This window comes from Pseudomonadota bacterium (assembly GCA_016711215.1).
GTDB lineage: Bacteria > Myxococcota_A > Polyangia.
The window spans coordinates 115344-230686 of the sequence record JADJTL010000005.1 but is presented as its reverse complement, the minus strand read 5'-3'; the positions used below and the strand labels follow the sequence as shown (position 1 = coordinate 230686).

Below are 115343 nucleotides of genomic sequence, written 5' to 3'. Positions count from 1 at the left end.
CGCTTGGGCAGAACGACCAGCTCGAACGCGGCGTCGTCGGCCAGGCCGGCGCGGCGCTGGGCTTCGACGAGCGCCTCTTGCAGGCCGCCCACCGCGTCGACGAGGTGCTGCCTTTGCGCCTGCGCACCGGTCCAGATGCGCCCTCGGGCGACGGCGTGGACGGCGTCCTGGGTCAGGCCTCTGCCGGCGGCTACCGCGCCGAGGAACTGGCGATAGAAGTGCTGTAGCTGCTGGAGGATGAAGCGCTCCTCCTCGGCGCTATAGGGCGTTACGGGGGAGTCGAGGCCGGCCCGTGCCCCGCGCAAGCTGGTGGCGTGGCCGATACCCAGGCGGCGCAGGAGGCCGCCGACGTTGACCTTGCCGGTGAAGATCCCGATCGATCCCGTGATCGCTGCGGGCTGGGCGAAGATCCGATCGCCGGCGCAGGCCGCGTAGTACCCGCCCGAGGCCGCGATATTGGCCAGCGAGACGACCACCGGTTTGACCCGGCGCAGGGCGCGTACGGCCGCCCAGAGATGGTGGCTGGCCAGGGCCGATCCACCCGGACTGTCGATGCGCAGGACGACGGCGCGGATCTTCGCGTCGAGCCGCGCGGCCTCGAGCGCCGCGACGACCGTCTCGTCGCCGACGAGCTCACGGCCCAGCAGCGGTACCGTGCGGCTATGCCCGTCGATGATGTCGCCGTCGATGACGACGACGGCGATCGCTGGGCCGCCGGGCCAGCGATCGCGCCCGCGCGCGACGACCGCCAGCGGTACCAGCTCGGCCCGGGTGTTGCGTTGCACCCGGCGCCGCAGCTCGGCCGGTGCCAGGACCTCGTCGATCAGCCCGGCGCGTTGGGCCTGAAGGGCGGTGAAGGGGCCGTGATCGATCAGGGCGCGGACCCTCGCGGGCGGCAGGCGCCGGTCGCGCGCGAGGTCCTGCACGAGCTGCTCGAAGACGTCGTCGAGCCGCGCCGTCGTCATCGCGCGCGCGGGCGCCGAGGGCCCCCTGCGGGTCAGCCCCTCGGGCGCCGTCTTGTACTCGGCGATGCGCACGAACTGCGGCTGCACCCCGATGTGGTCGAAGAGGCCGCGCAGGTAGAAATGCGTCTCGCCCAGGCCCTGCAGGCGTACGCCACCGGCGTCGTCGATCAGCAGGCGGTCCGCCGCCGCGGCCACGTAGTAATGCTGGGTGGCGGGCGCCTCGAGATAGGCCAGCACGCGCTTTCCCGCGCGGCGCAGGCGATGAATCCAGGCGCGAAGCTCCTGCGCCTGGGCCCAACCGGCGTCGAGGGCGCCGATGCGCAGCAGCAGGCCGCGCACGTCCGCGCGGCGCTCGAGGGCGCGCAGCGCTTGCACTAGCCTGATCAGCCGCCGCTGAGTCAGCTTGCCACTGAGCTCGAGTTGCACCAAGCGCGGCGAGGGCTGGACCAGCGGCGCCCGGCGCGCGCCGTCGAGGGCCAGGGAGACGCTGACCCCCTGGTAGGCGGAGCGCGTGCCCGGATGCTCGCCGAGTGGGCCCGCGCCCGCGGCCAGTGAGCGCCCGACGACCGTCGAGATCGCGGCGCGTGCGCGCTCGAGGGCGAGCTGCAGGCCGACGTTGCCGCGCAGGTCCGAGACGCGATCGCCGTTGCGGTAAAAGTCGCGGGTCACGAGCTGCGCCTGAGCGAAGAGCTGAAGCCCAGGCCAAGGCTCGGCGACCACGCGCAGGGAGGGGTCGAGATCGCCGCGCCGCTCGCCGGCCACGACCCCCGCGCCGAGCTCCAGGCGGCGATTCCCCAGCGGGCGCCAGGCCAGCTCGAGGTCGTAGCTGCGCTGCAGCGGGAGGCCTGCCAGCACGGGCGTCGTCAGATCGCGGACCGCGAGGCCAAGCGCCAGCCACGGCGCCGGCCGGACGAGCAGGCCGACGTCGACGCTGCTCAGCCGGTCGAGCGCGGGGTCATCATTGGACCAGAAGTGCGTCCACACCGCCCCGAGGGCAAGCGCCGGGTCCGGCGTCCAACTCGCGCCGAGGCTGAGCTTGACGCTGTCGGCGTAGCCGATCGCGGTGGCCGGGCGCAGCCACTGCAGGCCGCCGCCAAGCACGAGGGAGGGCAAATAGGGCACCGGGCTCGCCGCGAAGAGCGCGTCGCCCTCCCCCTGCAGGCGGCTGGTGCTGCGCAGCTCCGTATGCTGCAGCACGAGGCTGCCAGCCTCGAGCTGGGCGAGCGCCGCGGGGTTGATCTCGATCGCCGAGGCGTCGCCCGTGCCGACGGGGGTCGGCGTGTGCAGGCGGATGCCCGCAGTGGGCGCCTCGCCGCCGAGCGGGCGCAGCGGCTGGCTGCTTTGAGCCGCGGCGGTGGCCGGGGCGACGAGGGGCGCCAGCAAGGCGAGCAGGGCCGCGCGGCGACGCATCGACGCCCGCGGCGCCCGCGGCGACCGGGGCTGCTCGCGATCGGCAGGCGCGAGCGGGGGCTTCGAAGGGTGATGCGAGCGGTGGCGCATGGGGCGTGGACCTATTGCAGCGCTGCGAGGGCAGGGCGCGGCGCCTGCGGTGCAAGACAGCCGGGACCGGCGCTCAGTCGGTGCGTGATCACGGCCCGGATGGCAGCGGCGGGTACCGGGCCGAAATCGCGGCTGTCGGCCCCGTGGTTGCGATTGTCCGCGAGGACGAAGTAGCTCGCCTCGAGCTGAAATGGGCCGCTGTCCTTGGAGCGACGGGCGGGATCCTTCAGCACCCGGTAGCCAGCGCCCGCGAGGGTCTCGCGCAGCAGCAGCAGGTCGAGCGGTCGCCGAGCGCGGCCGCCGGCGCCCAGCTCCTGCAGCGCGACCGGGCCGAGTGCCTGCTGCAGGGCGGCTGTGCTTCCGACGCGAGGGATCTCGCCCACGACCGCGAGGGTGTCACCGGGCAGGCCGACGACCCGGCGCAGCAGGGGACGCCCGGTCAAGGGGTGCGCGAGCAGCACGACGTCGCCGCGGCGCGGAGCTCGCCCGACGCGCCAGCCCAGCAGCCAGTCTCCGGGCTGCAGCGTCGGTGCCATGTCGGTGCCACCGACGCGGGGCGTCTCGATCAGCGCCAGCTTCGCCACCGCGGCGACGAGGACGAGCGTCAGGAGGGCAAGCCCAAGGCGTCTCATAGGGCGGTCATTGGGCAGTGCATATGGGCAGTGCTCGCGCGGATCGGTGGCCTGGGCGCGGGGCAGTAGCGAGGCCCTGCGTCGCTACATCCTACCCGCACAGCTCCCGGCCGCCCAGCCTAATGGTTTGGCCAATGGTTGCGCCCATGGTTGTGCGGGGCGTCGCCGGGCGGAGGCCATGCGGGCGCCTGTGGGAGCCTGCAGGATCGAGCCGGTGGCCCGCGCTGGCCCCGAGCCTGGGCTGATTGTGGCAATAGCGATACAGCATGGCGTGATCTGTCGCGAATAGGTCACAGCAAAAGCCTAAGGTTATAGGTTGGATATGTCGATCAAAGCCTATGGAACAGTGAGGTATATTCGCGCCGGTGATTTATGGCATCTGGCTTGCTTTTCGTCCCGCCGCGTCCCTTCGCTGGGGCGCGTGCCCAGAGGAGCCGCCAGCATGTCGAGCCTCTTGCCGAACGAAGTCAGGACCTGGACCGGCCTCCCCGGTTGCGACCACCTGAGACGGGTGGATCTTTTCTCGGAGCTCAGCGACGACGATCTACGGACGATGGCCGGCCGCTCCGTGACGCGGCGTGTTCGGGCCGGTGGCCTGATCGTCGGTCAGGGCGAACCCGCCGAGGGTTTCTACGTCGTCGCCGCGGGCCGCGCCAAGGTCGTGCTCTTTGGGGAGACCGGTCGTGAGCTGACGCTGCGGGTCCTCGGACCGGGCGACTTCTTCGGCGAAGAGGTCGTGCTCGAGCACGGCACCGTGCCGACGAGTCTGGTGGCGATCGAACAGACGCTGCTGGTGGTGATCGACCGGGCGGCCTTCATCGCGGCGCTCGAGCGCTGTCCGCGCGCCGCGCTGCGCCTCGTGCGACACATGGCTGAGCGCACTCGGCGCAGCGATGCGTTGATCGGTGGGTTGGCCTTGCATGATGTCGGGGCGCGGCTGGTGCGTGCGCTGATCGACCTGGGCGAGGCTCAGGGTGAGCCGCGCGACGATGGGGTCTTCATTCGCCGGCGCCCCACCCAGCAGGACCTTGCCAACATGGTGGGTACCTCGCGGGAGAGCGTTTCACGCGCGCTCTCGGCGATGGCGCGCCGCGGGCTCGTGGTCGCGCGCGGCCGCTCGCTGCTGCTGCGGCGCGCGCTGATGGAGGCGCAGAGCGCCGCCGCCTGAACGCCCTCCGCCGCGCAGCTCTGCCGCCCCAGGCCCTCTACCGACGCTGGATCGAATAGATCCAATCGCGACGCTAGCGCGTATCATCCCGGCCAGTGGAACTCGATCGCCGCGCGCCAGCGGCGCCCGAGCAGGCCGATCGCGCCGGATCCCGCACCGCAGATCCCGCGCCTTGCGCTCGCCGAGGAGGGACCCCCATGTTCAGCGTCCTCATCCGCACGCCGGCTGCCGCGCCGCGCCGCAGCACCCTGATTGGCTGCGCCGCGGCCCTCGCCCTCGCTGCGGCCCTCGCCTGCGACCGCGGCCCGCCTCAGCGCGCGCCCTCGCTGGTCTCGCGAATCGAGCTCGCCGCCGGTAACGTCGCGTTCCAGGGGCCCGAGGGGAAGTGGCAGCCGGCCAGCAGCGGTCTGCTGCTGCGGCACGGCGCGCGGGTGCGAACGGGGGCTGGCGATCGTGCCCTGATCCGCATGGACGACGGCAGCGCCGTCTTCCTCCGTCAGGACACCGAGGTGCTGCTCGACCGGAGTGCGCTACGGCTGGAGCGGGGCGAGCTCTGGGTCGATGCGCCCGTCCGCGAGGGGGAGCCCTCGCCCTACCGCGCCGGTGCGGTGGCGGTCTCGGCCTCGGCGGCTGGGTTCGACCTGCGACGGAGCGGCGAGCAGGTGGAGGTCTACGTGGCCCGCGGGTTCGCGGTGGTCGATGCCCGAGGGGGCCGCAGCGAGGTCCAGGCGGGCGAGCGTCTGAGCGTCGTGCCGGGCCAGGCGCCCAAGATCAAGCCGGTCGCCTTCTGGGAGGATTGGACCGGCGGCATGGCGGATCGCGCGCCGGGCGGCCTCGGGGGCGCCGCGGCTGGCCGAATCTACGCCATCGATCGGAGCGCGCCGGGCAGCGCGCCGCGCGAGCTCGAGGTCCGCTACCAAAGGGTAGCGGTGATGATCCGCGACGGCGTGGCGCGGACCACCGTGGAGCAGAGCTTCTTCAACGCCGGTGCCACCCCCGTCGAGGGCTACTACTGGTTCACCGTGCCCGAGGGGGCGGCCGTCGATCGCTTCGCCCTCGAGGTGAATGGCACGCTGATCGAGGGCGAGGTGATCGAGCGCGACCAGGCCGCCCGGCACTATGAGCAGGCCGTGCGCGCGAGCCGCGACCCCGCGCTGCTCGAGTGGGTCGACGCGCGGACCTTCCGGGCGCGGGTCTTTCCGATCGCCACGATGGGCGAGCGCCGGGTGCTGCTGTCCTATATCGAGCTGCTGCCGACGATCGACCGCACCGTCCGCTACCTCTACCCGATGGCCGGCTTGCCGCGCGTGCAGGAGTTCGCGCTGGACGTGGACCTGGGCGAGGAGGGCCGCGACCTCAAGGTCGCCACCACGACGGATGCGCGTATCGAGGGGCGCGGCGCGAAGGTGACGATGCGCCGCTCGGGCTTTCGCCCGCAGGGCGACTTCTTGCTCGAGCTGGTTCAAGCGAAGGTCGCGCCGCTGCGCGCGGCCCGCGTCGCCAGCAGCCGTGGCGAGGCCGATTATGTGATGCTGCGCTACGCGCCGGATCTGGACTGGAACGCCGTCAAGGCGCCGGACGGGGACGTCGTGGTCGTGGTCGATACTTCGGCGAGCGGCGATGACGCCGAGCGGCAGCTACGGGCCGATATCGCCGAGGCGGTGTTGCGCGCGCTCTCGGCCGGCGACCATTTCGCGCTGATCGCCGTCGACCTGACGCCGCGCGTGGTGTACCCGCCGCAGGGGCTGGCCCAGGCCAACGACGGGGAGGTCGGCCGGGCGCTCGATCGGCTGGCGGCGGTCGTCCGCGGTGGGGCGACGGATCTGGGGGCCGTGCTCGACGTGGCGCTCCAGCGCCTGCACGGCAAGGCGCAGCCCGCGGTGGTCTATGTCGGCGACGGGCGGCCGACGGTGGGCGAGCTCGACGGCGAGGCGCTGGCGGAGCGCGTGACGCGATCGATCGCCGGATCGTCGGCGCGGCTCTTCACCATCGCCGCCGGTCCGGGCAGCGACCATGCGCTGCTCGAGCGGCTGGCGCGGATCGGCGGTGGACGGGCCTTTCGCGTCGACCTACCGCAGCAGGCCGTGCAGGAGGGTCTGCGCTTCGTCGGCGGGTTGAAGACGCCCACGATCACGGATCTGGTGATCGACGCGGGCGCGGGCCTCGACCAGGTCTTCCTCTCGACGGCGGGCAAGGTCTCACGCGGCGAAGAGGTCGTGCTGCTCGCGCGGACGCACCATCCCTTGCCCGCCACCATGCGCGTCAGCGGCAAGCTCGGTGGCGTGCCCTTCGAGGCGCGCAGCTACCCCGTGGCGCCGGAGCAGGGCGCGCGGGCGGCCTACGTGCCCAAGCTCTGGGCGCGACGCTACCTAGCCCAGCTGCTCGGCACCGACCGCGTGCAGAACCGCGGGACGATCGTGCGGCTCGGCGTCGACTACAGTCTGATGACGCCCTTCTCCTCGTTCCTGGTGCTCGAGAGCGAGGCCGCCTACCAGGAGCAGGGCATTCAGCGCAAGCCACGCGACCCGCTCTGGGGCGTGGTGCCGCAGGCCGCGATCGAGGTGATCGCGGCGGCACCGCTGGCGCTCTTTGGCTGCGACGGAGACCGCCCGTCGGCGTCGACGACCACGGTGAGCGCGGCGCCCGGCGGGGGGCTGCGTGTGCTCTCGGCGCGCGCGCCGGAGCAGCGCGGGCTTGCGGTGGGGGGGCTGCGCGTGCAGTCCGCTGCGAAGGCGGTGGCGAGCGAGCGGTCGGCAGCCATGGTGGGCTTGGGCACGCCTAGCGCGCCGTCCCCGGCCCTAGGCAGCAGCGACCGCTATGCCAGCGGGCCTGCCGGAGCACCGCCTGCGCTCAAGGACGGGCTGCGCCTCGGGCGCCGCGGCAGCTCCGGGCGCGCGGCCGAGAGCGAGGCCAATGCGGCCCAGGCGGATCAGGAGGCGGCGACGCTGGCGGCGAGCGCCGCGGTCGAGCAGAGGGACTACTGCAGCGACGCGTCGCGCCGTCCGCTCTACTTCCGCCTCGAGCTCTGGCGCCAGCGACTCGAGGCCGCCGGCGACGTCTACGGCTGGGTCGCCGTCTATCGCGAGGCCAGCGCGCGTTGCGAGTTGCCCCATCAGCGCGATCGCCGCGCCCTGCTCGAGCTCTTGCAAGAGCGGGTCAGCAGCGCGTCAGATGCGACGGTCTTGCTCGCTGCCCTGGAGCCTGCGGCGCGCGTGGTCGTGCAGCGACAGCTGCTGCGCCGGGCAATCGCGGCCGACTTCGCCGCGGCGATTGGTGGTGGTGAGGCGGCGGAGTGGGCGCAAGCCGAGGCGACCCTGGCCCAGGGCAGCGGCTGGCAAGAGCGCATCAGCGCGCTGCGCCGGCTCTGCGGCGAGCGACCGAACGCCCTCGGTTGCGTCGAGCGCCTGATCGTCACCCTGCGGCAGGCGGGCCAGCCGCGGCAGGCGCTGATCGAGGCCGAGCGCGTCCGGGCCCTGGGCCTGGCGAATCCGCGCATCCTGCAGCAACAGGGCGACCTGCTGGTGGAGCTCGGTCGGGGTGAGGAGGCGCGACGGGTCTACTCCGAGCTGGTGGAGTTCGCGCCCTCCGATGCGCAGGCCCGCCAGCTCCTCGGGGACATCTTTCTGCGCCACGGTTGGCACGAGGACGCCTTTCGCCAGTATCAAACCCTCGTCGATCGGCGGCGCGACGATCCTACGACGCTGCTGCGGCTGGCGGCTGCCGCCGCGGGCAGCGGGCACGTCGACCAGGCGCTGCGCCTCGAGCGACAGGTCGCGGGGGGTGAGGGCGAGCCGGGCCCCGAGGATCCCCGGCGCTGGGCGCGACTCTGGTCGGCCTTGCGCCTCGGGCGGCTCCTCTTGGCGAGCGCGGGGAGCAAGGCGAGCGCCCTGCAGGGCATGCAGCGCAGCTTGCAGCGGCTACAGGTGTTGCCGGCGGGTGGGGCCTTGGTGCTCCTGAGCTGGCAGGACTACGACGCCACGCTGGCGCTGGAGCTCGGCGCCGGGAGCCGCGGTCGGGTCGCCGTCGAGGCCATCGACGCCGGGCGAACGGGGCTCTACGCACTGGCCCTGCCGAGCCTGACGGAGGACGCGCTGCCGCTGGAGCTCAAAGGCCTGCGCTTGCCGCCCGACCGCCAAGTAAGGGCGCGGCTGACGCTGCTGCGTTGGGATGGTACGCGCCTGCGCGGCACGCAACAGGAGGTAATCCTGCAGGCGTCGGCCGACCCGCAGGCCCCGCCCGTGGTGCGCGAGCTCGTGCTGCCCCTGTCCTGAGCGCGACCCTTTCGCCCGCCGCCGAAACTGGATCGCAGCGCCCTCGGCGGCATAGGCGGCTGATCGCCTAGCCACCCCGCTGAAAATCATTGCATGCGACTCCGTGTTTCTGCAGTCTTCGCCGCCTCGGCGTACTGGTACGCCACCTGCATGCGTAGGCCCGCGCGGCGTGGGGTTCGAGGCGCCGCTTTGGAGCGTAATCGGTCTGGCTGGCATCGATCGGGCTGGTATTCATTCGGGCTGGTATTCATTCGGCCAGGTGTTCGCGGGAGCGGGCCCTTGGCGCACGCAGCGGCGGTCGCGCGTGGCGGCTTTCGCGATCGCAAATGAGGCTTGGAATCCATGAGAACGTGTCGGTGGCCGGTCCATGTGGCCGCAGTATTCACAACGGTGTTCGCAATCCTCGTCGCGCTCCAGGGCGTCGGCGCGGCGCAGGGTGGCGCCGAGTTCCCGTCGGTGCGCTTCGAGCCCGCGGTCAGCCCGCTGAACCTCTTTCAGACCGAAGGCGGGCAGACCCTGCCGCACCTCGGCTTCTCGGCGGGCTTTTATCTGCACTATGCCCACCGTCCCTTCGAGCTCGTGCGCAAGAGCGACGACAAGGTGTTGGCCCAGCTGATCGACTACCAGGTCAACTTCGACCTGCTGCTGGCGATCGGGCTCTTCAACCGCTTCGAGCTTGGCCTCGGCTTGCCGGTGACGCTCGACCAGTCCTCCGATGGCCTGGGGGTGCTGCGGCCGAGCAATCCGAGCAGCGGGCTCGCCGCCGGTGTCGGTGATCTGCGGATCGTGCCCAAGGCCCGCATCCTCACTGCTGGCTGGTTCACGCTCTCGGCCAGCGCGCCCTTGGCTGTACCGACGGGCAATCGTAGGAACCTGCTCGGCAGCGCTGGGGTGACCTTCGCGCCGCGCATCATCGCAGCGGCTGATTTTGGTCCGCGGGTTGGAGCGGCGATCAACCTGGGCTATCGCTTCCGCAAGGACGACAGCTTCAAGGTCAGCACCGACCAGGCGAACGTGGCGGTGGACGACGAGTTTCTGTTCTCGGCCGGAGCGCGCGTGGGCTTGTTGCTGCGTCGGCTCGACTTCATCGCCGATTTGACGGGCGGCCTCTCCACCAAGGACCTCGACGCCGAGGAGGTCAACGCCGAGCTGCTCGGGGGCCTGCGCCTCTACCTGCCGCTTGGCTTCTCGGCGAGCGTCGGCGCCGGGCCCGGTCTGACGCAGGGGGCAGGGACGCCCGCGTTCCGCGTCTTCGGCAATCTCTTCTTCCAATTCCCCGAGCAGGCGCATGAGCCCGCCGAGGCGGTGAGCAGCGCGGTGGGCGACCTCGACGGTGACGGCATCACCGACGATAAGGACCGCTGCCCGCGGCAGCCGGAGGACCTCGATGGCTTCGAGGATGCCGACGGTTGTCCGGATCCCGACAACGACCGCGATGGCCTGCTCGACACGGTCGATCGCTGTCCGCTCGAGCCCGAGGATGCCGATGGCTTCGAGGACGCCGACGGCTGTCCGGACGCGGATAACGACAAGGACGGCATCGCCGACGCGCAGGACCAGTGCCCGCTGGCGGCGGAAGATCGCGACGGCTACGCCGACGAGGATGGTTGCCCCGACGTGGACAACGACGACGACGGGATCCTCGACGTCAACGATAAGTGCCCGAACGATCCCGAGACGATCAATGGCGTCGACGACGACGACGGCTGCCCCGACACCGGCAAGGGCCCGGTGCAGATCATCGGGCGCAAGATCACCGTGCCGCGCATCTACTTCGCCACCGGCAAGGACGTCATCTTGGCGCGCAGCCTCGCGGTGTTGCGCCGCGCCGCGGAGCTGATTCGCGACAACAAATGGATCAAGAAGCTGCGCGTCGAGGGACATACCGACAGCGTGGGCGCCGACGCCTACAACCTCGATCTGTCCCAGCGCCGTGCGGCGAGCGTGATGCGGGTGCTCAACGACCATGGGGTGGACGCCAGTCGCGTGACCTCGGAGGGCCTCGGCGAGACCCAGCCGATCGCCAACAACGCCACCAGCGCCGGGCGGGCCGCCAATCGGCGCGTCGATCTGATCATCACGGACCCCGCGGGGTCGAGCACAGCGGTCGGGGTGCCGGCACCGGCCGCGGCGGCGCCGCGCTAGCTGCTGCGGTCGGCCTGGCCACGCAGCGCCTGGGTTTCGATTGCAAGACCTGATGGCTCGAGAGCCTAGGACAAGGACGAGAGGAAGCTCAATGAGACGTACAAGAATCCTGCTGCTGTCGCTCGCAATCTGCAGTGCCACCGTGGCGCGGGTGCGCGCCGAGGGCACGATCAACCTCGGTGAAGGGCAAGGCCTCAACGAGGCGACCGAGCTCAGCGTGGACATCCTCCACGCCGGCGAGGTGATCAACATCGCCGGGGGCACGCGGAGCTGCCATGACCTGGAGATCCAGGTGCTCAGCCCCGCGGGCGTGCAGGTCAACGGATCGCCCGTGATCCTGCACCAGGGCCATCCGTCTTGGCTGAGCAGTCTGCCCGAGGTGATTCAGCGGCCGGTGCGCTTCGTGACGACGGGACCGGGGACCTTCGTCGTGCGCCTGATCAACGTCGGCGACGAGTGCAGCTCGAACCCCGACGAGGAGGTCGTCGACCCCTTCGACGTCTCGGTGACGCCCGATTGCGACACGGTGGTGCGGCCCGCGCACCCCGTGCTTCCGGGCCGAGTCTCGTCCACCCACTGGATCGTCAATCCGGCTGACCGCGACCAGAGCGGCGCGACGAATGCGCGGCTCTACGGCCTGGTGACAACCTCACCGACGACGGATTTTACCTGGATGCTGGCCTTCGACGGGCTCGGCGGCAGTGACCGCTTCGACCTGGTCGCCAATAGCCTCGGGCGGCAGGGTAACGGCCACTACGGTACCTCGTCGGCCTTCGACAGCGACGCGTTCTGGCCGGCCTCCGAGCACCGCCTCTACCTGACGCCGCCGGCGATCGCCAAGGGGGGCACGCAGGCCCCGGGGTTTCCAGCTTCCGCCACCAGGGCTCCACTGCCGGCTGCACGACGGCGATTCCCGGCGCCGCGGGCGCCTTCAGCTTCAGCGCCACCCGCCCCGGCACCTACGTGATCACGATCGACACGGACGGCCATCCGGGCTTCGACCCGTCGCGCGACGTCGCGCTGCAGGGTCGGGCAAGTGCTGGGCCCAACACGGTGGCCTGGCGCGCCCAGGATGCGCAAGGGCGTCCGCTGGCTGTGGGGACCTATCAGGTCCAGATCTCACTGCGTAGCGGCGAGCTGCACCTCTTGGCCCACGACGTCGACACGCTGCGCAACGGGCTGAGGATCTTCCGCGTCGACAATCCGCGGTCGCCGGCTGCCGCGACGAGCACGCCGATGTTCTGGGACGATCGGCAGGTCAATGCGATCGAGCATAGCGGCTGCGGCCAGTGCGCCGGCAACAGCGAGTTCCAAGGGACCTCGTCTTGGTTCCAGCGACAGATCAATCAGTGCCAGGAGGCGCAGCAGATTGCCCCGGAGAATACCCACCCGCAGGGCCTCGCCAGCGGACGGCCGAGCGACCCCACCGTCTGCAGCGAGCCGATCACGGCCGCGCAGGCGAACGCGCACTGCTGGGGTGATTTCCAGAGCGGTCGCTGCTGGGGCGAGTCCCCCGGGCGCGGCGCGTGGATCGATACGTCGGTGTTCGCTTTCCAGGGCGTGGCAACGCTCTCGCTGAAGCTCTCGGATCCGAACGGCGACGATGACGGCGATGGCGTCCGCAATCGTGACGAGTGCCAGAGCGGCGGCGGTGGCGGTGGTGGCGGCGGCGGTGGCGGTACTGACCCGGCTGCGGTCGACACGGATGGGGACGGCCTCAGCGATGCGACGGAGCGCGGGAAGGACGCCGCCGGCAACCCGATTCCCGGCGCGAATCCCACGGATCCGAACGATCCGGATAGCGATGACGATGGGCTGAAGGACGGGATCGAGGACGCCAATCACAATGGCAAGTTCGACTTCGGCGAGACCAATCCCAACAACGCAGACACCGACGGCGACACGCTGCCGGATGGTTGGATCGACGCCGACCACGATGGCGTTCAGGACCGGGGCGAGGGGGAGGACTTCGACCGTGATGGCCTCGTCGACAGTGGCGAGACCGATCCGCGCAAGGCAGACACCGATGGCGATGGGCTGCGCGACAACATCGAACTCGGCATCGGCAGCGACCGCCAGCCGATCGAGCGCGCCAATCCGACCAACCCGCTCGATGCCGACAGCGACGACGACGGCTTGCTCGACGGGCGCGAGGACCTCAACGCGGACGGTCGTTACGATGCGGCGACGGAGACTAATCCGAATCGGCCCGACACCGACGGCGACGGCCTGGTCGACGGCTGCGTGGACTCCAATGGCGACGGCTGCACCCAGTCGGAGGGCGAGGACCTGAACCGCGATGGCCACCTCGACGCCGACGAGACGGATCCGAAGCATCCGGATACGGACCGCGGTGGCGAGCCTGATGGCTCCGAGGTGCGTGGTGGGCGCGACCCGCTCGATCCGAGCGATGACCTGGTCGACAGTGACAACGACGGCCTTCCGGATAACGTCGAGGATGCCAACCACAATGGCAACGTCGACCCCGGCGAGACCGATCCGCATAACGCGGATACCGATGGCGATGGGCTCCCGGACGGCGTCGAGGATGCGAACCACAACGGCACCGTCGATGCGGGGGAGACCGATCCTCGTAATCCGGACACCGATGGCGGGGGCGAGCCGGATGGCTCCGAGGTCAACGCTGGGCGTAATCCGCTCGATCCGGCCGATGACGAGCTCAAGGACCTGGCGATCTTGGGCGGTGGCGGCTGCGCGCTCGGCAGTGGTGCCGCCTCCGCGACGGGGCTGAGCTGGTTGGCGTTCTTGCTGCTTGGGCAGCTCGTCTGCCGGCGTCGCCGCGGCGCGCGCCCCGAACGCTCAGCGCAGCGCGAAGGCTGAGCCGGGGATCAGAAGACGTAGCCGAAGTTGAAGTGAAAGCGTCCATCCCGCGAGTCGCCGAGCCGAGGTCGTAGCGCGAAGGCGTACTCGAGGCTGAGAAAACCGACCAGCGTCACGATGCGCACGGCGCCGCCCGCGCCCTGCCTCGTGGCGCTCCAACGCCAATGCTCGAAGGCGTTGCGAATCACGCCACTGTCGAGGAAGAGCGCGCCCATCAGGGGGAGGCCCAGCAGTGGGCTTTCGCGCCAGATCGGGAATTGCAGCTCGACGTTGGTCAGCAGGCGGACGTTGCCGCCCTGTGGCGTCAGCGTCACCAGCTCGACGCCCGGCAGCGGGTAGAGCGGGCCGCCGATCGACTCCGCGAAAGCGAGGTCCTCTTCGTAGCCGCGAATGGTCGTGTCGCCACCGGCGAAGAAGCGCTCGACGCGCGGCAGAACCTTGGCATTTCCGAGCGGAAGGCCGTGGTCGTAGCGCGCGCCGGCGGCCAGCGTCAGGCCGGCGAAGAGCGGCAAGAAGCCGTGCGCGTGCAGCCGCAACTTGAGGAAGTTATCGGTGCCCGCGAGGGCTCGGGAGGCCCAGCTCAGCGTCAAGGCGCTGAAGTGCCCGCGCGTCGGAGCGAGCGGGTTGTCACGACGATCGTAGAGCAAGGCTGCGCTCAGCGCGCCCGTGCGCGTCGTCACGCGCGCCTGGTCGGCCTCGTCGAAGGGCGTCGCAGGCCGGTAGAGCCGCTCCTCGCTCAACACCTGCCGCAGCTCGTAGCGTAGGTACGAGGTCAGCCCGGGCCGCAGCGGGCGCTGGAGCGTCGCCGTGCCACCGAAGGTGGTGATATCGCCCAGCCGGCGCGTGCGCTCGTTGCGCATGAAGAGCGCGAGCTCGGTGCCGAAGAGCGAGCCCAGCGCGCGCGGATAGCTGAGGTTGAGCGTGCCGCTCTGGATCCGCGGCCCGAGCTCGCCGATCGCGTTGAGGTTGGCGCCGAGCCCGAGCAGGTTCTGCCAGTCGTAGCCGATCGTGCCGAAGAAGGCATTGTCGGTGCTCGCGCCGACCCCGAGCTCGACCGCGCCATAGTCGTCGTGACGTTCCTCGACCTGCAGCACCACGGGGACGACCCGAAGGCGGGCGGGCAGCCCGACGACGCGCGTGCGCACGGCGTTGAAGGCGCCGATCTGGCGCAGGTTCTGCTCGGTCAGCTCGAGGCGGCGGATGTCGAAGGGCGCGCCGGGCTGCAGTGCCACGAGCCTGCGAATGACGACGGAGCGCGTGTGGTTGTTGCCTCGGAGCAGCACGGGGCCGAAGCGCACCAGCGGTCCCTCGTCGACCGAGAGCAGGACGTCGACGCGGCCCCGGGCGGGGTCTGGAGCTTCCCGCGAGCGCACGGTCGCGTAGGGATGGCCGGCCTCGGCATAGCGCCGGACGAGCAGCTCCTTTGCCGCCGTGATGCGGTCGGCGGCGAAGGGCTGGTCCTGGGCGATCGGCAGGTCGGCACGCAACGTCGCTGGAGTGAGCGAGCGCACGCCGCCCAGCGCGATCGACCCGAAGCGCAGCGGCGCGCCCTCGTCGATCGTGAAGCGCACGTGGGTCTGACCATTGCGGAGCGCCGGCGCATCGGCGGCAAGCGCTGCGGCGAGGGCACCGGCGTGGCCGAGCAGCGCGGCGTGGGGGGCCAGGTCGCCGGTCACGCGGGCCTGGAGGTAGCCGTGGCTGCGATAGTGCCGCACGAGGCGCTGGGCGTCCTGCTCGAGCTGCGCCGTGGTGACGAAGCCTCCAGCGCCGAGCCCGAGCCACGGGTAGGGGCGCGTGCGGATCACCCGGGCCAGCGTCGCGCTGCTGAAGCTGCGATTGCCGACGAAGGCTACCGCCCGGACGCGACACTGGGGGCCCTCGTCGATGCGGAAGATGATCTTGTCGTGCGTTCGGTGCAGCGCGCGCGTGAAGCGGACGCGCGCGCGCAGGTAGCCTTGGCTCTGATAGAGGCGATGGAGGGCCTCGGCGCTGGTCGCCAGCTCGAAGTCGTCGTAGGCGCCGGAGCTGCGTAGGGTCAGGACGCGATCGAGCTCCGCGCGGCGGAGGTGCTGGTTGCCCAGGTATTCAATCTGGACGCGTTTGCGCTCCTGGATCTTCAGCGTGATCTTGATCGCGCGGCTGGGTGGCTGGTGACGGTCGATGGTGTACGAAGCCTGTACGCGTGCCCCCGTGTAGCCGCGGCGCTGGTAGCGCAGCGTCAACTCCTGAACGTTGCGTTCGAGTCGTTCGGTGTTGAAGGCTCGCCGCCAGAGCAAGACCTGCCCGCGAAAGAGCCTGGCGATCTCGTTTTGAGGGATGGCGGCCTTCCAGCGCTGGCCCTTGGGCACGGGGCCGAGCGGTAGCACCTCGACCGAGCCCACGCGATAGGTGCGGCCCTTATGCAAGCGGACGTCGAGATCGACGCGTTGCTGCTCGTCGGGGCGACTGAGCGTGAGGTCGACCCGGCCGTCGAAGTAGCCGCGGCGGGCGAGGAAGCCCGTGAGCCGCGCCTTCTGGCGGGCCATCGCGGCGGCGAGCGCGGGGCCCTCGGGGAGCGCCTGGCCGGGCCGAAAGCCGAGCCGTCGCAGGAGCTCCTGTTCGAAGAGCGGCCAATTGCCGCGCAACCTGATTCTGCGCAGCGTTTGGCGCCGACGGAGCTCGACGACGATCCGCTCGCCCGCGGCCCTGACCTGGACCACGCAGTAGCCGAGGTGCTCGTCGACGACGCTGGTGAGGCGGGCGAGTGCAGCGTGGGTCGCGCGTCCGGCCAGGGTCGCGGCGGTCGCGTTGTCCTCGGCGAGCGCGGCGCAGGGCGCCGCCTGCTGCAGCAGCCGGAGGCGCTCGGATCGATCCGCGGCGACGCCGTTCAGCAGCCCGCCGATGACCTCCGCCAGCAGCTCCTGGCGGTCAGCGAGCTGACCGATGAAGCTCAGCTCGCCTGGCCGCGGGGCCGCCAGCGCGAGGGCTGAAAGCCACCACGTGAGCGTCGCAGCCGCCGGAGCCACGCTACGATTCCACGCTGCCCGACGACCGCGCATGCGGGCGCGACTGTACCAGATGTGTCGTATCGTCACAGCGCGGGCAGGCTTTGATTCGCCGGGGCCAGCGCCTATAATGCTGCCCATGCGGCCAAGGTCAGCGAGGCGCGGCCAGCGGGCGATGCGAGGGCTCATCGCGCCACTGGTTGCGGCGGTTTTGGGTAGCGGCTGCCACGACCCCGGCAGTTGGCCCCGGGCACGGGGACAGGCCGTCGTCGACGGGCTCCCTGACGCCTCGCACGCTGCGGTGGGGCGGCTGTTGATCAATGATCACCCCGAGCTCAACACTTCGGATGATCTCTGCTCGGCGACCCTGGTCGGTCGGCGCACGGTCCTGACCGCCGCCCATTGCGTCTCCAAGTCGGCCTTCGACCGGACGCCCTTCTTGCTCGAGGGCGTGAAGTACGCGGCGCGCGCGCTGCTGCCCCATCCAAGCTGGAATCGCAGCGTCTCGCCCTACCTCAACGACCTCGGCGTCGTCTTGCTGGTCGACGCGCCGCCGGTGACGCCGGCGACGCTGCGTGCACGGGCCCCGGAGGTCGGCGAGGCGGTGCAGTTGGTCGGCTATGGCGTCAGTGCGCTGGTGCGGCCGGATGGTGGCGGATCCTCGCTCGAGCCCGTGCGGTCGACCGCGGGCACGCGCCGGCAGGGCAACAAGCAGATCGCGGCGGTGATGTCCGGCTACTTCACCGTCCAGGGACGCAGTCAGAACACCGCCGACGCGGACAGCGGTGGCGCCGTTGTGGCGGGCAGCGGCGCGCTGGAGCGGCTGATCGGCGTGGTCTCCGCCAGCGGCGACAACTACGACACCTCGTACCACGTGCGGGTCGATTCCTTCGTCGGTTGGCTGCGCGCGGTGGCCGCGGGGGACCTGCAGGTCGACGGAGATTGCGTCGCGGCCTGCGACGGCGGTGCCGAGCCCTCCCGAGAGGCGGGGGTGATCGGCGTCGCGCAGGACGCGCGTACCGCGCACCTCGCCGACGGCGCGCGCGCGGACGGCTCCGGCCACGGCGCGCGCGCGGATGAGGGCGGCTGTGTGGTGGCCGCGGGCGCGAGGTCGCTCGGCGCGCAGATCTCCTGGTGGCTCGCGGCGCTCGGCTGCGCGGCGCACCATCGCCGTCGCCGCGGGCGACCCGCCCGCTGATGCTGCTGAGGCTCGTCCGGTCGGTCTCCAGCGGTTTGCGGCGCGTGGTCGTCGTCGGGCTCTTCCTCCTCATCATCGTCCTCGGCCTGACGGTCTGGGCCTACCTGCGCTTCAACGATGAGGTGCTCGCCGCGCGGATCGGGCGGCTGATCAGCGCCGAGCTGAAAGGCAAGGTGACGGTGCGCCGCGTCCATTGGCGGCTGCGCGCGCTCGCCGATCTCTTGCTCGGTACGGCGACGCCGCTGCTGATCGAGGGCGCCCGCATCGACGACCCCGCCGGCACGCGAATGATCGCTGCCACCCGTGTGCGCGCGACCGTGCGGCTCCGTGGCGCGCTGCTCTCGGGCGTCATCGACGTCCCCGAGGTCGAGATCGAGGGCGGGTACTGCCTGGTCGGGAGCATGCCGGAAGGCAGCGGTCCCGAGCCCGGCGTCGGCATCGCCGAGGCCTTCATGAGCCGCCGCCCGCCGGCGCCGGGGAAAGTCCGCGCCTCACGTGGTCCGAGGATCGAGCTGCGCCATGTGGTCGTGCGCGGGGCGACCTTCGCGCTGCGAATAGGGCCGACGCGCTTCGATATCCAGGACATCGATGTGGTGGCGTGGCTGCGCTTCGCGGGGCCTGTGCTGCGCGATGGCATGCAGCTCGAGGCGAGCCTGCTGCGCTTCCCCCGGGGCGAGTGGCGCCAGCACCGGCTGCGCCTGCCGCTGCGCCGCTTCACGGCCGAGCGCGTGCGAATCGCGGGTCATGACCTGCTGGTCGACGCGCTGCGCGGCGAGGTGGCCGGGGCGCGGGTGCGCGTCGACGACGGGATCCGCCGGCTCTTCGATACCGCGGTCTTCGATGCGCGGGCGAAGCTGGAGCGGGTGGGAAGCGCTGCGGCCCGGCTGATCGGGCAGGGCTTCGCGCCCGGCGGTCGTGCAGCCTTGGTCGTCAGCGGCCTGTTGGCCGAGCCGCGCTTCGACCTCACCCTGGGCGAGCTGGCTGCTACGCCCCTCGGCCTGCGCATGAGCGACGTGGGGGGCCACCTCGACCTCAACGTGCACACGGGGCGCATCGCGCTGCAGCGCGTCCAGGCGCGGCTCTTCCAGGGGGCGATCTCCGGGGAGGGGAAGCTCGACTGGAACGACGGCGCGTGGCGAGCGCGGCTGGGGCTCGCGGGCGTCGACCTCGGGCGACTCGTCGATCCCCTGGCCGGATCGCTCGACGGGAAGGTCGAGCTCAGCGGGCGGATCGGCGCCGCGCTCACGGCCGCCGCCGACGTGGCCCTCGAGCTGCGCCGCCGGCCGCAGCGCGGGGGAGACGCCTGGCCTCGCAGCATTTCGCTCCGCGGCAACGCGCAGCTCGATCCACGGCGCGTCGAGCTGCGCGGCCTGAGCGTGCGCGCGGAGGGCAACCAGCTGACGGTCCGTGGTGCGCTCGATCCGCGAGGACGTGCGTTGAAGGCGCGCGTCGCGCTCGATCTCGCGCGACCGGGGCCCTACCTCGATCGCGCGCTGGGCCTGCGGCCGCTCCATCGGGCGCGCGGATCGCTCGAGGTCAGCGGGCGCTACCCGCGCTTGGTGCTGCGCGGCGAGATCGTCGCCGACGAGGTCGGTTACGGCGCCCGTCGCTTGCAGCAGCTGCGGGCGACGATCGCCCTGCGCGAGGGGGTCTTGGCGCTGACGGCGCTGCGCGGGCGCGGCTTCGGCGGCACGTTGGCAGGTGAGGGGACCCTGCAGCTCTTCCATCGCGATCTGGCGCATCCGCTGCCGCGGCCCTATCTGCAGGCGCGCCTGCGCATCGACGGCATCGACCTGGCGACGCTCGGACTGCCAGGCGCTCCGCGCGGACGGCTGGCGGGGCGCGTGGTGGTCGAGGGTCCCTTCGACGATTTGCGGGGCAGCGCCAGCCTCAGGGTGCCCGGGTTGGTCTTGGCCGGAGAGCCCTACCGCGAGGCTGTGCTTCGCGGAGCGCTGCTGGCGGACCGCTTCACGCTCTACGAGCTGAGGCTCGATCGCGCGCGCGGCGGCGGCTTGAACGCGCGCGGGGACTACTTCCACGCCGGCAACTTCGCGCTGCGCGTGGCGCTGCGGCGACTCCCGCTCGGCGCGGTGCCCGGCGCCTGGAGGTCCGCTCTAGAGGCCGAGCTGGGGGGCACGCTCGATCTGAGCGGCACCGCGCGCGATCCGCGCCTGGCGGGGACGTTGCAACTCGGAGCGATGCGGCTGCGCGGTATGCCGCTGGGATCGGGATGGCTGCGCTTCACGCCGGGCACCGACAGCGTGGCGATCGCCGGTCGACTGCTCGATGGCCGCATCGCGATCGACGGACTCGCGTTGACGCAACCGCATCCCACAGCGCATCTCAGCGTCGAGTTCGCCCACCTGCCGGTGCATCGACTGCTGCCCGAGCTCGCCGGGATCGAGGGCTTGGAGACGCTGATCGGCGGACAACTCCGGCTCAGCGCCGATCGCTCGCGCGGGCTGACGGCGGCCACGTTGCGGCTCTCGGGCTCGATGTCGCGCTGCGCTATCGGCCCGAGGGGGAGCGGCAGGACCGCCGCGTGCGGCTGAGCAATCGCGACGAGCTGCTGCTGACCTACAGCGACGCGCGGCTGCAGCTGGTCACCGCCAGGTTGGTGACCTCGGTGCCGGAGCGGGGATCGTGGCGTCCGGTCGCCAAGGGTGGCCTGGAGCAGGCGGAACTCTCGGTCGGGGGATTCGTCGGGCTGCAGGCGTCTGACCTGCGCTTGCGCGGCTTCGTGCCACTGGCCTTGGCCGCAGTTCTTTCTCGCGCGGCAGGTGCGGCGCATCAGCGGCGCGCTGACGGCGGACCTGCGGCTGACGGGGCCACTGAACGCCCTTCGTCCGAGCGGTTGGCTGGCGGCCCGAGAGGTCGCCGTGACGCTGCCGAGGTTCGAGCGACCGCTGGAGCTGCCCGCAGCGAACCTGCGCATTAGCCCCGGGTTGCTGGAGTTGACGAGACTCCGGCTGCGGCTCGGGCGTCAGGAGCTGAGCGCGCACGGTCGACTGACCTTGGCCGCTGCCTTTCCCTTCGCGCCGCAGACCGCGTCGCTGCGCATCGATGGCGACCTCAACCTCAAGCTGCTGCAGTTGCTCCTCGCCGACAAGCTTTCGCAGGCCGCGGGTTGGGCGCGCTTGCACGCGGAGGTCGAGGGCCCCCTCGGCGATCCACGCCTCTTCGGCGAGGTTTCGCTGGGCTACGCCGAGTTCGTGCCGCGCGGCTTCGGGCGGCTGATCACCTTGCGCCAGGGCCGGATCGCGTTCTCCAACTACCTGGTCTGTCTCGGCGGGACGCTGGCGTGTCGCAGCGAGGACGAGAAGTGCGCCGCGACGGAGGGCAGCTGCCGTTGGACCACGCCCGTCGAGGGCAGCTACGACGAGGGCACGATTCGCCTCTTCGGCGAGGCGCGTTTTGATCAGCGCGAGGTCGTCGACCTCTACCTCCGGGTCGCCGGCAATAGCATTCCGCAGCGCTCGCCTGGGATCTATGCGCTTGAGTTCAATACGGACGTGACCCTGGTGGGCGACGAGCAAGCGCTGGCGCTCAATGGCAGCGTCGACATCATCGACGCGCGCTACGTGCAGGAGTTCGACCTGATCAAAAATGCCGTGCTGCGACCGCGCGTGGCCGAGGAGGCAGCGCCCTTCTGGCAGAGCGTGCCGGTGTTGGCCAACCTGGCGCTGCAGCTCGACGTGCGCTCGGCCGGTCAGCTACGGGTGCACAATAGCTACGCCGATCTCGGTCTGCAAAGCACCCTCAGCGTGGGCGGGACGCTCTCGCAGCCGCGGATCGGGGGCCTGGTCCGCGTCGAAGAGGGGACCTTCCGCATCCCCTTCCTGCACGGCGACTACGAGGTGCAGCGCGGGGAGATCAGCTTTGACAGCGGCAAGTCCGCTGATCGCGCGCTGCTCAACATCACGGCCGAAACGCAGTACGCGGACCGCAACGGCACCGACTATCAGATCCTGCTGCTCTTGCAGGGACCGCTCGATGGCATTCGCATTCGGCTCAGCAGCCAGCCGCATCTGGAGCAGGGCCAGATCCTCGCACTGTTGGCGACGGGCCGCACGACGGACCAATGGCGCGACCAACTGGCGGGCCAAGGGGGTGGGCGCGCGGCCCAGGCGGCCGATCGCCAGGTCAAGGAGCTGACGGGGCAGTTCCTCGGTCAGTTCCTGGAGGATCCGATCAAGCAGGCGATCGGTCTCGATCTGGTGCGGCTGGAGATCGGGACCGAGTCGGTCAGCGCGCGCGCGTGCAAGAACGTCGGCACCGCGCTCGAGGTCTGTGGCGAGGGCGAACGCGACTTCATCGGCGGCTTCGCGGGGCGCGCCTCGGCGCGTTACCGGATGCACGACTATCTCCAGCTCGTCGGGCGGCTGGAGCGCCTCTCGACGCGCCTCCAACGCGAGATCGAGAACCCCTCGCGCGGCCGCCTGGAGCTGCGCCTGCGTTACCCGCTGCGCTGAATCGGCCGATCAGTAGGCCAGAGCAGCACGCCGGCGCTTGCAGAGGGCGCTTGCAGGGGGCGCTCACAGAGGGCGCTTGCAGGGGGCGCTTGCGGGGGGCGGGTCGCGGGTCGATCAGAGGCCGTAGCAGGCGTCGAGCTGCTGCAGGCGCGCGGCGCACGGCGCTGGAAGCGCGAGGCCGCTGGGGGTCAGGCGCGTGGCGCGAGCCAGCACGAGCGCAGCGCGATTGCGCGGATGAAAACGGTAGACCGCGGTGACGCGCGCCAGTGGGTCGCCCGCCGGCAGATGGAAGGGGCTGGCAGCCCAACCCATGATCCAATGCTTGCCCGGTACGTGCTCCGCGCCCGCCAGGTGACCGAGCTCGTGGGCGAGGATGACGCAGTCATTCTCGATCCGCGGCCATGAGGGCACGACGCAGGTGTCGTACTGGCTCAGGCCGATCTCGCCGCCCGCCGACGCAAAGACACGCCGCTCCTCCCAGACGCTGATCCCGAGGCGCACGCTCTTGCCGTCGTAGGGCACCTCGCGCTGCAGGCGGTCGAGCAGGCCGTAGAGCGCGTGGCGTTGCGCGCCCGGCGGCCAGTCGAAGACCTCAAGCACGCGCCATTGCAGGCCGGTGGGCTGATAGAAGGTATTGACGCAGGCGAAGGTGCGCGCCAGCCGCTCGCGCCAGCGGGGCCAACGATGGTAGCGCGGATCGAGCGCCACGCGCACGGGGATGACGCGCCATGGTGGCAGCTCCTCGAGCGGGCAGGCGGCGTCGCGTTCGACCTGGCGCAGGCAGGCGGCCACGCCGCCGCGCGTGGTGGCCCGCGGTGGATGTGCGAGCAGGCGGTCGAGCTCGGTGACGACCGGGTCATGGGCGGCGACGTTGGGCTGGACCGCCGGAGGCGGCGGTGCGCTGCCGCAGCCGAGAGCCACGCAGAGGCCGGCGAGGGCACAGGCGGCGGCAAACGAGCGCGGAGCGGGCATGGGCAGGGTCCATACCACGCTGGCGCAGCCCTCGCTACGGCGCGACCGTGTCGCTTTCCGCCTTCGGAGGATGGGAAGGCGTGTTAAGGCTCCGAAATGCCTGATTCCCCCGCTCCAGCCCGTCTCTTCCTGATCGATGCGCCGGGCTTCGTCTTTCGCGCCTTCCACGCGCTGCCTCCCTTGAGCACGGCCGACGGCACGCCGACCGGGGCGGTGCACGGCTTCTGCAACATGCTGCTCAAGCTGCTCGACGAGCAGCGCCCGGAGTACTTGGCGGCGGTCTTCGACCGCGGGCCATCGTTTCGGCAGGCGCTCTTTGCCGACTACAAGGCGCATCGCCCCCCGACGCCGCCCGAGCTGTCCCGACAATTCCCGCTGGTGCGCGAGCTGCTGACGGCCTTCCGCGTACCGGTGATCGAGGCCGAGGGCCTCGAGGCCGACGATTTAATCGCGACGCTGACGCGCGAGGCCCGCCGGCGCGGGTTCGACGTGGTGATCGTCAGCAGCGACAAGGACCTGATGCAGCTCGTCGACGAGCAGGTGCGGCTGCTCGATACGATGAAGGATAAGCTCTACGGCGTCGCAGAGGTGGTCGCGCGCTACGGTGTCGTGCCGGCGCAGCTCGGCGATTGGTTGGCCTTGGTCGGCGACACGAGCGACAACGTCCCCGGCGTGCCGGGCATCGGGGCCAAGACCGCGAGCAAGCTGCTGGGGCAATGGGGCAGCCTCGAGGGTGTCCTGGCGGCCGCGGATCAGGCCGCGGGCAAGAAGCTCCAACAGGCGCTGCGCGAGCATGCTGAGCTGGCGCGCCTCTCGCGCCGTCTCGTGGCCCTGCGCGAGGACTGCCCGCTCGCCCTGGGCGTCGAGGCGCTGAAGTGCCAGGCTCCCGACAAGGCAGCGCTCGGCGCGCTGGTCGAGCGGCTCGAGCTCGGTCGCCTACGGCAGCGCCTCGCGGCAGCCGACGCCCTAGCGGCCGAGGCAGTACCGACAGACGCGGCAGCGGCCGAGGCGGTACCGACAGACGCGGCAGCGGCCGAGGCAGTACCGACGAACGCGGCAGCGCCCGAGGCGGGCGTCGTCGCGGCGCCGCAGGCGCTCGTGTTGAGCATGGCGGAGCTCGAGGGGTTGTTGGCGCGAGCGACGGCGAGCGGACGGCTGGCGCTGAGCTTCGACCTCGAGCCGGATCAACGGCCGTCTCAGGCGCAGGTGCTCGGGCTCGGGCTCTGCGTCGATCCAGAGACCGCTGCCTACGTGCCGGTGGGGCACCTCTTCCTCGGCGCGCCGCGCCAGCTAGCGTGGGCCCAGGTCACCGCCGCGCTGGCCCCGCTGCTGGCCGATTCTGGGATCGTCAAGTACATCCACGACGTCAAGCTAGCGACGACGGTCCTGGGTCGCGCCGGGCTGCCGCTCTGCGGCGTGGCCGACGACCCGATGCTGGCGTCCTACCTGCTCGATCCCTCGCGCCCGACGCACGATCTCGGGGCGTTGGCTCGCCTCTATCTGCGGCAGGATTTGGCGCTGCCATCCGGGGCCGGCCGCCGCGGCGCGGTCGATGGTGAGGCGACGCTGCGGGAGAGCGCGCGCAGCGTCGCGGCGGCGGCCGTGGCGACCTGGGAGGTGACCTCGCGCCTCGGGGTCGAGCTGGCGCGCGACCCGCCGCTCTCGCGCCTGATGCGCGAGGTCGAGCGGCCGCTGAGCGATATCCTGGCGGCGATGGAGCTGCGCGGTTGCCTGGTCGAGGCCCGCGAGTTGCGGGCGATCGGCGAGGAAGTGGCGCTCGAGCTGCGCCAGCTCGAGCGCGCGATCCAAGAGCAGGCGGGCTGGGCGATCAACATCAACTCGCCGAAGCAGCTGCGCAGCCTGCTCTTCGACCAGCTTGGCCTGACGGCCGGCAAGAAGACCAAGACCGGCTACTCGACGGATAGCGAGGTCCTGGCGGACCTGGCGCTCGAGCACCCGATCGCCGGGCAGATCGAAGCCTACCGCACCCTCCACAAGATCAAGAGCGGCTGGCTCGATGCGCTGCCGGCCTTGATCGATCCAGGCAGCGGCCGGGTGCATACGCGCTACAACCAGGCCGTCGCCGCGACCGGGCGGCTGAGCAGCTCCGATCCCAATCTGCAGAACATCCCGATTCGCGGCCCGCTCGGCCGGCGTATTCGGCGCGCCTTCACGGCGCCGCCCGGGTGTGTCCTGCTTTCCGGCGACTATTCCCAGGTGGAGCTGCGCGTGCTGGCGCATCTCTCGCAAGATCCTGTGCTGGTCGATGCCTTCCGTCGCGGCCAAGACGTTCACCGCCGGACGGCCGCCGAGGTCTTCGGCGTCGCGCCCGAGGACGTCAGCGAGGAACAACGCCGAGTCGCCAAGGCGGTGAACTTCGGCGTCATCTATGGCCAGAGCGACTGGGGCCTGAGCCGCCAGCTCCACTTGCCGCGAGCGGTCGCGCGGCGCTACATCGACGACTACTTCGCGCGCTATGCCGGGGTTCAGACCTTCATGGAGCGAATCGTCGCCGAGGCGCGAGCGACGGGAGAGGTGCGGACGCTGCTCGGTCGGCGGCGTCCGGTGCCGGGGCTGACGGTCGGCTCCTTCGCGGCGCGGGCCGCGGCCGAGCGCATCGCCCGCAACACGCCGATCCAGGGCACGGCGGCGGATCTGATCAAGCTGGCGATGATCCGGGTCGAGGGCGCCCTACGCGCGGCGGGGTTGGAGGCGCCGATGATCCTCAGTGTGCACGACGAGCTCGTCTTCGAGGTGCGAGAGGGTGAGGTCGAGGCGGTGGCTGCGCTGGTGCGCGAGGCGATGGCTCAGGTCGCCGTGCTCGACGTCCCGCTGCAGGTGGACGTGGGCTACGGTCCGAGCTGGGGCGACGCGCACTAGACCCGCACTAGAGCGAGATCAGGGCAACTAGCGATAGCGGATGTTGACGCGTCCGCGGTGGCCGCCGGCCGGCACGCGCTCCGGCTGCACGGCAGGGGCATCCTCGGCGGGGCCGCCGCCGCCGAGGCCTCTGCGGCGGCGGCGGTTATCGTCGTCGTTCGTCGCGGGCGGGGCCGCAGCAGGGCCGCGACCGGGAACGACGCCACGACGAATCACGACGCGGCTTGGCGCGGTGGTCGTAGCGTTCGCGCCGGGATAGCGGCGAACCTCGCGCGTGATGCGCACCTCGCGCGTCGCGGGGATGCCGCGGGTGACGCGGACGCCCCGCGTGACGGGGACGTCGCGCGTGACCACCCGAAAGCGCGCCTGACCGGGCACTGTATGCACGGTGCGGCCGGCGGCGCCGAAGGGCTGGACCTGCACCTCGGCGAGCGTGCGAAAGCGCGGCGGAGCTTCACCCTGATCGGGCGGTAGCGCCCGGCCCAAGAAGCACGCGGCTCGGGTCCGCGATACCAGCGTGCCCGCGCACGACCGTCGCGATAGATCACGCTGCGCGTGTAGGGCGTGGTGAGGCCGAAGGCCACTGACCAGCGCTGCCGTGGAAGCAGACGCTCATGGATGCGCGGGCCGAGCCAGTTGTCTTGGTCAGCGAAGACCCAGGAGCTGTTGGCGAAGTAGCGCGCCGCGGGCGGCATCGGCGCCCAGCCGATGTAGTCGCCGCCGACGCGCCAGCGAACCCAGGCGGGCGCCCAGACCGAGCCCGGCCGCCAGGCCCAGCCAAGGGAGCGATGGCGGAACCAGCGCCCGTAGTGGAAGGGCAGCCAACCCCAGGACCAGGCGCGGGCGACGAACATCGAGCCTTGATCGGTGGGCATCCACTCGCCGCCGGTGGAGTAGGGCACGAAGCCATCGCCGACGACCGCGCGATCGGGTACCCAGACCGGGCCGAGTTCGGGGAGGTGCAGCCAGCGGCCGTAGGGCGCGAGGGTGCGATAGTGGGTCGCCAGCCCCGGCGGCAAGGTCGAAGCGGGGCGATAGACCGTGCCCGGGCCGTCCGGCGCGGGAGCGTAGCCCTGGGCGGCTGGGTCGCCGGCCATCGGCGGCGCAGCGTAGGCCTCAGGTGGTGGCGCGACGTCGGTGATCGGTGTGCCGTCGTCGAGCGGCGCCTCTTCGGGCAGCGTTTGGTCGTCGATGACATCGCTGTAGTCGTCCTGGAAGCCGGCGTTGGGGTCCAGCCCCTGGGCTAGCGCGCCGGTGCTCGCGGTGGACGCGAGGAGGAGCGCGATCAGCATCGAGCTGCTGGTGGCGCGCCGCTGGCGAGGAAAGGACTGGAGCTCGCGATACATGGTGATCCTCCTGTGCGCCGTCATAACGGGGAGCGTCGCGGCGATCGCTGGCGAGGCCAAGCGTAGCACGTCGGATGCCAGCCACCTGGACCCCCCGGCCGGGACAGCGGATTCCCCGGATAGCCGACCCGGCTGACGCGCGCGCCCCGCTCCGGAGCGTGAGCGCCGGTTCACGCGCGTGGCGCCACGGCCACAGCGTTCGGCTCGTCGCCGTGGACCGAGCTGCATTAGAATAGGGCGGCGGCCAGCCGATGAGCATTGACCAAGTCCTCCAACGCGAGCGCAACAAGCTGCGCGCGATTCAAGAGATCGCGCGGGCGATCGGCTCGACGCTCGAGCTCGATCCGCTGTTGCACCTGATCGTCGCCACGACCACCGCGCTGATGGAGGCCGAGCGGTCGACCCTCTACCTCGTCGATGCGGACGCCGGGCAGCTCTGGACCCGGGTGGTCGAGGGCGGCGACCTCCGTGAGATCCGCTTGGTGCTGGGCGAGGGCATCGCCGGCTGGGTGGCGAAGACGGGGGTCGTCGTCAACATTCCAGACGCCTACGCTGACGAGCGCTTCTCGCCGGCGGTCGATCGGCGCTCGGGTTACCACACGCGGTCGATCCTCTGCGTGCCGCTGCGCGACCAGCAGGGCGCGACCATTGGCGTGATCCAGGTGCTGAACAAGCGCCGCGGGGTCTTCGATCGCGAGGACGAGGAGCTGCTGCTGGCGCTCGGTGCGCAGGCGGCGCTGGCGCTCGAGAACAGCCGGCTCTACGCGTCGGTGCTCTCGCAGAACGAGGCGCTGCGGCGCACCCAGCAGGCCCTGGAGCGGCGGATGAGCGAGCTCGCGCTCTTGCTGGAGGTGCAGCAACAGCTCGCCGCCGCGACCTCGCTCGACGAGCTATTGCTGGGTCTGCTCACGCTCACAGAGCGCCGTCTGCGCGTGGAGGCCGCCGGAATCCTGCTGCGCCTGCCGGCCGGCGACCGGCTCTATTGCTCGGCAACGCCGCCGACGGGCGGGGCGCCGGTGCTGCTCGGCGCGCCCGTGGCGCAGGCAGAGGGCCTCGCCGGCTGGGTCGCCGAACACCGGCAGGCGCTCAGCATCGACGATGCGACCGCGGAGGGGCGCTTCGTCAGCGAGGTGGCGCAGCGGCGCGCCCTGCGCCCGCAGAGCGTGCTTTGTGTGCCTTTGCGCGGACAGGAGGAGGCCGTTGGTGCGCTGGAGCTGGTCAATCGCCAGGACGGCGCGGTCTTCGATGCTGCGGACCTGCAGGTCGTGACGCTGATCGCGGGGCGGGTCGCGCCGGCGATCGAGCTGGCCCGCTACCGCGAGCAGCGGCTGCGCGAGGAGCGCTTGGTCGGGGTTGGCCACCTCTTGGCAGGCGTGCTGCACGACCTGCGCACGCCGATGACGGTGATCTCGGGCTTCGCACAGCTGATGGTCGACGCCGATCAGCCGACGCGCGCGGCCTATGCCGAGAACATCCTCTCGCAGTTCGAGGTGATGGCGGCGATGATCCGTGAGGTCCTGTGCTTTGCGCGCGGCGAGAGCCAGCTGCTGGTGCGCAAGGTCTACCTGCGGAAGTTCATGCGCGAGATCGAGGAGCACCTGCGGCACGAGCTCGCGGAGCGGCCGATCGCGCTGCAGTTCGATCTGGCCTATCAGGGGACGGCCCACTTCGACGAGAACAAGCTCCGGCGCGCGCTTCACAACCTGGCGCGCAACGCCGTGCAGGCGATGCCCCAGGGCGGTCGGCTGACCCTGGCGGTAGCGGCCTCCGAGGGTCAGCTGCTGCTGAGCTGCAGCGATACCGGTCTCGGCGTGCCGGAGGAGGTGCGGGATCGCCTCTTCGAGGCCTTCGCCACCGCCGGCAAGGTCGACGGCAGCGGCCTCGGCCTGGCGATCGTCAAGCGCATCGTCGACGAGCACGGCGGTACGGTGCGCTGCGACTCGCGGGCGGGAGAGGGCACCACCTTCACCATCGCGCTGCCCTTGCGTGGCGCGAGGCCGACGGGCGGCTGAGCGTGGACGCTGCACGGCCCCCGGCGACGACGCTGCTCGAGGTCGACGCCTTGAGCAAGCGGCTCGCCGGTCGCACGGTGATCGATCGCGTCAGCTTTGGCGTGGCGGCCGGCCAGGCGGTCGGCCTGCTGGGGCCGAACGGCGCCGGCAAGACAACGTGCATGCGCGTGATTTGCGGCTACCTCGCGCCGAGCGGCGGGCGGGTGCGCATCGGCGGCTGCGATGTGTTGCGCGACGGGCTCGCGGCGCGGCGGCTGGTCGGCTATCTGCCGGAGCACGCGCCGCTCTACCCGGAGCTGCGGGTCAGGGAGCAGCTCGCCTATCGCGCGCGGCTGGGTGGCCTGCGCGGACGCAGGGTGCGGGCGGAGGTCGAGCGGGTGATCGAGCGCTGCGGCCTCCGCGCGGTCGATCGCCGGGTGATCGGACAGCTCTCGCGTGGCTACCGTCAACGCGTCGGCCTGGCGCAGGCCCTGCTCGGTGCGCCGCCCCTGCTCGTGCTCGATGAGCCGACGGCCGGGCTCGATCCGAATCAACTCGAGGCGGTGCGCGAGCTGATTCGCTCGCTCGCCGGCACGCAGGCCGTCCTGCTCTCGAGCCACCTACTGGCAGAGGTCGAGGCGATCTGCAGCGAGCTGGTGTTGATCGATCACGGCGTCGTCGTGGCGCAGGGCGCGCTCGCTGCGCTGAGCGAGGGTGACGGTGGCGTGCTCGTGGTGACCATCCGCGGGGCCAGCGCCGCGGTGCGGGCCCGGCTGGAGACGCTGCCCGGGGTCGGCGTCCTCGACGCGATCGAGCTCGCCGGCAGGCCGGGCGTCGGGCGCTACCGCCTCTCCGGCGCCAGCGCCCGCGCCACGCGCGAAGGCTTGGCGCAGTCGGTCGTGGCGGCGGGCTGGGGGCTGCAGGAGCTGCGCGTCGAGCGCACGCCCTTGGCGCAGGCCTTCGCCGACCTGACGCGCGGCGACGCGGCGCGCGACGCCCGAGCTGGAGAACGCTAATGGCGTGGGTCGCGATCGCCCGTCGTGAGCTGGCAGGCTACTACCGTACGCCGCTCGGTTGGACGCTGCTGACGGCGTTTCTGCTGGTTCAGGGCTACACCTTCTACCTCTTCGTCGAGCTGATGGCGCAGCCCTTTGCGCCGCACGGCACCCCGCTGCGGCTCTTCTTCGGTGGGACGCTTCTCTATTGGCTCTTCGTGATTCTCCTGGTGGCGCTGACGACGATGCGGCTCTTCGCGGAGGAGCGCCGCATCGCGACGCTCGAGGGCCTGCTGACGGCGCCCGTGCGACCGCTGGCGATCGTCGTCGGCAAGTACGCCGCGGCCACGATCTTCTACGCGACGCTCTGGCTGCCCACGGTGCTCTACGTGCTGATCGCTGCCTGGCTGGCGGAGCGCGGCGCCTTCGACTGGGGGTCGGTCGCGGCCGGTTATCTGGGGACCTTGGCGATCGGGGCGACGGCGCTCGCGGTCGGCGCGCTCTGCTCCGCACTGACGGCGCAGCCGCTGCTCGCGGCTCTGCTCTGCAGCGCCTTGCTCGTCCTCTGGGTGCTGCTCGGTCCGCTGCGCGGCTTCGTCAGCGATCCGGCGCTGGCGGCGCTGCTCGAGCGGGCCGATGTGCTGGCGCAGCTCGACGACTTCGCGCGTGGACTCGTGGACAGTCGGCACCTGCTGCTGGATGCGAGCGTGATCACCTGCTGCCTCAGCGCTGCGACGGGCTACCTCGGCCTGCGGCGTCGGCCCTAGGCGCGAGGAGCTGGGATGCTTTGCTGGTTACGCAGCCGCTGGCGCTTGGCGGCCTCTACCGTGGGTGCCGCCTCCGAGCGGGCGGCGGCGCTGCGACTGGTCGCGGGGCTGGCGCTGATCGCGATCAACCTCGGGCTGCTCAACTATTTGGGCGCGCGCCACTACGTCCGCGCGGATTGGACTGGCGCTCGGGTCTACGCCCTCGCCGAGACGACCCGCCGCGTGCTCACCGGGCTGCGTCAGCCAGTACGGATCACGGTGCTAATGGCGCCGGCCGCGCCGGCGGCCGACGCTGTCGATGGCGAGCTGCGCGAGCTGCTGCGCCAACTGGCGCGGTGGTCCACGCGGCTGCAGACGCGCTTCATCGATGTCGACGCGGACCCAGCCGCGGCGACGCTGCGCGCGAAGGCGCTGGGCGTGCCGCGATCCGAGCTGCGCGAGGGGGTCGTGGTGGTCTCCAGCGGCGGACGCAGTCGCTACGTGCCAGCGCGCGCGCTGGCCGAAAGGCGCAGCGAGGGCGGCCGGCACGTGATTAGCGCGTTTCGCGGCGAGTCTGAGCTGCTGGCGGCCCTCCTGGCCGTGACGCAGCCGCGCGCCGTCACCGTCTGCTTCACCACGGGGCATGGCGAGGCGTCGAGCGACTCCTACGCACCCGCGGGCTACGGAGAGCTCGCCGACGAGCTACGCCGCGACGCGCTGAGGCCGCGTGAGCTGAGCGGCACCGAGCTGCTCGGCGGCGCCCGCGGATGCAACGTGGTGCTGATCGGCGGGCCGACGCGGCTCCTCGCGGCGCGCGAGCTGGCTGCGCTCGATCGCTTTCTGACGGGCGGCGGCCGACTGCTCGTGTTGATCGGGCCCCTGCTCGACCGTGGCGTGACGCGCTACCGCGGCTGTGGGATCGAACCCTGGCTGCAGACCTGGGGCGTGGCCTTGCCGCGCAATGTCGTCGTCGATCCGCAGGCGCTGCCTGGCGAGCAGCCGCTGCTGACCTGGGGTACGCGCGATGGCTATAGCGATCATCCGCTGGCGCGGGTGATGGCGGGACGGCTGACGGTCTGGCCGCTCGCGCGCGAGGTGCGTCCGGCCCCCGAGGCGGCCACGACGCGGCCCGGGCTGCAGGTCGCCCCCCTCGTGCAGAGCAGCGCGCGCGGCTGGGGGGAGGGTGACCTGGCCGCGCTGCGCGGCGATCGCGCCCTGCGCTTCGACGCCGGGCTGGACGGCGTCGGGCCGGTGACGGTGGCGGCGGCCGTGCGTTGGCGTCGGGCCCGGATCGTCGTGCTGGGAAGCGAGCGTGGTGTGCTCAATGACCGACTGGGCGCGGATGCGTCGCGTGACGACAACCGCGACCTCTTGCTTTCCGCGCTGCATTGGCTGGTCGAGGAGTCGCAGCGGCTGGGGATCGGAGCGCGGACGGTGGAGCGCACGCGCCTGATCGCGGATGCGGGTCAGCTGCGCCGGGTCTGGGCGCTGACCGTCGTGGCGCTGCCGGGCTTGGCGTTGGCCGCGGCGTTGATCGCCTGGTGGCGTCGGAGGCGTTGAAGCGATGCGCGCGCGCACCTTGCTTTGGTTGGCGCTCTGCGCGCTCGGGCTCGCCAGCTACGTGCTGATCGTCGAGCGCCAAAAGCCGTCGACCGACGCGCAGGCGCGGCGGCGCAATCGCCTGCTCCCGGAGTTTGACCGGGCGCGGCTGGTTGGGCTGCGCTTCGTCGCGGCGGGACGTCCCGTGCTCGCGCTGGAGCGGCGCGGAGAGCGGGAGTGGTGGATCTCGCAACCGGTGCGCGCACCGGTCGATGCGGCGGCGATGGCGCGCCTGCTCGCGACGCTCGAGCTAACGGAGGTGTTGCAGCCGCTCGCCGCCGGCGTCTCGCGGGCGCAGCGCGGGCTCGACCCGCCGCGCCTGCGCCTGACCCTGCTGCAGCGCGGTGGGTCGCCACAGACCCTGGCGGTGGGCGGCGCCGATGCCTCAGACCTGGGCGTCTATGTGGCGCTCGGTGACGAGCTGAGGGTGGTGGAGCGCAGCTTCGCGGAGAGCGTGGAGCTGGAGGCCGATGCCCTGCGCGAGCGCGAGCTGGTGCCGTGGACGGCCGGGGACGTCGAGTCGGTGGAGGTGCTGGCGGGCGCGGGACCGCGGTTGCGACTGCGGCGGAGCGGGCGCGGCTTCAGCGTGGCGGCCGGTGAGGCGGCGGCGCTGCGTGCCGATCCCCTGGCGGCAGAGCGGCTGATCGGCGCGCTGGCGGCGCTGCGCGTCGATCGCTTCTCCGCGCGACCGGCTGGACCGGCGGCGTGGCGGGTGAAGGTCGGCGCGGCGGATCGTCTCGTCGAGCTCGAGCTCGGTGTGAGCTGCGCCGGCGAGGCCGGACGGGCCTGGGTGGGGCGGCGTCTGGGCGGGGCGTTGAGCGGCGGCTGCGTCGACGCTGAGGCCCTGCAGCCGCTCACGCTGCGGGCCGAGCAACTCGTCGACACGGCGCTGCTGCGCAGCGAGGAACCCGAGCTGGAAGGGATTGTTGTCCGCCGTCCCGGCAAGACGCTGACCTTGGTGCGTGACGGCGCGACCTGGCGCGTTGGCGCGGGAGGGCCGCCCGCGGAGGCGGACGCGCTGCGCGAGTGGCTCGCGGCGCTCGGCGGCTGGCGCGGCGAGGTCGAAGCGATGGCCGACGAAACCCGGCTGCGGGCCAGGGTGGACGGGTCGGTCGCCACGCTGCGTTTCGAGCGGGCACGCGCCGCGGAGGCGGAGGTCTTGCGCTTCGGCGCGCCCGATGCGCGCGGGCGATTGGCTGTGCGACGCGGCGACGAGGCGGCCATCCTTTGGCTGCCAGGGGCGGCTGCCGAGCTGTTGAGCGACGCGACCCTCGACCTGCGTGAGCGGGTCGCCCTGCGCGTACCACGCGAGCAGCTGCAACGGGTCGTGGTCGCCGGACCGGCCCTGCGCGAGGCGATTGCGCGCGGCGACGCGGGCTGGCGGGTGCTCACGCCCGAGCCTGGCGACGTCGATCGCGCCTTGGTGGCCGCGCTCCTCGATCGGCTCGAGACCCTGCGCATCGCGCGCTGGTTGCCAGCCTGGCCCCGCTCGGCGCAGCTGCTCGCGGAGGTGGCGTTCTGGGGTCAGGCAGCGATAGACGCCGGCCCGGCGCCGCGACCCTTGGCCGAGCTGCTGCTCGCGCGGGACGCCGACGGTCGCTGTCTCGGTCGGCGCGCGGGTATCTCGCCCTTCGTCCTCGACGAGGCCGACTGCCGATTGCTGCTGGCGAGCAAGCGCGAGCGCCCGGGGCGTGAGGACGAGGCGCCAGGCGCGCCCTAGCCGAGGTGCGGGTGCGCGCGCTCAGCGACGCGATCGACCGCCCACGTTGCGGTAGAGGGCGAAGCGTCCGCTGGCCTTGACCAGCCGCACCTGGTCGACGGTGGCACCCGCGATGGTTGGAGGGGCCTCGCCTGCCGAGCGGAAGATCGCCAGGAAGTAGTCGTAGTAGCGCCCGTGCTCCGCGTAGCGGAAATCGAGGGGGTTCTTGAAGAAGGGGGCGGGCGTGACCGGTTGGCGATAGCCGATCGGCATCATCGGCATGTCGAAGTCGTAGGGCATGTAGCCGCCGCTGCGGACCTGGTAGAGCAGCGGGAGGTGGCGCAGCGGGAAGCCCTGATGGACGCCGTCGGTCTCGTCATAGACCAACGACAGCACGCGGCGGTTCGCTGGAATGGCCGGCAGAATGCGGTCGAGGTGCCGAACCGTGGCGTCGAAGCGGCGGAAGCCCTGCGCCGTCACGACGGCGCCAAAGAGCATCACGCCGACGAGCGGTGCCAGCAGCAGGGCCCGCGGGCCGCTCAGCCGCGCCTGCGGCAGGGTCAAGAGCAGCAGGAGCGCCGGCAAGACCAGGCGCACGTTGGTCGCCCAGTGGTACCAGGGCCGGCTGAGGTGGCCGGGTGTGACGAAGTAGAGCGCCGCAAGCGCGAGCGCGCTGACACCCAAGGCCCAGTGGCCCCGCGGCAGCGCGCTGGTCGCGGGCCTCCCCGCGGGGAGCAGCAGGCACGCGATCAGCGTGCCGAGCATCGTCAGCAGCACGATCTCGTCGACCGAGCCGACGAGGAAGTTGTTGAGCCAGTCGAGCGCCACGACCATGTTGAGCCCCGGCGTGCGCTGGGGCCCGCTGAAGCCCTGGCCTGCCGAGCTGCGCAGCGTCCAGCCGATCGCGACGGCGAGCGTTGGCCAGACGAAGAGGCTCCGCCGCACGATCGCCCGCGGCCGGCGCACGTGAGCGAAGAAGACGATCGGTCCCGCGATGGCGAAGGGGACGGCCGCCAGAAGGTGGGTGAAGTAGAGCGCGGCGACGAGCAGCGCCAGCAGCAGCTCGCGTCGCAAGCTCGGCGTCAACAGGTAGCGCTGCAGCAGCCCGAGCGCCCCGAGGAGGAGCGGTAAGGCGATCAGGTTGGCGATGAAGCCGTGGATGAAGCAGACGTTGTAGATCAGCGGGAAGCCGAGCAGCGCCAGCCGACGATCGCGACCGAAGGCAGCGAGGAGATAGGCGAGGCTGAGCGGCAGCACCAGGGCGTAGCCGACGATCAGCAGCTTGTTGGCTGCCTCAAGGCTGATCACGCTGCCGAGCACGCGCAGCGCGCCGTAATAGGTCAGGTAGGGCGGCAGGCCGCCCCGACGCTCGTAGGCCTGGCCCATCAGGCCCTGGCCCTCTGGGGTGCGCCAGATCTCGACCACGGCGAGGTGCGCGGGTGCATCTCCCATCGGCAGGTGTCGCACGAGCAGCAACGGCAGCAGATGCGCGGTCGCCAGCAACACGAAGGCGGCGGTCAGGAGCTTGTCGCGACGCAGCGCCGCGGCGAGCTGGTTCACTGCCGAAACCAAGCCGCCGTCGCGCGCAAGCCCTCGGCCAGCGCGGTCTGCGGGCGCCAGCCGAGCGCGCGCTCGAGTCGTGCCGCCGTGATCGCGCTGCGGCGCTGCTCGCCGGCGCGCGCCTCGGCAGGCCTGCCGGGCGGGCCGCCGACGATCGCGCGCAGGCCCTCGAGCAGCGCGTTGACGGAGGTCTCGAGGCCCGTGCCCACGTTGAACACGCCGAAGCCACGCGCGGTCAGCGCGCGGAGGTTGGCGGCCGCGACGTCGCCAACGTAGACGTAATCGCGGGTCTGCTCGCCGTCGCCGTAGACCAACGGCGCCTCGTCGCGGAGCAGCCGCCCGAGGAAGATCGCGACGACGCCTGCTTCACCATGGGCCTGCTGTCGGGGGCCGTAGACATTGGCGTAGCGCAGGCAGGTGACGTCGATCCCATGTGTGGCCTGGTAGTAGCCGAGGTAGTGCTCGCAGGCGAGCTTGCTCACGCCGTAGGGGGAGATGGGGCGCGTCGGATGGTCCTCATCCGCGGGGAAGCGCAGCTGTTCGCCATAGACTGTGCCGCCGCTCGAGGCGAAGACCACGCGCGAGAGGCGTCCGCGGCGCCCGGCCTCGACCAGGTTGAGCAGGCCGAGGATATTGATCTCCGCGTCGCGGCGCGGATCGGCGACGGAGGCGCGCACGTCGATCTGCGCCGCCTGGTGGCAGAGCACGGTGGCCGCCGATTGCTCGATCACGCGCGCCGCCTCGGCGCTGCGCACATCGAGCACGTGCAGCTCGGCCGCGGGATGAACTTGCTCCCGCAGGCCGCTCGAGAGGTCATCGATCACGATCACGCGATGCCCGGCGGCGATGAACGTATCGCTGAGGTGGCTGCCGATGAACCCGGCACCGCCGCTGACGACGATGGTCTCTGTGGTCAAGGAGATTCCCCCGTGCGAGGCGGGCGCCGGGGCTCAGCGGCCGCGACAGGCCGCCACGGCGTTGACGAAGATCTGGAGCCCGTCGCCGTGGGCCGCCGCCGGACGGCGACGCCAATGCGGATGGTTCTCGGCGTAGAGGAAGGCCTCCGGATGGGGCATCAACCCAAAGATACGACCGCTCGGATCGCAGAGCCCGGCCGCCGCCGCCAGCGATCCGTTGGGGTTGGCGGGGAAGGTCTCGCTCGGCGTGCCGCTGAGGGGATCGAGGTAGCGCAGCGGGATCAACGCGGCCTCCTCGAGCCGCGCCACCAGCGCCGCAGGCGCCAGCAGGCGACCCTCGCCATGGCGCACCGGCAGCTCGAGGCGCTCTAGGCCGCGCGTGTAGAGGCAGGGCGAGTTGCCCTCGCAGCCGACGGTGACCCAGCCGTCGTAGAAGGTACCGTGACGGTTATGCGCCAGCGTGCAGCGCTGTGGCCCCAGACGACCCTCGGGGAGGAGACCGAGCCGCACCATCGTTTGGAAGCCATTGCAAATGCCGAGGACGAGCCCACCGTCGGCGATGAAGCGCTCGAGCGGCGCGGCGAGGCGGCAGCGCAGCCGGTTGGCGAGCGCGCGTCCGGCGCCGAGGTGGTCGCCGAAGGAGAAGCCGCCGGCCAGCACGAGGAGCTGGGCCCGCGCCAGGCGCTCGGGCTGGGCGATCAGATCGTTGACGTGAAGCGCGTCGACCTGTGCGCCCGCGAGGGCAAAGGCATGCGCCGTCTCGGCCTCGCAGTTGATGCCGAGACCGGTCGGGAGCAGGACATGCACGGTGCTAGACGCCACGCAGCGTCTCCCGGTAGGGCGCGCGCAAGGCCGTCAGGGGCAGGTCGATCGCGGGGCGCCGATCGCTGCCATGCGTCAGCACCAGGTGCGCCGCCGTGACGGTGAAACCGATCCGGCCCCAGGGCACGCGCCGCTCCTCGCAGAGATCCTCGAAGGTCTGCGCGCGCTCGGCGGCGACCGCGACGATGAAGCGCGAGGGGGTCTCGGCGAAGAGCAGGGCGGCAGTCGAGAGCGGGATCTCGGCGGGTGCCGCGGCGAGGTCGGCCTCGATGCCGAGGTCGGCCGCCAGCGCCATCATCGCCAGGCCGACGGCCAGACCGCCGACATGCGGGGCATGTGCAGCGACGACGAAGGCCTCGTCGATCGCCGCCTGCAAGGCGCCACAAGCCGCCTGGCACTCCGCAGCGCTCGTCCGCGGGACGTCGCGGCCGACGAGCTGCGGCCTTCCCTGTTGGCGGCCGAGCTGCGCCAGCAGGGCCGAGGCTCCGAGGGCCGGGCGGGTGGTGCCGAGCACGTAGAGCGGCGTGCCCGCGTGGGGCACGCTGAGGTCCAGCGCGCGGCGCGCGTCGTCGATCCAGCCGACGGCCGAGAGCAGCAGGGTCGGTGGAATCGAGATCTTCACGCCGCCGCGCAGCGAGTCGTTCTTCATGCTGTCTTTGCCGGAGATCAGCGGGAGGTCGAGCGCGCGGGCAGTGTCGTGGAGCGACTCGCAGCAGCGCACCAGGCCAGCGAGCTTCTGCTCGCCGTCGGGCGTCGACGCGGACTGGACAGGATCGGGCCAGCAGAAGTTGTCGAGCGCCGCCACGCGGCCGAGCTCCCCGCCAGCGGCGATGATGCGGCGCAAGACGAGGTCTGTGACCCAGCCCGCCATCGCGCCCGGATCGAGGTCGGAGAGCCGCGGTGCGATCGCGTCGGCGACGATCACGGCGCGCGCGTCCCCGTGACGCACCCGCAGGACGGCGGCGTCGGCGGGGATATCGCCCTGAGCGCCCACCAGGGGCTTGATCACCGAGAGCCCCTTGACCTCGTGGTCGTACTGCCGACACTTATCGACCTTCGCGCAGAGGTCGAGGCTGGCGAGCAGCGCCAGCAGCACCGGGCCGCAAGCGACGCGATCGAGCTCAATGCCGAGCGCGTCGAGATCGTCGCCGGGCGGCGGGGTCCAGCGCGCCCGGAGCTGCAGCTGGGGGCAGCCCTCGTGCAGGAAGGCGAGCTCCAGGTCGGCGACGAGGCGATCGGCGTAGCGCACGCGGAGGTGTCCGTCGGCGGTGAAACGGCCAATGGGCGTGGCCTCGACCTCGCGCCGCCGCGCGAGCTCCAGCAGCGCTTCGACGTGCTCTGGCGCCACCGCCAGCGTCATCCGCTCCTGCGCCTCGCTGAGCAGGATCTCCCAGGGCATCAGCCCGTCATACTTCAGCGGCGCGCGATCGAGCTCGAGCTCGGCACCGCCACTGATGCGCGCCATCTCGCCGACCGACGAGCTCAGCCCGCCCGCGCCGTTATCCGTCAGCGTGCGGTAGAGCCCGGCGTCACGCGCCTCGAGCAGCATGTCGGTCAGCCGCTTCTGGGTGATCGGGTCGCCGATCTGCACGGCGTGCGCCGGCGATGCGGCGTGGAGCGCCTCGCTGGAGAAGGTCGCGCCGTGGATCCCGTCCTTGCCGATTCGCCCGCCGATCATGACGATCACATCGCCGGGGCACACGTCCTTGCTCTCGCTCGGACGCCCGCCGATCTGCGCCGGCATCAGCCCCAGCGTGCCGCAGAAGACCAGCGGCTTGCCGATGAAGCGATCATCGAAGAGCTCGAAGCCGCGGACGTAGGGCAGCCCGCTCTGGTTGCCGCCGTCGATGACGCCCTGGTGGACGCCGTCGCGGATCCGCCGCGGATGCAGCAGGCCCGCGGGGAGGGGCGCGTCGTAGAAGGGCGAGCCGAGGCAGTAACCCCAGGTGTTGGCCAAGAGCGCCGCGCCGATGCCTGTGCCGAAGGGATCGCGGTTGACGCCGACGATGCCGGTGATCGCGCCGCCGTAAGGGTCGAGCGCGCTCGGGCTGTTATGCGTTTCGACCTTGAAGACGAGGTAGAGATCGTCAGCGATCCGCACCACGCCGGCGTTGTCGTGGAAGACCGAGACCAGCCAGTCGACGCGCTGGCCGACCTGCCGCGTGGTCTCGACGATGTAGCTGCGAAAGAGCGAATGTATCGTCTTGCTGTGACCGTGCTCGTCCGTGTAACGGATCAGCGCGTTGAAGATCTTGTGTTTGCAGTGCTCGGACCAGGTCTGCGCCAGCGCCTCGAGCTCGACATCGGTCGGCTCATTGCTCAGCCCGCTGCCCGCGCGCGCCTGAACCACCTCGGGGCGCTGATAGTAGGCGCGGATCGCCTGCAGCTCGTCGCGGCTGAGCGCCAAGGTGCGCTCGCGGCTGAGCGCCAGCAGCGCCTGGTCGTCGTCAGGCAGCGCGATCGTCTCGACCACCGGCGGCTGGCCGGTATCGGCTTGCGGCAGCCCGAGGTCGGGTGGCAGCGCGCCGTATTCGCTCGCGCTCTGGACCTCGATGCGCTCGATCAAGGGATTGGCCAGCAGCTCGACGGCGAGGCGGCGGACCTGCTCCCGCTCGAGCGTGGCGCCCCAGATCAGGTAGAGCGTCTCGGTGTAGACCTTGGGGGGCTGCGATAGCGCGGCCGGTGATCCGGCGAGCAGGTCGGCGACGAAGACGCCCGCGGTTTGCCCGACGTTATCGGTCACGCCCGGCCGCAGGCCGATCCCTACGATCCAGTCGCAGTCGGGCAGTGGTAGCGCTCCGAGCGCCGAGGCTTCGATCACCGGATCGGTCAGCGCCCCGCAGATCCGCGCGCTGGCCTCGTGGTCCAGCGCGGCGGCCAGCTTGAAGACCGAGCGGGTGCGCACACGTTCCACGGGCAGGTGGAGCAGGGTCTGCGCGCGCCGGGCGGCCGCGCTCCCGCGTGGGTCGTCGTGTTCGGGGCGAACGCCCACCTCGATGCGCACCGTCATCGCCGGCTAAACTGCCAGCGCGAGGGCCAGGGCGTCAAGGCCGCTGCGCCGGCTTTTCCCTGCGCCGGCTCGTCGCCGCTGCGGGAGCGCTGGCCCTGGTGCTGAGCGCTGACCTATAATCCCGCCCCTCGAACGCAGGACAGCCTCGAGCGCGAGGGGGGTGAACGTGGCGTCATGGAGCGCGAGGACCAAGGGCGCGAGGCCCGTCGCGCGGGCCCGCGTCGCGGCTGGCCCGGTCTCGGGGTGGTGGCTGCTGCTGGCGCTTTGCGCGCTGACCAGCGGATCCTGCAAGCGTCGGGGCGCGGTCGAAGGGCCGGCTCAACGGGCACGCGTCGCGCAGACGGCGCCGCCAGCGGAGCTGCTGGCCCACGGGGGCCTGCGCGCGCCCGGCCCGCTGCTCGATCGGATCCTGCGGCTCGTCGCCGGCGATTCACCGCTGGCGCTGGGGCGTCGACCGATCGTGCAGCTGGCGCTCGGTTTGACCGACCTCCCGGCTGCGCTGGCCGACGCGCTCGAGCTCGAGCGCCCGCTGCACTTCGCCGCCTTCGACGCGCGTCTCGGCGACCGCGCCGTGGTGGTGGCGCTCCCGATTCGCTCGGCGCGCGCCTTCGCCGAGGCGCTGCGCTCGACCCTGGAGCAACGCGGCCGCGAGGGTGAGCTGCTGCTGTGGTGGCCCAAGGGTCCCGCGGGTGGCGCCGGTCCCCTGCGCGTCTGGACCAACGAGCGGGTAGCGCTGATCGCGGGCTCGCGGCGTGCCTTCGAGCGCGGTCGTGCCTTCATCCTCGGACGCCTGGTGACGACCCCGTTGGCCGATGATCTCGTGTTGCGGCTCAACGTGCCGGCGGACGCCAAGCGCGCGCTCGATGGCCTCGTCGCCTCCGAGCTGGCGGGCGTCGATGGTCCAGGCGCCGCGGGGAATCCGCTGCTCGGCGCGGCGGTGGTCGCGGCGGCGCGCGAGCGCGCCAACGACTTCTCCAAGCACCTCAGTGGGCTCCTTGCCAGCACGAAGAGCCTCGAGCTCCGCGCCGACTTCGATGGCGCGACGCTGCGCGTCGGTGGTCGTGCCGAGGCGCGACGGGGCGGCGCGCTCGCGCGTCTGATCAAAGGGCAGCGCACGGCGGCGCCCTTCGGTGCCGGCTTGGTTGCGCCGACGACCTGGCTCTTCGCGTCGCTCAGTCGCAGGCCCGAGCCGCCGGCGCCAGGGCGCGCGCGCTCCGATTTATTGGCCGCCCTCTTCGATGGCGCGCGGCAGGCGCTGCCCGTCGCCGAGCGCGCGGCCTTCACGCAGGCCACCGAGCGCTTCCGTGCGCGCATGCTCGGTGATGCGGCGCTGGGGCTCACCGGCCCCGGGGACGGCGGCGGGCTCGCCGTGACCCTGCTGGCGCGGCTGGATGGCAGCGCGGGTGCGGCGGAGGACGTCGCGCTGATCGCCGCGGCGCTGCAGCGCGCGGCCTTCGGGCCCGCGTCGGCGGCAGCCAGCACCTCCGCCCCCAACGCGGGCTCGCGCGCCGCGACGAGCGAGCCGCTGGCGCTGGCGGGCGTCACCGGCGGCATCCTGCGCCAGGAGCCGCCCCTCAGGCGTCGCGCCCGCGCCGGAGGGATCGATCGCGCGCCAGCCGAGCCGCTCGCGGCGCTCTTCGGTGCGGCCCCAGCGCAGGTCGGTTGGCTGGTCGCCGGCGCGACCGTGGCGCTCGTCGTGGCCGGCGACGCACGCCAGGCGCTGGCGCCGATCGCCGCCGCGCTACGCGGGGGCGCAGCGGCGGCCGCGCCACCGTCGCTGGCGCAGCGTCCGGCCTTTCAGCGGGCCGCGGCGCGCGCGCCGGCGCGCGCGGGGCTGGTGTATCTGGCGACCGATGCGCTGATCGAGACGCTGAGGGTGCTCGGGCTGCCGGGGCTGCCCGAGGGGGGCGCGACGAGCGGGGCGGCGGACGCCCGCGCGGCGCTGACCCTGGATTGGGGCGTCGACGAGGCCCGCGGGTCAATCGACGGCGCGATGCAGCTGCCGATCAGCCGGCTCCTGGCGCTCAAGCCGCTGCTCAGCCAGCTCGCCACGACGATGGCTGCGCTGCGGGGGACAGCGCCGGCGCCGGCGACGCCCTGATGGCGCTGCGGACGCTGCGCCTCGCGGCCTGGGGCCTGGTGGCGCTGATCGGGGCCTGGGCCATCAGCGTGCTGGCCTGGTCGCGAGGCGAGCCGATCTCGGCGGCCCACCTCGTCGTCGCCGCGGTCTGCACCTTCAGCATCGCCTATCGCTTCTACTCACGCTTCATCGCGCTGCGGGTCCTGGCGCTCGATCCCGGCCGCGCGACGCCGGCCCTGCGCCTGCGCGACGACCGCGACTTCATCCCGACCAACCGCTGGGTCGTCTTCGGCCACCACTTCGCGGCGATCGCCGGCCCCGGGCCGCTGGTGGGCCCGATCCTGGCCGCGCAGTTCGGCTACCTGCCGGGCGCGCTTTGGATCCTGATCGGCGTCGTGCTCGGCGGCGCCGTGCAGGACTTCGTGGTGCTGGTGGCCAGCCTGCGCCGCGACGGCCGCTCGCTGGCGCGCCTGGCGCGCGACTTCCTCGGGCCCTGGGGCGCGGTCGCTGGCACGCTGGGGATCCTGTTGATTATCGTGATCCTCGTCGCGGTGCTCGGCCTCGTCGTGGTCAACGCGCTGGCCGAGAGCGCCTGGGGCACCTTCACCGTCGGCGCGACGATTCCGATCGCGCTGCTGATGGGCGTGATGATGCGCGGCGGTCAGCGGCGTGCGGTCTTGCTGGCGACGATCGTCGGGCTGCTGCTGCTGTTCGCGGCGCTATGGGGCGGTCATCTCGTCGCCGAGCACGAGGCCTGGGGGCCGGCGCTGACCCTCAGTCGCCCGCAGCTCGCCTGGCTGGTGATGGCCTACGGCCTCGCTGCCTCGGTTTTGCCCGTCTGGCTGCTGCTGGCGCCGCGGGACTACCTCTCGACCTTCGTCAAGCTCGGCACGGTCGTGCTGCTGGCGGTCGGGATCCTCGCGGTGCGGCCGATGCTCGAGCTTCCCGCGCTGACGCGCTTCACCGCCGGCGACGGTCCGATCTTCGGCGGCAAGGTCTTTCCCTTCTGCTTCATCACCATCGCCTGTGGCGCGGTCTCGGGCTTTCACGCGCTGATCGCCAGCGGGACGACGCCACGCCTGCTCGCCAGTGAGCCCGATGCCCGCATGGTCGGCTACGGCAGCATGCTGCTCGAGGCCTTCGTCGCCGTGATGGCGCTGATCGCCGCTGCCTCGCTGCCGCCCGGCCAGTACTTCGCGATCAATTCCGCGCGCCCGCTCGAGTGGATTACGGCGCAGGGCTTTCCCGTCACCGCCGCGCAGATGCAGGCGTTGGCCCAGCGGGTCGGCGAGCAGAGCGTGATCGCGCGCACCGGCGGGGCACCCTGCCTGGCGGTAGGGATGGCCGAGATCTTTCACCGCTTCCTCGGGGGCGAGTCCCTGGCCGCGCTCTGGTACCACTTCGCGATCATGTTCGAAGCGTTGTTCATCCTGACGACGCTCGATGCCGGGACGCGCGTCGGCCGCTACATCCTGCAAGACGCCCTCTCCCGTCTGACGCCGCGGCTGGCCGGCAGCGGCTGGCTGGCCAACGGGATCACCAGCGCGCTCTTCGTCGGTGCCTGGGGCTACTTCCTCTATGGTGGCGTCATCGATCCGCAGGGCGGCATCCGGGCGCTGTGGCCGCTCTTTGGCATCGCCAACCAGCTATTGGCGACGACCGCGCTGGTGATCGTCACGACGATCTGGATCCGCAGCGGTCGCGCGCGCTACGTCTGGATCACGGCGATCCCGCTCTGCTTCCTGCTCGCCGTGACCTTGACCGCCGGCCTGCAGAAGATCTTCCATCCCGATCCGCGCATCGGCTTTCTCGCCGAGGCCGCGCGGCCGGCGACGAGCGCGCTTGGCGCCTTCAACGCCCGGCTCGATGCGGCCGTCGCCGCGCTCTTTCTCGTGTTGGTGCTGACCGTGGTCGGGTCGGCGCTACGACAGTGGTACGGCGTCGCGCGCGGACGCGTGGCGCTGATCGCCGACGGGGCGGCGGCGATGGGCGGGGGCGGCGCGAGCGAGGGCGCGGTGCTCGGGGAGGTGCCCTCGGTCAACGGCCGCACGCGCTGCTGTTAGCCCGACGCGAGGCCGAAGACGAGGCCGACGCTGACGAGGCCTTGCAGCGCGGGGCCCGGAAACGAGGAGCCACGGAACAAGCCGCTCGCGGCCTCGACCCGCGCCTTCCCAGCGGGGTAGTAGGTCAGCCCGGCGATGATATGCAGCGCCAGCCGAGGACGCAGCGTCACCAGCGCGTCGCAGGCCGCGCCGGCGCCATGGCGGAGCAGGGTGTTGAAGCGATAGCTGAGGGCCGCGCCGATCCGCGCGCCGGGCGTGGGCTCGAAGAAGAGACTGAAGAGGTCGACGTTGAGCTGCGCGGTGTTGAAGAAGCGGAACGCCAAGGGATCGTCGTCGAGGTCGACGACCGTCACCAGCAAGGGTTGGTAGCCCGCGGTCGCGCGCAGGCCGATCCGCCCGAGGTCGAGCTGGGCGCCGCCTGCCACGCCCGTGAGCATGCCCGCATCGCCGACCAGCGCCAGGCGTGGTGGCGTGGCGCGCGCGGGCGGCCTTGTCGGAACTCCCCGCGCCGGCGGCGCGCCGAGCAGCAGCGCGAGGAGGGCCACGCAGCAGCGCGGCCCGGCGTTACTCCGCATTGGCGAGCTGGTCTTCTCGCTCGTCATTGCAGTCCGCCGCGCTTTCGAAGACCAGGTACTCGCTCCGACCGTGTTTGGCCGAGCAGCGGGCGAGGATCGGCTTGCCGGACCCAGCGCGCGTCGTCGCCACGCTGCACGTGTACTTCGCCTTGAGCGTCCTCAGCAGCCGCGCCTTGATCTGCTGGCACGGGGACTTCTCGATCCGCGACCAGTCGAAGGCGTACTTCGCGGCAAGCGCCGAGGTGGGCGGACTGGCGTGCAGCGCCGCCGAGAGGCAGAGAACCAGGGCGGCGGGTAGCAGCCGGCGGATGCGCGCTAACATGAGGTTGCTCCTGAGGGTGATCTTGAAGGCTTCGCGGGCAAAGGGTCGCGGGGGCCCTCCTCGTGGCGACGCGGCCTCGCCCGATCCTGATAGCTGCCGGCCCGCCCCTTCGCAAGGGCCTGCCGCAGCGCTTGAGGTCTCGTGCCGCTCGCGCGATGCTGCGGGCGATGCTGAGCGACGACGGTTCGAGACGAGGAAAGGGTCGGGGACGGGCCCCCGGTCGGGCGTTTACCAAACCCCCGCTGCGCCCGCAGGTGACGACGCTCTGGGAGTATCCGTCGCAGAACTACGGGCCCGAGGCGCAGGGCGACACGGCCTATCGCGGCGCGACGCCGAGCTATGTGATCTGGAACCTGCTGCAGCGCTATACGCGCCCGAAGGATCTCGTCGTCGACCCGATGGCGGGCAGCGGCACCACGCTCGATGTCGCCCGTGAGCTGGGGCGCCGCGCGCTCGGCTATGATCTCGCGCCGACCCGCTCCGATATCTTCCGCGTCGACGCGCGCCAGCTCCCGCCCGAGCTGAGCGCGAAGGTCGACTTCGTCTTCATCGATCCACCCTACTCGACGCACCTCGCGTACTCCGACGATCCGCGCTGCATCGGCAAGCTCGATGCGGCCGGCGACGACTACTATCGCGCGATGGAGGACGTCTTCGACGAGCTGCAGCGCGTGCTCAAGCCTGGCGGGCACCTGGCGCTCTATGTCAGCGATTCCTTCGTCAAGGGCCAGGGCTTCTACCCGATCGGCTTCGAGCTGTTCCAGCGGCTGCGCCAGCGCTTCGAGCCCGTCGATATCGTCGCCGTCGTACGTCACAATCGGACCTTGCAGCAGGGCAACTATCGCGCGGCCGCCGAGGCCGGTAACTTCTTCCTGCGCGGCTTCAACTACCTCTTCATCCTGCGCCTTGATCCCCGCCGACCCGCGGCAGCTGCAGCGCGCGGCTAGCTGCCCGCGGCGGAGTTTCCTCGGGTCGCGGCTGCGGCTCGCCCGTGGCGCGAGGAGATGCGGTCGCGCTTCAGGGCGCGCGGCGTGGCTTGGCCGCGGCCGGCGCCCCGCGGCGAGCCTGCGGGCTGGTCGGTGAAGCTGGCGTCGTCGGCAGACCGGTGTGCTGCGTCTTGAAGGGGCCAGCAGGCCGCGGTCGCAGCCCGCGCCGGCGCCCTTCGCCCGCAGTGCCCGTGCCGGCTGGCTGGTGCAGCGGAATCAGGCAGTGCTTGGCCTTGCCGATCAGCTCGCCGCGACCCATCCGCAGCAGGGCTGCGCGCAGCAGCGGCCAGTTCTCTGGGTCGTGATAGCGCAGGAAGGCCTTGTGCAGCCGGCGCTGCTTGAGCGACTTGGGCACGCTGACCTCCTCCGTGTCGCGACCCACTGGGTGCAGCGGGTTCTTGCCGCTGTGGTACATCGCCGTCGCCGTCGCCATCGGCGAGGGCAAGAAGGCCTGCACCTGATCGGCGCGGAAGCCGTGCTGCTTGAGCCAGAGCGCGAGCGCGAGCATGTCCTCGTCGGTGGTGCCGGGGTGCGCCGCGATGAAGTAGGGGATCAGGTACTGCTCCTTGTCCGCCTGCTGCGAGTAGCGGTCGAAGAGCTCCTTGAAGCGGTCGTAGCTGCCGATCCCCGGCTTCATCATCTTCGAGAGCGGACCCGCCTCCGTATGCTCGGGCGCGATCTTGAGATAGCCGCCGACGTGGTGCGTGGCCAGCTCGCGCACGTACTCGGGCGAGCGCACGGCCAGGTCGTAGCGCAGGCCCGAGGCGACCAAGATCTTCTTTACCCCCGGCAGCGCGCGCGCCTGGCGATAAAGCCCGATCAGGGCGCTGTGATCCGTGTCGAGGTTCTTGCAGATCACCGGGTAGACGCAGGAGGGTCGTCGGCAGCTGGCCTCGACCGCCGGATCCTTGCAGCCGAGGCGATACATGTTCGCCGTCGGCCCACCGAGGTCCGAGATCACGCCCGTGAAGGCCGGCGAGGTGTCGCGGATCGCCTCGATCTCGCGCAAGATCGACTGCTGGGAGCGGCTCTGGATCACGCGCCCCTCATGCTCGGTGATCGAGCAGAAGCTGCAGCCGCCAAAGCAGCCGCGCATGATCGTCACCGAGTGTTGAATCATCTCGAAGGCGGGGATCTTCGCGTGGCCGTAGCTGCGATGGGGCCGGCGGCTGTAGGGCAGGCCATAGACCCCGTCCATCTCCTTGGTCGTCAGCGGCAGCGGAGGCGGGTTGAGCCAGAGCAGGCGATCGCCGTGCGCCTGCACCAGCGCCCGCGCGTTGCCCGGATTGGTCTCACGGTGCAGCGTCCGCGAGGCGTGCGCGTAGAGCACGCGGTCGTCGCGTAGCTGCTCGAAGGAGGGCAGCCGCAGCGCGCTGCGGGCGGCGTCGGCGGGCAGCGCCCGCGCGCTCGGCGCGTCGGCGCGCGTCGCGTCGAGGACCGTCCAGTCGGTGGGCAGGCTGCTGCGCACGAAGGCGGTTCCACGAATATCGTCGAGCGCGCTGATGCGCTGGCCGGCGGCGAGCCGATGGGCGAGGGCGACGACCTGCCGCTCGCCGTTGCCGTAGACCAAGAGATCGGCCTTGGCGTCGAGGAGCACCGAGCGCCGCACCTTCTCGGACCAGTAGTCGTAGTGCGCGACACGGCGCAGGCTGGCCTCGATGCCGCCGAGGACGATCGGCACCTCGGCGAAGGCCTCGCGACAGCGCTGCGCGTAGACGAGCACGCAGCGGTCGGGGCGCTGGTGGGGCGCGCCCTCGGGCGTATAGGCGTCGTTGGAGCGGATGCGACGGTCGGAGGTGTAGCGGTTGACCATCGAGTCCATGTTGCCGCCGGTCACGCCGAAGAAGAGCTTCGGCTGCCCCAGGCGCGCGAAGTCCTCGGCGCTCTGCCAGCGCGGCTGCGCGAGGATGCCGACGCGAAAGCCCTGCGCTTCGAGCAGCCGGCCGATCAGCGCCATGCCGAAGCTCGGGTGATCGACGTAGGCGTCGCCCGTGACCAGCACGACGTCGCAGGCGTCCCAGCCGAGCGCGTCCATCTCCGCGCGCGACATCGGTAGCTGCGGCGCGACGCCGAAGCGCTTCGCCCAGTGCTGGCGATAGGAGAAGATATCGGGTGCGGCGGCACGCATGGCTCGGGGCTCCAAGCTTGGCTCTCGGCCTTGTAGCGCGTTCAGGGGCAGGAGACGAGCGCGCGTGGGGCCGTATTCGCGCATGGCGCCGCTTTCGCGGCTAGACTGCCGGCGGCGATGGGAGCTCGGTGGCGCAGCGTCGGTGGGATGGGGTCGAGTCGCCCGCTCTGGGTCATCGGCGCGCTCTTGCCCTGGATCGTGTGTTCCGCGCCGCGGGCGCTGGCCTACGACTTCGAGGTCCAAACGCGCAGCGAGGCCCAGGGCTACCAGCTCCGGCGCTATTTCCGCGATGGCCTGACCTTCGTCAACCGCCTGCGTTTCGCCCAATACCTCGGGTTGCGGGTCTACAACCTGATCGACGTCGACCCCGTCGCGGCGCGGCGCCGCGGGCGACCGCCGGCCCTGGTCTTTGTCCATGCCCACCTGCGCTTCCATACCGACTTCGGCGCCTTCGCTCCGGACACGGCTGCCGGGGCTCGCGCGGTCCACGAGCTGCGCGAGGATCGCTTCGAGCTGCTGCTGGGCGCGGTCGAAGCGCGCCACCTCTTGGGCTGGGTCGACCTCAGCCTGGGGCGCCAGCTCGACACGGAGCTCTTCGACTTCTTCGCCTACGACGGGCTGCGCGCGCGCGTCAGCACGCCCTATTGGGTCTACGTCGAGACCTGCCTCGGCGCCCAGGTCCGGCGCGCCGACCCCTTCGGCCTGGCGGTCTTCCAGACCGACGGGACCAGCGGGGACACCGCCGCCGAAAGGGCGTGGATGCCGACCTTCGGCCTCGCGCTTGGGCTCGACGAGCGCGCGCCGATCGAGCTGCGGCTCGCCTATCGCGGGGTCGCCTCGCGCGCCGCCGCGACGCCCTTCGGCCGCCCCGAGACCCTGCCGCGACGCTGGGGCCTCGACGAGGAGTTGGTCTTCGTGCATGCGGCCGTCGCGCCCGGGCGCTGGGACAGCCGACTCGCCGCCGGGCTGCGCTACAACCTGCTGGTCGCCCAGCTCGACGAGCTGCACCTCGAGGCGACGCAGGGCCTCGGCCGCCGGTATCAGGCGGCCCTCGAGCTGCTGCAAAGCCGGCCGCACTTCGACGGCGACTCGATCTTCAACGTCTTCGCCACCGAGCCCTTCAGCGAGGCGGCGGGCCGCTTTCGCTGGCGGCCCGAGTCGGCGTTGGACCTCGAGGCGCGCGCCGGCTACCGCTGGGTCTGGCGCGCCGCCGACGAGCGCGGTGAGGTCGCGCCGGGATCCCTGTCCCTATCGGCGCTGGCGCGCTGGCAGGCCGAGCGCCTGGCCTCGACCCTCGAACTCTACTACCTCGACGGCTTTGGGGGCTTGCGCCTCGGCGGTGACCTCTTTGGCCGCTGGTGGTCGCCGCGCTGGGTCTTCGGGCGGCGCCTGGCGTTGGAGGGGCGCGCCTCGATCGTGCGCCTCGACGGCCTTGCGCCCGGCGCCGCGGCCGTGACCAACTTCGGCCTCCAGGCGGGGCTCCGCGTGCGGCTCTTGCCGGCGGTCTGGGCGCAGCTCCTGGTGGAGGATAACGTCAGCCGGTTGCAGGACAGCGCGCTGCGCGTGCTCGGCGTGCTGGATATGAGCTTTGCCCCATGATCAGCGCGATGATCCCCATCCGACGCCAGCGCCAGCGCGCCGGATCGCCAGCAAGGGCCTCTTTGGGCTTGCTCGCGCGCTTGCGCGTGCGCTTGCTCGTGCCCGTGCGCATGGCCAGCAGCGTCGCGCTCGCCCTGCTTTGGGGCGCGGCCTTGCCCGCGCGCGCCTCCGACCGGAGCTCCGTGCTTTACCCCCCGAGGTCGACGACGCTGCGCTTCGACCACGCGCGCCACGCCGCCGTGCGCTGTGAGCGCTGCCATCGCGGGATGCTCCAGGCGGAGGAGGGCATGCGCGACGATCACTTCCCCCGCGAGGCCGTCTGCCGCCCCTGCCACGGCGCGATCACCCGCCCGAGCGCCGCGGCCACGCCCGGCGCGGCGGCGGCCCCCCCTGCCGCGGCAACGGAGGGCTGCCGCCATTGCCACCCAGGCCTGGAGGGGCACGCCAGCCCCCCGCGCCCCTGGCGCCCGCGCTCGCGCCTGCGCTTTTCGCACGCCCTCCACGCAGCCCAGGCGATCGACTGCGGCGGCTGCCATCGCTTCCCGGCGGCCGCTGCGCCTGCTGCCACGGCGTCGACCGCAGGAGCGACCGCGCGCGGGGCGCCGACCACTCCGAGCGCGGCCAGCTCCGCGGCGGCCGCGGCGCCCTATCCGCGCATGGCCACCTGCACCGGCTGCCACGCCAGGCAGCAGGTCACGAATCGGTGCGGCAGCTGCCATCTGACGCAGAAGGACGGTCGGCTGATCACGCGCTTCGGCGCCGAGGCGCTCGTGCCGGCGACGATCAGCCGCGGCGACGCCCACGGGCCGCTCTTTTCGCGCCAGCATGCGGCGGCCGCGCGCGCGGGTCGCGATCGCTGCCTGAGCTGCCATCTGGAGCGCGACTGCTTGAGCTGCCACGCCGGCCTCGTGCGACCGATGAGCATCCATGGCGGCGACTACCTGACGGCGCATGCCATCGACGCCCGGCGCGACCAGCCGCGCTGCGCGAGCTGCCATCGCGCCCAGAGCTTCTGCCTGAGCTGCCACCTGCGCCTCGGCGTCGCCCAGGGCAGCAGCCCGCCCACGGCGTTCCGCCCGGACACGGGCAGGGCCTTCCATCCGCCCGGCTTCAACGCCGCCCAGCGGGGACCCGCGCACCACGCCGCGAAGGCCCGGCGCAACGTCGCCGCCTGTGCCAGCTGCCATACCGAGCAGACCTGCCTCGCTTGCCATGCCGACAGCGCCCGCGGAGGTGGGGGATTCTCCCCCCATGGCCCCGGCTTCGCCCATTCCGCCCGCTGCGCCGCGCTCGCCCGCCGCAACCCCCGCGTCTGCGTCCGATGCCACGCCAGCGCCGACGCGGCCCGGAGCTGCGAGAACTAGCCCCAGACGGCCCTGGGGCGTGCTTCCGGCGGCGACCGGTCGACGAGATCGGGCGCGTGGCGCGGCCGATCGCGCGCGCGGCCCCGCACCTGCTGGCTTGATCGACTGCTGACCTGGCCACCGCGGTCGAGGCGAATGAGGTCGATTGACCCTAGATCCGAGGGGGTGGCTGCATGCACAAGGTATCGATATGTAAGGTTTTCGATCTCGGCACGCCTCGTGCTTATTCAGGCACCGTCGACGCGGCGCAATCAGCCGCCGGCAGGAGGATAGGGAAATGAGAACCTGGTCGTTGCGAAACGTGAAGAGTCCCCGAGTCGCCCTGGCCACGGCGCTGGCCTTCGGCCTCGCGGGCTGCGGTGGCGTTGGCGCGATCGGCGAGCAGCAGCCCAATGGCAGCGGCGGGGTGCTGGCCCAGCGCGAATATAACGGCGCCATCTACGCGACACCGACCGACAACGGCAAGGTCGTCTTCGAGACCGAGGAGGACGATGGCCAGGTCCTCGTCACCTGGGGCAAGCTCCAGGTCGGCGACCGGGTGGCGATGGGCTGGATGGGCAAGCTCTACGAGTACAACCACAGCGGCGAGGCCAAGGCGGTCCAGTCGAGCGCGGTGGATGAGAAGCTCGTGGTCGGCGGGGTCGTCCAGCCGGGTGCCAGCGTCGGTCTCGTCCGCTACATGCAGGGCACCCATGAGGTGCCGGCGATGCTGACGGTGCACAGCTTCGACGCCGCTACCGGCATCGTCAGCTACAGCGTCACCGTCTGTAACAACGGCGACCTGACCTGCGACGCGCCGGCCCAGCCGCAGATCCAGCAGGCGGCCCTCAACACGGCCGTCTCGCTCGAGCAGATCTACAAGCTCGGCTTTGGCAGGGATCAGAGCCAGAGCGCCAGTCCCCGCCTGATCTTCGGCCTGATGCGCACCGACGGCATCCTCGAGGGTTGTGGCGGTGGCGACAGCCCCTGTGGCCCGACGCCGACGCCGACGCCGACGCCGACGCCGACGCCGACCCCCACGCCGACGCCGACGCCAACGCCAAGCCCCACGCCGACCCCCACGCCGACGCCGAGCCCCACGCCGACGCCGACGCCGAGCCCCACGCCGACGCCGACCCCCACGGCCACGCCGACGCCGACGCCGACCCCCACGCCGCCGCCCGCGTCGAATGACGACGACGACAACAGCTCGATCGTCCCCTGGCTGCTAGGTGCCGCGGCCGTTGGCTTCGTGGCCTGGTGCTTCTGGGGCGACGCCTGCAACAACGATGAGCAGCATGTGGCGGCGGTGCGATGAAATCCCCGCCTCCGATCGGGTTCTCAGTGGACGATCAAGACTCGATCCCTACGATGCGACGGTTACTGCCGGCCCCGCACCCAAGGGGAAGTAAGGACGATACGGCCCCAGGGGGGGTGATTTCCCTCCACGCGATTTCGCTGCCAGGTCCCGCTCTCCATGTCCGCGGCCTCTTCGAGCCTCCAGGGTCCGCGTCGCTCGCCCGTGGCTTGACACACTGAGCAGCAGACCGCTCCCGGACACGCCTGTCCCCTCCTTCGCGCGTCGGCGCTGCCTTGTCCCTCGACTTCCAAGTCGACTGCGCGCTGCCCTGTCCGGCATACCGTGATTCCCCAGCGTGCCGAGGGGAGTGACGAGAGCAGCCGGGCGGCCGCCGTTGCCGCCGATGACTGATTTCTGTTCCGTCTTAATAAACGTAAAGGACAGCGATTTCAGAGCTCCATCACTGGCTCGATGTTTGCATAAACGCGTGCGCATGGTGAAATCGCACACCATCGGACAGACGCGCTCGTGTCACGGCCCCGAGTCAACGGCACCGCTGATGATGCCTGGGTCGCGCGGCGTTCTGTTCGGTCGGGGTGCGTCGGTCGACTGGTTGCGGCGTGTCGTGGCGACGGTCGTCCTCTGCTCCGTCAGCTTCCCAAGCCTTTCCGACGCTAAGCTTTTTACCTCTATCGCTGCGGCCAAGGCTGTTATTGGTCGCCGCACCGGCCTTTACGGTGCCGCTGCGATGATCGCGCTTGGTGTCGCCCAACCGTCTCACCCCGCTGAGTTCGGGCGTGTCGGTGGTGCGAGCAGTCCGCTTCTGGAGATCGTCCAACCGAGCGGTTCACCTCCGGCCTTCCACCGCGCGCCGGACGGCAGCCCGCACATGCCTGAGCAATATCGATCCGTGCTCCACTACTTGGACAGCCACCCGAGATTTCCCGTGGAGATTGGGCAATTCCTTGGTCAACGCAAATTGGCGAAGCTGAGCTAAGGGCGAGGGCTCCAGACGCGGGCGGCAAATCGCCTTCTGGCCGGCCTGACGCGCACGGTGTAGGTTCTGTACTTACACAACAGCAGATGCTTGACTTGGCTTGGCCTCGGTATCCTGCCAACCGTAGCGGTGGGAAGGTGGTTGTGCCGGGGGTGCTTGTGATGCTTCCTCCCACTCCCGGCGACGGTATCGTTGTCGACCTCGGCGCCTCGCGTGCGTACGTTCCCCTGAGAGACGGTGCAGTCCATGCGTTTCTTGTGGGGCAGGGTGGGCCGAGGACGCCGACCAAGCCGGGCGTTTATAGCTTGGGCGAGCGCCGCGATAACCCGCCCTGGAGCCTCCCTCGAAACGGAGACCTCGCGAAGTCTCTGGCGGCCAGCGGGCGAATGCCGGCGAGGACCGAGGTCGAGGGCGGTGACCCGGAGAACTACCCCTTGGGATGGCGAGCGTCTCTTTTGCACCGGATGGCAGGGACACCCTTATGCGATTTCACACGCCGAAGCCGAGCGCCTTGGCCTCGATTCCGAAGGAAAGGCATGCGTTGAGGCAGAAAGTTGCCGGCCTCGGTTGGTATTCCTACGAGGAGGCTGGCGCCACCGATAACGCGGCGGGAGACACGGTGTTGCGAGCGGGCCTCAGCGGGGCTTGCATCCGTTTCGACCCGGAGGATCTTGACGGGTTGGCGAGTGCAATCGAGGCGAAGCGAGCCGAGATGGGGCGCGAGCAAGGATCCGCCGGTCGGGCTGGGGCTCGCGGCGGGAAGAAGCTTCCAGTCTACATCGTAAATGCCCCGGTCAAGATCGCGTGGGTGACGATAGGCGACAAGACGGAGGGGGACAGGGACGGCCACCTCTGGCTGCAAGTGGATCCCGTGCCGGGAGGACAACCGGCCCCCAACTTCGCTGAGGAACTTGACCGTATCAAGGCCGTCGCGGTTGCGCGTGGGCTGGATTGGAACAAGATCGCGGGCCGCGTGCAGGAAGTCCTCGACCGGTCGACAGGCGTGCCCACCCGCATAACTGAATAGGTTCACGCCAGCAGGCCCAGCAGGCCCGACCGGGGGTTCGTTTTCTGCTTCATCGCTGGGGCTTGCTTAGCCACTGGGGCTTGCTCACCGTAGGTTGGTGGCCGCCTGGCATGCAGCGGTCGGGTCTGATGTCCCCAGACCTGCTCTCGTTTGAGACTGTAAGCGCCTGAAATCATTGCGTTCATGACATGGCACGCGTCGTGCTTTATGCTACCTCGGCCGCCCACGATGGAGGCGGCGCTGGGGAGGCGGATCATGAATTCGAGGTTTGGACGGCGGGGTGTGGAGCGGCTGCTGCGGGCGAGCGCGGTCCTGCTGGCGGCTGTGGCGATCAGCGCCTGCGGGGCCGTCGGGGCGATTGACGAGCAGCTCCCTGGTGGCGGCGACGAGGCCCTCGCCCAACGCGCCCTGACGGCTGGCCTGCAGGCCAGCCCGAGCGGGGATCGCGTCATGTTTCGCACCGAGGCCCTCGATGGTGCCAGGCTCGTGGCCTGGGCCAAGCTCCAGACGGATGACATCGTTGCCTTCGGCTGGATCGGCCGCGTTTTCCGCTATCAACATGCGGGGGTGGCCGAGCTGCTGCAGTCGCGCGCCGATCAGGCGGAGCTGGTGGTGGCAGGGTCGGTGGCCGCCGGGGCCCAGATCGGACTGCCGCACTTCCAGCAGGGTGAGACGATCGCGCCGCAGGTGCTGATCATCCACGGCCTCGACCCCGCGACGCATAAGGTCCGCTACAGCATCACGGCCTGCGCCAACGACGCCTGCGACGCCCCGATCGCCCCGACCATCCTGGAGGCCGCGCTCGACACGCCGATTGACCTCGAGGGTCGCTATCGCCTTGGCTTTCAGGCCAACGCCGCCGCGCCGAATGGCGCCGGGGTGATCTTCGGACTGAGCCGGACGGATGGCCGCATCCAGGGCTGTGGCAGCGAGACGCTCGAGCAGTGCAGGGCGCCGAGTGCGGCCGCGAGCCCCGTGCCCGTGGCGAGCCCCGTGCCGGCGGCGGCCGCCCCGGTCGAGTCGACGCCAGCGGCGTCGCCAGCGCCCGCCGCACAGCCAGCCAGCACCGAGCCCACGGCGGTGAGCCCGGCCGCGGCGCCCGCGCCCCAGGCGCCGGCGAGCAAGGACGACGATGACGACGGCATTTCGAAGTGGCTGCCCTGGATTGCCGGCGCTGCAGTGGTCGGACTCGGGGTGTACGGCTACATCGTTTCGCAGCCTGCGCAGGCACCGGTTGAGAACCGCGTAGAGAAGTGCTCCTCAGACTGTGCCAGCCGCTACGCCGCACGCGCGCTTGAGCAGTGCTACGCTGGGTGCGGATACTACCCGATGCCGTAGTCTTGTGGCACTCGGACCTCTCCCTGTGCCTGAGGTTGCTCGGGTTGAGGTTGCTCGACGTTCCTCAAGACCCCGTGCACTCCCGCCCGTCGACCAGCGGCGGCGCGCGCCACCCGGGCCGCGCTCGCCTATCACAGCGGACTCGTTACCCCGGTGCCCTAGCGGCCCAGCCTGCGCCAGTCTGGTTGCGTCCGCGGATCCACTCTGCGTCCGCGGATCCACTCTGGTTGTGCCCGACGATGGTGTGGCGAGGATCGGGCCGGCGGGCGATTAGCGGTGGTGGCCGGCGACGGTGAGGTAGGGCGTGGGTCGCTGCACGCGCTCCCTCGGCGCGAATTGCCCGAGAGCTCCGGCGTTGGGCACGACGATATCCGCGTGGTGGTAGGCGTGCAGGGCCAGCAGGCTCGGGGTGCCGGGGGCGCCCTGCGTCGGAGGGCCCCAGGGGCCACGCGTCTGCCGGAGCTGGCCGTCGATGGCGCGAAGCTCCGACCGCAAATCGCCTAGCTCGCGCGGCTGCTCGGCTGCAAGAGGAAGCTCGCCGATCGCGATCCTGCTGGTCGCGCCAGCCCGGCCACGGCGGCGGATGGCCTGCGCCTGGCGCGAGAGGCCCAGCTTGTGCTCGAGCTTCTGGCAGGTTTCGACGAGGGTCGCCCTTCGCTCCAGGAGGCCTCGGTTGGCGCGCTCCCAGGCTTGGTCCTCGCCGATCTCGGGAACGACCGCGACGGTGCGCAACCCGGCGCGCTGCGGCGCGGCTCCGTCCTGGCCGAGATCGTCGCCGACGTAGAGCATCGCGGTTGGGTCGATGCGAAGGGCCCGCGCGAGCCAGCCGATGCTGCCGTGGCGATAGACGCGAGGGCCGCTCAGGGGCGCTTCGGCGCTGATGGGTTCGAAGCGGTCGCTCGCTCCGGCGACCAGCTGCTCTGGTGCGAGACCCTCGGCGAAGAAGCCAGGCTTGCGGGCCTCGACGACCACGAGCTCGAAGAGCTGGCGCCACGCCCCGCCGTAGAAGTCCGACATGGCGGCCTGCACAAAGGGCCAGGAGGAGTTGGTGATCAGCGCCCGCTGGCGCCCCGCCTGGCCCCAGGCCTGAAGCATGCTCGTGGCGTCCTCCAGCGCGCGCTCCGTCTCACGCCCTGCGAGCCGGTAGCGCGAGGGATCCTTCATGATCTCGAGCTTGAGGCGCTGGGCATCGCCGTTGGCATAGTCGACCGCGCGATTGGCCAGGTCGTAGAGGGCCTCGAAGGGCAGCGCCGCGAACGCACCGCGCTTGCGGGCCCGCAGATCGCAGAGGCGCTGAAAGAGCTGCACGCGCGCCATGTCGAAGGGGCTGTTGACCAGCAGAAAGCGCCCATCGTCCCGGCTGCTCGGCTGCTCGACCTCGAGCGGCCGATTGCCGTAGACGTGCTCGGCGACCTCCTGCAGCCGACGCGGGCGGAGCATCGTGGTGCCGAGGGCGATCTGCACGGGGAGGCGATGGGCGTCGAGTTTGAGCACGTATCCCGTCTGCTTGTCGGCCACGAGGCCGCGAATCGTGTGCGGGGCGTAGCGCCAGTGGGCGAAGACCGCTGGGGACACGCCCATCGCTCCTGCCAAGGCGAGCAGCTGGCCCCGCGCGAGCTCGAAGATCGTGCTCTCCCATCGGTGCGGATCCCAAATCGCCAGCGTGGCGTCCTGATCCGCCGCGAGAAGCCGGATGCGCGCCAGATCGATCGCCCGATTCACATAGACAGCCGCGCCCTCGGCGGGGCCGACATCGATCGCTTTCGGCTGAGCAGGAGCCCTTGGAGCGGGAATCTGCCGTCGAGATCCGTCCTCGGCGCGCGCGTCCTGGGCCGGCCAGGCGAGCACCGCGACAAGCGCGAGCGCTGCCCGGCCTGAGCTCCCGCATCGATGGTGCGAACTAGCGGAGAACTGAGAGCAAAGGGAGGCGCGGGGGTGTTTCAGGTTGCCAAACGGGCGGGGTAAGTGAGGATCCGTCCTCAGCATCTGGTTCCAGCTTGTAGCGCAGGAGAGGTGCTGAGGGAAGCGCCAAATGGCTGAGTCGGGTGCCAACGACGCGCTCCGAGGCTTGTACTGCTCGGGTGAAGGCGCAATAGATGGGCGGCGGCTCGTTTGTGGCGCCGGCGTGCGTGGTCGCGTTGGGTGGGAGTGGGGGAGGCGCGTTGAGGGTGGGGGACGGGAGTTGACCATGTGCAGTGCTGCGCGGCGCGGGCGATCCGCGCTCCTGACCAGGGTTGTGCCGTTCGGACTGCTCAGCGGGCCGCTGCTGGGGACCCTGCTGAGCTTGCTCGCGGCGCCCGCCTGGGCCGCTGACGATCGCGATCCATCCGCCGCACGCGTCGCTGGGCAGTTCGCCGCGCATGACGCGCCGATCGTCGCGCTGGACGACGCGCTGAACGCGCACGTGCACCTGGGGGGCGTGCTCTCGGGATCCGAGCTGATCGCCTTGGCGCGACGCGAGGGCGGGCTGGCTGCGGGGATCGAGGCCTTGGCCCTCGGCGGCGGTAGCTTCGAGGCGCAGGTGCGCACGGCCTCCAGGCTGCTGACGGCCAGCGCCCACTACGACCACTTCGCGCTCTACGGCCTGCGCGGGCGTTTCATCAGGGCGGCCTTCCCCGGCGCGCGCTATGGCATCTGGCTCGCCGCCGCGCTGCACGAGCTGCGTTTACAGGCGCGGCGCACGCTGGTGGCCGAGGGCGCCGACGACGCCGAACGCGCGATTCTGACGGCGCGGCAGCGGGGCCTCTCGCTCGACGGCATCGGGTTTCTGCTCTCCGAGCGGCGGCCGCGCTCGCGTGACGCCAAGGCTTCCGCGCGGGTGCTGCGCCGCTTTCCCGACGAGGTGCTGGGGTTGAATCTGCACGGGCCCGAGGCCGGGGCCGAGGTCGGGGCGCTGCACGCGGGCCTCGATCAGCTCCTGCGTCACCGACCCCGGGGCTACTTCCTGCTGCATGCCGGCGAGCTCGACACGCGCAACGGGGGCCGACATAGCGTCAATAGCTACCTCGCCGCGCTGGCGCAGCGCGCGGGCAGCGACAGGCTCGTGGGCAAGACGGGGGGGGTTCGGCCCATCGTCGCCCACGCGGCGCACATCGCCGACCCCGCGCAGGCCCGCGCGGACCTGGAGCGTGCGGCCAGGCAGGGGCTCGTGATCACCCTCAATCCGCAGCCGCTGGCGAACCTCGCCTACGCCACCGTGGAGAGGGCCGAGCAGATCGCGGTCGTCGGGCTCGGTTGGCCGCACGTGGCCTTTGGGACCGACAACGTCGGTTCCTTCGCGCTTAATCGCTGGAGCACGCGCTTGCTGCTGGCCGGCCGACCCGAGGTCGTCACGCGGCGGGTCGCAGCCGCGGTCGCTCGCATCCACGCGGGTTGGCCGAGCCTTCAGGCCTTCATGGAGCGGGTCGACGCCAACGGCGACCGCCGACGCTCGCCCGAATGTCCGGGCCTGGGTGCCGCGCTGCGACGCGGGGCGCCCTCGCGCAGCGACAGCACGCCCAGCACGCACTGAGGCCAGTTTCCTGTGGGAGCGGGTGCTTGGACGCCGCGCGGCTGGACGCTGTCTTTGGCGCCGCGAGGGCCCCCAGGCCGATTCGCGACGCGGACGCAGACCCCCGTCTCCGTGCTCAGAGCCTGCCGGGCGATGCTGCCGCGGAAGGGCGCGATCCGTAGCCCTGCGCTCGCAGGCCGTCGCGGGCCCGCAGCGTGGCCTGCCAGGCCCTGGCGGAGGTCCGACCGACCGCGGCCGGGAAGGTGCGCAGGCGATCGACGCCGTGCTTCAGCCAATCCTCCGCGCGGCCCTTATACGTCGCGTGCGCCGTGGTCAGCTTGGTGGTCAGCCGCTCCCAGCGCTCCGAGGCGAAGAGCCGTGGATGGGAGACGATGAAGCCGAGGTTGGGGCTCATCGGCAGGAAGGGAAGGGGCACGATATAGAGCCCAAAGAGACCTCGGGCTTCGCCCCGGCCGATGAAGATCGCGAAGGCCTGGTGGACGACCAGCCCGACGAAGGGCGCGCCGTGCTGCGGATGCTCCGTGGCGGCGATGAAATAGCCGAGCGAGACGCCCGCGAAGCCGAAGCGCTTGAACTTGTCGTAGCCGCGCCCGACGAGGCCGCGCGACGGCGCCGCCGGAGCATTCGGTTCCGCCGCTGGCCGCTCGGCCTCGCTTGCGGTGCGGTTCGTGGCGAGCAAGCGCTCCCAGGGTGCTGGGGCTGCGGGCTCGGCCTGCGCGGGCTCGGCTTGGTCAGCGCCGCTCGCCGCTGCGGGGGCGGGTGTCCTGCGCTGCGGCGCCCGCGGGAAGATGGCGACCTCGGCGAGGGGGCACGAAAGAAAGGTGGAGGTCGTCAGGTGCGATTCGACGTGGCCCTTCGGCGTCGACAGGATCGTGTCGATGCTGGCCTGCGCGTGCCCGAGCCCGATGGATCCCAGCGAGAGCCCGCCGGAGAGCTGCAGGGTCAGACCGTCGAGCGAAAAGCTGCCGAGCTTCAGCTTGCCGACCCACTCGCCGATCGGCTCGAGACGCCGCTGCTCCCAATCGCGCAGCCCCGCGATGAAGCCGGCCTTCGGTGCTTCGGCGGTTGGGGGCTCGGGCTCCGTCGCGTCGACAGCATCCGTTCTTGCCAGCGCGGGTGCGACCAGCAGGAGCAGGGGCAGCCAGAGCGCGCACCACGAAAGGGCGTGGCGGCCCTGGGCGCGCCCGGCTCGCCGCGCCGCTGGGCCTCGCGAACGAATGCCCCTAGAACGAGCGCCCCGATAACGAAAGTCGCGATGAACCACACCAGCCCCCCCCGCAACGCCCTCCGCAGCCCGGTCCTTATGGCTCATGCGTGTGGTGGCTGGCAATGGTTTCCGCGGCGGGGCTCCAGCGCCGGCGCGCCGAAGCTGAGCCTTGCCGGGGCCGGTGGTCCCCGGTTGGTGGGGGCAGGCACCCCGCCTATTGAGAGGTCACGCGCTGCGGCGCGTTACATCGTTGCGCTTTTGAGCCGCGCGCCGTCTGGCACACCGCGTGCTTTCGCCCGTGGCCGCGCGGCGTGGTGGCCCGGGAGCAAGGGCTCGTGGGAGCGCTGCGCAGGAGAGTTCGACGGTCGTTCAGCGACCCAAGAGCCCCCAAGAGCCCCCAAGAGCCCCCAAGAGCCCCCAACAGCCAAGGAGGAACCGATGCATCGACCCATTGATCGTTCGCACGCTCTCAACACAGTGCTCGCCCTGAGCTGCCTCACCCTGCTGGCAGGCGGTTGCGGCGGCGATCGTGCCGGTGAGATCGACCCGATCGATCGGCAACTCCAGGCGCTCGAGCGGGCGCTGCCCGGCAAGACTGGCGACCAACTCGCTGGCCTTTGCCTCGACTACGCCTCGATCTGCGAGCGCGCCGCGGGCATTTGTCTCAGCGTCGAGTCGGCGGCGCTCGAGCGGCGCTGTCAGGCCATCAGCGGGCGCTGCGAGAGCAATCTCTCGGGCTTTTGCACGCGGGCGCCGACCCGTCGCGACGCGAGCGCTGGCTACGACGCCGGGGTGTCGCCGGACGCGAGCGCTGGCTACGACGCCGGGGTGTCGCGGGACGCGACCAGCAGCGCCGATAGCGCCGTCAGTCGCGACAGTGGCTTTGTAAATTGTCGACCGCTCGTCGCCCGTGGCGTGGGGGACTGCGGGATCCTCTTCGGCTTCGCGCTTGAGACGCCTGGCTTTGGCACGTGCATGCCGGTGATTGGTTGCAGCTGTGCAGGGCCGGACTGCGGGCGCCTGTTTATGGACTGGTTTGAGTGCGACTTGGTGGCGAGGCGTTGCCAATACGCCTACTGAGCCGTCGACAGAGCTCCCGGTCGCGCCCTAGGTAGTCGCCGCCGCTGGCACCACGCGCGGTCCCCGCCGCCGCCGGGCTGCGGCGCCAGCCGAACTGCCCCGCTGAAAACACCGGCGCCGCTGCTACCCTCGCGAGAGCTCGCGACGCGGAGGTCGAGATGCACCGAGCGACGCTTCTGGGGTTGAGCCTACTGGCCGCCTGCGCGGATGGCCCCGTCGGGCCGGCCTTTCCCAGCGACGCTTCCCGTGAGGCGCAGTCGCCAGCGGGCGATGGCGGGTCGGGCGACGGTCGGTCGCGGGACAGGGGCTTGCGCGACACTTCCTCCGGCGCAGTCGACCTCGGCGGCGGCGCGATCGGCGATGCTGGCCAGCGGGAGCCCGTCGTCTTCTCGATCTCCTCCGCCCTGACCACCGATCCCGCGCGACGTGAGTTCAGCTCGCTCGCCGAGTTTGCCGCGCGGGGCCCCGCCTGCTTCGCAGGCGGCGAGGAGCTGCGCTTCGCGGGCGGTCAGCGCTTCGTCGGCACGCTGCGACTCGCGGCCTGTGAGGGTGCCGAGGGCGAGGTGGTCGTCACCACCGTCGCGGGCGCGCCCCGAGCCACGATCGCCGCCGCTCAAACCCTGGCCGAGCTGGGGCTGAGTTGGGAGTCCGTGGCCAACCCCACCTTCAACGGGACGGCGATCGCGCACCTTCAGGGCGTGCCGCTCTTTCGTGCCGGGCCGATCGCCAGGCCTGTGCAACAGCTCTATTACGGTGCGGAGCGCATGATGCTGGCGCGCCACCCCAATCCCAGCGCGGCGGGCGAGCCGCGCTACTTCCGCACGACGGTCTTCTATGAGGGTGCTCCAGGAGGCTGCGGGGCGGCCACCTGCGTCGTTGGCGACGATGCGCAGAACCCGACCTGGCCCCTGCGAACCTTCGGTGTTGCTCCGGGGGCTTTTGCGGTGGTCCGGACCAGCAACTGGTCGCTACAGCGCAGCGCCATCGTCTGGCACAATCCGGAGCGAAACTCGCTGGCGCTTGAGGACTCGCTGCGTAGGCCGGAGACGGGCAACGAGATGCCGGCGCCGGGCTTCGGCTTCATCCTCTTCAACACCTTGCCGATGATCGACGAGCCGGGAGAGTGGTACTACCACCCAACCGAGCAGGCGCTCTACTTCTGGCCACCGGACGGTCAGGCGCCCTCGGCGGCGGCTGCCGAGATCAATTTCGCGGCAGGGGACGCGCTGCGCGGCGCGGCCATCTCAGGCAATTTCGGCCAGGCCCCGCTGGATCTGACGGTGCGCGATCTGGTGCTCAGACGTCCGGCCACGCGAGGCCTGGCGCTGATCCAGGCCCGCAACCTGACCGTCGAGCGGGTCGGCGTCGAGCAGCCCGAGGACAGCGGGATCAGCGCCTGGAAGCTCTCGGGGTCTGCTCGCGTCGAGGACTGCACGGTGGCCGACGCCGCGGGCAATGGGATCTCCGTGCTGGATGTGGCTGGTAGCACCCGCGTGGTCAACAATCGCGTCTTGCGTCCGGGGCGGCTACACAACCAGGCCGCGCTCGGGATGGACTTCAACGGGATTCGCGCTTCACGGCAGGGCAGGTTGCTGGTCGAGGGCAATCACGTCGAGCAGCCTGGCTACGCCGGCGTGATGCTGGGTCCCTCGACCGTCGCGCTGACGGTCAGGAACAACGCGATCAGCGGCTTCTGCGCGCTGCTCAACGACTGCGGCGGCATCTACTTCAACGGCGCGGGCAACACGCTGACGCTGGACCAGCTGATCGAGCGCAACCGGATCGTGGGTGGGGTGGGGAACACGGCTGGCGTGCCCGCCCTCTGGCCGCCGCTGGCCGTCGGCGTCTACCTCGATCACGGCGCCAGTCACTTCACCCTGCGTGAGAATCACGTCGAGCAAGGTCGTGCCCACTCCGGAAGCATCTATCTGCACGGCGGCAACCATAATGCCATCCGAGGCAATACGGTCGCGTCCTCCGCAGGTCCGGCCTTCGGCATGGCCAAGCTCGCGCCAGCCTACGCGACGATGGCCGACAACCGCGTCGAGCTGAACTACTTCAGCACCTCGACTGCGGCTGATCCGGTCGTGCGCATGATCGATAAGGCCGCGCATACCTGCGCTGACATGCGGCCCGCGATCAAGGACAACAACGTGCTGACGCCGGCCACGCCGAGCGGAGAGGTCTTCGAATGTCGCTAATACACGCGCGTAACCTGCTACTCAGCGGCCTCGCTGCTGGCGCCCTGCTCAGCGGCTTGGGCGCCTGTGGTGACCGCCGGACGGACGTGCGTCGCGACGTCGGGTCAGAGCGCGATGCCGGTGCGCGCGATGACGCCAGAGGAGGCCCCCCCGAGGCGCGAGCCAACGACGCGGCTGCCGGTGGCGATGGGTCGATGCGCCCAGAGGAAGGCTTTCAGGAGCTCGATCGCGAGGGCTACAACCACTTTGGCATCGTCAGCCGAGACGCCGAACGCCTGCACGTGTTTTACCGAAAGGGCCCCGATCACTATCGCCTCGGCACGGGGGTCTATCGTTTCTCGGACAACGCCGGGCGGAGCTGGTCCGCCCCCGAGCTGGTCTTGCCCTCGCGCGACGGCGACGATGTCCGGGTCGGGAACATCGGCACGACCCACGACGGCACGCTCGTCGTGGTCTTCATCCGCAAGACCTACACGACAGGCGACGGCGGGGTCGTGTCACCCTCTTGGCAGAACTGGTTCTACACCTATCTCGACCCGACGACGCGGCGCTGGTCGGCGGAGTATCTCGTCGAGCCACCCGCCCTCGGCGCCGAGGTGCTGCCGATCGCCCAGGGCCAGCCCTACGGGCGTATGCTCGCCTTGCCCGACGGCAGGCTGCTGCTCACCGGCTATGTGCATCCAAGCGGGGATCGCTTCTTCTACCTGCAGAACTGGTTCGGCGAGCGCGTCGGCCAGGAGTATCGGTGGACGCGGGGCGCGCCGGTCCTGAAGTATCCCTCGGCCGACGGGTACCAGTACTCGGAGCATAGCGTGCTGGCCATCACCGCCAGCAATTGGCTCGCCGTCTCGCGGGGCCGCCATGCGCTCGTGTTCTTCAAGTCTACCGATGCCGGCCAGAGCTGGAGCGAGAACGGTGAGCTCGTCGACGCGCTCTATCCCAACGGGGCCTATGGCAAGCTCGTTTCGCCGATGCTCGATCTGCTTCCGGGTCCCACGCCGCGCGTCCTGCTGACCTACGCCGATCGGGAAACGAATCAGAGCTACTATCGCGTCGGCCGTGTCAGCGATCACTTCCTCAACGCGGCGGAGCCTCGGGGCCGCGTCGACTGGGGCCCCGCCCATGCCCACGCCACGAACGCCTATCAGCACGCGCTGAGCGGCTACCCCTCGGGCGTCTTCCTCGACGATGATCCGGCCCGCTATCTGCTCGTCGACTACGATCACAGGCTGCGCGAGGGGAGCTCCGCCGTCGTGCGCCAGTTCCGGCTCGACCTGAGCCAGCGCTCGCTGGCGGAGGAGACGGCCGTGGGCAGCCCGGAGCTGCTGCCGCCATCGCGGGTGACGGGCTTGACGGCGTCGCCGTGGTCCGGCGCGATCGGTTTCGCGCTGCAGTGGGAGGCCTCGGCGGATGAAGCGGGAGGCAGCGGTCTCGCGCGCTACCGCGTCGACGTGGCCTCCGACGCTGAGTTCACCCGGGTGCTCAAGGGCTGGCGCGACAGGGACGTTGGGACGGCGCTGAGGACGAGCCTGAGCAATGGCGGCTCCAACCCGACCCTCTTGCAGGCCAGCACGACCTACTACGCCCGCGTGCGGGCCCATGACAGCGCCGGCAACGTCTCGCCCGACAGCGTCACCGTCGCCGCGACGACACGCCCCTAAGACCGTCGACCTACGAGACCCTGGACCTGTGGGCGCCGGCGCCGCGCGTGGCGTGCTCGACCTGGGTCGCATCGGGACCGCCTTCACCCTCGGGCAGCGGCTCATTCATCGCGCCACGCCGGTAGCCGGTGAGGTCGAGCGTGACGTAGACAAAGCCGCATTCACGGCCGAGCCGGACGATCTGCTCGCGCAGCGCGGGGCTGGCCGCGCGGACGATCTGCTCGGCGGGCAGCTCGAGGCGTGCCACGGGATCGTGCAGTCGCACGCGCAGGCCCGTCAGGCCGAGCGTGCCGAGTCCGCGTTCGAAGCGCTCGACGCGCGCCAGGCGCTCGCGCGTGACGGGTGTGCCGTAGGGCAGGCGCGAGGCCAGACAGGCCATCTCCGGCTTGTCCCACACCGGCAGCCCGAGCTGCTCGGCCAGCGCCCGCACGTCGGCCTTGTTGAGGTCGGCCTCGACCAGCGGGTGCCGGGCGCCGCGCTCGCCCGCCGCTTGCAGGCCGGGGCGATGCCCACCGAGATCGTCTGCCGTGGTGCCGATCAGCAGCGCCTCACAACCCAGCTCGCCAGCCACGAGGGCGGCGGTGCGCAGCAGCTCGGTCTTGCAGAAATAGCAGCGATTGCTTGGATTGGCCGCATAGTCGGCGTTCTCGAGCTCGTGGGTTGCGCGCACGACGTGGCGCGCGCCGAGCCGCCGCGCGAGGGCAGCCGCCTGGGCCAGCTCTTCGCGTGGGAGCGGGGGAGTCCGCCGTAAAGGCAGTGACGTGGTCGCCGAGAACGTCCACGGCCACAGCCAGCAGCAGCGCCGAGTCGACGCCGCCGGAGAAGCAGACCAGCGCCGAGTTCATCCGGCCGAGGATCTGACGCAGCTTGCGGCTCTTCAGTTCGGTCTGCAGTTCGGTCTGCATCGGACTCCTGGCGATCCTGGGAAGCCTGGGCGCGGGGCTGACCCCTGGCGCTTCGCTACGACAGCCCGATCAAGCGCTCCAGCCGGCGCGTGTTTTCAGCGTCGAGTTGCGTGAAGCGCAGGCCGACCCCAGCGAGGTGTCCGGGCGCGCTGCCGTCGTCGATGCGAGCCACGCGCGCTTGGCCCCCCACGTCCTCGATGGCCTCCTCGGGCGCGAAGATCAATACCTCGACCTCGCGGCCGAGCAGGAGGTCGGGGGCTTCGGCTGGCGCGCATTGCACAAAGAGGCCGCCGCGGCTGACGTTCAGCGTCGAAAGGATGTACACCTCGGAGTCGCGGGTGACCTGCACCTGCGCTAGCAGATCCTGGCGCGGGTGAGCGCGCCGATCGCTCGGGTTCGCGCCGAGGTGCTTGGGGGGCGCCTGCACCGCCGGCCACGGGGTCGGCGATGGTCCTGCGGCCGCCGGCGGGCGCGCCGCGAGCGGGGGACTGAGGGCTGGCGTGGGCGCTGCCGCGGAACGGGGCCCCGCGCCGAGCTTGGGCGCTGGCGTGGGTTTCGTCGCAGGCGCGGGTTTCGCAGCCGGCGCGGGTCTTGCCGCTGGCGTGGGTTTCGTCTGCGGCGTGGGCTGCGTCGCGGGTGCCGGCTTGGCCGCCGGTGCGGGCTTGGGCGGTGGCGCCATCTAGCGGCTTTCCCAGGTGGCGAGCGCGGCGCCGCATTCCTTGCACCGGCCGTCGCTGCCGATCACCCCGATGCAGGCGCCGTCGGGGCAGAGCTCGCGCGTTTCCAGGTCTGGCGCAGAGCTGTCAGCGATCGTCGCGCTGCCGCCGTCGCCCTGCAATCGCGCCCCCGCCCAGTCGCCGGCTGGATCGACCGCCGGCAGCTGCCCGCTGCCCCCCGCGAGCGCCGCGCTCGGCGAGGCCTCCTGCGCGCGGAAGCTGGGGCCGAGGCGCGCTCCTGTCACCTGCTCGAAGCGGCCGAGCTCCCCGGCAGCGATCGGCTTGCCGCATTCCCGGCAGTAGCCCGCGGCGCCGATCACGCCGATGCAGGCGCCGTCGGTGCAGAGAAAGCGCTCGTCGAGATCGATGCTCTCCGCGGCGCCTTCCGCTGGGGCGTCGGTGCTGGCGGGCGCCCCCTCTGGCGCGGCGGCGGCGTTTGCGGCGCTCACGCTACTTCAGGCCCTTGAAGAGCTGGTCGAGCCGCGACCGTGCCCGGGCCGCGCCGTCGTCGACCTCAGGTGCGGCCTCGCGATCCTTGATGAAGTAGTGATGGCAGAAGTTGGCCGTCTCGCGATCACGGATGAAGTCGGCCTGGGTCTCGAGGCATTCGTTATGGACGCTGGCATCGTAGAAGCCGCAGTTCTTGCAGCAGTGCATGTACGCGCCGCAGTGCGGACAGGTATCGAGCCGGCCGACCTTGACGCCGACCGTGATGATCAGCTCTAGCTCGTTGCGGCACTTGAAGCAGAAGTAAGCCACGCAGCGTCTCGACTTGAAAGGGAAGCTCGACGTGAAGGTGACGGTCGACCTGCAGTGAAGCGACGGCGAGTGATCTACCATCGTCGCCGCGGAGGGTCAAACCGGCGCCTCGGTTGACACCGATCCGAGGGGCGTAAGACACTCGGCCGCCAACGCCGCCGCGGCCCGTCGCCAGGAGGGCGAGGCAGACAGCTCAGCATGACCGCGCTGCCCACGCCGATTCGCCCCACCGTCGCCGAGGTCGACCTCCGGCAGCTCGCCGAGAACCTGCGTGCCATCCGCCAGGCGGTCGGGTCGCGGGTTGGGATCCTGGCCGTGATCAAGGCCGACGCCTACGGGCACGGCGCGATCGCCGTGGCCCGGATGGTCGAGGGCCTGGGGGTCTGGGGCCTCGGCGTGGCCACGGTCGAGGAGGGTGTGCAGCTGCGCGAGGCGGGGGTTCGTACGCGGGTGCTGGTGATGGGCGCCTCGTTCGGCCGCGACCACGGCGAGGTGGTCGCTCGCGAGCTGATCCCGATGGTCGGCGACCCCGGCGACGTCGAGGCCTTTGCGCTCGCCGCCCGCGCGGCCGGTCGGACGCGCTTTGGGCTGCACCTCAAGGTCGATACGGGGATGACGCGCCTCGGCGTGGGGGAGGGCCCCTTCGACCTCTTCCTGCGCCGCTGCGCCGCGCATCCGTCGATTCGCGTCGATGGGCTGGCGACGCATTTTGCCTGCGCCGAGGAGCGGGACCTGGAGGCGACCGAGGCCCAGCTCGCGACCTTCGTTCGCTGCCTGGAGCGCGCGCGCGCCCTGGGTGCGGACCCGCAGGCGATCCACGCGGCGAATACGGCGGCGGCCCTGCGCCTGCCCGCCGCGCGCTTTGATCTGGTCCGTATCGGGCTCGGGCTCTACGGTGCGCTGCCGAGCGCTGAGGTGCCCGACCCGGGCCTGAAGCCGGTGCTGAGCTGGTCGACGCGCATCAATGCCCTGCGTGACGTGCCAGCGGGCACGCCTGTGAGTTATGGTGCGACCTTCGTCACGACCCGGCCCTCGCGCATCGCCACGATCCCGGTGGGCTACGCCGACGGCTACGCGCGCCGGCTGTCGAATCGGGCTGAGGTCTTGCTCCCCGGGGTGGGCGGTGGACCCCGGCGGGCGAGGATCGTGGGGCGTGTCTGCATGGACCTCTGCATGATCGATGTCACCGAGCTTCCGGGCGTCGCTGTCGGCGACCCGGTCGTGCTGCTCGGCGGGAGCGGTGCGCTCGCCGTGACGCCCGACGAGCTCGCGGGCTGGGGCGAGACGATATCCTACGAGGTGCTGACGGCGATCTCGAAGCGCGTGCCGCGCGCCTACCCGGGACTGCCCGAGGCCGAGCTACGACAGGCGACGGGCCAGGCCCACGTCGCCGTGGTCGCGTCGCGCTGACCTCAGATGCCGAACACGCTCACCTCCCTCTCGCGCGTCGTCGATCGTGGCTGGAGCCTGCCGCGGCGCTTCTTGCAGCTCTTCGGCGAGATGTTGCTGCTGCTCTTCCATGCGGCGCTCTGGGCCGTGCGGCCGCCCTATCGCTTCGGCCTCCTGCTGCAGCAGCTGGACTTCATCGGCGTGGGCTCGCTCAGCATCATCGTCCTGGTCAGCCTCTTCACCGGCGGGGTCTTCGGGCTGCAGAGCGTCGAGGCCTTCCGCGTGTTCCAGGCCGACGGCTACGTCGGCACCGCGGTCGCGCTGACGCTCGCGCGTGAGATCGCGCCCGTGATCACCGCGTTGATGGTCGCGGGGCGCGCCGGTTCGGCGATGGCGACGGAGCTCGGCTCGATGCGCATCAGCGAGCAGATCGATGCGCTCTCGACGCTCGCGGTCAACCCCATCCAGTACCTCGTGGTGCCGCGGCTGATCGCCTCGACGCTGGTGTTGCCGGCGCTGACCATCGTCTACGACGTCTGCGGCATGTTTGGCGCGTACCTCTTCGCCGTGGTCGTCAAGGGCGTCGATCGCGGCATCTTCATGCACAACACGCGCTGGTACACCGACTTCGACGACGTAGGGATGGGGCTGATCAAGGCCCTCTTCTTCGGGCTGACGGTCGCTCTCGTCGGTTGCCACCAGGGTTACAACGCCAGCGGTGGGGCTCGTGGCGTCGGGCTGGCGACGATGCGCACGGTCGTCATCTCCTCGGTGTCGATCCTCGTGATCGACTTCATCCTGACCGACATCTTGATCACGCTGGGGTTTTGAGGTGACCGCCGAGGCCCTGGAGCAGCGCAGCGAGCGCTTCCAGATCCGAGTGCGCGGACTCTGTCGCGCCTTTGGCAGCCAGCAGGTGCTGCGCGGCGTCGACCTCGACATCGAGCGTGGGCGTATCAACCTGATCATCGGTGGCTCGGGCGCCGGGAAGTCCGTGCTGCTGAAGCTGCTGATCGGCTTGATCAAGCCCAACGCCGGAGCCATCTACGTCGACGGCCAAGACATCGTTCCACTCGATGACTTCGCCCTCGATCCGCTGCGACCCAAGTTCGGGATGGTGTTTCAGTACGCGGCGCTCTTCGACTCGATGACCGTCGAGGAGAACGTGATGTTCCCCTTGGTCGAGCATCACCGGCGGGCGATGAGCCGCGCGCAAATGCGTGAGGTGGCGCGCGCGAAGCTGGCGGCCCTCGGCCTGGTCAACGTCGAGCAGAAGTTCCCCGCCGAGCTCTCGGGTGGCATGCGCAAGCGCGTGGGCCTGGCGCGGGCGATCGTGATGGAGCCGGAAATCCTCTTCTACGATGAGCCGACCACCGGGCTCGACCCGGTGGCGACCAAGAACGTCGACGAGATGATCCAGGCGATCGCCGAGCAGCTGCACGTCACCTCGGTGGTCATCAGCCATGATATGGCCTCGACATTCCGTATCGGACACCGCGTGTCGATGTTGTATAAAGGCGCGATCATCGCCAGCGGATCGCCGCAAGAGATCCTGGCGGATCCGCCAGCTCCGCTGCGCGAGTTCGTCGAGACCTCGGGGGCGGTGACCCTGCCGCCGGCGCGGGGTCGCTAGCGATGGGGCGGATCGGACGCCGCCGGAGGCACGTATTGCTGTTGGCTTGTTGGCGCGGGAGCTCGTGAAATCGTGAAATCGCTCGCTCCCGCGATCAAGGTCAGCGCGACCTTCCTGCTGGCGTTCGCGGCCTGCTACTGGGTCTTCATGCTCTTGGCCAAGGGCGGCTGCGGCGGCGAGGCCCAGCCCTTCCGCCTGCACGCATACTTCCGCGATGCGACGTTGCTGGTCGAGAAGTCTCGCGTGCAGATCGCCGGGCTCAACGTCGGTCACGTCGTGGCGCGCGAGCTGACGGTGCGCCCACCGCGCGCGGATCTGGTGGCGCAACAGCGCTTTGCCCGCATCGAGGTCGCGCTCAAGCGCGGCGTGCTGCTCTACAGCAACGCGCGGATCTTCAAGCGCAGTGCGTCGCTGCTCGGGGAGTTCTACCTGGAGATCGATCCAGGGACCTATGAGTGGATCGACGAGGCGGGAAAGCGCCACGTCGGCGAACAGCTGGCTATCGGCGACGAGATCCGCTTCGTCGTCGAGGCCTCGACCGCGCCGATCGTGGTCCAGCAGTTCGGCGAGCTGCTGCCGATCATGCGCGAGCTGCTGCGCGACGTGCAGCGCTTCACGCACGGACCGCTGCAGTCGATCGGCGAGAACGTCAACGACGGCGTGGCGGAGAACCGTCAGGCGATCAAGTCGGTGGTCGACAACTTGGCGGTGATCACCCGCGACGTGCGCAAGCTCGCCGCCGGCGCCGATCGCGACTTCAGCGGCATCCTCGAGAACGTCCGGGCCACCACCGGGGCGCTGCGGGCCATGATCGGTGACGGCAAAATCGATCAGGACATCCGCCAGAGCCTGGGGACGCTGACGAAGGCGGCGCAGAAGCTCGATGCGGCCCTCGGCAACATCCAGGGGCTGACGGGCGACCTGCAGGAGGGGAAGGGCAACCTGGGTCGCCTGCTCAAGGATGATGAGCTGGTGACCGGCGTCGAGGAGGTGGTTCGCGACGCTGGCAGTTTGGTGAAGTCCTTTACCGAGCTGCAAACGGTCGTTGGGCTCCGCAGCGAGTACAACTTCGAGGCCGGATCGATCAAGACCTACGTCACGATCGAGCTCTGGCCGCGGCCCGATAAGTTCTATCTGATCGAGCTGATCGACGATCCGCGGGGCCGTCGGAGCGCGAGCACGACCATCACCCGCACGGACGATCCGACGCGGCCCGGCCTGACGCGGGAGGACCGCGTGGTGTTGAGCGATGCCTTTCGCCTGACCTTCCAATTCGCCAAGCGCATCCGCTTCTCGGCGGTCGAGACGACCTTCCGCTTCGGCATCAAGGAGAGCACGGGGGGCATCGGGCTCGATGTGCGCCTGCCCGGCGATCGGCTGCAGGTCTGGTCCGATCTCTACGACTTCGACGCCAACCTCTCTCCGCGGCTGAAGGTCGTGGCGGCCTGGGAGTTCCTCAAGCGGCTCTACGTGGTCGGCGGGGTCGACGATGCCTTCAACGACCGTCCGCGGGACGGGGTTGGCGGCGGGCGCGACTACCTGATGGGCTTCCAGATCCGCTTCAACGACGAGGACCTACGACAGCTCCTGCTCTTTGGCGGCAGCGCGCTGGGCAACACCGCGGGGCGGTAGGATCCGCCGACGGCGCGCCGCGGCTCGAAGGCGCCGGGCCCGGCTTCGTCGACCCGGCTTTTGCTTGACAGAGCGGGCGGGGTGCCTGTAGTCCTTCGGGGCCAATCGGGTTGCGCTTAGAGCCTGGTTATCACGAACCTTGAAGCTTAGAGACATAGGATCGGGCGGCCGCGAGGTCGCTGTGGTCTGGGGCTCGGACCGGGTGCGGGAGACGCTCGCCGAGTGCGGCGTGGAGCTCGCCGAGGGCGACTGCGAGGCGGCACTCGAAGGCCAGCTCACGCGTCGCGGCGAGACTGTGCGCCTGCACGGCGCGGTGCGCGGCAAATATTGGGTGCCCTGCAGCCGCTGCCTCGGGCCAGCCGCGATTGTCGTGACGGAGCGGGCGCTTGAGCTCTGCTTCGTGCCCCCGAGCGCGGGGATGGACGATGCGGACGCGGCGCGCGATCGGGCGGTCGATCGAGAGATCGAGCTGGCGGGCGAGGACCTCGAGGTCTCGAGCCACGACGGCGCGCAGATCGACCTCAGGGTGTGCTCTGCGAGCTGCTCGTGCTCGCGCTGCCGATCGCGCCGCTTTGCGGTGAGGGCTGTGGCGGCTCCGTGGCCGCGGTAGAGAGTGGCCACGAGGCTCCGGCCTGGAAGGAAACGCTGGCGCGGCTGAAGTCGTGAGGTCGCCACGGCGACGGCCTGAGGTCGCCACGGCGACGGCCTGAGGTCGCCACGGCGACGGTGCGTGGCGACGGTGCGTAGGAAGGGCCGTTGCGGAAACGGCGCAAACGAAGGGCCGTCAACGGCCATGAAGGGGTGGAGCGATGGCGGTCCCCAAGAAACGGCAGTCGAGCTCTCGGAGCGCCAAGCGGCGCGCCAACCATGATCGCGTCGCCCCGGCCAACGTGGCGGCGTGCCCGAGCTGTGGCGAGCCAAGGCTGGCACACCGCGTCTGTCCGTCCTGCGGAAAGTACGGCGGGCGCGTGATCATCGCGCAGCCGGAGGACGAGGGCTAGGCGCGCGTGGGCACGGAGACGATGCAAGCCATCCGCATAGCCGGCGTCGGGCGCGCCGTGCCCGAGCGCGTCCTGACCAACGCCGAATTGGAGCGGATGGTGGACACGACGGATCAGTGGATCGTCGAGCGCACCGGCATTCGCGAGCGGCGGATCCTTCCCGACGACCAGGCGACCTCGGATCTCGCGGCAGCGGCGGCGCGCGCGGCCTGCCAACAGGCTGAGCTGCCCGTCGAGCGACTCGACGCGCTGATCGTCGCGACGATCACGCCCGACACGCAGGCGCCCTCCACTGCGGTTCACCTGCAGCATAAGCTGGGGTTGTCGCAGATCCCGGCCTTCGATATCTCGGCCGCTTGCGCTGGTTTTGTCTACGGACTCGGCATCGCCGAGGCGATGCTGAAGGCCGGTCGTTACGGCCGGGTGCTGGTCGTCGGCGCCGAAATCCTTTCGCGCGTGACGGACTGGACCGATCGTTCGACCTGCGTCCTTTTCGGCGACGGCGCGGGGGCCGCGGTGCTGACGCGCGCCGAGCCAGGACAAGGGCAACGGCTCGTCGACGTCTCGCTTGGCGCCGACGGCGCGCATGCCTCCCAGCTCGAGATCCCGGGCGGCGGTAGCCGTGAGCCCGCGAGTCTGGCGACCATCGAGCGGCGGCGCCACTTCGTGCGGATGAACGGGCGGCAGGTCTTCACCCAGGCGGTGAAGAGCATGTCGGCTGCCGCGACCACCGTGCTCGAGCGCAACGGCCGCACGACGGCCGAGGTCGACCTCGTCTTCGCGCATCAGGCCAACATGCGCATCATCGAGGGCATCAGCCAGCGCACAGGAATACCGCTCGAGCGCTTCTTCAACAACATCGAGAAGTATGGCAATACATCGTCGGCCTCGGTGCCGATCGCGATGTCCGAGGCGGTCGAGCACGGTCGCCTCAAGCGCGGTGACCTGGTGCTCCTGACCGCGCTCGGAGCCGGCGTGGCCTGGGGGTCCGCCTTGCTGGAGTGGTAATAAGGGGTGGAGTGGGTGGCGCTGTAGGGCCGCCGGGGCCGCGTCGCTGACTGCTGGGATCGCGGCCGGGATCGCGGCGCTGGCGTGCCGGTGTCGCTGTGTAGGACTGAGGGCCTGGGCCGGCGCGGGCTCGTCAGAGGAGCGTCAGAGGAGAGCGTTAAATGATCGCCTTCGTATTTCCCGGACAGGGCGCCCAGCAGGTCGGGATGGGTCGCGCGCTGGCCGAGCGCTACCCTGAGGCTCGAGAGATCTTCGAGCGCGCCGACGAGGCGCTCGGCTTCTCGATTTCGCGGCTCTGCTTCGAGGGGCCGGACGATCAGCTCAAGCTGACGGCGAATGGCCAACCCGCCATCCTGACCGTGAGCATGGCCGTGCATGCTGTCGTGCGACGCGAGCTTGGCGTGCGGCCGCAGATCGTGGCTGGACACAGCCTCGGCGAGTACAGCGCGCTGGTCGCAGCGGGAGCCCTGACGCTCGAGGACGCCGTCAGACTGGTCCATCAGCGCGGGCGCTTCATGCAGGACGCGGTCCCCGCCGGGCAGGGGGGCATGGCCGCGGTGATGGGCCTGGAGGAGGCGGCGGTAGCCGAGCTCTGCGCCGAGGCTGCCGGGGACGAGATCCTGGCGCCAGCCAACTTCAACGGCGGGAAGCAGATCGTGATCGCCGGGCACCTCGGAGCTGTCGCGCGCGGGATGGCGCTGGCCAAGGCCCGGGGGGCGCGGGCAGTGCCGCTCAAGGTCAGCGCGCCCTTTCATTGCCCTTTGATGCAGCCGGCCGCGGACCGTTTGCGTGAGGCGCTGGCTGCGGTCGCGATTCACCCCTTGCGCGTACCGCTGGTGACCAACGTCGAGGCCGAGGTGAATCAGGACCACGGGCGGGTGGCCGAGCTGCTGGCGACGCAGGTCACCGCACCGGTTCGCTGGGAGCAATCGGTGCAGCGGCTGTCGGCGCTCGGGGTCGGTTGGATCCTGGAGCTCGGCCCCGGAAAGGTGCTGAGCGGGCTGATTCGCCGCGTCTGCCCCGAAGTGGCAGTGGATGCCGTGGAGAGTCCCGAGCAGATCGAGGCGCTGCGTGAGCAGCGTGCCGCTGGGTTGGGCGTGGTCGCAATCAGCGGTCATGCTGACTGCTGGGCGGCAGAGGCGAGTCCGTCATGAGCCCCGAGCAGGAGGTCGTGTTGACGGCGAGCAGCAAGGACCTCGAGGGGCGCACGGCGCTGGTGACCGGCGGAGCCCAGGGCATCGGGCTCGAGACGGCGAAGCTGCTGGCGGCAGCGGGCGCGCGACTGGCGATCTGTGACCTCGCCGAGAGCGGCGAGGCAGCGCTGCAGGCGGTCGGCGGCACGGCCGCGTATTTCCGCTGCGATGTCTCCGACGCGGACGCGGTAGAGCGCACCGTCGCCGCGGTGGTCGAGCGCTTTGGCACGCTCGATATCCTCGTCAACAACGCGGGGATCGCGATCGACGGGCTCTTGCTGCGGCTGAAGCGCGAGGATTGGGCGCGCACGCTCGATATCAATCTGAGCGGCGCCTTCTATTTCTGCAAGGCGGCCGCGCGGCACCTGCTCAAGGCGCGCAGCGGGGGTCGGATCGTCAACATATCCTCGGTCGTCGGCGAGCAGGGCAACGCCGGCCAGGTGGCTTATTCAGCCTCCAAGGCCGGGCTGATCGGGCTCACTCGCAGTCTGGCCCGCGAGCTCGCCGGTCGCGGTGTGACGGTGAATGCCGTCGCGCCCGGTTTCATCGCCACGCGGATGACCGACGACCATGTGCAGGGCGAGAACCGCGAACGGCTGGTGGCGGCTATTCCGCTCGGTCGCATCGGCGAGCCGCGCGACGTGGCGGACGCGGTCCGCTTCCTTTGCGGCCCCGGAGCTGCGTACATCACAGGTCAGGTCTTGCGCGTCAACGGTGGTCTGTATATGTAGTGTCGGCAGATTTTCTGTGTCGGCGCGGTGGTCGCACGGCATGCCAGGGGCCCCGCTACCGGGAGGCGCTTCCTCCCGCTGGAGAATCAGGATGAGCGACGATATCACCAAGAAAGTGATCGACATCATCAGCAAGCAGCTAGAGATCGAGCCGGATAAGATCCGCGCCGAGGCGTCGTTCACCGATGACCTCAAGGCGGATTCGCTGGCGGTGGTCGAGCTGGTGCTGGCACTCGAGGAGACCTTCGGCGTCGAGATCCCGGACGAGGATACGGAGAAGATCCGCACCGTCCAGGACGCGATTAGCTACATCCAGAACCACGCCAAGTAGGCGACGCGACCGGGGCAGCCCTGCGCCACCGGGGAGACCCACGCACAGTGGCGCCCGGTGGGTCCGCAGACGCTGCTGGGGTGGCGTGCGCAGTGCGCGCAGTGGGCCCTGACGGAACGGGTACTTGACGGAGCGGGTACTTGACGGAGCGGGTACTTGACGGAGCGGGTACTTGACGGAGCGGGTATGAGTCGGCGCGTGGTAATCACAGGGATCGGGCTGGTGACGCCGGTCGGCATCGGTATCGATGTGGCGTGGCCGGCGTTGCTGCGGGGGCAGTCCGGCGCGGCGCCGATCACCCTCTTTGACACCAAGGAGTTCGTGACCACCTTCGGGTGCGAGGTCAAGGACTTCGATCCGACCGTCTGGATCGACAAGCGGCTGTCCAAGACGCTCGATCGCTTCACGCAGTTCGCGTTGGCCGCGGCGGAGTTGGCGCGTGCCGACGCCGGGCTCGAGTTTGGCGAGGACGAGGCCGATCAGGTCGGCGTCTTCGTCGGAGCCGGGCTCGGTGGCGTCAGCACCCTCGAGGAGACGCACAGCCTGCTGCTCGAGCGCGGGCCGCGGCGGATGTCGCCCTACTTCGTTCCAGCGATCATCGTCAACATTGCGCCAGGTCACATCTCGATCCGCTACGGGGCGCGCGGGCCGAACCTCAGTCAGGTCTCGGCCTGCAGCAGCGGCGCCCACGCGATCGGCGACGCCTACCGCTGCATCGAGCGCGGGGACGCCGACGTAATGTTCGCCGGTGGGACCGAGGCGACCATTACGCCGCTGGGCGTCGGCGGCTTCAACGCGGCCAAGGCGCTCTCCCGCCGTAATGACGACCCGCAGCGCGCCAGTCGCCCCTTCGACGCCGAGCGCGACGGGTTCGTGATCGGTGAGGGCGCCGGGATCGTCATCCTCGAGCTGCTCGAGCGTGCCAAGCAACGTGGCGCCCCGATTTATGCCGAGCTCGCCGGGTACGGACTCAACGGCGATGCCCACCACATCACCGCCCCGTCGCCGGGGGGCCGCGGCGCCCAGCGTTGCATGCAAATGGCGCTGCGCTCGGCGCGGCTCGATCCGAGCGACATCGGGTACATCAACGCGCATGGCACCTCGACGCGGATGAACGACGCGATCGAGACGCAGGCGATCAAGGCGGTCTTTGGCGACCACGCCCCTCGGATGGCGGTGAGCTCGACCAAGTCGATGACGGGGCACCTGCTTGGCGCCGCCGGGGGCGTCGAGACCTCGATCACCGCCCTGGCGTTGGCGCGCGGCATCATCCCGCCGACCATCAACTACGAGCATCCGGACCCCGACTGCGACCTCGACTACGTGCCGAACCAGCCCCGTGAGCTGCAGGTGGAGGCCGCGCTGAGCAACAGCTTCGGCTTCGGCGGCACCAACGCCTGTTTGATCCTCAAGCGCTACACTGGCGACTGACGGCGCGGTGTCGGAAGGGATCGGCTGGTCGTGAAGTGCCCCTTCTGCCTCAGTCTGCAGAATCGCGTGATCGACTCGCGCCTTTCCAAGGACGCGCATGTCATCCGGCGGCGTCGCGAGTGTGATGACTGCGGCAGCCGCTTCACGACCTACGAGCGCGTCGAAGAGCTGGCGCCGATGGTGGTGAAGAAGGACGGCAGCCGCGTCAGCTACGATCGCGGGCAAGGTCCTGGCGGGCATTCGCCGCGCGTGCGAGAAGCGACCGGTCTCGGCGGCGGCTATCGATCAGATCATCGACGACCTGGAGAAGGAGTTCCAGGGCCTCGGCGAGAAGGAGATCCCTTCGAGCTATATTGGCGAGCGCGTCATGGAACGGCTGCGCCTGCTCGACGGCGTCGCCTATGTCCGCTTCGCTTCGGTCTACCGCTCGTTTCGCGACGTCAACGAGTTCCTCGACGAGCTCAAGCACTTGCTGCAGCAGCGCGAAAGCGCGACCTAGGCGCGATGCCCTCGCGCGGCGCGGACGCGGTCGAGCGCGACGCCCGGCTGATGCGGCTGGCGCTGGCGCTCGCCGCCCGGGCGCGGGGCCGCACGAGCCCCAATCCCCTCGTTGGCGCCCTGCTGGTCGATGGCGACGAGGTGGTCGGCCGTGGATATCATCGGCGCGTGGGCAGTCCCCACGCGGAGGTGGAGGCCCTGCGCCGGGCGGGCGCCCGCGCCCGCGGGGCCGAGCTCTTCGTCAACCTGGAGCCCTGCTGCCATCACGGACGCACGCCGCCCTGCGTCGAGGCGATCGTGGCGGCGGGGGTGCGGCGGGTCGTCGTCGGGATGATCGATCCACATCCCCTCGTGCATGGGCGCGGCCTGCGGGCGCTGCGCCGCGCGGGCCTCGAGGTGAGGTGCGGCGTCCTGGCGGAGGACTGCGAGGCGCTCAATCGCGCCTTCGTCAAGCGCGTCTCCTCCGGTCGTCCGCTGGTCACGCTGAAGACGGCGATGACACTCGACGGCCGGGTGGCGGCGCGTAGCGGCGACGCCCGCTGGATCACGGGGCCCGTCGCCCGCGCGGCGGCGCATCGGCTGCGCGACGCGCAGGACGCGGTGATGGTCGGGGTGGGCACGGTGCTCAGAGATGATCCGCTGCTCAACGTGCGCGGCCTCCGCGGCGGTCGCGATCCGCTGCGCGTGGTCGTCGACAGCCGCCTGCGTACGCCGCCGAGCGCCGCCCTGGTGCAGTTGACGCGGCGCTCGAGCGCCGCCACCTGGATCGTCACGACCCGGGCGGGCGCCGCCGACGCCGAGCGTGTCCGGGCGCTCGAGCGGGCCGGCGCGAGCGTGATCGTGGTTGCGTCGCAGCGCGGACGGGTCAAACTCGCCGCGCTCTTGGCCTTGCTCGCCGAGCGGGGCTGCTGCTCGCTGCTGGTCGAGGGCGGACCGACGCTGGCGGGCGCGTTGTGGCGCCAGCGCCTGGTGGACGAGCTGGTGTGCTTCGTCGCGCCCAAGCTGCTCGGTGACGCGGAGGCGCTGCCCTTGCTCCTGGGGGTCGGTCCCGTCGCCCGCGTGGCGCAGGCCGTGGAGCTTGAGCGGCTGCGGATGCGTCGGCTCGGCGTGGACCTCGAGATCAGCGGCCGCGTGGCGTGGCCAGCGGGCTAACGCGGCAGAGGGAGAGCGGGTTGCGCGGATGTTCACCGGGCTGATCCAGGACGTGGGGAGCGTGCTCGCGCTCTTGCCGCAAGCTGACGGCTGCGCGCTGACGATCAGCACGCGGCTGGCGGCGGGGCTGAAGAGCGGCGATAGCCTGGCCGTCAACGGTGTCTGCTTGACCGTGGGCGCCCCGAAGGAGGGGCGCGTCAGCGCCACCGTGGTCGCCGAAACGCTGCGACGTTCGACGCTCGGCGCGCTGCGGGTCGGCGCTCGCGTCAATCTCGAGCCCGCGCTGCGGGTCGGCGACGTCCTCGGTGGCCACCTGGTCCAGGGGCATGTCGATGACCGCGGCACGGTCCTGGCGCAGGGGCCGCGCGACGGAGGCTGGGAGCTGCGGATCGGCGCCGCGCCGGAGCTGCTGCGTTATGTCGCGGCAAAAGGGTCGATCACCGTCGACGGCGTCAGTCTGACGGTGGCGCGCCTCGACGCCTGTGATTTCAGCGTCGCGTTGGTGCCGCATACGCTGGAGGCGACCGTCCTCGGCGATCGACGGGTCGGCGCGGCGGTCAACCTCGAGGTCGATATTCTCGCCAAATACGTCGAACGCCTCCTTGGCGGGCTGGCGGCGGGCGGCAGCGGTGTTGCGCGCTTCGACCAGGCATGGCTACGTGAACAGGGCTATTGAGCGGCGCGCGTGGGCGCTAGCCGGTGGGCGACAGCGTTTGGCCGCGGTGGATGAGGTGAGTTCGTGACAGGGCTGGGTAACACGGCTGGCGGCGGCAGCTGGGGCGATCAGTCGCTGGTGCTCGAGGTCGAGCAGGCCGTCGAGCAGCTTCGGGCCGGCCGACAGGTGATTCTCGTCGACGACGAGGATCGTGAGAACGAAGGCGATCTCTGCATGGTGGCCGAAAAGGTCAGGGCCGAGGATGTCGCCTTCATGGCCTGCCACGGGCGCGGGTTGATCTGCCTGACGATGACCGCCGACCGCCTGCGACGCCTGCGGCTGCCGCCGATGGCCGAGCGCAACGAGTCACGCTTCGGCACTTGCTTTCATGTCAGCGTCGAGGCCCGCGAGGGCGTCACGACGGGTATCTCGGCGGCGGATCGTGCGCGCACGATCCGCGCGGCAGTGGCCGCCGACGCCCAACCGCACGATCTCGTGACGCCGGGCCACGTGATGACGATCGGCGCGCGCGAGGGCGGGGTGTTGGTACGCAGCGGGCAGACCGAGGGCTCCGTCGACCTGGCGCGTCTGGCGGGCTTCGAGCCGGCGGGCGTCATCTGCGAGATCATGAAGGACGATGGCACGATGGCGCGGCGTCCCGACCTCGAGCGCTTCGCGCGGCAGCACGGGCTCGGCATCCTGACGATCGCGCAGCTGATCGAGCATCGCCTGCAGCGTGAGCAGCAGCTCCGCTGCGTCGCTGAGACGCGGGCCGTGCCCGCGGGGCTCGAGCGCGAGTTTCGGATGTGCGTCTATGCGGCAGCGGTCGGCGGGGTGCAGTTCGTGGCCCTGGTGTTGGGGCAGCCGAAGCCCGACGAGGTGGTGCTCGTGCGGATGCATCGAGCCTCCCTGCTCAATGACGTGCTCGGCGTCGAGCGCGGCCCGGGCGCCAGCAAGAACCTGCGCGCGCTGCGGCTGATCGAGGAGGCGGGCTGCGGGGTCTTTGTCTACGTCTTGCCGGAGCACGTGGATCTTGGCGAGCAGGTGCGACACTTCGAAGCGGCGCGCACCTTCGAGCGCGCCGATCCGGGCCAGCCGCCGCAGTTGCCGGAGCTGCGCGAGCTCGGGCTCGGGGCGCAACTATTGCGGCAGTTGGGCTTGTCTCGCATCCGGCTGATGACCGACAATCCGCGCCGGATCGTCGGGCTTTCGGGCTACGGGCTGAACGTGGTCGAACGTGTCGGGCTCAATCGCCAATAGCCGACAAGAAGTGGGAGCAGAGCAGATGGCACGCGTGTTTGAGGGGAAGCTGGCCGCGGCTGGCCTGCGGCTGGCGATCGTGGCTGGGCGCTTCAACGCATTGATCACCGATCGCTTGGTCGAGGGCGCGCTCGACGCCGTGCGGCGCACCGGCGGCGACGCGGAGGCGGTGGAGGTCTATCGGACGCCGGGCGCCTTCGAGATCCCCGCGGTGGCGCAGCGCCTCGCGGCGAGCGGACGCTTCGAGGCGGTGATTTGCCTCGGCGCGGTGATTCGCGGCGACACGCCGCACCACGAGCACATCGCCAGCGAGGTGACCAAGGGCGTGGCTCAGGTGCAGCTCGAGACCGGGATTCCGATCGGCTTTGGGGTGATGACGCCGGACACGCTGGAGCAGGCGCTCGAGCGTGCCGGGAGCAAGGGCGGCAATAAGGGCTTCGAGGCGGCATTGGCAGCCATCGAGATGGCCGACCTCTTTCGCCAGCTCGACGGCGCCAACCCGACCGCCGGCTGAGGCGCGGCGACGCCCCTCCTAGCGACAAACCTGATCGGTAGCGACAATGAGCCGTGGAGCCAGTGGCCCTTAGAGCCAGGCGGCCGCAGAGACAATGATCCGTAGGGACAATGATCAGTAGAGATAGGGTGTAGCGAGCGATGGGTCTGCGACGCGACGGAAGGGTGGCGGCCGTGCAGCTGCTCTATGATCTCGACACACGCGCGGACTTCGCGCTGGTCGAGACGGTGCTCGAGCAGCACTTCGCCCATCATGGCGGCGAGATCGATCCGATCGCGCGCGCCTTCGCCGAGCAGCTCTGCCGCGGGGTGGTCGCGCGGCGGGCCGAGATCGATGGGCTGATCGAGCGCGCGTCGCCGAACTGGCGCGTGGTGCGGATGAGTCGCGTTGACCGCAACGTCCTGCGCGTCGCGACCTTCGAGCTCTTGAGCGCGGCGCCCGACGCGCCGCCGCAGGTCGTCTTGGATGAGGCGGTGGAGATCGGCAAGGCCTACGGTAGCAGCGAATCGCGCGCCTTCATCAACGGCGTTCTCGACCGCCTCTTGCACGCGCTGCCGGCGCGCGCCGACCTCCCGTCGAGCGCGTCGCGCTAGTCCGCGGGCGCGTGGTCGGCGGCGACGCGCCTGCGAGTCGGCGCAGCGCCACCACCTCCTCGTTGCTCAGCTCGCGCCACTTCCCCGCCCGCAGGTCATCGGCGCGAATACCTGCGAACTCGACGCGGATGATGCGCAGGACGCGGCGGTTGATCGCCTCCAGCATGCGATGGATCTGATGGTTCAGCCCCTGCGTCAGGGTCATCTCCAGCCAGAGGTTGCGGCCCGTGCTGGCGAGGCGCGCCACCTTGGCTACGGCGCGTTGCCCGTCGAGGACGACGCCGGCGGCGAGCTGGTGCATCTCTCCGTCGTCGAGCAGGCCCTGCACCTTGACGTGGTAGGTGCGCTCGACGCCATGACGCGGATGCAGCAGCGCCTGCGCCAGACCGCCGTCGTTCGTCAGCAGCAAGACACCCGAGGTCAGGTAGTCGAGCCGGCCGACGGGGTAGAGCCGCGCGCCCGGGACCTGCACCAGATCGAGCACCGTCTCCCGACCCTCGGGATCGTGGGTCGAGCAGATCGTCCCGGGTGGCTTGTGGAGCACGACGTAGACCGCGGCCTGCGCGGCGACCGGGTGGCCGTCGAGGGTGACGCGATCGCGGGCCGGGTCGACGGCAGCGCCGGGTTCCAGCACGACCTTGCCATTGATGGCCACGCGACCCGTCTCCAAGAGCGTGGCGGCACCACGGCGTGAGCTGAGGCCGGCTTGGGCAAGAAAGCGTTGCAGACGCATGATGGGCCTCTGGCCGCGGTCCTCGGGGCTAGCCCGCGGCCCGGTCTTCGTCAATGACGCGCTCCGCGGGCTCGCTTGCGTCGGGATCCACTGCGCCGGAGTCGAAGGCTCCGGTCGCCGAAGGGTTTGGCGTGGCGTCGTGGGTGGTGGAGTCCTCGTCATCGGTGGGCGCGGTGGCGTCGCTCGGTGGCGCGCCGCCCATCAACGCATCGGCCCTGGCGATCGCGCGGTCGAGGGCCGCCAGCACCTCACTGTCATCGACCTCGGGCGCCGTGGCAGCCGCATCGGCCGTGAGCCGCGGCGCCGACGCCGACGCCGTGCCGCTGAAAGCCTCAGCAGTGCCCGCTGGGGCAGCGTCCGCGGTCGCCGCGGCCACGCCCTCGCCGCCGCCGCCAGTGCTCTCGCCAGTGCTCTCGCCAGTGCTCTCGCCAGTGCTCTCGGGCGCCACGGCCTCGGCTGCCGCCGCGACGCCGGCGCCAGCCGCCGCGCGACTCGTTTGCTCGCCGAAGCGCGAATCGAGCTCGCGCTGATGATCTTCAGAGAGCTCGGCGAACTCGCGCAGGGTCGGCAGGCCCTTCAGCTCCTTGAGCTGGAAGAACTCGAGGAAGTACCTCGTCGTGCCGTAGAGCAGCGGTCTTCCGACGTCCTCTTTCTTGCCGATGATGCGGATCAGGTTGCGCTCGAGCAACAGGCGCAGGGTGCCACCGCAATCGACGCCGCGGATGTCCTCGACCTCCGGGCGGGTGACCGGCTGACGATAGGCGATGATCGCCAGCGCCTCGAGCATCGGACGGGTCAGGCGCTGCGGCCGGGCGCCGAAGAGCTGGCGCACCCAATGCGCGTGCTGCGGATCGGTGCGAAAGTGGTGGCCCCCCCCGACCGAGACCAGCTCCAGGCCGGTCTGAGCGAAGCGCTCGCGGGATCGCGCCAGAGCGTCCTCGATCGCCGCGGTCGAGGCCCCCGTGATGCGCCGGAGCTGCTGGTTGGTGAGGGGCTTGTCGGCCGCGAAGATCAGGCTCTCGAGGATGCGGCGCAGCGCCTCGCCCTCCTCTGGCGCGGCCTCGAAACCGGGCTCCGCCGCTACCGTCGCGTCATCGGCTGCCTGCGCCGGTGCGTTGTCGTCGGCGCCAGCGGTGGGCTGCGGGAGCGAAGCGTCCATCGTCTCCGCCTCGCCAGCGTCGACGGTGTCAGGCGACTGGGGCTCGGCTGGAGGAGGCTCCCCGGCGGAGGCGTCGGGCGCAGCGTCGTCTACCGCCGAAGCGTTGGCCTCCGCGGCCTCCGCGGCCTCCGCGGCCTCTGCGGCCTCCGCGGCTGACCCTGACCCTGACCCCGCGCGAGGCGCAGTGGTCGAGTCATCGTCTTGGCTCTGGCGCCTAGCCCTGTTCTTCGTTTCGTTCTTCGTTGCGCTCATCAGCTGGCTCTCGTGGCTGGGTCGTCTCGATCTGGGTCGTCTCGATCTGGGTCGTCTCGATCTGGGTCGTCTCGGTCTGGGTCGTCTCGATCTGGGTCGTCTCGGTCTGGGTCGTCTCGGTCTGGGTCGTCTCGGTTTGGGCGGCCGCGGCCGCGGGCTGCAGGCTTGCCGTGCGGGTCAGATAGATTTCGCCGCCTGTCCGCTCCTGTAGCACGCGGATCATCCGCAGTCGGGCCATTTCCAACATCGCGAGGAAGGTCACGACGATGCGGTGGCGGAGCTGGGCGCCGCTGCCCGCGAGATCGATGCAATCGAGCAGGCGCACGCTGTCTCGCTGCTGCAGCAAATCGACGATCTCGTTGATGCGATCGCTGATCGAAATGCGCTCGATCATCACCTCGTAGCCGGTCTCGACCCGTTGGCGGCCCAAGACCTCCGCGAACGCGGCGAGCAGCTCGAAGGTGCCGACCTCGACCAGGGGCAGCTCGACGGTGGGCGGCCGCTCGACGGGCGCGCCGCGGGGGAAGACCTGGCGTCCCAGCACGGGGCGCTCCCCGAGCTGCAGCGCCGCCTCCTTGTAGCGCTGGTACTCCAGCAGCCGGCGGACCAACTCCAGCCGCGGATCGGCGCCGTCCTCGGCGTCGGCCTCGTCGTCGATCAGCGCGGGCGGTCGCGGCAGGAGCTCGCGCGACTTGAGGTAGGCGAGCGTCGCCGCCATCAGCAAGTAGTCGCCGGCGACATCGATGTTCAGCGTGCGCATCAGCTCGAGGTAGGCGAGGTACTTGTCGGTGATGAAGGCGATCGGGATCTCGAGGATGCTGAGCTCGTGACGCTTGACGAGGTGCAGCAGCAGGTCGAGCGGCCCCTCGAAGTCGGGGAGCTCGATATGGTAGGTGTCTTCCTCGGTGCCGGTCATGACCGTCTCGCTAGAAGAGCAGGCGATGCACCAGCGCGACCGATCCGAGCGCGATCCCGTAGGCCGGCATCAGCCAGTAGCTGACCAGGCCGGTCATCAGGAACACGATCAGCAGCATGAAGCCGTATTGCTGGAGGAAGCCGATGACGCGCGGCTGGCGGTCGCCGATCAGCCACGCCAGCACGGTGCCGCCGTCGAGCGGTGGTATCGGCAGGAGATTGAAGAGCATCAGGACCCAGTTGAGCAGGATCAGGCGAATGATGCCGTGGGCGGCGTCGCTGGCCGGGTCGAGCACGCCGAGGCGGAGCAGGACCGCGTAGATCAAGGTCACCAGCAGGGCGAGGAGGACGTTCATCGCTGGGCCGGCGATCGCCACCAGCATATGCCCTGTCGCCATGCGGAAGCGGCGCGTGAAGCGCAGCGGATTGACCATCACCGGCTTGCCCCAGCCGAAGAGCACGCCGCCCCCGAGGAAGCCGATCAGCGGAAAGAGCAGCGTGCCGATCGGGTCGGCGTGCGCCAGCGGGTTGAGCGTCACACGGCCTTGCCGCCGCGGGGTGTCGTCGCCGAGCAGGTCCGCGACGAGGGCGTGACCGTACTCGTGGACGGCGATCGAGAGCACCAGCGCGATCAGCATCACGATGGCATCGCGCACCCGCTGAGGATCGTCGATGGCCGAGAACAGAAGAAGTGTGGCGACCGGCACGCGGACCCTCATGCGGCGAGGACGGTGGACGGGACGAGCGGCGGTTCAAGGCCGCCCGCGGCGCGCCGACCCGGATCGAAAAGTGCGCGCATTATGGGCGGATGGGGACGTGCTGTCAAAGGGGGGATCCACCGGGGGGATCCCCCGGAGCGGCGGGATCCAAGAGGGTCTCGGCTACCGCCGGACCGCCGGTCCGCCGGGCCTCCGGTGGGAACCTCGCGCGCGTGCTCACCCGGCGCGGCTACCAGGCCATCGCCACCTTGACGCTGAAGCCGCCCGCGCGAAAGACGGGACGCAGGCGGAGTTGTTGGCCATCGGTGAGCAGTCCGAGCGCAGTCGAGCGCTGCGCGGCCAGCGCGAGCAGCGCACCAAAGACGTCGCGAGCCATCGCCACCTTGGCCCGCGTATCGGAGAGGCGCGCGGCCGCGTCCGTGCCAGGACCCGGGGCGCGATGGATCAGCGGCGCTAGACGGGTCCCCGACCAGCGCGCCAGGCTGTAGGGGCTGTCCGGCTGCTCGGCGCCGTCGCGCATCAGGCGGGCTGCGAGCTGTGCGGGGAGACTGCCGTCGTCGATCGGCTGGGTACGGATTTTCGCGCGCGACGTAAGCCACGCGGAAGGTCGAAGCGAGGGCGTTCCCGCGGGGCCGCTGGCGACCGGCGCGGCGAATGCGAGCAGCGCGTGGCGCAGAATGCAGAGCCAGGCCAGGCAGGAACAGAGGCAGCGGCCCTCCCTGGCCCGACGGCGCCGGGTCAGGGACTCGAGCTTTGTCTCGTCTCGGTTCTTGCCGTCCACCGCGTCGCTCCTCGCTCTCGCGTCTCAATTCACTCCATCGACAGGTTGATCGAAAGATTTAGTGTCTGCTACCCAGTGAAAAAAACGTGCGCAGACGGCGTTTGTGGGGACCGTGGTCCCCAGCGCCGAGGGCATCACTCCACGCTCGGGGCGTCGGCGCTGCCGGCGATTGCGATTCCGGCCCACCGCCGGAATTCTCGGAACGCTTTGTCAAAACGGACCTTTTGCTGATGCTGGTTGCGGCCACGCGGCGCCGCCCCGTGGCGCCACGAGCAGACGTGCAGCACATCGCGCGCCAAGGCTGGCGAGGGCGGGGGGTGCTAGCGGGTGGCCCTGCGCTCAGGCGCGCGGGTGGTGGCGACGGTAGGTCTCGAAGACCTGGGTGCGGTCAAGGTGGGTGTAGATTTGCGTCGTCGAGATGTCGGCGTGGCCGAGCATGGCCTGCACCGCGCGCAGATCGGCGCCGCGCTCCAAGAGGTGCGTGGCGAAGGAGTGTCGCAGCGTGTGGGGGGACGTGGTCTTGGTGATTCCGGCAGCGCGCGCGTGCTGGCCGAGCAGCTTCCAGAAGGCCTGCCGCGTCAGCGGGCCGCCCTGGCGCGAAAGGAAGAGCGCCTCGCTGCGCCGGCGATCGGCGGCGGGTCGGGCCTCGCTCAGATAGCGGGTGACGAGCGCCAGCGCGCTTTCGCCGATGGGGACCATCCGTTGCTTGCGGCCCTTGCCGGTCGCCAGCAGCACCCCACGCTCCAGGTTGACGTCCGCGACCCGAAGCTGACACAGCTCGCTGACCCGCAGGCCTGTGGCGTAGAGCAGCTCGAGCATCGCGGCGTCGCGCAGCCCGTTGGCTCTTTGTAGCGCGGGCGCGCTGAGCAGGGCCTCGACCTCGGCCAGGGTAAGGACCTCGGGCAGCTTGCGTCCCATGCGGGGCAGCTCGACGGCGGCCGTCGGATCGATGCCGATCAGGCGTTCGCGGCGAAGATGGCGGAAGAGGCCGCGCAGGGTGACGAGCTGGCGCGCCTGGGTGCGCACCGCGCGCTGCGCCTTGGAAAGCCCGATCAGGTACTCGAGCACCGTCCGGCCGTCGATCGCGCTGATCGCCGCGCGCTCGCGGGCCGCGCAAAAGCGCCCGAAGGCGGCGAGGTCGCGGCTGTAGGCGTCGAGGGTGTTGCGCGTCAGGTGGCGCTCGACCTTGAGGTGCTCGAGGTAGAGGTCAGCGGCCTGATCGAGGTGCACCAAGGAGCCGTAGCACGCAGCGCCGAGGCGAGCCAGAGGAGCGCGGTCCGTGGTATACAGCGCCGGCCCGATCAGCACGGGAAGGGGGCGGTGGCCGATGCGCGTCGCGCGGGACATCACGGAGCTCGTCGGCAGGACGCCCCTGGTCCGGCTCAATCGCCTGGCGGCCAACGTGCCGGCGCAGATCCTGCTCAAGCTCGAGACGCTCAATCCCTGCGCCAGCGTCAAGGATCGCATCGGCCTGAGCATGATCGAGCGCGCCGAGGCGCAGGGCGCGATCCACGCCGAGACGATCATCATCGAGCCGACGAGCGGCAACACGGGGGTCGCGCTGGCCTTCGTTTGCGCCGCTCGCGGTTACCGCTGCACGCTGGTGATGCCGGAGACGATGAGCGTCGAGCGCCGCAAGCTGCTGCGTGCCCTCGGTGCCGAGCTGGTGCTGACCCCGGGCGCCGAGGGGATGCTGGGCGCGGTGCGGCGGGCCGAAGAACTCGTCAGCCAGGACGCGCGCTACCTGATGCCGCAGCAGTTCTGCAACCCGGCGAACCCCGAGGTTCATCAGCAGACGACGGCCGAGGAGATCTGGGCCGACACTGACGGCAGCGTCGACGTGCTCGTCTCCGGGGTGGGTACGGGCGGGACCATCGTTGGCATCAGCCGGGCGCTCAAGGCGCGCAAGCCCTCGTTCCGCGCGATCGCCGTCGAGCCGGCGGACTCTCCTGTGCTCAGCGGTGGGAAGCCCGGTCCGCACCGGCTCCAGGGCATCGGCGCCGGGTTCATTCCCGAGGTCTACGATCCGGCGCTCGTCGACGAGGTGGTCGCGGTCGGACACGACGAGGCGGGTGAGATTGCGCGCCGCCTGGCCCGCGAAGAGGGCGTGCTCGCTGGTATCTCCTCGGGTGCCGCCGTCTGGGCGGCGCTGCAGGTCGCGGCGCGCCCCGAGTACCTGGGCCAGACCTTCGTGGTGATCGTGCCGAGCAGCGCCGAGCGCTATCTCAGCACCTGGCTCTTCGAGGATCCGCGATGACGCGCGTCCCGCAGCCAGCGACCAACGGCGGGGTGGCGCTCGACCTGGCCGCGGTGGTCGAGGAGCTCTGCGGCAACGCGAGCCCGATGACGCATCGCTGGCTCGAGGATCGGCAGCTCGATCCGCTGCCCTCGCGCGATGTCGTCGTGCGCATTAGCGAGCTGCTGCGCATCGTGCTCTTCCCGGGCTACTTCGGTTCCTCCGAGCTGCGGGCCGAGACGGTGCGCTACCACGTCGGCCACACGCTCGACGACATCCAGCGCACGCTGGCGGTCCAGATTCAGCGCAGCCTGGCCTTCGCCGAGAGCGACGCGGCGGCGCAGACCAGCGAACACGAGGCGCGGGCGCGGTCGATCACCACCGCCTTCGTTGGCGCCTTGCCGTGCATCCAGGAGCTGTTGGCTACCGATGTGCGGGCGGCCTTCGAGGGTGATCCGGCGGCGCGTTCACCCGACGAGACGATCTTCTGTTATCCGGGCGTGCTGGCGGTGACGCACTATCGCGTGGCCCACGAGCTTCATCGGCTGGGGGTCCCGCTGCTGCCACGGATGATCACCGAGCACGCGCATAGCGTGACCGGCATCGACATCCATCCCGGGGCGACGATCGGCGCCGGCTTCTTCATCGATCACGGCACCGGGGTCGTGATCGGCGAAACGAGCGTGATCGGCAACGGCGTGCGGATTTATCAGGGGGTCACGCTTGGTGCGCGGTCCTTTCCGCTCGACGCGACGGGCAGCCCGGTCAAGGGCATTCCCCGCCATCCGATCATCGAGGACGGCGTGGTCATCTACTCGGGCGCGACCGTGCTCGGTCGCGTGACGATCGGTAGCGGGTCGGTGATCGGCGGCAATGTTTGGCTGACCGTCAGCGTGCCGGCCGGCAGCCGCATCACCTCGGCGCCGCCGCGACAGGATGTCTTCGCCAGCGGCGGCGGGATCTGAGCGCGCCGGGGCGGGCACTGGGCAACGCGCGAGAAGGGCGCAAGGACGATGAAGGGCGCAAGGACGGGGAGGGCGCAATGACGATGAAGGGCAGCGATTCCTGGCAGCTCGCGCGCAACGGCTTCGGAGCGCGGCGCGGGCCGCTGGTCGTGGTCGTGATGGATGGGGTCGGGATCGGCAAGGGCGACGAGGGTGATGCGGTGGCGCGCGCGCGCAAGCCCGTGCTCGAAGGGCTCTGGCGCGACCACCCGACGATTCCGCTGCGGGCGCATGGCGTGGCGGTCGGGCTGCCGACCGAGGACGATATGGGCAACTCCGAGGTCGGCCACAATGCGCTGGGCGCGGGGCGGGTCTTCGATCAGGGCGCCAAGCGGGTGGGCCAGGCGCTGCGCGACGGCAGCCTCTTCGCCGGCGCGGTCTGGCGCGCGCTGACCGCGCAGTGCCGTGAGCGCGGGACGCCGCTGCACCTCATCGGGCTGCTCAGCGACGGCAACGTCCACAGCCACGTCGATCAGCTCCATGCGCTGATCCGGCGCGCGCATGAGGAAGGCGTGGCCAAGCTGCGGGTCCACCCGCTGCTCGACGGACGGGATGTCGGCGGGCAGACCGCGCTGATTTACCTCGACGCGCTGGAGCGGCTGCTCGCGGCGATCAACGCCACGCCCGGGCGCGACTACTGCATCGCCTCGGGTGGCGGCCGGATGCACGTGACGATGGACCGCTACGAGGCCAACTGGCCGGTGGTGGAGCACGGTTGGAAAGCCCATGTGCTCGGCCAGGGGCGGCGCTTCGCCAGCGCGCGCCAGGCGGTCGAGACCTTCCGTGGCGAAGATCCCGGGGCCAACGATCAGTTCCTCGGCGAGTTCGTGATCGAGCGCGATGGACAGCCTGTAGGCACCATAGAGGATGACCACGCGGTCGTGCTCTTCAACTTCCGCGGCGACCGCGCGATCCAGATCACGCGAGCCTTCGAGGACGCTTCGTTCACGCCCTTCGATCGCGTCCGCGTGCCGCGCGTGCTCTACGCTGGGATGATGCAGTACGACGGTGATCTCGGCTTGCCGAAGCGTTATCTGGTCGAACCGCCGACGATCGATCGCACGCTGGGCGAGTATCTCGCGCGCAACGGCATCCGGCAGTTCGCCTGCAGCGAGACGCAGAAGTACGGCCACGTGACCTACTTCTGGAACGGCAACCGCAGCGGCAAGTTCGACGAGGCGCTCGAGACCTATGTGGAGGTGCCCTCGGATCGCGTGCCCTTTGAAGAGCGGCCGTGGATGAGAGCGGCCGAGATCACGGATGCGACGATCGCGGCGCTGGAGGGCGGTGCGACTGGGCTGTTGCGCATCAACTACGCCAATGGCGACATGGTCGGTCACACCGGCAGTCTCAACTCGACGTTACAGGCGGTGGAGGCGGTTGACCTCTGTCTCGGTCGCCTGCTGCGGGCGGTCACGCGGGTCGGGGGTATCGCGCTGGTCACCGCCGATCACGGCAACGCCGATCAGATGTACGAGCTGAAGAAGAGCGGGGCGATCGAGCGCGACGAGGCGCAGCAGCCGCGGATACGCACGGCGCATAGCCTCAATGCCGTGCCCTTCACGATCTTCGATCCGGCGGCGGCGGGCGAGTATCAGCTCGTGCGCGACGCCAACCCGGGCGGCCTGAGCAACGTCGCTGCGACGGCGTTGTGGCTGATGGGCTATCAGGCCCCAGCCGAGTACGATGCGGCCTTGGTGCGACCGACCAGCGGGCGCCAGTAATCCAGCGCCGGGGGGCGCGCAGAGCGCGAGGAGCGCGATGACGGTGGACAAGAGGTTACGAGGGGATCGGCGCTGGTCTCCGCGCGCGGGGCGTGCCGGCGCCAGCAGGGCCGGGGGCGGCTGGCTGGCCCTGGCGCTGATCTGTTCTCTTGCCGACAGCGCGTTCGCGGCAGCGCCCTCGGCGACGGCGGCACCGGCTGTCACCGCGGCCTCCGTCCGGCTGACGCTGGCCCCGAGCGCCGCCGGCGCGCCGGATGCCCGCGTCCTGGTCAACGGCAAGCCGCTCGGGGAGGCGCCGCTCGAGCTGGCGCTGCAGCCCGGGCGCTATCTAATCGAGGTCACCGCCACGGGCTACGTGACCTGGCGCCAATGGGTCGATGCGGTGGCGGGGCAGAACCTGGCGCTGGTCGCGCGGCTGGAGCCGCTGGCGGCGGCCCCGCCTCAGGCCCCGCCTCAGCCCGCACCTCAGCCCGCGCCTCAGCCCGCGCCTCAGCCCGCGCCTCAGCCCGCGCCTCAGCCCGCGCCGCGAACGCCGCCGCGTGGGACGCTGACGGTCCTCAGCACGGTGGTGGGGGCCGAGGTCTTTGTTGACGGCGAGCTGCTCGGCAGGGCGCCGATCGAGAACGCCGAGCTCTTGGCGGGACCGCATGTGGTGGCCGTGCGCGCCGCCGGCTACGAAGAGCTGCTTACGACCGCCGAGGTCCTGCCCGGTGCGGCGGTGCGGGTCGATGCGCCCTTGCAGCCGGAGTTAAGCGCGTCGCCGCGGCCGGCGGCTGCGCAGGGGATGCCGGGGCCAGCCACGCCTAGCACGGCAGGCACCGCGGGTCGCGCGCGGCTGAGCCCGCAGGGCGGCGGGGGTCTGCGGATGATGACGAGCCAGGCCGCGACCCTCGTCAACCCCGCTGCCGTCGCGGGTGACGTCGCGCTCGGCTTTCCGCAGCTGATCACGGCGCGGCTCACCGTCGGTCTCCTCGACCAACGCCCCCTTGGCCGCCCGATCGGCGTCGACGGTGCCGTCGAGTTCCGGAGCTTTGGCGCGATCACCGAGGTCGGTGGGCGGGCGCGCGTGCGGCTGATCGATCGCCGGCCCTGGGCTTTGGCGACCAGCGTCGCCCTCGGCGGCGGCGGTGGGCCGAAGTCACGCAATAGCTTCTTCGTCGATCTGGCGGCTATCGGCAGCGTCTGGCTCGCCGATCGCGTCGCGCTCACAGCCCGCACGACGATCGGCCTCTACACGGACCGCCTCTGTCCGGCCAGCGCCTCGCGCAATGAGGTCGGTGCTTGCAGCGTACCACCCGCAGGCCTCTCGGCGACGGCGGTGCGCGGACGCTTCACGGGCTTGCGCTGGCTCCTCGCCGGGGTGCTCGAGGTGCCGATCAATCCCTGGCTCAACGTTTTCGGGTCGCTCGAGTTCGCGCCCTGGCAGGGCAATCGGCGCGCCTTCAGCGATGCCTTCGTTGCGCTGATGCCGGCCTCCGATCCCGGGGTCTACGGCTGCGTCGGGGTCACGCTCAAGCGCTGAGCACCACGGCGGCGCCGGACGCCACCGGCGCAGGCCAGCGGCGCTTGCCTGACGAAAGCGCGTTCGCCGCGCCACCAAGGAGCTTCCCTTGACGCAGTACCGCCGCGCCCTTTGCACGCTCTTCGCATTGCTGCTGCTGAGCGCCGCGCTGTCGCCAAGCGCTGGCGCCGCGCCCCAGCTCCTCGACCTCCCCGTGCCGCTGCGCCCCTGGGTCTCGTGGGTGTTGCATGGCCACGAGGCCGAGCGCTGTTCCTTCTTGCACGGCAGTGACGAGCGTCGCTGCGATTGGCCCGCGCGACTCGAGCTCGATCTCGACGCCCGGGGTGGCACCTTCGCGCAGGAGGGCGTTCAGCAGAGCGCGGGCGCCGTGCTGCTCCCGGGGGGCGGGCCGCTGCACTGGCCCGTCGCGGTGCAAGTCGACGGGCACGCCGCGGTGGTGGTGGCCCGGGACGACCGGCCGGTGGTCTGGCTGGGGGCCGGCCCCTATCGCCTGAGGGGGCGCCTGCGCTGGCCGCGGCTGCCCGAGAGCGTGATGATTCCGGCAGGCCTCGGGCTGGTGTCGCTGCGCATCGAGGGGCGCGCGGTGGACTTCCCTGAGCGCGCGGCAGACGGCACGCTCGCGGTCCAGCGCCGGGCCGAGGCCGCCGCCGCTGAGAATCGCCTCGACCTGACCGTCACCCGTCGCCTCATCGACGAGCTTCCACTGGAGCTCGAGACGCAGCTCGAGCTGCGCGTCGCCGGCAAGGCGCGCGAGCTGGCACTCGGACCCGTGCTGCCCGCCGGCTTCGTGCCCCTGGCCCTCGACGCCGCGCTCCCGACACGTGTCGAGCCCGACGGCCGGCTGCGCGTCCAGCTCAGGCCGGGCACCTTCACGCTGACGCTGCGCGCGCGGCAGGCCGTGGTGGCGTCGCGCCTGCTGGCTCCGCCGGCGTCCAGCCCCTGGGTCGAGGCGGAGCTCTGGGTCTTCGAGGCCCGCCCCGCGTTGCGGGTCGTGGCCGTGCAGGAGGCGCCGGCGGTCGATCCCGGGCAGACGCGACTGCCGGAGGCGTGGAAGCACCTGCCCGCGTATCGGCTCGTTCCGGGCGCGGCCATCGTGCTTGCCGAGCGTCGCCGCGGCGACAGCGCTCCGGCGGCCGACGCGCTCGCGCTGCGACGGCGCTGGTGGCTGGACTTCGACGGCGGCGGGTTCACCGTCGCGGATGCGATCACTGGTAGCGTGCGGCGGAGTCAGCGCCTCGAGATGGGCGAGGGCACGGAGCTCGGCCACGTAGTCGTGGGCGGAGAGGATCGCCTGGTCACGCGGCGTGGGCCGGCCACCCGAGCGGCCGTCGAGGTGCGGCGCGGTGCGATCGAGCTCGCAGCGGAGAGCCGGACGCGCCGGAACGGCCGCCAGACGCCTGCGGTCGGCTGGGCCCACGACTTCCGCGCGCTGAGCGGAGAGGTCCACCTGCCTCCCGGCTGGACGCTGCTGCACGTCGGGGGCGCCGACGCCGCCGGGCCGACCTGGGTTTCCGCCTGGCGGCTCGACGATGTCTTCTTGCTGCTGGTGCTGCTGCTGGCGATGGCCAAGCTCTTTGGCGCGCGCGTGACCGGGCTGGCGGCGCTGGCGCTGATCGCCACGCTGACCGAGGAGGGCGCTCCGCGCTGGAGCTGGGCCGTCGTGCTGGCCGTCGAGGCCCTCGCTCGGGTCTGGCCGAGCAGCGCTCGGGGACACGCCTTGCTGCAGCTTGCGCGCACCGCGGCGTTGGTCGTCGTCGCGCTCCTCGTCGTCGCCTTCAGCGCGCGGCAACTGCGGCAAGGCGTCTTTCCCTCGCTCGACCCGGCGGCCTGGGGCGAGGGTGCGGCACCCGCAGCGACGAAGCTCGGCGCGCTGTCGGCCGCCGCCGCCCCCGTTCCCTTCGAGGTGGCGGCGGAGGCCACGCGTGAGGATGAGGGTGGCGTTGGCGCTAAACCTGAGCGACGGGAGAGGCTGGCGAAGGTCGCCAAGAACTACCTCAGCAGCAGCGCGCAGGCCGAACAAGCCGACGCGACGCGCCTCATGCCGGCCAACGACCCGAGCGCCATGGTGCAGACAGGGCCTGGCATCCCGCGCTGGGAAGGTCGCCGCGTCAACCTCGGGTGGAACGGGCCGGTGAGCGCCGACGAGAGGCTGTCGCTCTGGCTGGTGCGTCCGTGGCTCAACCGCGTGCTCGCCGGGCTGCGCGTCCTGCTCTTGGCGGCCCTGGTGCTCAGCCTGGGCGCGGCGCGGTGGCGCGGGCTGGGGCGGGGGCGCAGGGGGGCCGGCCGCGGCGGAAGCGCCACCGGGCCCGCGCTGGTTGCCCTCTTCCTCGTCGCCTTGTCCGGTCGCTTGGCGCAAGCCGACGGCGCGCCGCCGCCGCTCGGCGACGAGCCGAGGCTGCATGCCGAGCTGCGCCGACGCCTGCTCGAAGCACCGCCGTGTTTTCCTCAATGCGCGGCCATCGGCGCGCTCGCGCTGCGGGTAAGCGCCGATCGCCTGGCGATGCTGCTCGAGGTCGCCGTCACGGCCGAGACCGCAGTGCCGCTGCCGGGGCATGCGGAGCATTGGCAAGCGCAACAGGTGCGCGTGAACGGCAAGAGCGCAGCCGCGCTCGCGCGCGCTGGTGGCACGATCTGGCTCAGCTTGGTGCCCGGGACGCATCGCGTGGAGCTCGAGGGGGCGCTGCCGCTGGTGGATAGCTTGCAACTGCCCCTGCCGCTCAAGCCGCGGCAGGTCGAGGCCGAGCTCGCGGGCTGGCGGCTCGAGGGCTTGCACGACGACGGGACGATCGACGACCAGCTCCAGCTGACGCGCGAGGCGCCGGCCGCCAGCGGCGGGGCTTCGGTCGGCGCGGGTCAGCCGCACCACCTGCCGCCCTTCGTGCGCGTCGAAAGGACGCTGCGGCTCGGGCTGACCTGGGAGGTCGCGACACGCGTGGTGCGCATGACGCCTCCGGGCAGCGCGATCGTGCTGGCGGTGCCGCTGCTGAGCGGCGAGTCCGTCACCAGCGCGGGGGTTCATGTGCGCGCGGGGAGCGTGCTCGTCAGCATCGAGGCGGCGCAGCAAGAGGTGAGCTGGCGCTCGGCGCTGCCCGAGCGCTCCGCGCTTCAACTCAGGGCGCCCGCCGAGGTGCCCTGGGTCGAGCGCTGGTCGCTCGAGGCGAGTCCGATTTGGCACGTCGAGGCGCACGGGCCGCCACCGCTGCACCAGACCGACGAGGGCGCGCCAGTGCGCGAGTGGGCGCCGCTGCCGGGCGAGGCGCTGCGGCTCGCGATCGATCGGCCCAAGGGGGTGGCGGGCCAGGTGCTGACCGTCGAGCACCTGTTGCGGCAGGTGAGCGTTGGCGATCGTCGCACGGAGACCGTGCTGCGTTTCGCCGTGCGCACGAGCCGTGGTGCCGAGCACGTCCTGACGCTGCCCGAGGGGGCGGAGCTCGAGAAGGTGATGAGCGATGGTCAGGAGCAGCCCCTGCGGCAGGAGGGGCGTCGCGTCGCGCTGGCGCTGCATCCAGGGACGCAGGAACTCGAGCTGCGCTGGTCGGAGCCCGTCGGCTGGCGCACGCGGCTGCGGCTGTCGGCGGTGGCCCTCGGCGCACCGGCCGTCAACGTGAGCACGGAGGTGATCCGTCCCGTGCAGCGCTGGGTGCTCTTTCTTGGCGGCGCCGGAGTCGGGCCGGTCGTGCTCTTCTGGTCCCAGCTCGCGCTCTTTCTCGTGGTGGCCCTGGCCCTGTCGCGGCTGCCCTTCAGCCCGCTCGCGGCGCATCAGTGGCTGCTGCTCGGCGTCGGTCTGACCCAGCTCGGCGTGCTTGGCGGCGCGACGGTCGCTGGCTGGCTGCTCTATCTCGCCTGGCGTGGAGAGCGCGTTAGCGTCGGTCCGCGATGGCTTCACAACAGCTCGCAGCTGGCGATCGCCGGCGGCGCGGTGGTCGTGCTTGGCCTGCTCGTGGCCTCCGTGTATCTGGGTCTGCTTGGCAACCCCGACATGCAGATCAGCGGCAATGGCTCGGGCAACTGGGCGTGGGGCGGGCGCCTGCGTTGGTTCGACGATCGCATCGCTGGCGCGCTCAATCGCCAGTGGATCGTCTCCGTGCCCTTGTGGGTCTATCGCGTCGCGTCACTGGCGTGGGCGCTCTGGCTCGCCACCGCCGTGATCAGCTGGCTGCGTTGGGGCTGGCGTGCCTTCACGCGCGGAGGGATCTGGCAGCGCAAGCCCGCGCTGTCGTCCGCGGCGGTCGCGCAGCCGACCAAAGAATGATACCGAGCTGCGCCTGCTGGGAATAATGCCGCGCTGCGCCTGCTGGAACGCCCGCTGGCGCTCGCAGTGCGCAGAGCCTGGGCGTCGTTGCTGCCCGTCGCGCCGACGGGGCGCGGGGTGCGTCCGGTAGGCGGGGCGAGGCACGCTTCGCTCGCTGCTCGAGCCTTTACGGCTGTGCTCGACGCTCCCAGAAGACCATGGCGCCATGACGCGCGAAGCCCTGCTTGGCGACGATCGGGGCCGAGCCGTCGAGGCGCGCGTAGAGGCCGACGAGGCGCAGTCCAAGCTGTCTTGCGAGCGCCAAGCGGCGCGCCACGATCGCGGTGTAGGCGCCGCGTCCGCGGGCCTCGGGGGCGGTGCCTCCACCCCAGAGGAAGCCGAAGCGCAACGCCGGATAGACGTTGAGGCCGCCTGTCGAGAGCGGCTGACCGCTGGCGCTGTCGTAGGCCACGAAGCGGCTGATGCGCGCCATGGGACCCGTCAAGCACGCCAGGTCGCACTCGAGCTGCGCATCGTTCGCATCGCCCACCTCGTCCCTTTCGGCGGCGCCGAAGGCCCTGCGGCTCACCTCGGCGCTGTCGCGCAGCTGCTGGATCGATCCCACCCTCTCAACCACGAGGCCCTCGTCGAGGGGGCGAGGCGTGTAGCGCTCGGGCGCGATGGAGCAGGCGCCGTGCTCGTGACCTGGCTGGTAGCCCGCGCGCCTGAGTTGCGCCTCGAGCCCTGGGCGCGCTTGGCGCGACGACACGAGGCAGCGCGAGCGCCTCCCCGCGTGGGCCTTCATGACCTCCTCCAGCAGCGCGGGGACGCGGTCGAGCTTCGCGCGCAGCCGCGCCACGGTGTTGAGGTGCGGCAGGTCCCGCGGGGAGCGGATATAGAGCAGCTCCGGGCGGTCCACGACCAGGGCGTCGGAAGGCGCCCAGAAGAAATCCCACTGCGAGCGTTCTAAGAGCGTGTCTGGGGTCAGGGTCATCAGAAGGCTCTGTCAGTAGCGGGCGTTCCGCGTCGCTGCAGCCGAGCGCTCGAGGGCGAGGGGCTCAGAGCTCAGAACTCAGAACTTCTCTTGCACGATCTTGGCCCAGATGCGTTCGGCGTGGGCGCGGAACGCCGCCGCGGCGTGCTCGAAGGCTGGGTCGCGGCGATGGTCGCCGCCGACCTGCTCGTCGGGGGCGACGCGCACGCGGCTGGCGCCGCGCAGCGCATACTTCGCTCCGTCCTCGAGGATGAAGAGCTTGAGCTCCGCCGGGCTGACGTCACCACGGCACGCCAGGCGAAAGGCGAAGGTGAGCTCCCCGAGGCCATCGCCGTCGAGGTCGGTCACTGGCGAGGGGGTGAGGACGTCGGCCGTGAGATCGAGTCCGCAGGGCTGCTCGCGATCCTTCACCCAGCGCACGAGGCGCCAGCGTCCCTGCCGCTGCAGGTAATGCTTGGCATGCAAGTAGACCCAGTGAGGCTTGGCGTTCGCGGTCTCGCTGGAGCGCGGCGGCGAACGCGTAAAGGCCGCGACGTTCAGCCCCCTGCGGTCGCGCCAGCGCAACGAGTCGAGACGTTCGCCCGGGGGCCAGAGAGGTTTTGGCAACGCGCTGTCGTCACGTGGCAGCGCCTCGACCGCGGCTGAGGCGCTGCCCGTTGGCGGCGCTGCGTGGGCTACCGCTGCGGCGAGCGGCAGCGTTAGCGCGCCGATGATGCGCAAGCTGACCGGCTTCCTCATCGCGTTACGTCTCCACGGGGCAGGGGACGGCGCCGAGTCGGTTCAGGCACCCTCCGCTGCGTACCCTACACGCTGCGCTTGCGCGGCGAAACGCCCACGCTCGCGGCCGAGAAGCCCACGCCTACGGCCACAATCGCAGCGCTCGAGCTCATGCCTCAGCGGGCGGGCGGTTTCGGTAGCCGCGTTCGTGGCAGGATTCGGGTCGACCCGGCGCGGCGCCGTGGCTAGATTGCCGTGGTGACGAGCGGCAGCCTCCAGGCCAGGCGGGCGTGCTTCGCCGGTGCGAGTGACTTTGCGCGCATCGAGCGGGCGATCGGCTGGCTCGAGCGGAACGCCCCGCTGCAGCCCTCGCTGGCGGAGGCCGCGCGCGAGGCGGGTCTGAGCCCGAGCCATTTTCAGCGGCTCTTTTCGCGTTGGGTGGGTCTGAGCCCCAAGCGCTTCCTTCAGGGATTGACGCTCGAGCACGCCAAGGTGTGGCTCGAGCGTTCGCTGCCGCTGGTGGAGACCGCGGCCGCCGTGGGGCTCAGCGGCGGCGGTCGGCTGCACGATCTCTTCGTGGTCAGCGAGGCCCTGACGCCGGGGCAATACAAGGCGCGCGGTGAGGGCCTGATGATTCGCTTCGGTGCGGGACCGAGCCCCTTCGGCCTGTGCGTCGTGGCTTGGACCGAGCGTGGCCTCTGTAGCGTGCGCTTTGCCGAGGCGGGGCTGACGCTGGCCGCGGTCGGGGGCGACCTCTTGCGCGAGTATCCGCGCGCACGTGTCGTCGCCGCGGGTGCTCGGGAGGCAGCGGCCCTCTGCGCGCGGATCTTCGTCGCCGGGGCCACAAGCGCCCTGGGTGCCGCGCCGCTGCGGGTGCTGCTGCGGGGCACCCGATTCCAACTGCAGGTGTGGCGGGCGCTGCTGCAGCTTCCCGAGGGCGCGGTCACCTCCTATGGCGCGTTGGCCGCACGGATCGGATGCCCGCGCGCGGTGCGGGCCCTCGCCAGCGCCGTTGGCGCGAACCCGCTTGGCTACCTGATCCCGTGTCATCGTGTGCTCCGCGCCAGCGGGGCGATCGGTGGCTATCGCTGGGGTGTGGCGCGCAAGCGCCTGATGCTCGCGCGGGAGGATCCCGAGCTGCGCGGCGGGGTGGAGCAGGGTGGTCGGAGCGCGCAGGCCGGTGGCGCATGAGTGGGCTCGACGGCCGTGGTGGTCGGGGTCTGGCCGGGCGGCGAGGCGGCTGGAGACGGGCGATCGCTTGGCGGCTCGCCGCGCTGGGCGCCCTGGTGGTGATTGGAGGACTGATGCTCCTGACCTTGCAGCGACGGATCGTCTTCCCGCGCCACCTGACCCATGCGGCGGCCGGCGCGGGCGATGGCGTGGAAGCTCTGGAACGCCTCTGGATCGACACCGAGGAGGGGCGCGTCGAAGCCTGGTTGCTGCCCGGCGAGGGCGTTGGACCGACGCATCCAGGCCCCGCGGTCATCTTCGCCCACGGCAACGCCGAGCTGATCGACGAGTGGCCGCAGATCTTGCAGCCTTATCGGCGCCTCGGCATCAGCGTCCTGCTGCCCGAGTATCGCGGCTATGGGCGCTCGGCCGGCTCGCCCTCGCAGGCGGCTATTGGGGCCGATTTCGCGCGTTTCTACGATCAGCTCGCCGCGCGACCCGAGGTCGATGCGGCCAGGATCGTGCTGCACGGGCGGTCGCTCGGAGGCGGGGTCGTATGCCAGCTCGCCGAGCAGCGCGAGGTGGCCGCGGTGATCTTGATGTCGACCTTCAGCAGCGTGCATGAGCTGGCCAAGCGCTTCTGGGTGCCGAGCTTCCTGCTGCGCGACCCCTTCGACAATCGGGCCGCGATCGCGCGCCTGCAAAGGCCCGTGCTGATCGTCCACGGGCGCCAGGACACACTGATACCCGTCGACCACGCGCGCGTCTTGGCCGCCGCCGCAACGAGGGGCAGGCTCGTGCTCTACGACGGCGACCACAACACCTGTCCACCCGATTGGACGGTCTTCTGGCGCGACCTCGAGCAGTTTCTCCGCGCCAGCACAGTGCTGGTACCGTGACTCGGCCGCGACGCGGCGGACGGTTCGCGCCTGGCGGACGGCGATCGAGGAGGAAGGCGCTCGCTTTGCTGATCGAAACGGTCCCGCTGCTCGCCGACAACTACGGCTACCTGGTGGTCTGCGAGGAGAGCGGCCAGGCCGCGATCGTCGACCCGGCGGAGGCCGATGCGGTGGTTGCGGCGGTGGAGGCGCGCGGCGTCGAGCTGATCGCGATCTGGAACACGCATCACCACCGGGACCACACCGGCGGCAACGAGGCGTTGCTCCGGCGCTGGAAGCTGCGTGTCTACGGCCACCGCTCGGAGAGCGGGCGCATCGCCGGGCTCACCGATCCACTCGAAGACGGCGACGCGATCGCGTTGGGGCGCCTGGCTGCGCGGGTGCTCCACACCCCGGGCCACACCCGCGGGGCCCTCGTGTACAGGGTGGGCGACGCTGCCTTCAGCGGCGACACGCTCTTCGGCGCCGGTTGCGGCCGCCTCTTCGAAGGAGACCCGCAGACGATGTACCGCTCGCTCAATCAGCGCATCGGGCGTGTCCCAGCAGAAACCCGGATCTACTTCGGCCACGAGTACACCGCCAAGAACCTCGCCTTCGCCTGTGCGATCGATCCGGGGAATCAGGCGATCCGAGAGCGCAGGGCAGCGGCAGCGAGGCTGCGAGAGAGGGGCTGCGCCACCGTGCCCTCGACCCTGGCCGAGGAGCTGCAAACCAACCCCTTCCTGCGCTGCGAAGAGGCCGAGATTCGCGCTTCGCTCGCCGACCGCTTTCCGAGCGACGACCTGAGCGACCCCGTCCGCGCCTTCGCCCGGCTGCGGGAGCTGCGCGATACGTTTTGATGTCCCCGGAATCGGTGGCCTGCAGTCGTCCCCATCCGTCAAGCCGCACCTTAGCAGCCCGTTGATCTATCGCTCCCGTCGCGAGGCACAGCACTGCGACCCGACGCGGCGCTCGGATTTCGGCCAAGCATGACGGGCAGCTGGGGGCTCGCTCACCGGAGGGTTAGCCCACCGACGAGCCCTTCGGATCGTCGAGGTCGAGCAGCAGGATCTCGGAGGCCTCACGGGCCGTCAGCGAGACCGCACGCTCGGCGGTCAACCCTGCGCCGTCCCCAGTGCTCAGCACCGCATTGCCGAGCGTGACCTCGCCCACCACGACGTGGAGCCACGCGCTGCGCCCCGGGGCCAGCGCGTGCGCCAGGTGCTGCCCTGGGTTGAGCAGCGACGAGCAGAGCACAGCGTCCTGCTCGAGGCGCAGGGAGCCGCGCCGCGCATCGGGCGACGCGACGATGCAGAGCTCGCCCCGACGCTCCGCCGCGCTGAAGCGCTTCTGCTCTTGGCCGCACGCGCGCCCAGCGCTCCCGGGCCGCAACCAGAGCTGAAGCACCTGGGCGCTGTCGCTGCGTGAGGCATTTGCTTGGCTGTGGCGCAGACCACGGCCTGCGGTCAGGCGCTGAAACTCCCCCGCCCGGATCACGCCCGAGCGGCCCAGCGAGTCTTCGTAGGCCAGGACGCCCTCACGGACGTAGGTGACGAGCTCGCTCTCGTGAGCGACCGGTGGTCGGCGCGGGGTGTCCGCCCCAGGCTGGAGCCGGAGCTCGTTGAGGCATTCGAGTGCGCCGAAGCCGTGCCCCAGCGGGTCGGCCGCGTCCTCGGCAGCAAAGGTCCGCCAGAGCTCCTGCTTGCCGCGGCGCTCGAAGCTGCGTTCGTCCCCCCTGCGCAGCGTAATCATCGGCACGCGCCTCCTCTGGCTGCTGCGGCCCTCGCGGACCATGGCCCGCCGGCGTCATCGTGACGCTCGCACACCTGCTGCTAGGCCAAGCCGCAGCGATCGAGCCACTGCAGCGGCTTGCGCACGCTCACTCTAGCCAGCGCCACGCAGGTATCTGCTGCGCTGTAGTAGCGGTGGAGCGTGTCCTGATCGGCGCCGATCGTGTAGCCGCAGGGGAAGACGACGTTCGCCACCTCTCCCTCGCCTTCGCAGGGTGCTTCGGGGCCGAAAATCCACGAGTCGCCGCGAAGGAGGCAGTGCTCGGGCTTGTCCAGCGCGTAGAGGGCAACACCGAGCCGGTAGAGCGCCCCCGACGCGTTATGACGCACGCCGTGATAGAGCATCAGCCAGCCGCGCGAGGGCTCGATCAGCGGCGGCGACAGGCCGACCTTGTTGGCGTCCCACCACCCGCCCTTGCGCGCTGGAGCCGAGGCCAGAGGAAGAGGAGCCTCGGTTCGGCGCGGCAGCTCGCGTCCGGGCGGTCCGCGCGCAGGCCTTTCGCACAGGCTCGGTGCCGACGACGCGCGCTCGCCCCGCGCATCGTCGGTGCCCGCCCGTCCCGCGGCGTTGTCGGCAGCAGCGCGCCGGCGTCGCTCGTTTTCGAGCTGCATGAGGCGTTCTCCTCGGTGCGCGAACCAGCCCGCGCGAGCCTCTGGCTAGAAACGCGGTGTCTCCCGATCAGCCGGTTGCTCGACGGCCCTGAATGATCCGGAGGAGCACCACGACGATCGCCACGACGAAGAGCAGGTGAATGAAGCCTCCGAGGGTGTAGGAGGTAATCAAGCCAAGCGCCCACAACAGAATGAAGATGATGGCGATGGTCCACAACATGGTTGCACCTCCTCTGTTCTGCTGCTCAGTGCTTCAGCTTCGTGAAGGCGGCCTCGAACTCGGTCCAGGTGCGATCCATGTTGGCCTTGAAAGCGTCCCACTTGTCGGAGCCGACGGTGCGCAGCTCGTCGAGCCTCGCCTGCGCGGCCTGATGCTTCGTCTTCAGCTCGGCCACGGCCTTGCGATAGTCGTCCTTGGCCTCGGTGCCCGCCTTCTGCGACTGGAGCACGAGCCCGTCGAGTCGCGAGCCCCAGTGTTTGAGCTGCGCTTCCATCTTGCCAATATGTGTTTTGGCGGTATCCATTTCAGTCTCCTTTGGGCGCGCCACGTGGAGCGCTACCGACCGAGCCTGATCGTCGAGAAGCCGCTCAAGAGGCCAAAGACGCTGAGCAGCCAGAGAACGACCGCAATCACGACCACGACATTGAGAATCTTCCGAATCTTTCCGTCCATCGGAATGTAGGAATTGGCGAGCCACAGCAACACCCCGACGACGATTAGAGCAATGATGATTTGAAGCAGCGGCATGGCAGGTCACTCCTCATTCTCGGCGTCAAGGGCCGAGTACTGTGGCCTCGCGCTAGGTGGCTTTGAAGCGGGCTCGAGCTTGTCGCTCAGCCACTGACGGGTTTGTTCGAACGAGTCCTGAACCTCGGCGTAGGACCTCCGGACTCCGCGCTTTGCGGTCTCCCAGGTGTTCTCGCTTGCCCTGGCCGCCTGGTCGAGCTGCTCCCTCGCGCGAGCCCAGCGCTGCTGCACGATCGCGAGCTTCGCCTCGGCGTCGGCCTTGGCAGCAGCGCGTGAGCCGTGGACCTGCGCCGAGAGCTGGTCGAGCCCTCGCTGGAGCTCGACCAGCCTCCGACCCATCTCGCCCAGCAGCTCGCGCCTTTGCGCGTAGGCGGGGTCACGCGCCGGAAGCGAAGCAGCAGTCGCGCTTGACCTGGTCGCGCTTGACCTGGTCGCGCTTGACCTGGTCGCGCTCGTCCTGGCCTTGCTCGTGGGAGCGATCGCCGCGGGTCTGCTCGACTTGGGGGCCGTTGCCGTCTGTCCTTCCGTGGCCGCACAGCCGCTCGTCAGTGCGAATCCCAAGAGGAGGAAGGCCAGGCACTGGACCGCGCGCCTCGAGTCGGGGCGCGGTCCAGCACTTGGGCTCTCGGGCCCGGCGTCGCAGTGCTGTGGTGACTTGCTCATGGGAGCCTGCTCCTACTGGATTGACGAGTGTTGCGCCGCGGGGGCGATGATGATTTCGACGCGGCGGTTGTTGGCGCGCCCCTCGGCGCTGGAGTTATCGGCGACAGGGTGCGTTTCGCCGAGACCCTGGGACTGAATCAGGTCGGCCTGGTAGCCCTGCTGCACGAGAGCGTTGCGGACGGCGTCGGCCCGACGCTGCGAGAGGTCGAGGTTGCGGCCTTCGGAGCCCTGTGAGTCGGTGTGGCCCTCGACGGTGATGTTGCGCTCGCGGGTCGTGAGCAGCACAGCAGCCACCTGGTCGACGCGCGACCGAGCTGTGGCCAGCAAGGTGGCCTGATTGGAGGCGAAGAGCACGCTGCCGGAGAGGGTGATGACGAGCCCGCGCGGCTCATCTTTGACGGCCGCCAGTCGGGCGAGAGCCGACAGCGCGTCGGCCGCACGCTGGTCCGCAGCCGCGCGCGCCGTTTGCGAAGCGGCGAGCTGCGCTGCCGTCGTCGCCCCGCTCCGCTGGGAGGCCGCGAGGGCCGAGCGGGTATCGCTCAGGTGCTGCTGGGTCTGTTTGACGATCTTGCCCTGCGTCGCCTGGTAGTCTCGCTTGGCACTGGCCTGCGCCTTCCGTTCGACGGCGATCGAGGCCGTAGCCTCCGCGAACTCCGACTTGCGTTGGGCCACATAGGCCAGGTCACGGGTCTGGTAGGAGTCGGGAGCCTGCTGAAAGGACTGCTCGGCCTGCGCGAGAGCCCGGTTGGCCACATGTAGCTCCGCAGGGGCCACGCGGGCCGCGCGGCCCCTGCTGGCGCGCCGGTAGGCCTTGCGAGCGTTGACGAGCTCGCGGGGGGCGGTGGCTGCGCACGCGCCGAAGAAGAGAGCGCAGGAGGCGAATACGAGAGCGTGATTCATTTTCATGGCGGATTCCTTCCGTTGAACTGACTGCAAAGCGATCGCGTTCGCCCTGTGAGGGCTACTCACTGTCGGCGCGGAGTCGGCGCACCCGCTCGATGGCGGAGCGGGCCTCCGCTTGTTCGTTGCTCTCGCGGGAGAGGGCCACAGCGAGCTGCGCGTCGGCCTCGGCGCGGGTCAGCATTGATGCCGCCTTGGCCTTTTCGCCCTCGGCAGCCAGGCCCTTGGCGTGCTCCAGCTCTTCTTTGGCGAGCTGAAGGTGAAGCGCCGCGCGAGGCACCCGAGGCGCTCCGACCTCTTCCGCGGCACGAATCCCCGAGGTGGAAGCCTCGGTGTGCAGCGGGGGAGCGCTAGCGCACCCTGCGGTCGCGGCCGCGGCGCCGATGGCCACGGCGAACACCAGTATGCCGGTCTTGGAGATGTGTCTCATGAAGAACTCCTGCTCTGCGGGCCGACCCTAAGGTCGGTCCTGTCTAAGTGCCCCGGCGTCGGACCGCCAACCCCACTAGGGCGGGCGGCAGGGCGGGCTAGTAGGGCTGGCTCCGCGCGCCTGACGCGAGAACTCCGGTCGTGGAGTTCCCTACATTGCGACACCCGCGGTAAAGCAGCTTGCGGGCCAAGGAGAAGAGCCTCATCAGCACGGCGACTTAGAGCGATCGCTAGTCCTATGGGGTGATCCAATCAGTCAAGATGACGTACGGTGTCAGTCAATTCGAACGAACGGTTCCCAGAATGCGCGTTGAAGATCTCGACCACGAAGAGCTCCTCGAGCTGGACCCTGAGGGCGGCCTGATTCGCTTCGCTGGGCAGCGCGCGCTGCTGGTGGATGCCGTGGCGATCGGGCTGCTGCGCAAGTACCTCGTGGAGAACTTCGGCCTGACGGCCGCGCGCGCCGTGCTCACCCAGTTCGGCTTTGCCCACGGCTGGCGGATGGCGGAGGCGATGAAGGCCGAGTTCAAGTGGGAGAGCGATGACGACTGGGGCCGGGCGGGAACACGAATTCACGCCCTCGAGGGGCTCTTCCGCGTTGAGGCGGGCGGCGTCGGTCCGCTCTCCAAACAGGGCTTGATGATCGTCGCCTCCTACGAGGCCGAGCAGCATCTGCTGCACTTCGGTCGGGCCGACGAGCCGATGTGCTGGACTATCTGCGGGCTCACCAGTGGTTATCTCAGCCGGATCGCGGGCAGAGAAATCCTACGTGCTCGAGGATCGCTGCATCGGCAAGGGCGACGCAGCGTGCCACCTCCTCGGCCGTACCCGGGAGGAGTGGGGTGACGAGCGCGCCGAAGAGCTGCGCTTCTTCGTGTCCAAGCGCCTCACGGAGTGCCTGGAGGTTTCGCTCCAGCGGGTGATCGAATCGCTGAAGGTCGCCGAGTTCAAGCTGCGCACGCACCGGCGTGCGTTGGTGCGCGTCGCCCCCGACGTGGCGGAGCCGCTGGGTATCGTCGCCAAGAGCCCGTCGATGGTCCAGCTGCTGGACCTGGCCCGTCGCGTGGCCAAGGTCGACTCCACCGTGCTGATCACCGGCGAGAGCGGCGCGGGCAAGGAACGAATCGCGCGGCTCGTCCACGAGGAGTCCACGCGCGCGACCGGCCCCTTCATTGCGTTCAACTGCGGCGCCGTCACGGAGTCCCTGTTCGAGACGGAGCTCTTCGGCCACGCAAGGGGTGCGTTCACCGGTGCGACGCAGGACAGACCGGGGCTCTTCGAGGCGGCCAACAGCGGCACGCTGCTGCTGGACGAGGTTGGTGAGGTGTCGCCGAGCATGCAGGTCAAGCTGCTACGAGCGCTGCAGGAGCGCGAGGTCCGCCGCGTCGGCGAGAACAGGAACCGCCGCGTCGACGTGCGCGTGCTGGCGGCAACCAATCGCGACCTCGCCCATGGGGTCGCTGGCGGCTCCTTCCGCCAAGACCTTTATTACCGGTTGAAGGTCGTCGAGCTGCGCGTGCCGGCGCTGCGCGAGCGTAGGGATGACATCCTGCCGCTGGCGCGAGTGCTGCTCGCCGACGCGGCAATTGGCATGAGGCGCAAGATCGCGGGCTTGGCGCCTAGCGCCGCAGATCAGCTCTTGCGCCATCAATGGCCGGGCAACGTGCGCGAGCTCTCGAACGCGATGGAGCGCGCGGTGGCGCTCGCCCGCGGGAACCGCGTCGAGCTCGAGGACCTGCCCGAGGAGGTGCGCCAGGCGGTTCCCAGGCCGATGGTCACAGACGGCCTGGTGCGGCCGCTCGAGGAGATCGAGAAGGAGTACATCCTCGCGGCGCTCGAGCTCAACGGCGGCAACCAGACCCGTACCTCCGAGCAGCTGCGGATCGGCTCGGCGACGCTCTACCGCAAGCTAAAGGGCTACGGCGTGCTGGGCGCGCGGCGGGCGGCACGCAAGGGTGTGCGGCCGGCCCCAGAGCCGTCGGCGGTCTCCTGAGCTGCGCGCGTGCTGCCGCTCCCGCGTGCTGCGCGCGTGCTGCCGCTCCCGCGCGTGCTGCCGCTCCGCGCGTGCTGCGGCTCCCGGGTTCGTGCTGCCGCTCCCGCGTGCTGCCGCTCCCGGGTTCGTTCGCGCGCGGGCGTGCTGCCTCTCCCGCGGGCGTGCTGACTCTCCCCGTGCTGCCCGTGCTGCCTCTCCCGGATTCGTTCGCGCGCGAATCCGGCACCGCTGCCGCACCGCTGCCGCACCGCTGCCGGGTTCGCCTATTCCGTCCCGGCCGTAGCCGCAGCAGTGCCGGTGTACCGGCGGGGCCGGTCCGACGTTCGGACGGAAGGCGCAGCGCTTTGGGCTAACCGTTCAGGATCACGCAACGGGGTGATGGGCACGTGGTCTGCAGACGTCCCGGGGCCGGATGAGCCTGCCGCGGCCTGTGATCGCTGGAGAGACGGTGATGGTGACGCGCCGCTGCGCGCAGCGGCAGTTTCTGCTGCGGCCGTCGGGCGCGGTCAACGGCATCATCGGCTACTGCCTGGCGGTGGCGGCCGAACGCTATGGCGTGCGGGTGCACGCCTTCTGCGTGCTCTCCAATCACCTGCATCTCGTGGTCACCGACGTCCGCGGAACGCGGCCGGAGTTCTTCCGCTGGCTCTTCGAATTCACGGCGAAGTGCCTCAACGCGCACTGGGGACGCTGGGAGAACCTCTGGGCGAGCGAGCCCCCGTCGGTGGTGCGCCTGGTCGATGGCGAAGCCCAGCTCGCCAAGGTCGTCTACACGCTGACCAACCCGGTGGCAGCGGGCCTGGTGACAGAGCACCATTACTGGCCGGGGCTGATCAGCCGGCCGGCGCGGATCGGGCGCGCCGAGTCTTTCAAGCGGCCGAAGCGCTTCTTCCGTGAGCGGGGGCCGCTGCCAGCAGAGGCCAGTTTGACGGTAGCTCCGCTGCCCGCGTACGTGGACCTGGACGCGGATGAGTACGTTGCGCTGCTGACCGACGCGGTCACTGCGCGCGAGCTGGCGCTTGCAGACCAACGCCGCCTGGAGGGCAGGGGCGTGCTTGGCCGCCGCGCCGTGCTGCGGCAGTCGGCGTTCGATACGCCGAGCCGGCCCGAACCACGCCGTAAAACGAGTCCTCGGGTGGCCGGTGGGAACAAGTGGGCGCGCATCGAAGCGCTGCAACGCCTGCGCGATTTCGTCGCGGGCTACCGCGATGCTTGGCTGCGCTGGCGCGCGGGCGACCGGGGCGCAACCTTTCCCTTCGGCACCTACGCGCTGCGGCTGTACGCCGGCGCCTGTTGCGCCCAGGCACCCTGAGGCCAGGTCCGCGCGGCCCGCGCGCTCCCCGCTGCCCTCGTGCCTCGCGCCTCGCCACGCTGAGAGGGGCTGGCTGCGTTCAGGCGCGCAAATACGCCCCCTCACGCCCCTGAAACCAGCGTCAGTCGGCGCCGTCGTGGTCAATCGCGTCCCGCGTCTGGCCCCTGTCACGCGCACCTTCGCGCGTCGCACCTACGAGGGTCCTTGCTTTTCTTCACACGCGGCCCCTTCCCGGCTAGGCTCGGTCTGCTCAACGACGACAACGACGGTTCGCGAGGAGGAAACATGGACAAAGTCGGACGCGGACGCGCGATCTTGGGGGGCATCGTCGCCATCGGTCTCGTGATCGGCATTTTCACGCTGTCGGTGCGCCCTGTTGATCCTAGCCCGCATTCAGCCCTCCGCTTGGAAACGGCGAGGGCACTGGCCCAGAGCGTGGATCCCCCGGTCACGCTCATCAAGCCCACCTGCACGAGTCAGATGGACCCTGGCGGTGTTCTCATCGCGGCGTGTGTCGCGGATGTGGACAACAACGGCGATCAGGAGGTTGTCGTGATCCAGAAGCAGGGCAGCAGTGGGACTGTCGTTCAGGTCGTGGAGGACAACGGCGCTGTGCGTGCGAATGTCCGGCTCCCGACACCGCCATGATGCGCTTTCTGCGTTACTCGATCGTGATCACCGCCGCCGCGACTCTCTTGAGTTGCTCTCACGACGGGTCGAGCGAGCGCCGCGATGGGGGCGATCGGGTTGGTGACGCTCGCGCCGCGACGATCCGCGCTCGAGTACGCCTCGCTGCGCTGGTCTGGTCGCTGGACGAGCTCAGCGATCCATGAAGGGATCGCCTAGACGATGCCGCGGCCACCGTGTCGGGCGGGCCAGGCACCGTGTCGAGGCCGTCGGCGCCGACCTCGTTTGCGTCGCCGTGGACGCGGCCGCCATCAGGGACCACGGACGCATCATCGCATTCAGGGACGGGGACGGGCCGGGCGCTGAGCCATGTGTAGGAACTCCAAAGCCGATCTACGCGGCTGGGGGGAGTATGGCGGGGTGGCATTACCCCCGGTTCAGTTGACACCCTACAGGGGGCGAATCGGCCTCGATGGAGTGTCAGATGAAACGACGAAACTTCAGCGCCTCGTTCAAAGAGGATAGGCCTCCCCCGATTCAGTTGACAGGTTAGATAGAAGGTTGAAGGCCCTCGGGCATCGAGTTCGGACCGCGGTGGATGGAGAGGATGCTATCTCCGGCATAGGGGACGACGCGCCCCTCGCGCAGTGAGTTGGTGTTGTGCAGCAGGCGGTCGGCCTCGGCAAGCAGGTCCTTGACGCCGGTGGGGCGTCGACCGTTACGCGCAAAGAAGGCCTCGCAGTCCAGCGGTGAGAGATTGCCGTTGAAACTGTGACGTCGACGGGGGTTGTAGTAGGTCTCGATGAATACGAACGCGTCGCTACGACCCTGGCGGCGCGAGGGGAAGGTGTCGCCGAGCTCGTTCTTGCAGGCCGCAAAAAACGATTCGGAGACCGCGTTATCGTAGCAGTTGCCGAGGCCGCTCATGCTCGGCCTCATGCCGTGGGCCCGCAACAGCTGCTCAGTGTCGTTAGCCGCGTACTGACTGCCACGATCCGAGTGAAAGACGAGCCCCGAGGCAGGGCGCCTGACCGCGATCGCCATCCGTACCGCCTCGAGCACCAAGTGCCGTGTGATGTCGTTGCGCAGCGCCCATCCGACGACGGCGCGAGCAAACAAGTCCAGTACCACGGCAAGGTACAGCCAACCCTCTGGCGTCGCCAGCTGGGTGATGTCGGAGGCCCAGACAACATTGGGCCGTGGCGCGTGGAACTGCCGATTCAGCAGGTTTGGCGCAACCGGGATGTCGTGACTGCTGTCGGTGGTGGAGGTGAATATTCGCCGGTGCTTGCCCACGAGGCCAGCTTGCCGCATCAGGCGAGCGACGCGCTTTTCGCTGACCGGCTCCCGTGCTGCACGCAGGTCATCGAAGATACGCGGGCTGCCGTAGCACTTGCCACTGGCCTCGTAGAACGCGCGAATCCTCTCGAGCAGCTCGGCATCGCGCTGACGCCGTGCGCTGGGCTCGCGATGGTGCCAGGCGTAATAGCCACCCCGGGTCACCTGCATCACTCGGCACAACACCGGCAGCGGATAGCGGCGCTTCTCCGCATCAATGAACGCGAATCTCATTGATTTTCCTTGGCGAAGAAGCTCACCGCTTTTTTTAGAATATCGCGCTCCATCCGTAGCGTGGCGTTCTCGCGCTTGAGCTCGCGTATCTCGGATTTCTCGGCCATGGTCAGCCCTGCCTTGCTTCCCTGCTCGACGTCGCTAGCCTCTATCCAGCGGCGCAGAGCCGACTCGCTGAGTCCCAGCTCCTTGGCTGCCTTGCCGGCGCTACGGCCCCCCTCCCTCACCAGCTTCACGGCCTCCTCTCTGAACGAGGCGCTGAAGTTTCGTCGTTTCATCTGACACTCCATCGGGGCCGATTCGCCCCCTTTTCTCAATCAACCCGGGTCGGGGCCCTTGTCACGAGCAGCTCGGCATCGCGCTGACGCCGTGCGCTGGGCTCGCGATGGTGCCAGGCGTAATAGCCACCCCGGGTCACCTGCATCACTCGGCACAACACCGGCAGCGGATAGCGGCGCTTCTCCGCATCAATGAACGCGAATCTCATTGATTTTCCTTGGCGAAGAAGCTCACCGCTTTTTTTAGAATATCGCGCTCCATCCGTAGCGTGGCGTTCTCGCGCTTGAGCTCGCGTATCTCGGATTTCTCGGCCATGGTCAGCCCTGCCTTGCTTCCCTGCTCGACGTCGCTAGCCTCTATCCAGCGGCGCAGAGCCGACTCGCTGAGTCCCAGCTCCTTGGCTGCCTTGCCGGCGCTACGGCCCCCCTCCCTCACCAGCTTCACGGCCTCCTCTCTGAACGAGGCGCTGAAGTTTCGTCGTTTCATCTGACACTCCATCGGGGCCGATTCGCCCCCTGTAGGGTGTCAACTGAACCGGGGGAATGCCACTTTTCCTCGAACCCATCAACCCGGGTCGGGACCCTTTTTTTCAACCCGGGTCGGGACCCTTGGCGGGTCGGGGCCCTTCACTGGGGCCCTTCATGCGGGTCGGGGCCCTTTCTCAATCAACCCGGGTCGGGGCCCTTGTCATACGCGCTGCGGCTGTACGCCGGCGCCTGTTGCGCCCAGGCACCCTGAGGCCAGGTCCACGCGGCCCGCGCGCTCCCCGCTGCCCTCGTGCCTCGCGCCTCGCCACGCTGAGAGGGGCTGGCTGCGTTCAGGCGCGCAAATACGCCCCCTCACGCCCCTGAAACCAGCGTCAGTCGGCGCCGTCGTGGTCAATCGCGTCCCGCGTCTGGCCCCTGTCACGCGCACCTTCGCGCGTCGCACCTCCGGTGCACCCTGACCGCGCGTATCCCGAACCCATCAACCCGGGTCGGGGCCCTTGGGCTTTCGCCGGGACCCTTTTATCAACCCGGGTCGGGACCCTTTTGCGGGTCGGGGCCCTAACCCGGGTCGGGGCCCTTGGGTTTTATCAACCCGGGTCGGGACCCTTTTGCGGGTCGGGGCCCTAACCCGGGTCGGGGCCCTTGGGCTTCTCGCTTTTACGGGTCGGGACCCTTTTATCAACCCGGGTCGGGACCCTTTATCAACCCGGGTCGGGACCCTTTAGTCGGGTCAGGGCCCTTGGGGCCCTTGGGCCGAACCCATCAACCCGGGTCGGGGCCCTTCTCGGGGCCCTTTCGGTTTCTCGGGGCCCTTCTTCAACCCGGGTCGGGGCCTTGGGCGGGTTGGGGCCCTTGGGCCTTCAACCCGGGTCAGCCCTTGGGCTTCTCGCTTTTACGGGTCGGGACCCTTTTATCAACCCGGGTCGGGACCCTTTTAGGTCGGGACCCTTTTTCATCAACCCGGGTCGGGACCCTTCGAACCCATCAACCCGGGTCGGGGCCCTTGGGGCCCTTGGGCCGAACCCATCAACCCGGGTCGGGGCCCTCTGGGTCGGGGCCCTTCTCGGTTCTCGGGGCCCTTCTTCAACCCGGGTCGGGGCCCTTGGCGGGTCGGGGCCCTTGGGCTTTTATCAACCCGGGTCGGGACCCTTTTCGCTTTTCGTAACCCGGGTCGGGACCCTTTTCGCGTTTGGATGCGCTCACCCTGGGTCGGGACCCTTGGGGGACCCTTCTTCTTTTCTCTGGTAGCCTCCTTCATTGCTGACAATCGGAGGGGCCAAGCATGTATCCGATCCTTGCGCGGGCGGGCCTCAGCCTGATCTGTTTGTGCTGCGCCTGCAGCGATGGCGGGGGCGCGCGCTCG

At 70.5% G+C, this 115343-nt stretch carries 89 protein-coding genes and 4 pseudogenes (2 of these 93 cut by a window edge); 56 read left to right on the top strand and 37 right to left on the bottom strand.

The window, feature by feature from the left end; translation table 11 throughout:
* Window positions 1-2375, bottom strand: partial view of a signal peptide peptidase SppA gene (gene sppA, locus IPL40_14060; protein MBK8482269.1) — the 5' portion only. It extends 181 nt beyond the left edge of the window; only the first 2375 of its 2556 coding nucleotides appear in the window; the start codon lies at window positions 2373-2375; its stop codon lies off the left edge, out of view.
* A 101-nt stretch (window positions 2376-2476) separates the two neighbouring features.
* On the bottom strand, window positions 2477-3097 hold the full coding sequence (locus IPL40_14055) for a hypothetical protein (protein MBK8482268.1): 621 nt from the start codon (window positions 3095-3097) through the stop codon (window positions 2477-2479).
* Window positions 3098-3539: 442 nt separating this feature from the next.
* Here IPL40_14055 and IPL40_14050 point away from each other — a divergent pair, with 442 nt between their 5' ends.
* The 5 genes from IPL40_14050 (at window position 3540) to IPL40_14030 (ending at window position 13522) form a co-directional block, all read left to right on the top strand.
* Entirely contained in the window at window positions 3540-4265 is a 726-nt protein-coding gene (locus IPL40_14050; GenBank protein ID MBK8482267.1) for a Crp/Fnr family transcriptional regulator, read from the top strand.
* Between the two features lie 197 nt (window positions 4266-4462).
* Window positions 4463-8536, top strand: coding sequence for a VWA domain-containing protein (locus IPL40_14045; GenBank protein MBK8482266.1), 4074 nt, complete (start codon window positions 4463-4465; stop codon window positions 8534-8536).
* 390 nt (window positions 8537-8926) lie between these two features.
* Complete coding sequence (locus IPL40_14040; GenBank protein MBK8482265.1) at window positions 8927-10681, top strand: OmpA family protein; 1755 nt, start codon at window positions 8927-8929, stop codon at window positions 10679-10681.
* A gap of 91 nt (window positions 10682-10772) precedes the next feature.
* Window positions 10773-11648 carry a hypothetical protein gene (locus IPL40_14035; GenBank protein ID MBK8482264.1) on the top strand — a complete coding sequence of 292 codons (876 nt, stop codon included), beginning with the start codon at window positions 10773-10775 and terminating at the stop codon, window positions 11646-11648.
* Window positions 11645-13522, top strand: a complete 1878-nt coding sequence (locus IPL40_14030; protein MBK8482263.1) for a hypothetical protein — start codon at window positions 11645-11647, stop codon at window positions 13520-13522. Before IPL40_14035 ends, IPL40_14030 begins: the two co-directional genes overlap by 4 nt.
* Window positions 13523-13530: 8 nt before the next feature.
* Here IPL40_14030 and IPL40_14025 read toward each other — a convergent pair whose 3' ends face one another.
* The gene (locus IPL40_14025) at window positions 13531-16527 is read right to left on the bottom strand and encodes a BamA/TamA family outer membrane protein (protein MBK8482262.1); all 2997 of its coding nucleotides are present in this window, start codon (window positions 16525-16527) and stop codon (window positions 13531-13533) included.
* 292 nt (window positions 16528-16819) lie between these two features.
* On the opposite strand from IPL40_14025, the gene IPL40_14020 reads away from it, so the two are divergent.
* The 3 genes from IPL40_14020 (at window position 16820) to IPL40_14010 (ending at window position 22176) form a co-directional block, all read left to right on the top strand.
* The gene (locus IPL40_14020; GenBank protein MBK8482261.1) at window positions 16820-17704 is read left to right on the top strand and encodes a trypsin-like serine protease; all 885 of its coding nucleotides are present in this window, start codon (window positions 16820-16822) and stop codon (window positions 17702-17704) included.
* Window positions 17704-20256, top strand: coding sequence for a hypothetical protein (locus IPL40_14015; protein ID MBK8482260.1), 2553 nt, complete (start codon window positions 17704-17706; stop codon window positions 20254-20256). Before IPL40_14020 ends, IPL40_14015 begins: the two co-directional genes overlap by 1 nt.
* Before the next feature lie 228 nt (window positions 20257-20484).
* Window positions 20485-22176: a translocation/assembly module TamB domain-containing protein gene (locus IPL40_14010; protein ID MBK8482259.1), complete on the top strand. Its 1692-nt coding sequence runs from the start codon at window positions 20485-20487 to the stop codon at window positions 22174-22176.
* A 114-nt stretch (window positions 22177-22290) separates the two neighbouring features.
* Here the strand turns inward: IPL40_14010 and IPL40_14005 are convergent, their stop codons facing one another.
* Window positions 22291-23148: a hypothetical protein gene (locus IPL40_14005; GenBank protein ID MBK8482258.1), complete on the bottom strand. Its 858-nt coding sequence runs from the start codon at window positions 23146-23148 to the stop codon at window positions 22291-22293.
* 96 nt (window positions 23149-23244) lie between these two features.
* On the opposite strand from IPL40_14005, the gene polA reads away from it, so the two are divergent.
* Window positions 23245-26028 (top strand): DNA polymerase I, encoded by a 2784-nt coding sequence (gene polA, locus IPL40_14000; protein MBK8482257.1) that lies wholly within the window; start codon window positions 23245-23247, stop codon window positions 26026-26028.
* 212 nt (window positions 26029-26240) lie between these two features.
* On the opposite strand, the gene IPL40_13995 is transcribed toward polA, so the two are convergent.
* Window positions 26241-27374: a hypothetical protein gene (locus IPL40_13995; protein ID MBK8482256.1), complete on the bottom strand. Its 1134-nt coding sequence runs from the start codon at window positions 27372-27374 to the stop codon at window positions 26241-26243.
* A gap of 251 nt (window positions 27375-27625) precedes the next feature.
* Between IPL40_13995 and IPL40_13990 the strand changes: the two genes are divergently transcribed.
* Genes IPL40_13990 through IPL40_13970 form a run of 5 tightly spaced genes read left to right on the top strand, consistent with a single transcriptional unit; the run spans window position 27626 to window position 34425 of the window.
* Entirely contained in the window at window positions 27626-29386 is a 1761-nt protein-coding gene (locus IPL40_13990; protein ID MBK8482255.1) for a GAF domain-containing sensor histidine kinase, read from the top strand.
* 2 nt (window positions 29387-29388) lie between these two features.
* On the top strand, window positions 29389-30381 hold the full coding sequence (locus IPL40_13985) for an ATP-binding cassette domain-containing protein (GenBank protein ID MBK8482254.1): 993 nt from the start codon (window positions 29389-29391) through the stop codon (window positions 30379-30381).
* On the top strand, window positions 30381-31127 hold the full coding sequence (locus IPL40_13980) for an ABC transporter permease (GenBank protein ID MBK8482253.1): 747 nt from the start codon (window positions 30381-30383) through the stop codon (window positions 31125-31127). Before IPL40_13985 ends, IPL40_13980 begins: the two co-directional genes overlap by 1 nt.
* Before the next feature lie 15 nt (window positions 31128-31142).
* The gene (locus IPL40_13975) at window positions 31143-32666 is read left to right on the top strand and encodes a GldG family protein (protein ID MBK8482252.1); all 1524 of its coding nucleotides are present in this window, start codon (window positions 31143-31145) and stop codon (window positions 32664-32666) included.
* 4 nt (window positions 32667-32670) lie between these two features.
* Window positions 32671-34425 (top strand): DUF4340 domain-containing protein, encoded by a 1755-nt coding sequence (locus tag IPL40_13970; GenBank protein MBK8482251.1) that lies wholly within the window; start codon window positions 32671-32673, stop codon window positions 34423-34425.
* Between the two features lie 21 nt (window positions 34426-34446).
* On the opposite strand, the gene IPL40_13965 is transcribed toward IPL40_13970, so the two are convergent.
* From IPL40_13965 to IPL40_13950, 4 genes are read right to left on the bottom strand one after another with little or no spacing between them, the layout of a single operon-like run.
* Entirely contained in the window at window positions 34447-35964 is a 1518-nt protein-coding gene (locus tag IPL40_13965) for a hypothetical protein (protein ID MBK8482250.1), read from the bottom strand.
* Window positions 35961-36881 (bottom strand): NAD-dependent epimerase/dehydratase family protein, encoded by a 921-nt coding sequence (locus tag IPL40_13960; GenBank protein ID MBK8482249.1) that lies wholly within the window; start codon window positions 36879-36881, stop codon window positions 35961-35963. The genes IPL40_13965 and IPL40_13960 overlap by 4 nt, the downstream gene beginning before the upstream one ends.
* Before the next feature lie 33 nt (window positions 36882-36914).
* Entirely contained in the window at window positions 36915-37703 is a 789-nt protein-coding gene (locus IPL40_13955) for a phosphoribosylformylglycinamidine synthase subunit PurQ (GenBank protein MBK8482248.1), read from the bottom strand.
* The gene (locus tag IPL40_13950; GenBank protein MBK8482247.1) at window positions 37693-40713 is read right to left on the bottom strand and encodes a phosphoribosylformylglycinamidine synthase; all 3021 of its coding nucleotides are present in this window, start codon (window positions 40711-40713) and stop codon (window positions 37693-37695) included. The genes IPL40_13955 and IPL40_13950 overlap by 11 nt, the downstream gene beginning before the upstream one ends.
* 160 nt (window positions 40714-40873) lie before the next feature.
* Here IPL40_13950 and IPL40_13945 point away from each other — a divergent pair, with 160 nt between their 5' ends.
* Both IPL40_13945 and IPL40_13940 read left to right on the top strand, forming a co-directional pair.
* Window positions 40874-42814 (top strand): hypothetical protein, encoded by a 1941-nt coding sequence (locus tag IPL40_13945; GenBank protein MBK8482246.1) that lies wholly within the window; start codon window positions 40874-40876, stop codon window positions 42812-42814.
* Entirely contained in the window at window positions 42814-44856 is a 2043-nt protein-coding gene (locus tag IPL40_13940) for a carbon starvation protein A (GenBank protein MBK8482245.1), read from the top strand. The genes IPL40_13945 and IPL40_13940 overlap by 1 nt, the downstream gene beginning before the upstream one ends.
* Here IPL40_13940 and IPL40_13935 read toward each other — a convergent pair.
* Both IPL40_13935 and IPL40_13930 read right to left on the bottom strand, forming a co-directional pair.
* Complete coding sequence (locus tag IPL40_13935; GenBank protein MBK8482244.1) at window positions 44853-45431, bottom strand: hypothetical protein; 579 nt, start codon at window positions 45429-45431, stop codon at window positions 44853-44855. The two genes, IPL40_13940 and IPL40_13935, sit on opposite strands and share 4 nt — an antisense overlap.
* A complete protein-coding gene (locus IPL40_13930) occupies window positions 45421-45753 on the bottom strand; it encodes a hypothetical protein (protein ID MBK8482243.1) in 333 nt (110 codons plus the stop codon). Before IPL40_13930 ends, IPL40_13935 begins: the two co-directional genes overlap by 11 nt.
* A 167-nt stretch (window positions 45754-45920) precedes the next feature.
* Between IPL40_13930 and IPL40_13925 the strand changes: the two genes are divergently transcribed.
* Complete coding sequence (locus IPL40_13925; GenBank protein ID MBK8482242.1) at window positions 45921-46700, top strand: DNA methylase; 780 nt, start codon at window positions 45921-45923, stop codon at window positions 46698-46700.
* Between the two features lie 70 nt (window positions 46701-46770).
* Here the strand turns inward: IPL40_13925 and IPL40_13920 are convergent, their stop codons facing one another.
* Window positions 46771-48867, bottom strand: a complete 2097-nt coding sequence (locus IPL40_13920; protein MBK8482241.1) for a YgiQ family radical SAM protein — start codon at window positions 48865-48867, stop codon at window positions 46771-46773.
* Between the two features lie 117 nt (window positions 48868-48984).
* Here IPL40_13920 and IPL40_13915 point away from each other — a divergent pair, with 117 nt between their 5' ends.
* From IPL40_13915 to IPL40_13890, 6 genes are all read left to right on the top strand, one after another.
* Window positions 48985-50466, top strand: a complete 1482-nt coding sequence (locus IPL40_13915) for a hypothetical protein (GenBank protein MBK8482240.1) — start codon at window positions 48985-48987, stop codon at window positions 50464-50466.
* The gene (locus IPL40_13910) at window positions 50463-51830 is read left to right on the top strand and encodes a hypothetical protein (GenBank protein MBK8482239.1); all 1368 of its coding nucleotides are present in this window, start codon (window positions 50463-50465) and stop codon (window positions 51828-51830) included. Before IPL40_13915 ends, IPL40_13910 begins: the two co-directional genes overlap by 4 nt.
* Before the next feature lie 277 nt (window positions 51831-52107).
* The gene (locus IPL40_13905) at window positions 52108-53127 is read left to right on the top strand and encodes a hypothetical protein (GenBank protein ID MBK8482238.1); all 1020 of its coding nucleotides are present in this window, start codon (window positions 52108-52110) and stop codon (window positions 53125-53127) included.
* Window positions 53128-53602: 475 nt separating this feature from the next.
* The gene (locus IPL40_13900) at window positions 53603-54106 is read left to right on the top strand and encodes a hypothetical protein (GenBank protein ID MBK8482237.1); all 504 of its coding nucleotides are present in this window, start codon (window positions 53603-53605) and stop codon (window positions 54104-54106) included.
* A gap of 511 nt (window positions 54107-54617) precedes the next feature.
* Entirely contained in the window at window positions 54618-55133 is a 516-nt protein-coding gene (locus IPL40_13895) for a hypothetical protein (protein ID MBK8482236.1), read from the top strand.
* 255 nt (window positions 55134-55388) lie between these two features.
* Window positions 55389-56471, top strand: coding sequence for a hypothetical protein (locus tag IPL40_13890; GenBank protein MBK8482235.1), 1083 nt, complete (start codon window positions 55389-55391; stop codon window positions 56469-56471).
* A gap of 270 nt (window positions 56472-56741) precedes the next feature.
* On the opposite strand, the gene IPL40_13885 is transcribed toward IPL40_13890, so the two are convergent.
* Window positions 56742-58193, bottom strand: a complete 1452-nt coding sequence (locus IPL40_13885; GenBank protein MBK8482234.1) for a hypothetical protein — start codon at window positions 58191-58193, stop codon at window positions 56742-56744.
* Between the two features lie 514 nt (window positions 58194-58707).
* On the opposite strand from IPL40_13885, the gene IPL40_13880 reads away from it, so the two are divergent.
* The gene (locus IPL40_13880) at window positions 58708-59982 is read left to right on the top strand and encodes a hypothetical protein (protein MBK8482233.1); all 1275 of its coding nucleotides are present in this window, start codon (window positions 58708-58710) and stop codon (window positions 59980-59982) included.
* A 115-nt stretch (window positions 59983-60097) separates the two neighbouring features.
* Here IPL40_13880 and IPL40_13875 read toward each other — a convergent pair whose 3' ends face one another.
* Window positions 60098-61294: a hypothetical protein gene (locus IPL40_13875; protein MBK8482232.1), complete on the bottom strand. Its 1197-nt coding sequence runs from the start codon at window positions 61292-61294 to the stop codon at window positions 60098-60100.
* Window positions 61295-61627: 333 nt separating this feature from the next.
* On the opposite strand from IPL40_13875, the gene IPL40_13870 reads away from it, so the two are divergent.
* The 3 genes from IPL40_13870 to IPL40_13860 all read left to right on the top strand — a co-directional run bounded on the left by IPL40_13870 (window position 61628) and on the right by IPL40_13860 (window position 66131).
* Window positions 61628-62269, top strand: coding sequence for a hypothetical protein (locus IPL40_13870; GenBank protein ID MBK8482231.1), 642 nt, complete (start codon window positions 61628-61630; stop codon window positions 62267-62269).
* A gap of 158 nt (window positions 62270-62427) precedes the next feature.
* Window positions 62428-64470, top strand: coding sequence for a right-handed parallel beta-helix repeat-containing protein (locus IPL40_13865; protein MBK8482230.1), 2043 nt, complete (start codon window positions 62428-62430; stop codon window positions 64468-64470).
* Window positions 64471-64664: 194 nt separating this feature from the next.
* A complete protein-coding gene (locus IPL40_13860) occupies window positions 64665-66131 on the top strand; it encodes an exo-alpha-sialidase (GenBank protein MBK8482229.1) in 1467 nt (488 codons plus the stop codon).
* 10 nt (window positions 66132-66141) lie between these two features.
* Here the strand turns inward: IPL40_13860 and larE are convergent.
* The 4 genes and pseudogenes from larE to IPL40_13840 form a co-directional block, all read right to left on the bottom strand.
* Window positions 66142-67036 (bottom strand): annotated as a pseudogene (larE, locus tag IPL40_13855) (ATP-dependent sacrificial sulfur transferase LarE).
* A gap of 55 nt (window positions 67037-67091) precedes the next feature.
* Complete coding sequence (locus tag IPL40_13850) at window positions 67092-67385, bottom strand: PilZ domain-containing protein (GenBank protein MBK8482228.1); 294 nt, start codon at window positions 67383-67385, stop codon at window positions 67092-67094.
* Window positions 67386-67715: 330 nt separating this feature from the next.
* Window positions 67716-68201 carry a hypothetical protein gene (locus tag IPL40_13845; GenBank protein MBK8482227.1) on the bottom strand — a complete coding sequence of 162 codons (486 nt, stop codon included), beginning with the start codon at window positions 68199-68201 and terminating at the stop codon, window positions 67716-67718.
* 1 nt (window position 68202) lies between these two features.
* Window positions 68203-68511, bottom strand: coding sequence for a hypothetical protein (locus IPL40_13840; protein MBK8482226.1), 309 nt, complete (start codon window positions 68509-68511; stop codon window positions 68203-68205).
* Between the two features lie 198 nt (window positions 68512-68709).
* Here IPL40_13840 and alr point away from each other — a divergent pair, with 198 nt between their 5' ends.
* The 17 genes and pseudogenes from alr to nusB all read left to right on the top strand — a co-directional run bounded on the left by alr (window position 68710) and on the right by nusB (window position 83532).
* Window positions 68710-69921, top strand: a complete 1212-nt coding sequence (gene alr, locus IPL40_13835) for an alanine racemase (protein MBK8482225.1) — start codon at window positions 68710-68712, stop codon at window positions 69919-69921.
* Between the two features lie 6 nt (window positions 69922-69927).
* A complete protein-coding gene (locus IPL40_13830) occupies window positions 69928-70731 on the top strand; it encodes an ABC transporter permease (protein ID MBK8482224.1) in 804 nt (267 codons plus the stop codon).
* 16 nt (window positions 70732-70747) lie between these two features.
* The gene (locus IPL40_13825; protein MBK8482223.1) at window positions 70748-71533 is read left to right on the top strand and encodes an ATP-binding cassette domain-containing protein; all 786 of its coding nucleotides are present in this window, start codon (window positions 70748-70750) and stop codon (window positions 71531-71533) included.
* Between the two features lie 72 nt (window positions 71534-71605).
* Complete coding sequence (locus tag IPL40_13820; GenBank protein ID MBK8482222.1) at window positions 71606-73165, top strand: MCE family protein; 1560 nt, start codon at window positions 71606-71608, stop codon at window positions 73163-73165.
* Window positions 73166-73346: 181 nt separating this feature from the next.
* Window positions 73347-73775, top strand: a complete 429-nt coding sequence (locus IPL40_13815) for a hypothetical protein (protein MBK8482221.1) — start codon at window positions 73347-73349, stop codon at window positions 73773-73775.
* Between the two features lie 199 nt (window positions 73776-73974).
* Complete coding sequence (rpmF, locus tag IPL40_13810; protein ID MBK8482220.1) at window positions 73975-74166, top strand: 50S ribosomal protein L32; 192 nt, start codon at window positions 73975-73977, stop codon at window positions 74164-74166.
* A 21-nt stretch (window positions 74167-74187) separates the two neighbouring features.
* Window positions 74188-75174 carry a ketoacyl-ACP synthase III gene (locus IPL40_13805; GenBank protein MBK8482219.1) on the top strand — a complete coding sequence of 329 codons (987 nt, stop codon included), beginning with the start codon at window positions 74188-74190 and terminating at the stop codon, window positions 75172-75174.
* A 161-nt stretch (window positions 75175-75335) separates the two neighbouring features.
* Window positions 75336-76328, top strand: coding sequence for an ACP S-malonyltransferase (gene fabD / locus IPL40_13800; GenBank protein ID MBK8482218.1), 993 nt, complete (start codon window positions 75336-75338; stop codon window positions 76326-76328).
* Window positions 76325-77098, top strand: a complete 774-nt coding sequence (locus IPL40_13795; protein ID MBK8482217.1) for a 3-oxoacyl-ACP reductase FabG — start codon at window positions 76325-76327, stop codon at window positions 77096-77098. The genes fabD and IPL40_13795 overlap by 4 nt, the downstream gene beginning before the upstream one ends.
* 91 nt (window positions 77099-77189) lie before the next feature.
* The gene (gene acpP, locus IPL40_13790; GenBank protein MBK8482216.1) at window positions 77190-77429 is read left to right on the top strand and encodes an acyl carrier protein; all 240 of its coding nucleotides are present in this window, start codon (window positions 77190-77192) and stop codon (window positions 77427-77429) included.
* Window positions 77430-77615: 186 nt separating this feature from the next.
* Window positions 77616-78860 (top strand): beta-ketoacyl-ACP synthase II, encoded by a 1245-nt coding sequence (gene fabF / locus IPL40_13785; GenBank protein MBK8482215.1) that lies wholly within the window; start codon window positions 77616-77618, stop codon window positions 78858-78860.
* 30 nt (window positions 78861-78890) lie between these two features.
* A pseudogene (nrdR, locus tag IPL40_13780) lies at window positions 78891-79359 on the top strand (transcriptional repressor NrdR).
* A gap of 5 nt (window positions 79360-79364) precedes the next feature.
* Window positions 79365-80510, top strand: a complete 1146-nt coding sequence (ribD, locus tag IPL40_13775) for a bifunctional diaminohydroxyphosphoribosylaminopyrimidine deaminase/5-amino-6-(5-phosphoribosylamino)uracil reductase RibD (protein ID MBK8482214.1) — start codon at window positions 79365-79367, stop codon at window positions 80508-80510.
* A 28-nt stretch (window positions 80511-80538) separates the two neighbouring features.
* Window positions 80539-81186 carry a riboflavin synthase gene (locus IPL40_13770; protein ID MBK8482213.1) on the top strand — a complete coding sequence of 216 codons (648 nt, stop codon included), beginning with the start codon at window positions 80539-80541 and terminating at the stop codon, window positions 81184-81186.
* Window positions 81187-81300: 114 nt separating this feature from the next.
* The gene (ribB, locus tag IPL40_13765) at window positions 81301-82425 is read left to right on the top strand and encodes a 3,4-dihydroxy-2-butanone-4-phosphate synthase (GenBank protein ID MBK8482212.1); all 1125 of its coding nucleotides are present in this window, start codon (window positions 81301-81303) and stop codon (window positions 82423-82425) included.
* Window positions 82426-82450: 25 nt separating this feature from the next.
* A complete protein-coding gene (locus tag IPL40_13760; protein MBK8482211.1) occupies window positions 82451-82939 on the top strand; it encodes a 6,7-dimethyl-8-ribityllumazine synthase in 489 nt (162 codons plus the stop codon).
* A gap of 140 nt (window positions 82940-83079) precedes the next feature.
* Entirely contained in the window at window positions 83080-83532 is a 453-nt protein-coding gene (gene nusB / locus IPL40_13755) for a transcription antitermination factor NusB (GenBank protein ID MBK8482210.1), read from the top strand.
* Here the strand turns inward: nusB and IPL40_13750 are convergent.
* From IPL40_13750 to xerD, 6 genes are all read right to left on the bottom strand, one after another.
* A complete protein-coding gene (locus tag IPL40_13750; GenBank protein MBK8482209.1) occupies window positions 83459-84265 on the bottom strand; it encodes an rRNA pseudouridine synthase in 807 nt (268 codons plus the stop codon). The genes nusB and IPL40_13750 overlap by 74 nt on opposite strands.
* Window positions 84266-84293: 28 nt before the next feature.
* Window positions 84294-85424: an SMC-Scp complex subunit ScpB gene (gene scpB, locus IPL40_13745; GenBank protein ID MBK8482208.1), complete on the bottom strand. Its 1131-nt coding sequence runs from the start codon at window positions 85422-85424 to the stop codon at window positions 84294-84296.
* A gap of 214 nt (window positions 85425-85638) precedes the next feature.
* On the bottom strand, window positions 85639-86592 hold the full coding sequence (locus IPL40_13740; protein ID MBK8482207.1) for a segregation/condensation protein A: 954 nt from the start codon (window positions 86590-86592) through the stop codon (window positions 85639-85641).
* 10 nt (window positions 86593-86602) lie between these two features.
* Window positions 86603-87298 carry a site-2 protease family protein gene (locus IPL40_13735; GenBank protein MBK8482206.1) on the bottom strand — a complete coding sequence of 232 codons (696 nt, stop codon included), beginning with the start codon at window positions 87296-87298 and terminating at the stop codon, window positions 86603-86605.
* 241 nt (window positions 87299-87539) lie between these two features.
* Complete coding sequence (locus IPL40_13730; GenBank protein ID MBK8482205.1) at window positions 87540-88091, bottom strand: hypothetical protein; 552 nt, start codon at window positions 88089-88091, stop codon at window positions 87540-87542.
* A 339-nt stretch (window positions 88092-88430) separates the two neighbouring features.
* Window positions 88431-89438 carry a site-specific tyrosine recombinase XerD gene (gene xerD / locus IPL40_13725; GenBank protein MBK8482204.1) on the bottom strand — a complete coding sequence of 336 codons (1008 nt, stop codon included), beginning with the start codon at window positions 89436-89438 and terminating at the stop codon, window positions 88431-88433.
* On the opposite strand from xerD, the gene cysK reads away from it, so the two are divergent.
* The 5 genes from cysK to IPL40_13700 all read left to right on the top strand — a co-directional run bounded on the left by cysK (window position 89419) and on the right by IPL40_13700 (window position 98829).
* Window positions 89419-90348 (top strand): cysteine synthase A, encoded by a 930-nt coding sequence (gene cysK / locus IPL40_13720; protein ID MBK8482203.1) that lies wholly within the window; start codon window positions 89419-89421, stop codon window positions 90346-90348. The genes xerD and cysK overlap by 20 nt on opposite strands.
* Window positions 90345-91292, top strand: coding sequence for a serine acetyltransferase (locus tag IPL40_13715; GenBank protein ID MBK8482202.1), 948 nt, complete (start codon window positions 90345-90347; stop codon window positions 91290-91292). Before cysK ends, IPL40_13715 begins: the two co-directional genes overlap by 4 nt.
* Before the next feature lie 83 nt (window positions 91293-91375).
* Entirely contained in the window at window positions 91376-93055 is a 1680-nt protein-coding gene (locus tag IPL40_13710; GenBank protein ID MBK8482201.1) for a 2,3-bisphosphoglycerate-independent phosphoglycerate mutase, read from the top strand.
* A gap of 43 nt (window positions 93056-93098) precedes the next feature.
* Entirely contained in the window at window positions 93099-94577 is a 1479-nt protein-coding gene (locus IPL40_13705; GenBank protein MBK8482200.1) for a PEGA domain-containing protein, read from the top strand.
* An 88-nt stretch (window positions 94578-94665) separates the two neighbouring features.
* Window positions 94666-98829: a hypothetical protein gene (locus tag IPL40_13700; GenBank protein ID MBK8482199.1), complete on the top strand. Its 4164-nt coding sequence runs from the start codon at window positions 94666-94668 to the stop codon at window positions 98827-98829.
* Between the two features lie 166 nt (window positions 98830-98995).
* On the opposite strand, the gene IPL40_13695 is transcribed toward IPL40_13700, so the two are convergent.
* Together IPL40_13695 and IPL40_13690 are read right to left on the bottom strand one after the other, a co-directional pair.
* Window positions 98996-99802: a hypothetical protein gene (locus IPL40_13695; GenBank protein ID MBK8482198.1), complete on the bottom strand. Its 807-nt coding sequence runs from the start codon at window positions 99800-99802 to the stop codon at window positions 98996-98998.
* A gap of 78 nt (window positions 99803-99880) precedes the next feature.
* Window positions 99881-100540 (bottom strand): hypothetical protein, encoded by a 660-nt coding sequence (locus IPL40_13690; GenBank protein ID MBK8482197.1) that lies wholly within the window; start codon window positions 100538-100540, stop codon window positions 99881-99883.
* A gap of 237 nt (window positions 100541-100777) precedes the next feature.
* Between IPL40_13690 and IPL40_13685 the strand changes: the two genes are divergently transcribed.
* The 3 genes from IPL40_13685 (at window position 100778) to gloB (ending at window position 103427) form a co-directional block, all read left to right on the top strand.
* Window positions 100778-101710, top strand: a complete 933-nt coding sequence (locus IPL40_13685) for a methylated-DNA--[protein]-cysteine S-methyltransferase (GenBank protein MBK8482196.1) — start codon at window positions 100778-100780, stop codon at window positions 101708-101710.
* A 113-nt stretch (window positions 101711-101823) separates the two neighbouring features.
* Window positions 101824-102588 carry an alpha/beta hydrolase gene (locus IPL40_13680; protein MBK8482195.1) on the top strand — a complete coding sequence of 255 codons (765 nt, stop codon included), beginning with the start codon at window positions 101824-101826 and terminating at the stop codon, window positions 102586-102588.
* A gap of 65 nt (window positions 102589-102653) precedes the next feature.
* A complete protein-coding gene (gene gloB / locus IPL40_13675) occupies window positions 102654-103427 on the top strand; it encodes a hydroxyacylglutathione hydrolase (GenBank protein MBK8482194.1) in 774 nt (257 codons plus the stop codon).
* 163 nt (window positions 103428-103590) lie between these two features.
* On the opposite strand, the gene IPL40_13670 is transcribed toward gloB, so the two are convergent.
* The 8 genes from IPL40_13670 to IPL40_13635 form a co-directional block, all read right to left on the bottom strand.
* A complete protein-coding gene (locus IPL40_13670) occupies window positions 103591-104319 on the bottom strand; it encodes a pirin family protein (GenBank protein ID MBK8482193.1) in 729 nt (242 codons plus the stop codon).
* An 80-nt stretch (window positions 104320-104399) separates the two neighbouring features.
* Window positions 104400-104969, bottom strand: coding sequence for a hypothetical protein (locus IPL40_13665; protein ID MBK8482192.1), 570 nt, complete (start codon window positions 104967-104969; stop codon window positions 104400-104402).
* A gap of 67 nt (window positions 104970-105036) precedes the next feature.
* Window positions 105037-105189: a lmo0937 family membrane protein gene (locus IPL40_13660; GenBank protein MBK8482191.1), complete on the bottom strand. Its 153-nt coding sequence runs from the start codon at window positions 105187-105189 to the stop codon at window positions 105037-105039.
* 25 nt (window positions 105190-105214) lie between these two features.
* Window positions 105215-105493, bottom strand: a complete 279-nt coding sequence (locus IPL40_13655) for a hypothetical protein (protein MBK8482190.1) — start codon at window positions 105491-105493, stop codon at window positions 105215-105217.
* A 32-nt stretch (window positions 105494-105525) separates the two neighbouring features.
* The gene (locus IPL40_13650; protein MBK8482189.1) at window positions 105526-105717 is read right to left on the bottom strand and encodes a hypothetical protein; all 192 of its coding nucleotides are present in this window, start codon (window positions 105715-105717) and stop codon (window positions 105526-105528) included.
* A gap of 6 nt (window positions 105718-105723) precedes the next feature.
* The gene (locus IPL40_13645; protein ID MBK8482188.1) at window positions 105724-106056 is read right to left on the bottom strand and encodes a hypothetical protein; all 333 of its coding nucleotides are present in this window, start codon (window positions 106054-106056) and stop codon (window positions 105724-105726) included.
* Window positions 106057-106392: 336 nt separating this feature from the next.
* Window positions 106393-107286: an OmpA family protein gene (locus tag IPL40_13640; GenBank protein ID MBK8482187.1), complete on the bottom strand. Its 894-nt coding sequence runs from the start codon at window positions 107284-107286 to the stop codon at window positions 106393-106395.
* 55 nt (window positions 107287-107341) lie between these two features.
* Complete coding sequence (locus IPL40_13635; protein ID MBK8482186.1) at window positions 107342-107710, bottom strand: DUF4398 domain-containing protein; 369 nt, start codon at window positions 107708-107710, stop codon at window positions 107342-107344.
* A gap of 302 nt (window positions 107711-108012) precedes the next feature.
* Here IPL40_13635 and IPL40_13630 point away from each other — a divergent pair.
* The 3 genes and pseudogenes from IPL40_13630 to IPL40_13620 all read left to right on the top strand — a co-directional run bounded on the left by IPL40_13630 (window position 108013) and on the right by IPL40_13620 (window position 111662).
* Window positions 108013-109702 (top strand): annotated as a pseudogene (locus IPL40_13630) (sigma-54-dependent Fis family transcriptional regulator).
* A 412-nt stretch (window positions 109703-110114) separates the two neighbouring features.
* Window positions 110115-111014 (top strand): hypothetical protein, encoded by a 900-nt coding sequence (locus IPL40_13625; GenBank protein ID MBK8482185.1) that lies wholly within the window; start codon window positions 110115-110117, stop codon window positions 111012-111014.
* A gap of 285 nt (window positions 111015-111299) precedes the next feature.
* The gene (locus IPL40_13620; protein ID MBK8482184.1) at window positions 111300-111662 is read left to right on the top strand and encodes a hypothetical protein; all 363 of its coding nucleotides are present in this window, start codon (window positions 111300-111302) and stop codon (window positions 111660-111662) included.
* A gap of 714 nt (window positions 111663-112376) precedes the next feature.
* Here IPL40_13620 and IPL40_13615 read toward each other — a convergent pair.
* From IPL40_13615 to IPL40_13605, 3 genes and pseudogenes are all read right to left on the bottom strand, one after another.
* A pseudogene (locus tag IPL40_13615) lies at window positions 112377-113503 on the bottom strand (IS3 family transposase).
* 23 nt (window positions 113504-113526) lie between these two features.
* Window positions 113527-113700, bottom strand: a complete 174-nt coding sequence (locus IPL40_13610; GenBank protein MBK8482183.1) for a hypothetical protein — start codon at window positions 113698-113700, stop codon at window positions 113527-113529.
* A complete protein-coding gene (locus IPL40_13605) occupies window positions 113697-113978 on the bottom strand; it encodes a transposase (GenBank protein ID MBK8482182.1) in 282 nt (93 codons plus the stop codon). Before IPL40_13605 ends, IPL40_13610 begins: the two co-directional genes overlap by 4 nt.
* Before the next feature lie 1284 nt (window positions 113979-115262).
* Between IPL40_13605 and IPL40_13600 the strand changes: the two genes are divergently transcribed.
* A protein-coding gene (locus IPL40_13600; GenBank protein MBK8482181.1) for a DUF1566 domain-containing protein crosses the window boundary here: on the top strand, window positions 115263-115343 show its 5' end (the start). The gene runs 1311 nt beyond the window's last position; only the first 81 of its 1392 coding nucleotides appear in the window; its start codon is at window positions 115263-115265; its stop codon lies off the right edge, out of view.

What these genes read in the sequence shown, in the direction of transcription:
- IPL40_13625 (MBK8482185.1), top strand. Translation starts at nt 110,115, where the DNA reads ATGAGCCTGCCGCGGCCTGTGATCGCTGGAGAGACGGTGATGGTGACG.
- IPL40_13925 (MBK8482242.1), top strand. Translation starts at nt 45,921, where the DNA reads ATGCTGAGCGACGACGGTTCGAGACGAGGAAAGGGTCGGGGACGGGCC.
- IPL40_13770 (MBK8482213.1), top strand. Translation starts at nt 80,539, where the DNA reads ATGTTCACCGGGCTGATCCAGGACGTGGGGAGCGTGCTCGCGCTCTTG.
- IPL40_13715 (MBK8482202.1), top strand. Translation starts at nt 90,345, where the DNA reads ATGACGCGCGTCCCGCAGCCAGCGACCAACGGCGGGGTGGCGCTCGAC.
- IPL40_13690 (MBK8482197.1), bottom strand. Translation starts at nt 100,540, where the DNA reads ATGAGGAAGCCGGTCAGCTTGCGCATCATCGGCGCGCTAACGCTGCCG.
- rpmF (MBK8482220.1), top strand. Translation starts at nt 73,975, where the DNA reads ATGGCGGTCCCCAAGAAACGGCAGTCGAGCTCTCGGAGCGCCAAGCGG.
- nusB (MBK8482210.1), top strand. Translation starts at nt 83,080, where the DNA reads ATGGGTCTGCGACGCGACGGAAGGGTGGCGGCCGTGCAGCTGCTCTAT.
- IPL40_13805 (MBK8482219.1), top strand. Translation starts at nt 74,188, where the DNA reads ATGCAAGCCATCCGCATAGCCGGCGTCGGGCGCGCCGTGCCCGAGCGC.
- IPL40_13640 (MBK8482187.1), bottom strand. Translation starts at nt 107,286, where the DNA reads ATGAAAATGAATCACGCTCTCGTATTCGCCTCCTGCGCTCTCTTCTTC.
- IPL40_13940 (MBK8482245.1), top strand. Translation starts at nt 42,814, where the DNA reads ATGGCGCTGCGGACGCTGCGCCTCGCGGCCTGGGGCCTGGTGGCGCTG.
- scpB (MBK8482208.1), bottom strand. Translation starts at nt 85,424, where the DNA reads ATGGACGCTTCGCTCCCGCAGCCCACCGCTGGCGCCGACGACAACGCA.
- IPL40_13610 (MBK8482183.1), bottom strand. Translation starts at nt 113,700, where the DNA reads ATGAGATTCGCGTTCATTGATGCGGAGAAGCGCCGCTATCCGCTGCCG.
- IPL40_13905 (MBK8482238.1), top strand. Translation starts at nt 52,108, where the DNA reads ATGAGAACCTGGTCGTTGCGAAACGTGAAGAGTCCCCGAGTCGCCCTG.
- IPL40_13980 (MBK8482253.1), top strand. Translation starts at nt 30,381, where the DNA reads ATGGCGTGGGTCGCGATCGCCCGTCGTGAGCTGGCAGGCTACTACCGT.
- IPL40_14005 (MBK8482258.1), bottom strand. Translation starts at nt 23,148, where the DNA reads ATGCCCGCTCCGCGCTCGTTTGCCGCCGCCTGTGCCCTCGCCGGCCTC.
- IPL40_13645 (MBK8482188.1), bottom strand. Translation starts at nt 106,056, where the DNA reads ATGGGTCGGAGGCTGGTCGAGCTCCAGCGAGGGCTCGACCAGCTCTCG.
- IPL40_13665 (MBK8482192.1), bottom strand. Translation starts at nt 104,969, where the DNA reads ATGCAGCTCGAAAACGAGCGACGCCGGCGCGCTGCTGCCGACAACGCC.
- IPL40_13660 (MBK8482191.1), bottom strand. Translation starts at nt 105,189, where the DNA reads ATGTTGTGGACCATCGCCATCATCTTCATTCTGTTGTGGGCGCTTGGC.
- IPL40_13870 (MBK8482231.1), top strand. Translation starts at nt 61,628, where the DNA reads ATGCATCGACCCATTGATCGTTCGCACGCTCTCAACACAGTGCTCGCC.
- IPL40_13975 (MBK8482252.1), top strand. Translation starts at nt 31,143, where the DNA reads ATGCTTTGCTGGTTACGCAGCCGCTGGCGCTTGGCGGCCTCTACCGTG.
- IPL40_14055 (MBK8482268.1), bottom strand. Translation starts at nt 3,097, where the DNA reads ATGAGACGCCTTGGGCTTGCCCTCCTGACGCTCGTCCTCGTCGCCGCG.
- IPL40_13750 (MBK8482209.1), bottom strand. Translation starts at nt 84,265, where the DNA reads ATGCGTCTGCAACGCTTTCTTGCCCAAGCCGGCCTCAGCTCACGCCGT.
- IPL40_13860 (MBK8482229.1), top strand. Translation starts at nt 64,665, where the DNA reads ATGCGCCCAGAGGAAGGCTTTCAGGAGCTCGATCGCGAGGGCTACAAC.
- IPL40_14015 (MBK8482260.1), top strand. Translation starts at nt 17,704, where the DNA reads ATGCTGCTGAGGCTCGTCCGGTCGGTCTCCAGCGGTTTGCGGCGCGTG.
- IPL40_13620 (MBK8482184.1), top strand. Translation starts at nt 111,300, where the DNA reads ATGGACAAAGTCGGACGCGGACGCGCGATCTTGGGGGGCATCGTCGCC.
- fabD (MBK8482218.1), top strand. Translation starts at nt 75,336, where the DNA reads ATGATCGCCTTCGTATTTCCCGGACAGGGCGCCCAGCAGGTCGGGATG.
- IPL40_13935 (MBK8482244.1), bottom strand. Translation starts at nt 45,431, where the DNA reads ATGCGGAGTAACGCCGGGCCGCGCTGCTGCGTGGCCCTCCTCGCGCTG.
- IPL40_13605 (MBK8482182.1), bottom strand. Translation starts at nt 113,978, where the DNA reads ATGAAACGACGAAACTTCAGCGCCTCGTTCAGAGAGGAGGCCGTGAAG.
- IPL40_13995 (MBK8482256.1), bottom strand. Translation starts at nt 27,374, where the DNA reads ATGTATCGCGAGCTCCAGTCCTTTCCTCGCCAGCGGCGCGCCACCAGC.
- IPL40_14035 (MBK8482264.1), top strand. Translation starts at nt 10,773, where the DNA reads ATGAGACGTACAAGAATCCTGCTGCTGTCGCTCGCAATCTGCAGTGCC.
- IPL40_13970 (MBK8482251.1), top strand. Translation starts at nt 32,671, where the DNA reads ATGCGCGCGCGCACCTTGCTTTGGTTGGCGCTCTGCGCGCTCGGGCTC.
- IPL40_13760 (MBK8482211.1), top strand. Translation starts at nt 82,451, where the DNA reads ATGGCACGCGTGTTTGAGGGGAAGCTGGCCGCGGCTGGCCTGCGGCTG.
- IPL40_13875 (MBK8482232.1), bottom strand. Translation starts at nt 61,294, where the DNA reads ATGAGCCATAAGGACCGGGCTGCGGAGGGCGTTGCGGGGGGGGCTGGT.
- acpP (MBK8482216.1), top strand. Translation starts at nt 77,190, where the DNA reads ATGAGCGACGATATCACCAAGAAAGTGATCGACATCATCAGCAAGCAG.
- IPL40_14050 (MBK8482267.1), top strand. Translation starts at nt 3,540, where the DNA reads ATGTCGAGCCTCTTGCCGAACGAAGTCAGGACCTGGACCGGCCTCCCC.
- polA (MBK8482257.1), top strand. Translation starts at nt 23,245, where the DNA reads ATGCCTGATTCCCCCGCTCCAGCCCGTCTCTTCCTGATCGATGCGCCG.
- IPL40_13830 (MBK8482224.1), top strand. Translation starts at nt 69,928, where the DNA reads ATGCCGAACACGCTCACCTCCCTCTCGCGCGTCGTCGATCGTGGCTGG.
- IPL40_13950 (MBK8482247.1), bottom strand. Translation starts at nt 40,713, where the DNA reads ATGACGGTGCGCATCGAGGTGGGCGTTCGCCCCGAACACGACGACCCA.
- IPL40_13680 (MBK8482195.1), top strand. Translation starts at nt 101,824, where the DNA reads ATGCTCCTGACCTTGCAGCGACGGATCGTCTTCCCGCGCCACCTGACC.
- IPL40_14045 (MBK8482266.1), top strand. Translation starts at nt 4,463, where the DNA reads ATGTTCAGCGTCCTCATCCGCACGCCGGCTGCCGCGCCGCGCCGCAGC.
- IPL40_13655 (MBK8482190.1), bottom strand. Translation starts at nt 105,493, where the DNA reads ATGGATACCGCCAAAACACATATTGGCAAGATGGAAGCGCAGCTCAAA.
- xerD (MBK8482204.1), bottom strand. Translation starts at nt 89,438, where the DNA reads ATGTCCCGCGCGACGCGCATCGGCCACCGCCCCCTTCCCGTGCTGATC.
- IPL40_13915 (MBK8482240.1), top strand. Translation starts at nt 48,985, where the DNA reads ATGGGAGCTCGGTGGCGCAGCGTCGGTGGGATGGGGTCGAGTCGCCCG.
- IPL40_13695 (MBK8482198.1), bottom strand. Translation starts at nt 99,802, where the DNA reads ATGACCCTGACCCCAGACACGCTCTTAGAACGCTCGCAGTGGGATTTC.
- fabF (MBK8482215.1), top strand. Translation starts at nt 77,616, where the DNA reads ATGAGTCGGCGCGTGGTAATCACAGGGATCGGGCTGGTGACGCCGGTC.
- IPL40_13900 (MBK8482237.1), top strand. Translation starts at nt 53,603, where the DNA reads ATGGTGAAATCGCACACCATCGGACAGACGCGCTCGTGTCACGGCCCC.
- IPL40_13920 (MBK8482241.1), bottom strand. Translation starts at nt 48,867, where the DNA reads ATGCGTGCCGCCGCACCCGATATCTTCTCCTATCGCCAGCACTGGGCG.
- cysK (MBK8482203.1), top strand. Translation starts at nt 89,419, where the DNA reads ATGCGCGTCGCGCGGGACATCACGGAGCTCGTCGGCAGGACGCCCCTG.
- IPL40_13670 (MBK8482193.1), bottom strand. Translation starts at nt 104,319, where the DNA reads ATGATTACGCTGCGCAGGGGGGACGAACGCAGCTTCGAGCGCCGCGGC.
- IPL40_13990 (MBK8482255.1), top strand. Translation starts at nt 27,626, where the DNA reads ATGAGCATTGACCAAGTCCTCCAACGCGAGCGCAACAAGCTGCGCGCG.
- IPL40_13740 (MBK8482207.1), bottom strand. Translation starts at nt 86,592, where the DNA reads ATGACCGGCACCGAGGAAGACACCTACCATATCGAGCTCCCCGACTTC.
- alr (MBK8482225.1), top strand. Translation starts at nt 68,710, where the DNA reads ATGACCGCGCTGCCCACGCCGATTCGCCCCACCGTCGCCGAGGTCGAC.
- IPL40_13930 (MBK8482243.1), bottom strand. Translation starts at nt 45,753, where the DNA reads ATGTTAGCGCGCATCCGCCGGCTGCTACCCGCCGCCCTGGTTCTCTGC.
- IPL40_13710 (MBK8482201.1), top strand. Translation starts at nt 91,376, where the DNA reads ATGAAGGGCAGCGATTCCTGGCAGCTCGCGCGCAACGGCTTCGGAGCG.
- IPL40_13650 (MBK8482189.1), bottom strand. Translation starts at nt 105,717, where the DNA reads ATGCCGCTGCTTCAAATCATCATTGCTCTAATCGTCGTCGGGGTGTTG.
- IPL40_13910 (MBK8482239.1), top strand. Translation starts at nt 50,463, where the DNA reads ATGATCAGCGCGATGATCCCCATCCGACGCCAGCGCCAGCGCGCCGGA.
- IPL40_13865 (MBK8482230.1), top strand. Translation starts at nt 62,428, where the DNA reads ATGCACCGAGCGACGCTTCTGGGGTTGAGCCTACTGGCCGCCTGCGCG.
- ribD (MBK8482214.1), top strand. Translation starts at nt 79,365, where the DNA reads ATGCCCTCGCGCGGCGCGGACGCGGTCGAGCGCGACGCCCGGCTGATG.
- IPL40_13635 (MBK8482186.1), bottom strand. Translation starts at nt 107,710, where the DNA reads ATGAGACACATCTCCAAGACCGGCATACTGGTGTTCGCCGTGGCCATC.
- IPL40_13890 (MBK8482235.1), top strand. Translation starts at nt 55,389, where the DNA reads ATGAATTCGAGGTTTGGACGGCGGGGTGTGGAGCGGCTGCTGCGGGCG.
- IPL40_13795 (MBK8482217.1), top strand. Translation starts at nt 76,325, where the DNA reads ATGAGCCCCGAGCAGGAGGTCGTGTTGACGGCGAGCAGCAAGGACCTC.